Source organism: Devosia sediminis, from assembly GCF_016411825.1.
GTDB classification, from domain to species: Bacteria; Pseudomonadota; Alphaproteobacteria; order Rhizobiales; family Devosiaceae; genus Devosia; species Devosia sediminis.
Map to the genome: position 1 here is coordinate 1 of NZ_JAEKMH010000002.1, position 113767 is coordinate 113767.

Below are 113767 nucleotides of genomic sequence, written 5' to 3' on the forward strand. Positions count from 1 at the left end.
GTCTGCCAAAAACACCCAATCTCTCAACGATAACCAAACCATCAAAAGCCCCGATCAATCGATCGGGGCTTTCGTGCTTTAGGCGGCATGAAAGGCCCATTTCGCCTAGCCCGGCTGCCGGCCAAAAAAGGCCGAGGCTGGATCCGACAGCACCAAATGGCGGATCTGCGACCACAGCCGGGCCCGGAGCGTGGCATAGGCGGGGAGGCCCTGTAGTCCCTCAATGGACCGGGGCCGCGGCAGGTCCACCTCGATATCGTCGAGCACGGCGCCTCGGCCCATGACGATGATCCGATCGGCCAGCAGCAGGGCTTCGTCGACGCTGTGCGTGACGAACAGCACGGTCGGCTGCCGCTCGGCATGAAGCCGCAGCAGGTCCTCCTGCATCAGCTCGCGGGTCTGCGCGTCGAGGCTGGCAAAGGGCTCGTCCATTAGGAGAATATCGGGATCGCCGACCAGGGCGCGCGCCAGGGCCACGCGCTGCTTCATGCCGCCCGAGAGTTGTGCCGGATACTGATCCGCCCAGGCTTCGAGCCCGACTTTTCGGAGCTGGGCCATGGCGCGGTCGCGCCGGTCCGGCGGTGAGTATCCGCTTCCCTCCAGCGCGAAGCCGACATTGTCGAGCACGCTGCGCCAGGGGAGGAGGCGGAAATTCTGGAACACGAAGCCGATCCTCGGACCGGGCACCGGCGCCGCGCCATCGATGGTCACCGTTCCCATATCGGGCGTGATGAGACCATCGGCGAGGCGCAGCAGGGTGGATTTGCCGCAACCCGATGGACCGACCACGGCGACGAATTGCCGGGCCGGTACGTCGAGATCGATGGCCTGGACGGCCTGGATCGAACTCCCATCGCGTTGCCGGAAGGCCTTGCTGACACCGGCAAAGCGGATGGTTGGGTGGGTCGGGGTCATCGATCCGCCGGGTCAGCGCCGTCGACAATGCCGACTTCCGCGAGGACCGCGTCAAGGGGGCCGAAATCCACCCAGGCATCGAGGCTCGGGGCCGTCATGCCGGCGAAGTCCGCGGTGCGGTAGAGCCAGTCGGTGGTTTCGCGCAGTTCGGCAGCGCTCATGCCGCCATTGATGCTCCAGCTCCCGGCATAGCTCGGCGCGAGCGTTTCGAGCGTCTGGCGGTCGACATGCGGCAGCGCTTCGGCCATGGCATCCACCCACAATTGCGGATCGGCGGCGAAGTCGCGGCTGATCCGTATAAGGGCACGGATGACCGCCTCGACGTCCTCGGGCCGCTCCGCGAGCACCGAGGCGGGGACGGCGTTGACTTTGCTGACGACAGGCGCCGCCGCATAGTAGGCGTCTTGGTCGATGAGCACATGGAGGCCGGCTCTGTCGGGCAGGCTAACCCAGGTGCCGATGGACATGGTCGTGGCGTCCACCTGGCCGGCCGCGAGCGCCTGGGCCCGCACATTGGGCTGGCCAACGCTGAAGAGCTGCATGGAGTCGATATCGACGCCGAGCGTGTCGAACACTTCGGCGGAAAGGCTGTGGTCGACGCTGCCGATCCGGCCGATGGCGAAGACGGCGCCTTCGAGATCGGATGGCGCCGCGACGCTGTCTTTGGCGGCAATCAGGAACGGGAGCGACTTGTTGGGCGAAGTGACGGCGCGCAGGTCGTCGGCGCCGACTGCAATGGCCTGCAGCAGCGCATCGACGCCGATATTGGCCATGTCGCCATCGCCCGACTGGAGAGCGGCCAGTGCGGAGGGCGTCTGTTGCACCCGTACCAGTTCCACATCAACGCCTTCGCGCTCGAAATATCCCAGGGTCAAGGCAAGATCCATGACTGAACTGGGCACCAGCGGCGGCTCAAGGTGGGTGACGACGAGGCGGAACGGCTCATCCGATTGCGCCAGGGCCGGGCCGGAAAGCAGCATAGCGAACAGGAGCATGGAGGCGACGGTCGAGGTGATCTTGGGCATGACTAGGTTGACCAACGGGTGAGATGGGCTTCGAGAAGCCGGAGCAGTTCGGTGACCAGGACGCCGATGACGGCGAGGGTGAGGACCACGACGAAGTATTCGGCCATGCGGAAACTGTTTCCGTAAAGGGCGAGGAGCCCGCCAAGGCCGGTCACGGCGGTATAGAGTTCGGCGACCACGGTGTTGATCAGGCCGATCGTCGCGCCAATCCGAAGACCGGCGAGGATATAGGGCACGGCGCCGGGCAGGACCACGGCGCGGAAGATTTGCGCGCGGCCCGCGCCCACCGAGTGCGCCATCTCGACAAGATCGACATCGGCCTGCCGCACCCCGGCATAGGTGTTGATGACGATGGGCATGACGGCGCCGAGAAAGACGACGAAGAGTTTTGCCTCGATGCCGAGGCCGAGCAGGACGATGATGAGCGGAATGAAGGCGACGCGCGGCGTGGCGGCCAGCGCATAGACATAGATTTCCAGTGTTCGGCCAAGCAGGCCGAAGGCGCCCATGACGATGCCGAGCGGCAGGGCGACCAATACGGCCAAAGCAAAGCCGCCGAGATAGGTGCCGAGGCTGGTGAGCACGGCGGCCGCGAGCCGTCCATCGGCCCAGAGTCGCGCCGCTGCCTCTGCCGTTGCGAGCGGCGTGGGAATGACATTGCGGCTGACGAGCTGGGAGGCGATCCACCAGAGGGCGAGCAGCAGCAGGAGGAAGCCGAGGCGCGTTACGGCGACGAGCCATGGCGATGCCACCCTTTCCTCCCGACTGCCGATCATGTCTCTGTCCTCAGCTCGCCCGCTGTGCGGCACATGTGATCAAGACTGCGGCGCTTGTCCAGTAGCCATGGCAAGGTGCCGCTCAGCGCCCGGCGCCTGCGGTTGGAGATGCTGATGGAGCCCCGAGGCGCCCTTTGTCCCTGAGTGAATAGATAATGAGACGCAGGGCGCCTCGGAGCGACGGGATTTCAGGCAGGGAGTTTCACTAGGGCCGGCTTACGCCGGAATTTCCCATCTCCGGACCCAGGCTCCGTAACGATTCAGAACCCTCCCGACTGTCGCCGAACGGTTGATCGTTGCAACCCCATCATCGCCCGGCTGATGACGAGGAGTATCGCAGAGGATTTGAGTGGCGGGGATAAGTTTTATCGTAAGACCACCCCCACCTAACCTCCCCCTGAAGAAGGGGGAGGGATGGATCGAGTGTGTCGGGGCTTTCGCGCAAATACCGGACTGCCCTCTCCCCCATGCGGGAGAGGGGGACCGCGCGAAGCGTGGTGGAGAGGGGAGCGGCTGGTGCCGGCCTTGCCGATGACGGCTCGGTGTTCGTTGCCCCCCTCCACCGCCTTTCGGCGGTCCTTTCGAGCACAGCTCTCAAGGCGTTCTCACCTAAATCGCGCCACCGGAGCGATTTCGCCCAAGGCCGGTTCCGTAAACGGGTGAGGAATGGCCGCGGCTTGGTGGACTTGTCGCCCCCAAGGGCGCTAGAGGGTTTGGCCACATCTGGCGTGGTTCAGGAGACGGCATGCCGCGCTTTTCCGCCAATCTGTCCATGCTCTATCCAGAACTGGACTTCTTGGAGCGCTTTGCGGCCGCTGCGGCGGACGGCTTTGCGGCGGTCGAATATGTCGGCGCCTATGACCGGGAGCCGCAGGTATTGCGGGACCTGCTCGACCGGCACGACCTCACCCAGGCGCTGTTCAACCTGCCGGCGGGCAATTGGGCGGCGGGTGAGCGGGGGATCGCTTGCCTGCCCGATCGCATCGACGCGTTTCGTGAGAGTGTCGATACCGCCATTCGCTATGCCGAGGCGACCCGCTGTAACCAGGTCAATTGCCTTGCCGGCATCGTACCGCCGGGTGTCGACCGCCAGGCGGCTGAGCAGGTGCTGGTGGACAATTTGCGCCATGCGGCACCGCGCCTTGCCGATGCGGGCATAAAGCTGCTGCTCGAACCGATCAATCCGCGTGACATGCCCGGCTTTCTCGTCAACTCCACCGCTGACTACGAGCGGATCGCCGCCGAGGTCGGACACAACAACCTCTTCCTGCAGTACGATTTTTACCACATGCAGGTGGTGCAGGGAGACCTGCTCAACACCTTCCGGCGCCTGCAGGGACGCATCGCCCATGTGCAGGTGGCTGACAATCCCGGGAGGCACGAACCGGGATCGGGTGAGATCAACTATGCCGCTATTTTCGCAGCGCTCGACGCGGCCGGATATGACGGCTGGGTCGGCGCCGAATACCGGCCCCGGGCCGGCACCAGCGAAGGGCTTGGCTGGTTCGAGCCCTGGCGCCGACGCCGCTAGATCAGCCGCGCTCGAATGCGGCGTGAAATGGCGTCGATCACGGCCACGGTGACGAGGATCATCAGGATGATGAAGGCCGCTTCCTGCCAGTTGTTGATGCGGATGCGGTCGGAGAGCTGGAGGCCGATGCCGCCGGCGCCGACAATGCCCAGAATGGTGGCCGAGCGGACATTGGATTCGAAGAAATAGAGCGCGTGGCTCATCATGACCGGGAAGACCTGCGGGAAGACGCCGAGCCGCACGATGTGGAGTTCGCCCCCGCCCGAGGCGCGGACGCCCTCGACTGGCTTTCGGTCGACATTCTCGATTGCCTCGGCAAAGAGCTTGCCGAAGACCATGACGTCGCCCACCGCAATGGCGAGCACGCCGGCAAAGGGGCCGAGCCCGACGGCAGAGACGAAGATCAGCGCCCAGACGAGGCCATCGATGCCACGAAAGGCGTCGAAGAAGCGGCGGATGCCGAAGTGGAAAACCCAGTTGGGCACGATGTTCTTGGCGCCGAGGAAGCCAAGCGGCAGGGCGACGACGAAGGCGATGACGGTGCCTAGAAACGCCATTGCCACGGTTTCGAGCATGGCCAGCGTATAGTCCCAGAGCCCGTCGCCCGGCCAGGGCGGGATCATCAGGGTGACCAGCAGCCCGAGCTTGTTGAGGCCGTTGAGCAAGCGCATGGGGGAAGCGTCGATCCACCAAAGGCCGAAACCGAGCGCGGCGAAAAAGGCGAGCCACAGAGCCCAGTCGCGAAGGCGGTGCGGCAGGGGGCGCACGAAAAGGCCGGGATGGATGCGCTTGAGGCGGGCAATATCGGCGGGCTGGGCAAGGGTCATGGATCAGGCGCTCTGCTGAAGGCTGTGGCCGATGAGGCGATGGCGGATGGTTTCGCAGATGATGTCGATCACCGAGGTGGTGAGGATCAACAGCAGCATGATGGCGGAGATGTCGGTATATTCGAACTGGCGAATGGCGACGTAGAGGTCCTCGCCAATGCCGCCGGCACCGACCAGGCCCAGCGCCGAAGCGCCACGGACATTGATCTCGAAGCGCAGCAGAAGATAGCTGGCATAATTGGGCAGGGCCTGTGGCACGACGCCAAGGCGCATGATCATCGGCCAGTTGCCGCCCGAGGCGCGGACGCCCTCGATGGGGCCGGGATCGACATTCTCGTTGACCTCGGCAAAGAGTTTTCCAAGCGAGCCTGCCGTGTGCACGGCGATGGCCAGAACACCGGCAAAGGGGCCGAGCCCGAAGGCGAAGACGAAGATCAGCGCAAAGACCAGTTCGGGCACGGTGCGGCAGAATTCGAGCGCGCGGCGGGCGGCAAAATAGATGCCTGAATTCTGCACCAGGTTGCGCGAAGCGGGAAAGCAGAGAGCAAGGGCGAGGACGCCGCCCAGCACGGTGCCGACAAAGCCCATGAGGATGGTTTCGACCAGGAGGCGCGTCCAGAAGCGGAGGCCCCAATACCATTCGGCCATGTCGGCGCCGAAATTTTCGAGCGTCAGCGTCGGTAGCGTTCCGGCAATGTAGTTCCAGGCCATGGGGAGGCCCTTGATGAGCCCCGGAATGGAAAAGTCGCTGACGGCTACCGAGGCGACCAGCGCCACGAGGAACAGCGCGCCATACAGAAAGGTCCAGTTGCGGCGGGTGAACTGCTGCTGGCGATAGCGGTCCTCGAAGGAGGTGAGGCGCTCTTCGCGCGTCGTCGAGGACAATCTGCCATTGGTTTGGGTCAGGGTGGACACGCGCGCCTCACGAAGAAAAGAAGGCCGGCACGCGACATGCGCACCGGCCAGTCAGGGACATCAGTTGCCGTTCTTGCGGCGCTCTTCGGCGTTGAATTCGGTGATCGCCACCACGTCGAGATAGTCTTCGTGCTTGGCTTCGACATAACCGCTCGAGGTGCCGTTGCTGTAGGTGGCGAAGCCCTCAGGGTCCTTTTCCGGGAAGGCCATCAACGCGGCCTTGAACTCGTCCTGCAATTCCTGCGGCAGGGTCGTGTTGATCATGACCGGGGTGTTGGGGATGACCGGCGAGGTCCAGATGATACGGACGGAGCCGGGCTCGATCAGGCCCTTCTTTTCCATGGTCTGGATGTTGCCGGCAGTCTCGTTGCGCCAGTGGGTGGCGACGGCTTCGAACGTGCCGTTGACCAGGGCCATAACGGACTGCTCGTGGCCGCCCGAAAAGGCGACTTCGCTGAAATACTCGTCGGCCGAGGTCTGGAGTTCGGTCGCCAGGTAATAGGAGGGGACGGCATAGCCCGAGGTCGAATTCGGATCGGCAAAGGCGAAGGACTTGCCCTTGATGTCTTCGAGGCTCTGGTAGGGGCTGTCGGCGCGCACGGCGATGACGGAATAGTAGCCGAGATTACCTTCGGCATCGAGCGTCACGGCGACCGGGGCGATATCCTCGCCCATGATCTTGCGGGCCAGGGCATAGGCGGCCGGGCCGACCGAGGCGATCTGCACATGGCCGGCGCGCATGGCTTCGATGACGGCGGCATAGTCGGTGCCGCGGATCATCTTGACCGGCACGCCCAGCTCGCGGCTGAGATAGTCGGCATAGGGCTGGTTGCGGGCAATGGCGTCGGTCTCGTTCTCGCCCGAGGAAATGCCGATGGTGAGTTCGGGGAACTCGGCGCGCCAGTCCTGGGCCAGGGCCGGGGAGACGAGGGCGAGCGAAGCCAGCGCGGCCACAAGGCCACGACGCGTCAGGGTAAGCATGTCTGTTTCTCCGAGGTGGGGTTGGGCGGCGCTTAGTGCGCCGTCTCCATCTGTCGTTGGCCGGTGTGGCCAGTCGCAGCGATGGTCGAGGTCAGGCTCTCGTCCACGGCTGATTGGGTGTCGTCACCATAGATCTGCTGGATCATGGCGCTGGTGAGCTGCGCCGGCGTGCCGTCGAAGACGACATGGCCATGGGCCATGCCGATGATGCGGTCGCAATAGGCGCGGGCCGCGTCCAGCGTGTGCAGATTGGTGATGACGGTGATCTTGTCCTGCTGGTTGATGGTGCGCAGGGCCTCCATCACCAGCCGCGCATTGCGCGGATCGAGCGAGGCGATGGGCTCGTCGGCAAGGATGATGCTGGGCTTCTGCATCAGGGCGCGGGCGATGGCGACGCGCTGCTGCTGGCCGCCCGAAAGGGTATCGGCGCGCTGCAGGGCCTGCGACAGAAGGTCGAGCCGGTCGAGCGCCATGGCCGCATTGGCGCGATCCGCCGCCGAAAAATGCTTGAACATGACCGGCAGGGTTCCGGCGCTGCCGATCCGGCCGATCAGCACATTGGTGAGCACGTCGAGCCGGTCGACGAGGTTGAACTGCTGGAAGATCATGGCGCAGCGGGCGCGCCAGGATCGGAGGTCATTGCCCTTGAGACTGCCGACATTGACGTCACCGGAGGTGATCCGGCCCTCGTCGGCAGTGGCCAGCCGGTTGATCAGGCGGAGAAGCGTCGACTTGCCGGCGCCGGACCGACCGATGACCCCGACCATCTGGCCGGGGACGAAACTGGTCGACACGTTGTTGACGGCAATGGTGTCGCCAAAGCGCTTGGTGACGTTTCTCAGCTCCAGCATGGTCCACCCCTTGGGTTCGCTATGAGTTGACCCTAGTCCGGCTAGATGACAGCGTTAACTCATTCGAATGACACGTCCGTGACGCTGCAGATCGAGCCTGCCATCGGCATGAACGAAACGGCCGCGCGACAGCGTGGCATGCACCTGGCCGACACCGGTTTCCGAGGCGACGAGCAGGTCTGCGCGAAGCCCGACGCGGATTTCGCCACGGTCTTCGAGCCCGAGAGCTTTGGCCGGATTGAGTGAGGTGAGCCGCGCCGCACCGGCCAGGCCATCGGGATCGGTCTGGGCCAGCACCAGCACCGCCGGCAGCATGGCGGAAGGGTGGTAGTCGGCGGCGAGCAGGTCCAGCACGCCGGCTTCATGCGCCGCGCGGGCCGACAGATTGCCCGAATAGGACTGGCCGCGCAGCGCATTGGGGGCGCCCATGGCATTGAGCATGCCGCGCTTGTGGGCCTCCTGCGCCGCTTCCAGCGTCACCGGGAATTCCGAAATATTGGCGCCGAGGCTATCCATCAGCGCCACCTTTTCGACCGTGTCGTCGTCATGGCTGGCGACCGGTACGCCGTGAAGCGCGCAATATTGGGTAATGGCGCGCAGGGTCGCGGTCATGTCGCCGGCGGTTGCCTGCCGGTCGCGAATGCGCTGCTGCAGGTTTTCGTGAGCCGCCTCGAGCGAAATGCCCTTGGTCTTGGAGATATTCGTGGCCTGCAGCTCGAGGTCGCGATACTGCCCCTGGCCCGGCGTGTGGTCGCAGAGCGAGACCAGGTCCACCGAGCCTTCGCCCACGAGTTCCTTCACCACCGACAGAGCCGCCGGAAAGGTCACCTCGAACCGCGCGTGGACGCGGTGGTCGATCAGCAGGTTCGGTCGCGCCGCAACGACGGCGCGGATCATCTCGCTGGTGAAGTCGTAGCTGCGCATATGGCCATAGGTGGAGCCGGGCGCGAAGCTCAGAGAGGCATAGGCGGTGGTGATGCCCGCGGTCGCGAGCTTCATGTCGAGATCGCGCAGGCCCATGGACATGGGCATGCGCACGCCGGGACGCGGCTCGATCTCGCGCTCGATCATGTCGCCATGCATGTCGATCATGCCGGGCAGCAGCAAGAGACCATTACCCTCGACCTCGGCATGCGCCACGGGGGCCTCGCTGATCTCGGCGATCAGCCCGTCCTCGATGCGCAGGGCGCCGCGCTCGATGACGCGGTCGGCAAGGACAATGCGGAAATCAGAGAGCCACATCTTCGCGTTCCGTCGTTTCGTCAGCCACCACGCGGGTGCTGAGGTTGATTTCGCGGTCGATCAGGGTTTCGACATCGCCCGGATGGTGGAAGACGCCGATAATGGCGACGCCCTGACGCTTGAGTTCGGCCAGACGGCGCAGCAGCGCGGCACGGGCGCCGGCATCGAGCGAGGCCGTGGGTTCGTCGAGCAGAAGCAGCTTCTGCGGCAGGATCAGGGCGCGGGCGAGGTTCACTTTCTGCTGCTCGCCACCCGAGAAGGTGGATGGATAGGCGCGCCAGAGTTCGGGGCGGACGCCGAACTGGTCGAGCCAGTGCCGGGCCTGGTCCAGCGCCTCGGCCCGTGACACCCCAGCCAAGAGCAGCGGCTCGGCGACGATGTCCTGCGCCGCGACGCGCGGGCGGGCATTGAGGAATTGGGTGACGAAGCCGATTTCCTCGCGGCGGAGGAGGGCAATATCGACATCGGCGGCGTTGGCGAGGTCGATCTCGCCATGATTGGAGCGATAAAACACATGGCCGCCGACCGGGAGGTAGGAGCGCCAGATGGTGCGGAGAAGCGTCGACTTGCCGGCGCCGTTGTGGCCGCGCAGCAGGATGAATTCGCCTTCGAACAGGTCGAAGCTGACGCCTTCGAAAGCGTGCAGCATGCTGTCGAGGTGATACATGCGGAAGGTCTTGGTGAGACCCTGGACGCGCAGGAGGGGCGTGGATGTCATGGCGTCACCTCAGAGTTTCGCGTGGACGAGTTGCTGGGTATAGGCGTGCTGCGGGTCCTGAAAGACCTGGTCGGCGAGGCCCTGTTCCACCACTTCGCCATGACGCATGACCATGACGCGGTCGGCCATGGTGCGGATGACGCCGAGGTCGTGGCTGACCAGCACCATTGTGATCTTGCGGTCGCGCTGGAGCCTTTTGAGGGTATCGAGCACCAAAGCCTGCACCGAGACGTCGAGGCCGGTGGTCGGTTCGTCGAGCAGCAGCAGAGCCGGTTCGAGCGCGATGGCCTTGGCCAGTTGCACGCGCTGCTGCATGCCGCCCGAGAGTTCGATCGGGCGGGCATCCATGCGGTCGAGCGGAAATTCGGAGGCGTCGAGCGCCTCGCGTGCCTTGTCGCGCAGCACGTCGAAGCTGCGCTCGCCAGCGATGAGAAGGCGCTCGGCGACATTGCCGCTCGAGGAATGTTTCATCAATAGCCCCAGGTGCGGGTTCTGGTAGACGATGCCGATATGGCGGGCGCAGAGCATGCGGCGCTCATAGCGGGCGAGATCGAAGAGGTTCTCGTTCTCGCGGCCGGGCAGGCGCAAGGTGTAGTCGCCGGTGTCGGGAGTGTCCTCGAGGTTCATCATCCGCAAGAGCGTCGACTTGCCCGAGCCGCTTTCCCCGACAATGCCCATGACCTCGCCGGGATAGACTTTCGCGTCGACATTGCGCAAAGCGCGCACATTGCCGAAGCGCTTGGAAATGCCGCTCATGGTGAGCAGCGGCTCGGCCCGCATCAGGCGGGGTTCGGCGCGCTCCAGCGCCGGAAGTCCCAGATCAAGGCTCATGCGGAATACTCCCCGTTGCGATACCAGGTCTCGCCGATTTCCGTCGGCGCGCCCTCGGTCTTGTTGAGCGCCTTGATACCGAGATTGCTGTCCGAAACCTCGAACACCGAGCCGCCGCCATCCTGGGGCAGTTCGTTCATGAAGAAACCCTGGACGCCCGAGCGGCGGCAGGTGAGGTCGGCATGGTCCTCGACCAGATAAGGACGGTCGGAGAAAACCAGCGGTTCGACCCTGGTATAGGGCGGCACGGCATGGAGGCGCTTTTCGCGGCCAGCCGAGAGGAAGGTCAGGTGCCTGGCCATGTTGAGCTTGGGCACGTCCCAGCGCGGAATGGGCGAGGGGGTCATGACATGCCTGCCATTGACCATGGAGGGATACGATGCACCCTGCATGATGCGCCCTTTGCGCACGATCTGCTCATAGAGCGTCAGCCACAGCTTGCCGTAATCGGCATCGGCATGCATCTGCCGGGCGATGGAAATGTTGGGCTCGACCCCGCGCAGCGGTTCCGGGTTCGGCACCTGCAGCACGAGGATCTGGTCCTCGCGCATCATTTCCTCGGGAATGCGGTGGCGCGACTGCACGATGCTTGCGCCCAGCGTGTCCCAGGTTTCCGAAGCGCCGGAGACGCGGGAGATGAAGCGGCGGATCGAGGCGGCGTTGACGCCGTCATCGGCGCCCTGGTCGATGACCTTTACCACCGAGGTGGGATTGACGAGGGTCAGCGTCACCTGGAGGCCGCCAGTCCCCCAGCCGCGCGCCATTGGTACTTCGCGGCTGGCATAGGGCATCTGGCAGCCCGGCACGGCGATGGCCTTCAGCATCTTGCGCCGCAATTCGCGCTTGGCCGAGGCGTCGAGGAAACCGTAGCTGGTCGCTGCCCAGTCCTTGGTCAGGGTTGCAAGGCTCATAGCGCGGGTTCCTCTTCGGGTTCGGCGACGTAAGTCTCGCCCTTGGCTTCGGCGGCGGCCTTCTTGGCCTTTGCGTCGCGCATGGCATCCAGGATCGACTGGAAGGTGACGTAGTGCGGCAGCTTGAAGTGAATGCAGAAGCCCGAGGCTTCCACGCTTTCCGTGTGGTAGAGATAGAACTCTTCATGCACGGCCGAACCGACCGGTGCCTCGTCGGAATTGAGGTCGAGCGTCGCGGCGGCGATGACCTTCACCTCGTTCCAGCCGAAGGTGGCGGCAAAGCCGAGTTCGAGATAGCCGCCCTTTTCCTTGGACGTCACTTCCGCCTGGCTGACGCGGACGCGCCCGGCTGAAAACTCGGTGCCGCGGGGGTGGCGGACGACGACATTGGCTTCGCCGATGCGGAGTTCGTTGACGGTCGGGTGGGCATTGCCATAGCCGCGCATGGCGGCATAGCCGAGCGCCAGCACGCCACCGGTTTCGGCGCGCGCGAGGCTTTGCAGGCGGTGGGCGCGCGAGGCCGGGAACAGCAGCGGCTCGCGCGTCAGGTCGGGAATGTCCTCCGGCGCCACGTCCGAGGCATTGGCCGGGGCGACGAGGCCCTGCTGGCGCTGCCATTCGGCGAGCGAGGGCTGCTGCGCCGGGGCGGGGCTTGCTGCCTTGTCAACCTCGGGCGGGGCAAAGGGCTTGCCTTCGAGCACGTCGGTCGCCAGCACGCGGTGGGAATAGTCAAGCGTCGGCCCCAAGATCTGCCCGCCCGGAATATCCTTGAAGGCGGCCGAGATGCGGCGCTGGGTCAGGATTTCGTGCTGCTGCACCGGCCGCGATATGGCGAGGCGCGGCTGGGTGGTGCGCCAGGCGCGCAGCACCAGCACGGCTTCGGACAATTCGCCGCCGGTCTGTGCCAGGGCCAGGGCCGCCAGCTCCTCGTCATAGAGCGAGGCTTCGCCCATCACCCGGTCGATGAGATAGGGCATGGTGGAGCGGATGGTCTCGACGCGCGCGGCATCGATGGTGCCGAGGTCCTGGCGGAAGAGGCGTTCAGCCTGTTCGATGGCCTTTTCGCCACCACGGGTTGCTACATAGGCCATTTACAGCACCTCCACCTTGGTCGAGCGCGGAATGCCGATGACTGAGGTGCCATCGACGAAGAAGATGTCAAAGCCTTCGGGGTAGATGCAGAGCATGTCCCGCATGGCCCAGAAGCCGGGCGATACGGCGAGGGTCACGTCCTTGCTGCCGTTGATGCCGGGACCCGTCAGCCGCAGGCGCTGGCCCTGATGGGCGCAGGCAAGGACGAGAGTCGCGCCGTCATCGGGATAAAGCGCACTGCCGCAATTGAGCTCCGCAATGTCGGCACTGTCGAGCTCGGACAGGAACACATGGTCGGCAGCGCTGACTTTCTCCGCCAGCATCGCGCCGCTGGCGACGATGCGCGCCCGCATCTCGGGCGTGTCGGCATAGGCGGCGCATTCGAGATCAACCAGGGTTTCGACGATGGCGCCGAAACCGGCTTCGGGCAGCGTACGCACATCGCCGGGGCGCGACAGGGACCACATCAGCGCTTCGAACGTGGCATTGGCGCGCAGTTCGACGGCGTCGGGGGGAGCGACGGTCAGCATCAGAAAGTCTCCATTTCGACGCGGGTGGCTTCCACCTGCCGCATGCGCTCGGCATCGGCATGGGCCTGGTGCGCCTTTTCCTCGACAAGGAACTGCGCGGTGGCGGCGTCCTCGCCACGGGCCGCGACGGAGAGGTCGATGACAGCCATGGCCATGGCACGCTCGAGGTCGCGTCCGGTGACCATGCCATAGCCGGTGTGTCCCGCGGGATCGGTGATATGGGCTTCGCTCACCAGCACTTCACCGAGGTGAAAGTCGACATTCTGGACGGTGTCGCGCATCGGCACCATGACGAGGCCGGTGCGGTTGGCGACCACGGAAATCTCGCCCATGTCCGTGAGCAGGGTTTCGGCATGGTGCTTGAGGCGCTCGGGGCGGGCGCGGGCGAGGATGTCGAGCATCTCGCCATGCGCGGAGCCTCCGGATGGGGTTTCATTGAACATCGCTGTTCCTTTCGGTGACCATTGGCTGGTCGGTTTCAAAGGTGAACTGGACGCGGTCGCCGGCCCACACGGCTTCGGAAAAGCCGATGGGATTGCCGTCGAGATCCGCGTCGATTTTCTGCACCACCAGCACCGACTGGCCCGGCCGCAGCATCAGCATGCTGGCCTCCTGCTCCGAGGCGAGCCGGGTGAAGACCGTGGTGCGCTGGCGGCGGTAGTCGAGGATGCCGTAGGTCCGGTAGACCTGGGTGATGGACTCTTCCCCGCGCCGCCTTTCGGGCAGGTCGGGAAAACGGGTGGCGTCGTGATAGGCCCAGCCGATGGAAATCGGCAGGTCATTGGCAAAGCCGCGCCAGGAGCGCGCAAAGACCGGGGCGTCCTTGTCGATCCCCAAAGCCGCGGCGACACGGCCGCTGGCCGGCAGCTTCATTTCCGCCAGCGTTTCGCCCGAAGCGGTGAGACCCTGGCTCATCAGGTTCTCGTGCCAGCGGGTGCGGGTGCCGATGACGTAGTTGAGGAGCGGGGCGCGCTCGACGAAAGTGCCGCGCCCATGCTCGACGCGCAACTTGCCCTCGCCGACCAGCACCGCCAGCGCCTTGCGCAGCGAATGGCGGCGCACGCCGTACAGCACGCACAATTCCGGCTCGGAAGGCAGCCGCGTATCGGCCGCCAACCGCCCCGAGGTAATCTCTTCGCTGATCCGGTCCCGGGTGTCTTCCCAGGAATGTCCATGGCTTCGCATATCGTCAACTCATTCGAATGAGCTGGGTTCTAGCGACGGGAAGTGACACTGAAATGACGGTATAGAGGTCGTGCGACAGGGATGAGTCGACTCATTCGAATGTCGCGCCATCTGTCGTCGGCCTGTCACAGAGCATGAGTAGGGGATGGCAAAGGAGACACGCAATGACTGCCATCGGCCTCGACCAGACCACGCTCACCAATGCCCGCATCGTCCTGGGTGACCAGGTGCTGGAGGGCGCGATCGAGATGGCGGGTGGCGTCATCACCGATATCGGTTCGGCCAGCTCGCGCGGCACCGATCTCGAGGGCGATTTCCTCATCCCAGGTCTCGTCGAGCTCCACACCGACCACCTCGAGACCCATTATGCACCGCGTCCGAAAGTGCGCTGGCATCCGGTCGCCGCCGTGCAGGCGCACGATGCGCAGATTGCTGCGTCCGGCATCACCACGGTTTTCGACGCTATCCGCGTCGGCATCGACGAACATGCCGACATGGGCGCCGCCGAGTTGCGCATTCTCGCCGATGCGGTCACGGCAGGGGTCGAGGCGCGGCGCCTGCGCGCCGACCATTTCATCCACCTGCGCTGCGAAGTGTCGGCGCCCGATTGCCTTGAGGCTTTCGAGGGCATTATGGACCATCCCCTGGTGCGCCTTGCTTCGCTGATGGATCACGCACCGGGCCAGCGGCAGTTCGCCAATCCCGACGCCTATCGCGCCTATTACCAAGGCAAGCTCAAGATGAGCGATGCGCAACTGGCTGAATTCATCGCCCGCCGGACGCTGGAATCGATCAGCTATTCCGACCGCCATCGCAAGGCACTGGCCGCGCTCTGTCATGCCCGCGGCATTGCGCTGGCGAGCCACGACGACGCCACCGCAGCCCATGTCGATGAATCGCTCGAACTCGGTATCCGCATCGCCGAATTCCCCACCACGATGGAAGCGGCGCAGGCCTCGCGCGAGGCCGGGCTTTCCATTCTCATGGGCGGGCCCAACGTGGTGCGCGGTGGCTCGCATTCGGGCAATGTTTCCGCGCGTGACCTGGCTGCTGCGGGTCTCCTCGATATCCTCTCCTCCGACTACATTCCCTTCTCCATGCTGCAATCGGCCTTCTGCCTGGTCGATGAAGTGGCGGGCGTCGATGTGCCCCAGGCCATCAGCCTCGTCACCAAGCGGCCCGCCGAGGCGGCGGGGCTCGACGATCGCGGCGAGATCGCCCTGGGCAAGCGCGCCGACCTGGTGCAGGTGCGCATCGAGGATGGCGTGCCGATCGTGCGCACCGTCTGGCGGCAGGGCAGGCGGGTGCTATGACCGGCACCTTCGTCGCCGTCGTCGGCCCCAGCGGCGCCGGCAAGGACAGCGTCATCAATTTTGCCCGTGATTGCCTCGTGGACCAGGTCGTGGTGGTGCGCCGCACCGTCACCCGCGATGCCGATGGCGGCAGCGAGGATCACGACAGCCTCTCGCCCGCAGCCTTTGCCGCCGCCGAACGGGACGGACAGTTCGCGCTCTCCTGGGAAGCGCATGGCCTCTGCTATGGCCTGCCTATTGCGCTGGACGACGATCTTGCCGAGGGGCGGGTCGTCATCGCCAATCTCTCCCGCGCCGTCCTGCCGAAACTGCTTGCGCGCTACCCCACGGCGCTGGTGGTGGAAGTGACGGCCGAGCCCGAGATCATCGCCCGGCGCCTCGCCGGTCGCGGTCGCGAGGGCGGCGAGGAGATCAGGCGCCGCATGGAGCGTGGTGCCGGTTTCCACCTGCCTTCAAGCACGGTGCAAATCGACAATTCCGGCGCTCTCGATCTTGCCGGCAACCGCTTCGTTGCCCTGCTGCGCGACATCTTGCGCCTTCCCGCCTGAGGATTTTCCGATGAAGAAGCTGAGCGAGACGCCGTTTGTCCACGAAACGGCAAAGGTCACGCAATCGACCCTGGGGCGCTATACCGAGGTCGGCGCCCATTGCCATGTCGCCTATTCGACCATGGGTGACTATTCCTACTGTGTCGGCGGCACCCAGATCGCCTATTCCGATATCGGCAAATTTTCCAACATCGCCGCCAATGTGCGCATCTATGCCAGCATGCACCCGATGGAGCGGGCGTCGCTGCACCACTTCACCTATCGCTCGGCGCAGTATTTCGAGGGCGAGGAGGACGATGCCGCCTTCTTCGAATGGCGCGAAAGCACCCCGATCAGCATCGGCCACGATACCTGGATCGGCCATGGCGCGGTGATCATGCCGGGCGTGACCATCGGCAATGGCGCCATCATCGGCTCCAATGCGGTGGTGACGAAGGATGTGGCGGATTTCGCCATCGCCGTCGGTGTGCCGGCAAAGACCATCCGCCAGCGCTTCGCCGATCCGATCGCTGCACGGCTCGACGCCCTCAAGTGGTGGGACTGGAGCCATGAGCAGTTGCACCTGGCGCTGCCCGACTTCAGGACGCTGGCGATCGAGCCGCGACACCCCGCCACACCGATCCCGTGAATAGTCATGGAACCGTCACCCAAGTGTAATGGGGACGTTACGTCCCCGCCCTAGGTCTGCCGCAGTTCAACGACCGGGGCACACCCATGCTGAAGATTTCGCACGTTACGCGACGTTTTGGTGACAAGATCGCCGTCGACGACGTGACGCTGGAAATCCCGCACGGCCAAATGGTGGGTATCATCGGCCGCTCCGGCGCCGGCAAGTCGACCCTCCTGCGCATGATCAACCGTCTTAACGACGTGTCCTCCGGCTATATCGAATATGACGGCGTGAAGACATCCGAGCTGCGCGGCCAGGACCTGCGCAACTGGCAGCGCGACTGCGCCATGATCTTCCAGCAGTTCAATCTCGTGCCGCGCCTCGACGTCATCACCAATGTCATGCTCGGGCGCCTCAACGGCCGCAACGGAATGCTGAACCTGCTGCAGCTCTTTTCCGCCGAGGAGCAGTACGAAGCCCTTCAGGCGCTCGAGCGCCTCGACATCGCCCAGACGGCGACCCAGTGGGCTCAGACCTTGTCCGGTGGCCAACAGCAGCGCGTCGCCATTGCCCGGGCCCTGATGCAGAAGCCCAAGATGATCCTGGCCGACGAGCCCATCGCTTCGCTCGATCCACGCAATGCCCAGATCGTCATGGACTCGCTGCGCGACATCAACAGCGAAGGCATCACCGTCATCACCAACCTGCATACGCTCGACACCGCCCGCGCCTATTGCGAGCGCATTGTCGGCATGGCCCAGGGCAAGGTGGTGTTCGACGGCACACCCGACGAGCTGACCACCGATGTCGCTCGCTCCATCTACGGCGCCGATGGTTTGAAGGAAGCTTTTTCGGAAGCCATGACCTCGACCTCGATCGCGCCTGTCCAGTTCCTGCCGCGTACCCCAAGCAACGCCCAGCAGGCTCCCTAAGTCATTCGGCTTCTCCCTGTCGCCGAAAGGCCCAATCCCGCGTCACCAAAGGAGACTTCCCGTGTCCGCGATCCGTAAACTGCTCCTCGCCTCCGTCGCTCTGTCCATGTCCACCGCTGCCTTCGCCCAGGACGGCCTCGTCCTGCGCATCGGCCTCGATGGTGGTGAAAACGAAGCCGACCAGCTGCGTCGCTCCGAATGCGTCGCCGAGCCGCTGAAGGCCGCTACCGGCGCCACCGAAGTCCAGTTCTTCCCCTCGCCGGACTATAACGGCATCATCCAGGGCCTGCTCGGCGGCACCATCGACATCGCCATCATGGGCGCCTCGTCCTACGCTGCCATCGAACTGCAGAGCCCCGACGCCGTTGACCCGGTTCTCGTCGCCCAGCAGGCCGACGGTTCGACCGGCTACCACACGATCATGGTCGCCCGTTCGGATTCGGGCATCACCGACCTGGCCTCGACCGAAGGCAAGAAGCTCGGCTTCGCCGATCCGGACTCGACCTCGGGCTACCTGATCCCGAACGTTGCCCTGCCGGCTGACCTCGGCAAGTCGATCGAAGAATTCTACGCTGAAACCGGCTTCGGTGGCGGCCACGAAAACCTCGTTCTCGGCGTCCTCGACGGCACCTGGGATGTCGGCACCACCTTCGGTTCGGGCCAAGGCGAATTCTCGGAAGGCTACACTTCCGGCAACCTGCGCATCATGGTCGACAAGGGCATGCTCGACATGGACGACCTGGTCGAAGTCTGGCAGTCGCCGATCATCCCGAATGGCCCGCTGATGGTCTCGAACAGCCTCGCTCCGGAAGTCAAGCAGCAGGTCACCGACATGTTCATGGCCCTGCCGGAAACCGATTTCGAGTGCTTCGACGCCTTCACCGCCGGCGGCTACACCAAGTTCGTCGAGGCCGACAAGGCTCTCTACCAGACCATCATCGACGCCCGTCGCTCGGTCATCGGTAGCTGATCTGCCCTGGCTGTGGTGACGTCACCACGGCCTCCCCATACGCGGTGTCATCCCGGCGAAAGCCGGGATCCATCCTGAGATCTCAAGATGGGCCCCGGCTGTCGCCGGGGTGACATCGGGTTTGTGGAGACTACAAGCCAAATGGCCGACATCGCCCCATCCACTGGCCTGGCGCCAGCGACCGAGACTCTGCTGAAGCACTACCGTGCCCAGGTCATGACGCGCCGGGTCTATTCGATCCTGGTTGCCCTTGGCGTGCTGGTGGCCCTGTTCCTGGCGATGAACTACGCCAATGCCGCCAATTCCGGGAAGTTCTTCGACCGGCTTCCCTACATGTTCGACTTCGTGAAGAATTTCCTGCCGCGCGATCCGCTGGAAATCTTCCGCGCGATGTTCGATCTGCCCTCGCCCTATTTCGACGGCTCGGCGAAGTACGACTATACGTCCGAGCGGGTCTACATAACCGTCAACCTCTATATCCCGCACCTGATCTACCAGCTGATCATCACGGTCAACATCGCCATCGTTTCGACGATCATCGGCGGCACCTTGGCCTTCTGCCTCTGCTTCTTCGCGGCCACCAACCTCGTTGGCGCGGGTGCGGTGCGCTGGTTCGTCCGCCGCGTCATGGAAGTGCTGCGCGCCTTTCCCGAAATCGTCATTGCCGGCATGCTGACGGCCATTCTTTCCATCGGCCCGATCGCCGCCATCGTCGCCGTGTCGCTGCATACGATCGGCGCGCTGGGCAAGCTGTTCTTCGAAGTGGTCGAAAATGCCGACATGAAGCCCGATGAGGGTTTGAAATCGGTCGGTGCCACCTGGCTCGAGCGCGTGCGCTACGCCATCGTGCCGCAGGTGCTCCCCAATTTCGTCTCCTATGGGCTATTGCGCATGGAGATCAATGTCCGCGCCTCGACCATTATCGGCGCGGTGGGCGGCGGCGGCATCGGCGAAGTGTTCCGCCTTTCCATCGGCCGCGACTATGCCGCCCAGACCTATGCCATCATCATCATGCTGCTGGTGACCATCATCGTCATCGACCAGTTCTCGGGCTGGCTGCGCCGGCGCCTGGTCGGCAACCAGGGTTTCGATATCGCCAGGGGGAGCGTCTGACATGACCGCCATCAGCAGCGCCGAACGCGCCCGCCTCGAAAAGAAGTTTCCCGACGTCTTCAAGCGGAGCTTTTTCAAGCAATATGGCTTGCCGCTCGGCATCGGCCTGACGCTCGCCTATCTCGTTTTCTGCTGGTTCTTCTTCAATGTCGGCCCGGCGCTGCAGAATGGCAAATGGGACCGCGCCTCGATCTATGTGCAGGACTGGTATTCGTGGCGCGCCCAGCCGCGCCTGCGCTTCGGCGACGATGGCGTGGTCACCGCGCAGTGGTCGAGCCGCGGCCAGTATCCCGAGGGCGCAAACATCCCCTGGCTGACGCCGCATGACGATGGCAGCATGACGGCTGTTTTCGACGGTGAAGCCAACCGCCTCGACATCTCGACCACCGGCGTCGACGTCTATATCGACGGCGTAGCCTGGCCCGTCACCATCACCGCCGATGGCGCCTATGCCCCGGAAAATGCCCCTCCCGCCATCGAGCAGGACCGCGATAAGGTCTGGGTGCACTACGGTTTCGCCGGGCAGGCGGAAATCCGCGACAACCAGGTTGCGGTGCAACGCCGGTTCTTCGGCTGGGCCAACTTCCTCTACGACCCGCGCTCGGTGCTCTGGGGCAATGACCTGTTCTCAAGCATCGGCCTCGCCTTCTCCGGTGACCAGGTGGTCGAGGGTAAGCCCAATATCCAACTGATCTGGGAACAGTGGCTGGGCAACCAGGCCTGGCAGCATGCCGATATTCTGGTGAAGCTGTTCCAGACCCTGGTCATGGCCTTTGTCGGCACGCTCCTGGCAACCCTCATCGCCTTCCCGCTGGCCTTCTTTGCCGCCCGCAACATTACCCAGAACCGTCCGACCAACTGGCTGATGAAGCGCTTCTTCGATTTCATCCGCTCGGTCGACATGCTGATCTGGGCGCTGTTCTTCACCCGCGGCTTCGGGCCCGGACCGATCCCCGGCATTGCCGCGATCTTCCTCACCGATACTGGCGCACTGGGCAAGGTCTATGCCGAGGCGCTGGAAAATGTCGACGACAAGCAGCGCGAGGGCATGAAGTCGGTCGGCGCCCACCCGGTCTCGGTCAACCGCTATGGCGTCGTGCCGCAGGTGCTGCCGGTCTTCGTCTCGCAGTCCCTCTACTTCTGGGAATCGAACACCCGTTCGGCCACCGTCATTGGCGCCGTCGGCGCCGGCGGCATTGGTCTCAAACTGCTCGAAACCATGGGCACCAATTCCGACTGGGACAAGGTCGCCTATATGGTGCTGCTGATCCTCTTCGTGGTCTTCCTCTTCGACAACATCTCCACCGCCATCCGCCAGCGCCTCATCGTCGGCCCGGGACAGGCCGCGCATTAGGCGTCAGCCCGCCCGAAAATGCCGGCCGATTTCGGCGAAGAGCTTCAGGTCCTGCAGCGAGTCCTCGAGGCTGGTCTTGTTTGGCGTGCCGTTGACGACGCTGTCGAGGAAGGCGCCGAGCTCGATGCGAAACGGGTCCTCATAGATCGGCCCGATGATCTCGGTGCCTGTTTCCGTCGCCGACGACGTAGTGATTTCGAGCTTCGTCGGCAGGTTGCGGATATAGGGCGTGTCGTAGTTGAGCTTGAAATGCTGGGTCTGGGTCAGCACCTCGATGCCGGCATCGAAGCGCGACACGTCGTCGATCACCGCCTCGTAGAGCGCGGTGAAATGGCCGTAGTCGAAGAGTGCGATGACCGTTTCCCCGCCATGCTGGGTCGCGTAGCGCACGCCCTTGGGCAGGCCCAGAAGATCGCGCATGGCGGAGATGCTGTGCGAGGAAAGGCCGGTCAGCACCTGGTAGGCGCGCAAGGCATCAGCCGGGCAATCCTCACCCATCACCGAGCGCAGCATGGACTGGGTGCGGGCCCGGCCGGTGGCGATGATGTCCGGGGAAACATCGTTTGGTTTGAAGACGTTACGCGTCTGGGCCACGAAAAACGGCGCTTCGCGGATGATGTCGCGGATGCGCACATGGCGGATCGTGTCGAGCGCAGGCAGGCGGGTCTTCAGCTCAAGGAAAGCCCTGGAAAACCGGCGCATATAGCCCACGAACACCACCTGGTCCGGCGGGCGCGGGACCGAGAGCAGGGGTTCGAGCTGAGCCGCGGTGAGGGCGGCCGGCTTTTCGATGAAGACATGCTTGCCCGAGCGGATGGCCTTGTCGAGGAGGTCGGCATGGAGGTGGTCGGGCGTCAGGATGAAGACCGCGTCGAGGTCCGAATTCGCTAGCAGACTGTCAGCATCAGCATGCACACGTGCGACGCCATAGCGACGCGCCACATAGTCGACGAGGCTGGGCGAGACATCGGTGATGGCGGCGATGGCAAACCGCTGGTCGTCGGCCAAGAGTGGCAGGTGCATGAGCTGGGCCACTTCCCCGAGGCCGATCAGGCCAACTCTCAATGGCGCGGTCATGCGGCAATTCCGTTCATATAGGCCAGGTTGCGGGCCGCCAGTTCGAGCGGCGTCTCGGACGCATTCGTGGCGATGTCCTGCTCCACCACGACCGGCCCGTCAAAGCCGCGCCGCTGGAGGAGGGCCATGACCGCCTTGATGTCGACGGCGCCGTCGGGCAACGGACACATGACCCCGGCGCCATAGGAGTCGGCCACCGAAAGCGCGCCGGCCAGTACGCGGGCCCGGACAGCGGGGTCGACATTCTTGAGATGCATATAGGCGATGCGGGGGAAGACCTTTTCCATATAGGCGATCGGGTCCTGGTCCCAGAAGGCATGGTGGCCGGTATCGAAGCAGAGATCGATATCGGTTTCGGCGAGGAGCCGGTCGATCTGGTCCTCCTTTTCGACGGCCGTGCCGATATGGGGATGGAAGCTGAGGGTCAGGCCATAGTCGTCCTCGACCAGCGCCTGGGTATCGCGCACCATGGCGGTGAGGCTGTTCCAGCCCGCAGCGTCGAGCACGCCTTCCCTTCCCTTGGGGTAGGCATTGCTCTCATCCATGATGACGAGGTGTTTGGCGTCGAGCTTGACGAGGAGCGCGGCGAGTTCCTTCAGCGTCGCCATGAAGGCCGGCTGGCTCGTGGCATCGCTGAACACATGCACATGAGTGGCGCCGATCAGCGTCAGCCGCCGCCGCGCCAGCTCGTCCTTGAGGAGGCCCGCATCCTTGGGCAGGAAGCCGAAGGGCCCAAGCTCGGTGCCGCGATAGCCCGCAGCCGCTACCTCGTCGAGATACGCCTGCCAGCTATAGCGGTTGCCAGTGGGATAGTTGATGCCCCAGGAACAGGGCGCATTGCCGATCAGCATTTTACGTCTCGATGTAGATGGGATTGCTCAGCGCGCGGCGGATGGGCTGGGTTTCGAGGTCCGCGCCCTTGAGTTGCCAGGGCAGTTCGCGGCCATCGAGCGCGGCGGTGAATTGGGCAATGAGATCAGGCCGGCTGGCAGCGGCGACGATCTCGGCGCGGATGAATTTTTGCGGGGCGACCGGCACTGTAGTCTGCCAGTCGTCACCGCCGATTTCGAGATCGGCCAGTGGTCCAGTCGCGTCGATCAGAACCAGCCGGTCGCCTGGCGCACCCTTAGCATGAACGGCGATCTCGGTGACGTTGCGGACGCTACCGCCCATGACGGTGTCGCCGGCACGGATCTCGAGATGCGGGCCATCAGGGCTTTCGGTGATGTAGCCGTGGCCCGCTTTCATCGCCGCCAGCACCGCGTCTTCGCTGAGCTCGGGGAGCCAGAACACCGTCGTCGGCCGCGCCAGCACCAGGGGCCCTTCGGGCAGCAGGCGGTCGGGCTGATGATAGTCCGAGCCGCCAATGGCCGAGAGGTGCATGCCCGCCGCGAGCCGCTGCTGGTAGCGCTCCAGCGACACCCAGTTCCAGGCGAGCCAGGTCGATTGCCACACTTCCTGGCAGTCGGCGGCTGGAAAATCATAGTCCCAGGGAATGGTGGGCTTGTCGTGGTTGATCGACAGGAGCCCGCCCCGGTCATGCACGAGACTTTCCAGCACATGCGCATCGGCGGGCTTGGTCATGCGGAAGTCGATCCAGTCATCGACGCCGAACACATTGGCATGACCAACCGCGGTGGTGACTTCCATGGCGCGGATAAACACCAGGTCCGGCGAGGACTGCGGATGGAAATAGCGGCGCTGGGTCGTGGTGTTGTGGTCGGCAATGGCGAGGAAATCGAGCCCCGCCTGTTTGGCCGCCGCGTGCAGCAGCTCCGGTGCGCCGCGCGCATCGGAGTGATAGGTGTGGCAGTGAAGGTCGCCCTTGTACCAGCCGGCTTGATGGCGGACCGGAAAGGTGCGAGCCGGCTGTGGCTCGAGTTTTCGCGGGGTATCGTCGAGGGCAATGGTGACGGTGACGTCGGCGCCTGCTTCGGGGACCTTGTAGAGCCCGAGGATGACATTCCAGGTGCCCGGCTGAATGTCTCCATGCACATAGCCGGGCGTCGCATCATCGGTGGCGATGAAGTAGCTGTCGCGCGCCCCGCCGCTCCAGCCGCGAAAGCCCTCGGTGGTGGGATAGCCGCTGTCGCGCGGATCGAAGGCGCCAAGATCGATGATGCAATCCTCGGCCTTGGGATAGGCGAGGGTGACATCGATGCGCGTTGTCCCGGCGGGGACGTCGAAGGGAATGTAGAAGTACGGGTTGGCAGCCTGGTCGGCGCGGGTGATGTGGGTGGTGATGGTTTTCATGGGCGGGGGCCAGAGGTCATGTGTGCCTTATGAGAAACCCCCACCCTGCTCGATGACGGACTTAGCGAAGCGCTAAGTCCTATCTCGCTTCCCTCCCCACAAGGGGGAGGGTGGGCAGGAGCCGATGCATCGGGAAGTCCGAGATACCGAACCCAGCGTCTCCCTCCCCCTTGTGGGGAGGGACCAAGGGTGGGGGTACCTCGCATGAGCTATTCCCCCACGGCCGGGATGCGATTGCCGGCCGAGTCGAAGAGATGCACGTGCTCGGCCGAAAAGCCGAGGGTGACCGTGTCGGAGACGTCGAGATGGTCGTCGGTGAAGATGCGGGCGGTGACGCGGGCGCCTTCGCCGCGATCGAGCGTGACGAGGCTTTCGGGGCCCATATTCTCATTGGCAAAGAGCGGCGCGACGATGGTGTTCTGGGCGCCGGCGCCAGCCAGCGAGAGGTGTTCGGGCCGCACGCCCAGGGTCAGCCTGTTGCTGGTGGCCAGCGCCTTGCCGATCGCGTCGGTCATGGGCAAGGCGCCGATGCCAAGACCCTCGGCCTTGAGCGCGAGGCGCCCATCGGCCTGCGCGCCCTCGACCTCGACCAGGTTCATCGGCGGATTGCCGACGAAATTGGCGACGAAAGTGGTGGCTGGGCGCCGGTAGATTTCGATGGGCGAGGCATATTGGACGATCTTGCCTTGGTCCATCACGGCGATGCGGGTGGCAAGCGCCATGGCCTCGGCCTGGTCATGGGTGACATAGACCGCGGTCATGCCCATGTCGCGCTGCAGGTGATTGAGGAAACCACGGGCCTCGAGGCGCAGTTTGGCGTCGAGATTGGAGAGCGGCTCGTCGAAGAGATAGACCTTTGCGGGATAAACCAGCGCGCGGGCCAGCGAGGTGCGCTGCTGCTGGCCGCCGGAAATCTGGCTCGGCAGGCGATCCATGAGATGGCCGATCTTGAGCACATCGGCCACTTCGCGGGCGCGGGCATGGCGCTTGTCGACCGGCTCGCCGCGCACCTTCAGCGGATAGGCGATGTTGTCGGCCAGGTTCATATGCGGATAGAGCGCGTAATCCTGGAACACCATGGCGATGTTGCGGTCCTTGGGGTGGAGATGGGTCACCTCCTGGCCGCCAATGAAAATCTGCCCCGAGGTCGGGGTTTCGAGCCCCGCCATCATGCGCAGCGACGTCGTCTTGCCGCAGCCCGACGGACCGAGCAGGCACACGAACTCCCCGTCGCCGATATCGAAATTGACGTCCGAGACGGCGTGGAAGTTGCCGAAGCTCTTGGTGACGTTCTTGAATTCAACTGAAGCCATGGATGATCAAGCCTTGATGCCGCCGAAGAACCGGAAGCCGAACTTCCAGCTGACGAAGAGATAGAGAGCCACGACGGGCAGCGAATAGATGAGCGCATAGGCGGCGAGCAGCGTGACGATGGGCGTGCCCGCTTCCGAATAGAAGGAATAGATCGCCACCGATGCCGGCATGTTGTCCGAACTGCGCAGGAGGATGAAGGGGATGAGGAAGCTCCCCCAGATATTGACGAAGGCCCAGACCACGACGACCACGATGCCGGGGCGGATGACGGGCAGGGCCACGTCGAAAAAGGCCTGCACCGGCGAGGCCCCGGCCACCATGGCGCTTTCCTCGTAGGACTTCGGGATCGAGTCGATGAAGTCGCGGAGGATGAACATGGCGGTGGGCAGCAGCCCGCCGGCAAAGGTCAGGATGACCGCGACATGCGTATCCATGATCCCGGCTGCCGAAATGATGAGGAAGATCGGCACCATGGCCGCCGAGCCGGAGACGACCGAGGAAAACAGCAGCAGCGTATAGGTGACGGCGCCCTTGCCCGGGATCGATGAGCGGCTGAGGGCATATGCCGCCAAGGTGGCCGCCGCGCCCACGAGGATGACCCCGCCGGTGGCCTGGATGAAACTGTTCCACAGCGCCTGCACGGCATAGGAATTGCCGAAGACGGTGACGAAGTTATTGAGGGTCCAGGGGTCCGGGATGGCAAGGCCCAGTTCGGCCCGCGCATTGAACGGCGCGAACAGGAACCAGATCAGCGGCAAGGCGAAGGCGGCGCCGATCAGCGCGGCCAGGGCCGAAAAGGCGATGCGGCCGACAAAGGCGGGCAGGGAGATCTTCATTTCGGTGCCCTCTTGCGCCCGAGGCTGAGATAGATCAGCGCGAAAGCCAGGTTAATCAGCATCATGATGACGCCCACCGCCGCCCCCTTGCCGAACTGGAAGTCCTGGAAGGCGACGCGATAATTGTAGATCGACACCAGTTCCGTCCGGTAGCTCGGCCCGCCATTGGTGAGCAGGAACGGCGTGAAGGTGTTGAAGGTCCACATGGTGATGAGGATGAGGTCGGTGACGATATGGCCGCGGATGAGCGGCAGGCCGATATCGCGGAATTTCTGCCACGACGACGCGCCGGCGACATCGGCCGCCTGGAAATAGCTGGGCGGGATCGACGAGAAGGCCGAGTTGAACAGCATCATCGAGAAGGCGGCGCCGCGCCAGGTGTTGAACACCACGATGACCCAGAACGGCTGCTGCAGGAGGAAATCGCCCGGCGGCAGGCCGAGGCTTTCGAGCAGCATGTTGAAGGTGCCGTTGTCGTAGTCGAGGAAGGCGAACCAGGCAAAGCCGATGACCACTTCGGGCAGGATCCAGGCGGCGATGACGAAGGTCTCGGTGATGCGCTTGATCCAGGGCGGCACGGTCTGGATCAGCCAGGCGAGGAGGAGCCCCAAGAGTGCCTGTCCGAGCAGCGCCGAGGCCAGCACGAATTGCGTGGTGAGGATCAGCGAAAAGCCGAATTGGCCGCGCTGGAAGAAAGTCGCGGGATCGAACAGCGCCAGGTAATTGCCGAGGCCGACGAATTGCGGATTGAGCGCTGTGGCGCCGATCAGCGTGCGGTTGGTGAAGGAAACGAAGATCACCCAGAAGAAGGGGACGATCACGAAGACCGAAACCAGGAGCCCCGCCGGCAGCATGAAGGCTGCGCCGGCCCGATTGGAGAGCAACGCGAAATTGCGGGTCTTTCGCTTGGGCGGTGTGGCAAGGGGTTCGGTGGTCATGGTTCTTCGGCCTTTGTCTGAGGCAGCGGCGGGTCCTGGCATGTGCCACCCCACGGCGCCGCCCTCGGGCTTGACCCGAGGGCCACGCAAAGCTTGTGCAGGTGTCGAGAGGTCCTCGGGTCAAGTCCGAGGACGGAAATGTGGGTGTGGACGACGAGGTGGCCTCCCGCAGCCCCGGCGCGAAGCACGCCGGGACCACGAGGGAGGAGGCTAGAGCAGGCTCACGGTGTTTTCTTCACCGACAATGCCGATCACTGCGGCCTTGTACTGGGCCATGGCGTCTTCCGGCGAGAGTTCGCCCGAGACCACTGCTTCGGTCATGCGCTGGATTTCCTGCGATACCGCATTGTAGTTCGGATCGTTCGGACGCGCCGTGGTCAGCGGCAGGAGGGTCTGGCTGGTCTCGGTCAGGAACGGGCTGTTCGGAATGGCCACGTCGGAGCGCGAGCGGATGCCCGGCTGATATTCCTGGAAGGCCGTCATCTGCTCCTGGCTCATCATGAACGAGAGCAGCTTCCAGGCTTCCTGGGGCGTGTCGGTATTGGGATTGATGACAAAGCCCGTGCCGCCCGAGATGGAGACGAAGTCCTGGCCACGGATGGCCGCGCCCGGTTCCTGTGCCGGCATCTTGGCCCAGCTCATGACATTGTCACGGTCGGCCACTTCGAATTCGGCGCCCGGCGCGGTGACCGAGCGGTAGAACCAGTCGCCTTCGACCAGCAGCGCGGTCTTGCCGTCGCGGAAATTGGCAAAGCTGCGATTGCGGCCATCGGCCAGGAGCTGCGCGCGCTGGTCGCCCAGGCCCTCATCGACATAGACGGTCTTGTAGAGATTGAGCACGTCGAGAATGCCCTGGCTTTCGACGATGAACTTGCCGTTCTCGTCGGTGACGCCTTCGCCCGTGCCGAGCAGGGCCATCCAGTAGCCTTGCATGGTGGTGGCTTCGCCCATGGCGACGCCGGCATTGAGCTGCAGCGGGGCTTCGACGCCGGCTTCCTTGAGCTTGCGGGCAGCGTCGAGCACGTCGGCCCAGGAGGTCGGCTGCCAGTCGGCTGGCAGGCCGGCCTTTTCCATCAGGTCCTTGCGCACGAAGATCATGCGCACGTCGGTGCCCAGACCAATGCCATAGGTCTGGCCGTCATAGGACATGATCGAGCGGATGCCGTCGGAAATGTGGTTCCAGCCTTCCCAATTGGCGTAATCGTCGCCGATCAGCTCGTCGAGCGACTTGAGCTGGCCGCCGGCGGCGAAGGCCGGGATCAGGAAGCCATCAAAGGCGGAAATGTCGGGGCCGGCGCCGGTCGAGAAGTCGAGCGCGAGCTGCTGGGTGAGCTGGGCGTCCTCGCCACCGAACTGGTTGAGCGTGACGTTGATGTCGGGGTTGGCCGCTTCGAAGGCCGGGATGACCTTCTCTTCCAGCCACTGCGCGGTCGCGCTGTTGACGCCGCCGATGACGCAGCGGCAGGTGATGTCGAGATCCACGGCAAATGCCGGCACGGCCATGGACGTCGCGCCCAAAAGGCCGAGCGCAAGCGCACGCATACGATTCATCATCGCGAAAAATCCTCCCAAATGGTGGCTCCGAATTCTCCGGTAGCCGGTTTTGGCCGAATGCCTCCTCGCACCCGACCGGGTCAGAATGAACACGTTTTCAAAATTCGTCAATGCGGAGAATTCGCGACGAATAGAGCAGACTGAGGAGTGCAGGCGTTTGATGGCAGCGATTGACGACATTCCGGTGACAATCGGGCAATCAGTTGCGGTGCATGGGGTGCTGCGCTAGGTTGACAATGACGGGCAAAAATCAGAACAGATTGAACACGTTTTCAGTGTGGCCCAGTTCAGGGAGGGGTGCGGTGACCGAAACGACCGGAACACCGCGAGGTCGGGCGACGGCCGAAATGGTGGCGACGCGCGCCAAGGTTTCGCGCGTGGCCGTGTCGCGCGCCTTCAACCCGCACACCTCGCTCAAGCCCGAAAAGCGCGAGCTGATCCTCAAGATCGCGCAGGAGCTGAACTATACGCCGGACCGTGCGGCGCGGGCGCTGGTCAGCGGCCGCACCCATCTCGTCGGCGTCATCGTACCCGATGTATGCAGCAATTGGGAAAGCCAGGAGATCGACGCGCTGACGACGGCGCTCCAAGCCGAAGGCTTCGCCACCTTGCTGTTCAAGACCCGCACCGACTATTCCATGGACGAGCAATTGCTCGCCTATATGCGCGGCTTCAATCCGGACTCGGTCATCGCCTTCGTCGAGAACGTCAAGCCGACAACGCTGACCCGCTTCCTCGATCGGGCCGTGCCCATTTATGTCGATTACCCGCTGCCGGGCGACCCCGAGCCGCAGGAGAGCGGGCCGCTCTTTGACCGGCTCAACATCCTCCAATATGACGGCATCGACCAGGCGGTGGCGCTGCTCCAGGGCTATGGCGTCGAGCGCGTCGCCTATCTCGCCGGTGTCGGCAAGTCGCGCGCCAGCCTTGCCCGCGAAACCACGCTGCGCAAGGTCATGGCCGAGCGCGGCATGGCCCCGCCCACGGTGATCCAGGGCGATTTCGGCTATGACGCCGCCTACCAGGCCACCATCGACCTGTTCCGGGTCGGCGAGGGCGCCGATGCCATCTTTGCCGCCAATGACGTCAGCGCCTTTGGCGCCATGGATGCGCTGCGCCACACCCTGAAACTGCGGGTGCCGCAGGACGTGCGCGTCGTCGGCTTCGACGACATCGCCCAGGCCCACTGGAAAAGCTACAACCTGACCACAGTCAAGTTCGACCTCGACGAGCGCGTGCGCGCGCTGGTGCGGCTGATCCTGCGGCGGCTCAACACGCCCCAGGCGCCCTGCCTCGAAGAAACCCTCACCACCAGGCTCGTCGTGCGCGGCACGGTCGGCTGATTGCGCCCATGACCCGGAAAACCATCCACCTCGTCTTCAAGACCCATCTCGATATCGGCTTCACCGATCATGCCGCGCGGGTGCGCCGGCAATATCATGAGCAGTTCATCCCCCAGGCCATTGCGACGGGCGAACACTTCTTCAACGAGAGCCCGGAAAACCCGGCCTTCATCTGGACCACCGGCGCCTGGCTGATCTGGGATCATCTTAATTCGCAGCCGCCTGAGCGGGTCAAAAAACTCGAGGAGGCGATCGAGCGCGGATTGATCGTCTGGCACGGCCTGCCTTTCACCACTCATACCGAACTGATGAGCCCCGCCCTGTTCCGCGCCGGGCTTTCCTATGCGGCCGAGCTCGATCAGCGCTTCGGGCGGAAAACCATAGCGGCCAAGATGACCGACGTGCCGGGCCACACCTTGGGCATGGTGCCGCTCCTCGCCGAGGCGGGCATCCGCTTTCTCCATCTGGGGGTCAATACGGCGAGCCCCGTGCCCGACGTGCCGCCGATTTTCCGCTGGCGCGCGCCAGGGGGCGAAGAGGTCGTGGTCATGTACCAGGCCTCCTATGGCGCCACCGACTTTCCGGCGGGCGAGGACATCGGTCTCAGTTTTGCCCACACCAACGACAATATCGGCCCGCAAAGCGTGGGGCAGACGGTCGAAGCGCTGCGCCACATGCATCACGCCAATCCGGGCGCTGTGATCAAGGCCTCGACGCTGGATGCCTTCGGCGCCGAAATGTGGTCGCGGCGCGAGAGCTTTCCGGTCGTCACCACGGAGATCGGCGATAGCTGGATCCACGGCACCGCCACCGACCCGATCAAGCTCCAGCGCTATCGCACCCTGTCGCGGCTTTATGACGGCTGGGCCGAGGCACTGACCCCTGAGCGCCGTGCCTTCGGGCGTGGTCTCACCATGGTGGCCGAGCACACCTGGGGCGTCGACATCAAGACCTACCTGCGGGACGACAAGGCCTGGGATCGCGCCGATTTCGACGCCGCCCGAAAAGGCGATTATCGCTTTGCCTATGCCGAGCAATCTTGGGCCGAGCAGCGTGGCTATATGACCACGGCGCTGGAAAGCCTCGGGACCGAGGATCGGGCGCTGGCGGACGAGGAATTGGCTGCGCTCGACGCGCTGGTGCCCGCAATGGGTGAACCCCAGGCGGGGACGCAATTGCGCCACGGCGGCTGGGCGGCTGACCTTGACCCGGCGACGGGCGACATTACCCGCCTCACCGCGCCGGATGGCCGCGTGATCGCGGGGCAGGGGGGCAGCCTCATCGGCTACCGCCACGAAAGCTATGACTGGCAGACGATGCAGACCCATCTCGACAGCTATCTCCAGCATCGCGACGAATGGGCCATTCTCGACCACGACAAGCCGGGCCTCGGCAGCGCGAAGACCGCCCGCACGGCCAGCTTTGCACCCCGCCACCTGGGCATTGCGGGGCATGCCGGCCTTGCGGCCATGCCCGCCGAAGCCAGTGCCCAGCTCGGCGCGCCGGTCCGCAACGCGCTCTCGATCCGCGGTCTCGACGCCGACAGGGTCGAGGTCACCCTGGTGCTGTTCGACAAACCGGCCAATCGCATGCCCGAAGCCGGGTTCCTGAGCTTCACGCCTGCAACTGCGGGTGAATGGGAGCTGCGAAAAATGGGCCTCTGGAATGACGGCCGCAACATCGCCCGGCGCGGCGGCGGTCAGTTGCAGGCCATTGAATCCGCCCGCAGTGTCGGTGTGACCGTTACGCCGGTCGACTCTGCCCTCGTCGCTCCCGCAACCGCGCCATTCATCCCCTTCCAGCCCGACATACCGGATTTTACCGGTGGGCTGCGCTTCAATCTCTACAACAACAAATGGGGCACCAATTTCCCCATGTGGTGGGATGGCAGCGTGGCGTTCCGCTTTGTGGTGGAGCTGACCTAACCCGCCTCGGCGCCGCTGCGCCCAATTCCGTTCAACGGGCCTCTCTCCCAGGCACGCCATGTGTGCCCGGCACCCGTCCGCTCGCCTCGAAGTCGTAACATTCGTAAGGCACCCAGTTGTACGTTGTCATACATCGTGATAACGACGTCGATGTGATGATAGGAGGCTCCATGAAAATCGTGGATGTTAAGGTGCGCCGCTTCTGGCACACCACGAATGAGGAAATTGACAGCGACGGTCATGCGCATCCGGGTCCGGAGCGCAAGATCAAGAAGGCCCTGCTGACGCTGGTGGCCGATGATGGCACCGAAGGCCACACCGTGACCTCCCCGGAGATCGTCCGGCCCTATCTCGTCGACGCTTATTTGAAGCCCGTCCTCCTGGGCAAGGATCCGATGAACCGCGAGGCGCTCTGGCAGGATCTCGCCCATTGGCAGCGCGGCAGCTCCATGCAGCTCACCGACCGTACCCTGGCCGTGGTCGATATCGCGCTTTGGGACCTCGCCGGCAACAAGCTGGGCATGCCGGTCTACAAGCTCATCGGCGGCTATCGCGACAAGGTCCCGGCCTATGGCTCGATCATGTGCGGCGACGAGATCGAAGGTGGTCTCGCGACCCCCGAGGACTATGGCCGCTTTGCCGAAAAGCTGGTCAAGCGCGGCTACAAGGCCATCAAGCTTCACACCTGGATGCCGCCGGTCTCCTGGTCGCCCAATGTCGACATGGACATCAAGGCCTGCGCCGCGGTGCGCGAGGCTGTCGGCCCTGATATAGACCTGATGCTGGACGCCTATCACTGGTATTCGCGCACCGATGCCCTCAAGCTCGGCCGCGGTCTCGAAAAGCTCAACTTCACCTGGATCGAAGAGGTGATTGACGAGCAGTCGATGGCCTCCTATGTCTGGCTCACCGAGCAGCTCGATATTCCGGTCATCGGCCCCGAAAGCATGGGTGGTAAGTATTTCCACCGTGCCGAATGGATCACGGCCAAGGCCTGCGACATCCTGCGTACAGGCGTCGACGACGTGGGCGGCATTTCCCCGGCCCTCAAGACCATGCACCTGGCCGAATCCTTCGGCATGAACTGCGAAGTGCACGGTCACGGCGCCGCCAACCTCATCGTCGCCGCGGTCAGCAAGAATGCCCGCTGGTACGAGCGCGGCCTGCTCCATCCCTTCCTCGAATACGACGATTGCGAGGATTACCTCCACGCCATCCCCGACCCGATGGACGACGAGGGCTTCGTGCACCTCTCGCAGAAGCCGGGCGTCGGCGAGGATTTCAACTTCGACTATATCAACGACAACCTGGCCGACTAACGCGCCGGCCAGCGTGTCGCTTCCCTTGGAAAGCGGATTACAGTGACAAAAACGTCCATTTCACCGGCAGCACTCAGGGATATCCTGTCCTCAGGCCTGATGTCGTTCCCCCTGACCGATTTCGATGACAACGGTGATTTCAACCCGGCCGGCTATCGCGCCCGGCTCGAATGGCTCATGCCCTATGGCGCCACAGTGCTGTTCGCGCCGGGTGGCACGGGCGAAGTGTTCTCGCTGACCATTCCGGAACACGAGGACGTGGTTCGGGTGGCTGTCGATACCTGCGGCAGCCATACACCGGTCATCGCCGGCGCCGGCTATGGCACGCGCATGGCCATCGAAATGGCGCAGAATGCCGAAAAGGCCGGTGCGGCGGGCATCCTGCTGATGCCGCACTACCTCACCGAAACCAGCATGCGCGGGATCAAGGCGCATGTGGAAGCGGTGTGCCGCTCGGTCGAAATCGGCGTCATCGTCTACAACCGCAATGTGTGCCGGCTCGATGCCGACGCCATGGAAGAACTGGTGGACCGCAACCCCAACCTGATCGGCTTCAAGGACGGGGTGGGCGATATCGAAGCTGTCGGCGCCATCCGCAGCCGCCTGGGCGACCGGGTCAGCTATCTCGGTGGCCTGCCCACGGCCGAGATCTTCGCCGAGGCCTATAATGCAGCCGGTTTCCCGGTCTATTCCTCGGCTGTGTTCAACTTCATCCCGCGTACCGCGCAGGAGTTCTACGCGGCCGTGCGGAGCGGCGACTCGGCGACCACCAGCCGCCTGCTGCGGGATTTCTTCTTCCCCTATATCGCCATCCGCAACCGCTCGGCCGGCTATGCCGTGTCGATCGTCAAGGCCGGTGCGCACGTGGTGGGGCATTCGGCCGGCGCCGTGCGTCCGCCGCTGCCGCCCTGCACCGACCAGGACCTCAAGGAGCTGTCCGTGCTGATCGAAAAACTTGGGGCCCAGTAGGGCCCCAAGACTTTTTCTGCGCTGTGATTGAAGCTCTCGGAGCGCCGCTCAGCTATTGGCGGCCGATGTCTGTTTGGGATGCAGCAGACGCTCGCGGCTGCCGCCCAGATGCATCCGCATCCCGGCGCGTGCGCCATCGGGGTCGCTGGCCTCTATTGCGGAAAGAATGCGCCGGTGCTCGGCCCCGATCCGGGCGATGTACTGCGAGGGCTGAGCGGCATCGAACCGGTGCGTGGCCAGCCGCGTGCGCGGGATCAGCACTTCGCCCAGATAATTGAAGATCTTGAGGAAGTGCTCGTTCCTTGTGGCGCGCGCCACGGCCCGGTGGAAGCCGAGATCCGCCGCGATCGTGTCGGTGGGGTCGAGCCCGGCCTCCATCTGCGCGCAGGCTTCGCGCATGGCCTCGAGATCTTCAGCGTCGCGGCGCATGGCCGCGAGGGCGGCCGCCTCGGATTCGATGGCAATGCGCAATTCCAGCGCCTTGACCACGTCCTCGATGACCGAGAGGCTCTGCTGGTCGATGCGGAAGGCCGACGGCGCGGTTGATTGCTGCACGAAGGCGCCAATACCCTGACGGGTGGCGACAAGGCCATTGGCGCGCAGGTTGGCGATGGCTTCCCGCACCACGGTGCGGCTGACGCCGAATTCGTCGATCAGGTCCTTTTCCGTGGGCAATTGCAGTCCGCGCGGATAAAGCCCCTTTTCGATCCTGTCGGTAATTTCCCTGACCAGTTGCGATGTCAGGGTTTCCCGTTTCCCAAATCCCACCAGTTCCGTTCTCCCCACTGGCCGATTCATCATATGGCCCGATCATAATCCAGGCTGGCCTGGATCAGCGAACGGGAATAATCGTTCGTTACCTGCAGGTTCGCTATGGCTTCGCGCGGTAGCACTTCGAGCAGCCGACCATGCTGCATGACGGCGAACTGATCGCATAGGTGGTCGATGACCGCCAGATCATGACTGACCAGGAGATAGGTCAGGCCGCGCTTTGTCCTCAGGTCGCTGAGCAGATTGAGCACCTCGGCCTGGACCGAGACGTCGAGCGCGGAGGTCGGCTCGTCGAGGAGGAGTATGCTGGGATCAAGGATCAGCGCGCGCGCAATGGCGACGCGCTGGCGCTGGCCGCCGGAAAGTTCATGCGGATAGCGATAAAGGAAATCCCCCGGCAGGCCCACATCGGCCAATGCCGCCTCCGCCCTTTCCTGGTGGCGGTCGAGCTTGTGCGTGCGCAGCGGCTCGAACAGCGCCGTCGCCACAGACTGGCGGGGGTGGAGCGATCCATAAGGGTCCTGGAACACCATCTGCACCTGACGGCAATATTCGGCACGCGGAATGTCTCGCACCGGGCGGCCATTGATGTCGATATCGCCCGACCAGCCGCGCAGCAGCAGCGCGATGCAGCGCAACACAGTCGACTTGCCCGAACCGGATTCGCCGACAAGGCCGAAACAGGCGCCCTGCGGCACGTCGAGCGCCACGCCATCGAGGATCAGGCGCCGGCTGGCGCCGAAGCCCAGTTCGATGTCGAGGTCACGGATGCTGACCGCCGCCGTCATGGTGCTTTCTCCTCGAGCCAGGCCGGATCGCGCTTCAGCACCGCCAGGGGCTGGCGATTGCCGCCGATGCGCGGCTGGGCGGCCATCAGGCCTCTTGTATAGGGGTGCTGGGCGGCGCCCATGTTCCGCGCGTCGAGCATTTCGACGATTCGTCCGGCATACATGATCAGCACGCGGTCGCAGAAATTGCGCACGAGGTTAAGGTCATGGCTGATCATGATCAGGCCCGAGCCGCGACTGGTGACGAGGTCATCGAGCAGCTTCAGCACATCGAGACGGATGGTGACGTCGAGCGCCGAAGTGGGTTCGTCGGCGATGATCACTTCCGGCCCGGCAATCAGCATCATGGCGATCATGATGCGCTGGCCCATGCCGCCCGACACTTCGTGCGGATAAAGCCCATAGACGCGTTCCGGATCGTTGATGCGAACGGCCTTGAGCATTTTCAGCGCCTTGGCCTTCGCCTCGCTCCGCGTGCAGCGATGGTGGATGCGGAAGGCTTCCGCCACCTGGTCGCCGACCGGACGCACCGGATTGAGCGAAAATTTTGGATCCTGAAGGATCATCGACATGTGCCGGCCGCGGATATCGAGCATCTGCCGCTCGCTGGCCCTGGTCAGGTCATGCTGGCCGAACTGAATGCGGTCGGCGGTGATCTGGGCTGTCGGCAGCAGGCGCAGCAAGGCGCGGCCGATGGTGGATTTGCCCGAGCCCGATTCCCCCACGATCCCTAGCCGCTCGCGGCCCAGCGTGAAGCTGACATTGCGCACGGCCGGCACCATGCCGTCCTCGCCGCGATAGGCGACGGAGAGATTGCGGATATCGAGCAGAACTGTGTCGTCCATGGTCTTTACCGGTTCTTGGGGTCGAGCACGTCGCGCAGGCCATCGCCGACGAGATTGAAGGACAGGCTGACCAGCAGGATCGCGGCGCCCGGGAAGGTCACGAGCCACCAGCTTTCGAGCATGTAGTTGCGGCCGGTGGCGATCATGGCGCCCCATTCCGGCGTCGGCGGCTGCGCGCCAAGGCCGAGGAAGCCGAGGCCGGCGGCGGTGAGGATGACGGTCGCCATGCTGAGCGTCACGCGGATCAGCACCGAGGGCAGGCACATCGGCACGATGCTCTTGACCAGGATCCGCAGCGGCGATGCGCCAAGAAGATGGGCAGCCGAGATATAGTCGGCCGAGCGCAGGATCAGCGTTTCGGCGCGGGCAAGGCGGGCGATCGGCGGCCACGAGGTGAGGGCGATGGCGATGATTGCATTGTTGAGATTGGGCCCCAGGGCGGCAACGAAGGCCAGCGACAGGATGAGGCCCGGAAAGGACAGGAAGATGTCGGTGATGCGCATCATCGCCGTATCGTACCAGCCGCCGAAATAGCCGGCGGTGGTGCCGATGACGAGGCCGATCGGCGCCACGATGATGGAGACGAGGCCGATAATGGTCAGCGTAATGCGGGTGCCGGCAATGAGGCGGCTATAGACGTCGCGCCCCAGTTCGTCCGTGCCGAACCAGTTCTCGGCGCTGGGGGCCTTGAGGATATTACTGAGGTTCTGCGCCAGCGGGTTATGCGTCATCAGGAGCGGCGCGAAGATCGCCGCCAGCACCAGGATGACGATGACGCAGAGACCGAAGGCGGTTGCCGGGTTCGACAGGAGGCGCCGGAGCATGCGGCCGGCCTCGTCGCGAAAGGTGCGGCGCAGGGAGGCTTTTGCTGCGGGCAAGGCGTTGGAGCTGACGGTCATTTCAGCGGGTCCTGGGATCAAAGAGCCGGTAGAGAATGTCGGACAAGAGATTGAGCCCGACAAAGACGACGCCCACGATGAGCACGCAGGTCATCACCGCGTTCATGTCGCCGATCAGCATGTTGTTGGTCATGTACTGGCCAAAGCCGGGCCAGCCGAAAACGGTCTCGATCAGCACCGCCCCTTCGAGCAGACCGCCATAGGCCAGCGCGACGATGGTGACGAGCTGCACGCGGATATTCATGAAGGCATGGCGCCACACGGCCTGGCGCACCGAGAGGCCTTTGACGCGCGCCGTCGTCACATATTCCTGGCTCAACTGGTCGAGCATGAAGCTGCGCGTCATGCGGGTGATATAGGCCATGGAGGCATAGCCGAGGATACTGGCGGGCAGCACGATGTGGTTGAGCGCGTCCCAGAACACGTCCCAGTCGCCCGCAAGCAGGCTATCGATCAGCAGGAACCCGGTCACCTCGGGCACGAGGCCGATATAATAGTCGCTGATGCGCCCGCCGCCCGACACCCAGCCGAGCATGGCATAGAAGATGATGAGGCCGATCATGCCGATCCAGAAGATGGGCATGGAATGGCCGATCAGCGTCACGACGCGCACGATATGGTCGAGGGCACGGTTGCGGTTGACGGCGGCGATGACGCCCAGCGGGATGCCGAGCCCGGCGCCGATCAGGACGGCAAAGGTCGCGAGTTCGATCGTGGCGGGCAGGGCGCGGGCAATGTCGGTGGCGACAGGCTGGCCGGTGCGCAGCGAGATGCCGAAATTGCCCTGCAGCAGATCGCCGACATAGCGCAGGAACTGTTCGGGAACCGGCCGGTCGAGCCCGAGGCGGACCACGGCCTGTTCATAGGCGGCCTGGCTCGCATCCTCGCCCACCAGCAGGCGGGCCGGGTCGACGGGCATGACGCGCCCGATGATGAAGGTCAGCAGCAACAGGCCAAGCAGCGTCACCAGGATCGTCATGGTGCCGCGCAGGGCGGCCCAGCTCATCTGCATCCAGCGTGAAGTCATGGAACTCTCGTTCGAAAATGAGAAACCGCTCCGCTTGAAGCGGAGCGGTCGGTTGGGTTCAGCGCTGCTTGGAAACAGTGCTGAGGTCGGTCTGCCAGGACGGGTGCAGCACGAGGCCCTCGATGTCGGAGCGGTAGGTCACCGAGTCCGACACCTGCGAGATCGGCTGGATGGCAGGCACCACCTCCTCGTAGCGCAACTGGATGTCTTCATACATCTTGCGCTGCGCTTCCGGGTCGGTTTCGAGAATGGCGGCGTCGATCATCTCGTTGATCTGCTCGTCATAGAATGAGGCGCGCCATCCCTGGAGGCCCACGAGGCGGGCTTCGTCGCTATTATCCGGATTGTAGGCGAGGGCGCGCAGGTCCGCATCGGGATGCGGCACCTGACCGCCGCTGCGACCCACGATCAGGTCGAAGTTGCGTTCGCGCATGGCGCCATAGGTCTGGTCGCCCGAGCCGGGAATGATCTCGGCTTCGATGCCGCCCTCGGCCAAAGTCGCCTGAATGGCGGTGGCAAGGCTGAGGAAGGGCGCGTCGGGCAGGGTGCGGATCGTGAGTTTCAGGCCATCGGGATGACCGGCTTCCGCCAGATATTCCTTGGCCCGCTCGACATCCAGCGTATAGCCGGGCGAGGGCAGGTCGCCGAGGAGACCGGCATGGATCGGCCGCTGGTGCGACACGCCGTAATACGGCATGACGGCCTCGTTGATGCCTTCATAGTCGATGAGGTAACGCAGCGCCAGGCGGACATTGGGATCGGCCAGGACTTCGTTCTTCATGCTGGCGGCGAGATAGTAGAAGCCGCCACCGCCATTGGTCTGCACCACGACATCCTCATTGCCGGCGAGGGCCGCGAGGTCCGGTGCGGCCAGCGAATAGGCTACGTCGATGTCGCCGCGTTCGATCTGCAGGCGCTGCGACTGCGACTCCGGCAGGTGACGCATGACGATGCGGCGCAGGGCAGGAGCCTCACCCCAATAATTGTCGTTGCGATCGAGCAGCAGCATTTCGTTGGACCGCAACTGGGTGACCACGAAGGGGCCGGAGCCTGCAGCATTGACGGCCAGCCAGGCGGCGGCCTTGTCGCCGTTGGTTTCGTTTTCCAGCGCCAGCTTGCTGTCGATGATCGAGCCGGGTCCGACGACGCCAAGCGTCATGACCACGAGGTTCGGGTCCGTCGGCTGGGGTAGGTTGATCACGAAGGTGCGGTCGTCGACGGCGACGAAAACCTCGTCCTTGTTCTCGGCCGTGAGCCCGAAGACGCTGAGCTTGGGCGCCTGGGTCAGGTTGAGCTCGAGCAGGCGGTCGAGCGACCACTTGACGTCGGCGGCGGTGACCGGATTGCCCGAGGCGAAGGTCGCGCCTTCGCGGATGGTGAAGGTAATGGTGCGCGCGTCTTCCGAGATGGTCCAGCTTTCGGCCAGTTCCGGGATCAGCTTGGAGCGGTCGACCGGGTCCAGGTCCACGAGGCCTTGGTACACATTGGTCAGGATCTGCACGCTTTCCTTGCCCGTCAGGCCTGCCGGATCGAGCGTGATCAGGTTGGTCATGGACAGGGCCACGATCAACTGGTCAGCGGGCGTTTCCGCATGGGCCGCGGTCGGCAAGGCTGCCACCGAGATGAGCATCGAGGCAGCCATGAGGGCTGCTCCCCACTTCTTAATCACATTCTCCTCCAGAACGTCAGTATTCTTCAAAACAAGGTCACACCTATGATGTATGATGACTTATGTCAACACGGTGACGGAGGCGTGTCCTGGGTCAAGTCCGGTGGCTTTCGCGTGGAGAAACCGGCGCGCCGTTCACTTTGCCCAGTGTTTCAAGAGCAGCGGAAAAATGCCAGCGAACCTGCTTGACACTTTTGTGAGAAAAGGATTTCTCTAGTTGAGAAAAGGGTTTTCCAAAGGGTGCGATCTTTGTCTCTAGTGGCTCCGAAACGCGTGCGGATTTATGACGTGGCCCAGGCGGCCGGCGTCAGCGTCGCGACGGCTTCCAAGGCGTTGAATGACACCGGCCGCATGACCGACGAGACCCGCACCCGCGTCAAGGATGCGGCCACAAGGCTCGGCTTCCGGCCCAATGCCATGGCCCGCGCGCTGATCCAGAAGCGCAGCTTCACCGTCGGGCTCCTCACCAACGATACCTATGGCCGCTTCACCCTGCCGCTTATGGCCGGTGTCTCAGAAGCGCTGGTCGACCAGGGCGTCTCGGTGTTTCTCTGTGCCATCGAGGATGATCCGGCTTTGGCCAAGATCCATGTCGATGCCATGCTCGACAAACAGGTCGACGGCATCATCGCCTCTGGCAAGCGTATCGACCGGCAATTGCCGGTGGATCTCGAAAATCTCAGCGTCCCCGTGGTCTATGCCTTTACCCAGGCGCCGGCAAATGGCGTGAGCCTCGTTTCGGACGATGCGGCGGGCTCACGCGAGGCCGTCGAATGGCTCAAGAGCCTCGGGCGCCGGCGCATCGTCCATGTCACCGGGCCACGCAGCTTCGCCTCGGTGGAGGAGCGCGCCGGGGCCTATCGCGACGCGGTCGGGCCGACCGCCGAAGTTCTGTTCGGCACCTGGTCCGAGCAATGGGGCCACGAGGCCGTCGCCCAGCTCTGGGATGCTGCGGGCGAAACGCCCGACGCCATTTTCTGCGGCAATGACCAGATCGCCCGCGGCGTCGTCGATGCCCTGCGCGAGCGCGGGGTTGCGGTCCCCGCCGATGTCTCGGTCGTCGGCTTCGACAATTGGGAGATCGTCGCCGCGGCCACGCGCCCGCCGCTCACCACGGTCGACATGAATCTGAAGGAACTGGGCCGGGAAGCCGGCCGCCTGGTTCTGGCTCTGGCGGCGGGAGAGACCGTCGAGCCGGGAATTCGCAAGCTGCCTTGCGCGCTTGTGGTCAGACAATCCTGTGGGGGTGGTCCCCGCAGTTGAAAACGCAAGGACCGGCGTACGGGTCCGCTTTGGGAGGAGTGAAACCATGATCCGCAAACTACTGGCCGCGACCAGTCTTGCTTCGCTATGCCTGGTGTCCAACGCCATGGCCCAGGAAACCATCAACATGTGGGTGCGTACCGGCATCGGTACCGCCTTCACCTCGCTGGCCGACGCCTACAATGCCAGCCACGAAAACCAGATCGCATTGACCGAAGTGCCCTTCGCAGAGCTGGTGCAGAAATATGCGACCGCCATCGCCGGCGGCCAGGCGCCCGACGCGCTCTCGCTCGATCTCATCTATACCCCGGCCTTCGCGGCCGCCGGCCAGCTCGAAGACCTGACGCCCTGGGCCTCGAGCCTCGACTATTTCGACGACCTCGCCCCCTCGCACGTCAAGCTCGGGACCTTCGAAGACAAGGTCTATGGCCTGCCGCTCCTCGTCGAGACTTCGATCCTCGCCTGGAACAAGGGGCTTTACGAAGAGGCCGGTCTCGATCCCGAAGTCGGCCCGACGAGCTGGGCGGAAGTCGAAGCCAATGGCGAAAAGATCCGTGCCCTGGGCGGCGACAATTACGGCTTCTATTTCTCCGGCGGCAATTGCGGCGGCTGCATGATCTTCACCTTCACGCCGCTCACCTGGGCCTCGGGCGCCGACATCCTCTCGGAGGATGGTCAGACCGCTACCCTCGACACGCCGCAGATGCGCGCCGCCGTCGCTGCCTATCGCTCCATGGTCGAAAAGGATCTCGTGCCCGAAGGCTCGGCCACCGACAATGGCGTCAACTTCATGAGTTTCACCAATGGCAAGATCGGCCACCAGTCGATCGGCGCCTTCGGCATGGGCTCGCTGATCAATGACTACCCGGATGTCGATTTCGGCGTCACCATGATCCCGGGCATCGAAGGCGGCACCTCGTCCTTTGCCGGCGGCGACAATATCGTCGTCACCAAGGGCACGCCGCGCCTCGCCGCCGTGCAGGAATTCATCGAGTTCGCCTATTCCCCCGAGGGCCAGAAAATCCTCGCCCAGAATGGCTCGCTGCCGACCCGTCTCGATATCGCTGCCGAGACGCTCGAAGGCCTCGATCCGCGCCTGCAGGTGGCCGTCGACGCCATCAGCGTCGCCAAGACGCCTTATACGCTGCTGTTCAACGACCTGATCAACAGCGCCAACAGCCCGTGGGCCACCTTCACCAATGCCGCCATCTATGGCGACGACGTGGACGGCGCCTTCGCCAACGCCCAGGCCGAAATGCAGTCGATCATCGACAACGCACCGTGACCCTTTCTGTCCTCCCCCGCTTGCGGGGGAGGGGGACCACGCCAAGCGTGGTGGAGGGGGGTGTGCTGCACTCTAACAGGTGGGAGTTCCGCAAGAACCCCACCCTTGATCCCTCCCCACAAGGGGGAGGGAGACTATGAACTCAGCCATCCCGCCCAGCGCCTCCCTCCCCTCGATGGGGAGGGACCGAGGGTGGGGTGGAGCGGCAAAAGCCCTAGACAGTGACGTTTCGGAGCCCAGCATGACCATCACCGCCGCCTCGCCCCTTGCGGCCGCAACGGCCCCCCGCATCCGCGGCTCCGCGCGCCGGCAGTGGCTGGGTCTGCTCTACATCGCCCCGGCGATGGCCTTGGTCATCGTCTTCTTCATCGCCCCGGTCGTCTTCACCGTGTGGATGAGTTTTCACAACTGGCCGCTCTTGGGGTCGCCGAGCTGGATTGGCCTTGGCAATTACACCCGCATGCTGACCGACAACCGCTTCATGGCGGCCCTGGGCTTTACCGCCTACTATACGGTCATCGTCACCCTCGCCATCTTCGCGCTGGCCTTTCCGCTGGCCCTCTTTGTCGAGCGTGAGCGGCGCGGGGTCGGCGCCTATCGCACCATCTTCTTCATGCCCGTCGTCGTCGGGCTCGCCACCGCCTCGCTGCTCTGGGTGTGGCTGGCCAATGTCGATAGCGGCCTTTTCAGCCCTATCCTCAGGATGTTCGGCGTCACCGGCCGCAGCGCCAACCTGCTCGCCACCTTCGACAATGCCTTCTGGACCATCATCGTCATGGTGGTGTGGAAGATCGTCGGCTTCACCATGATCATCCTGCTCACAGGTCTCCAGTCCATCCCCACCGACCTCATCGAAGCCGCGCGCATCGATGGCGCCACCGCCTGGCAGCGGTTCCGCATGATCACCCTGCCGCTGATGCGCCGCACCTTGGCGCTGGCGCTGATCCTTTCGGTCACCGGCTCGGTCCTCGCCTTCGACCAGTTCTACATCATGACCTCGGGCGGGCCGCAGAACCGCATGATTTCAGTGGTCTACTATATCTTCAACCAGTCCTTCGTGTCCTTCCAGCTCGGCTATGGCTCGGCGCTTTCCATCGCATTGCTGGGCATCCTGGTCGCGCTTTCGGTCATCCAGCTTTGGCTGCTGCGCGGGGATGAAGACAAATGACCGACCTTGCCAACGCACCGCTCCGCCGCCGCCGGCTCCTCGGCAATATCGGCTTTCACGGCTTTGGGGTCGTGGCTTCGTTCTTCTTCCTCGCCCCCTTTATCTGGGCAGGGCTGGCCTCCCTGCGGCCAGGCGCGGAAGCATCGACCCCGCCCCTGCCGCCCTGGCCGACCACGGGCATCAGCTTCGACAATTATGCCACGCTCGACCTCTTCGGCGCCGGTATCTGGCAGCACACGATCAATTCGCTGCTGGTGTCGCTGGGCACGGTAGTGCTCACCGTGCTCGTCTCGGTGCTGGCCGGATACGGCTTTTCCCGCTTCCGCTTCCCGCTCAAGAACGTCTTTTTCGTCCTGATCATCGCCACGCTGATGATCCCGTTTCAGTCGATCCTGACGCCGCTCTTCATCATCCTGGCGCGGCTCGGGCTCAACAATTCGCTGGTCGGGCTGATGCTGGTCTATGTCACCCTGCAATTGCCCTTCTCGGTCTTCATGATGCGCAATGCCTTCGACGCGGTGCCGCGCGAAATCGAGGAGGCTGCCCGCATCGATGGCGCCACGGACTGGACGCTGTTGGTCCGGGTGCTTCTGCCGCTGGTCATGCCGGGCGTCGCCACGGTGGGGATTTTCGCCTTCCTCAACGCCTGGAACGAGTTCCTCGCGGCGCTGATCCTCCTTTCCGACAACGACAAATACACCCTGCCGGTGCTGATAACCGCCGTCCGCGCCGGTCGCCTCGGCGCCATCAACTGGGGTGCGGTGCAGGCCGGCGTGATGGTCATGACCATCCCCTGCCTCGTCGTCTTCCTCCTCCTGCAACGCTACTACATGCGCGGCCTCATGGCCGGCGCAGTCAAATGACCATGGAAAGCCAAATGACCTCTTCGAGCACACGCCAGTTCCGTCCGCTTCCCGTCCCCTCCGTCACCGTCGGCGGCTATTGGGGCGATTGGCAGGACGCCGTCTGCGACCACACCGCCGCCATCCTGCTCGATCGCTGCGTCGCCGCGCGCATGCTCGAACAGGTCAATCCCGATGTCCCGAGCCCCGGCATCGTCATTCCCATCATCCACTGGCTGGGCACGCCGCAGATGTTCTGGGACAGCGACCTCGGCAAATCGATCGAGACCATCGCCTATTCGCTCTATCGCAAGCCCAATCCCGAGCTCGAAGCCCGGGCCGATGCCATTATCGACATGTATGAGAAGCTGCAGGACGCGGACGGCTACCTCAATTCCTTCTTCCAGCGCATCAAGCCCGAATGGAAGTGGACCAATCTCCGCGACTTCCACGAGCTCTATTGCGCCGGCCACATGATCGAGGGCGCCGTCGCCTATTACCAGGCCACCGGCAAGCGCAAGTTCCTCGACGTCATGTGCCGGATGGCCGACTATTGCGTGAAGAAGTTCGGTCGTGGTCCCGGCCAGGTGCGCGGTTATTGCGGCCACGAGGAGATCGAGCTGGCGCTGGTGCGGCTCGCCCGTGTCACCGGCAACCAGGCTTATATGGACCTGGCGAAATTCTTCGTCGACGAGCGCGGCCAGGCGCCCAATTTCTTCATCGAGGAGGCGATCGCCCACAATCGCGATCCCAAGGGCGTGCAGAAGAACACGCTCGAATACAACCAGTCCCACCTTCCAGTGCGCGAGCAGACCAAGGTCGTCGGCCATGCCGTGCGGGCCATGTACCTGTATTCGGCCATGGCGGACCTTGCGACCGAATACAATGACGACAGCCTCACCGAGGCGCTGGAAACCCTCTGGGCCGACCTCACGCAGAAGCAGATGTATATTACCGGCGGCATCGGCCCCGCTGAATCCAACGAGGGTTTCACCGACTATTACGACCTGCCCAATGACACCGCCTATGCCGAGACCTGCGCCTCGGTCGGCCTCGTCTTCTGGGCCTCGCGTATGCTTGGTCGCGGCCCCAAGCGCGTCTATGCCGACACCATGGAACAGGCGCTCTACAACGGCGCCATCACCGGCCTTTCCACCGACGGCAAGACCTTCTTCTACGACAACCCGCTCGAGAGCACCGGCAAGCACCATCGCTGGACCTGGCACGCCTGTCCCTGCTGCCCGCCCAATATCGCGCGGCTGGTGACCTCGCTCGGCTCCTATATCTACGCCGTCGCCGACGACGAAATCGCCGTGCATCTCTATGCGCAGAGCGAGGCGCGGGTGGAGCTGGCCAATGGTGCGAAATTCACCCTGAGGCAGGACACCGACTATCCCTGGTCCGGCAAGATCGGCATTGCCGTCGATCCCGAAACCACGGCCCGCTTCGCCGTTTCCCTGCGCATCCCCGGCTGGGCCCGCGGCGCAAAGCTTGCCGTCAACGGCCAGCCCCTTGACCTCGCCGTCGATGCCGGCGGTTATGTGCGACTGGAGCGGGAATGGCAGAAAGGGGATCGCCTTGCCCTCGACCTGCCGCTCGAGCCGCGGGTGCTCCGCGCCAATCCACAGGTGCGCCAGGATGCCGGCCGCGTCGCCATCATGCGCGGGCCGCTGGTCTACTGCCTCGAGGGTGCGGACAACGGCGCCGGTCTCAATTCCATCCTGCTCCAGCATGGTGCGGGCCGTGTCGAGACCGCCGCCATTCCCGACCTGCGCGGCGCCATCGCCATCGACCTGCCCGCCCTGCGCGAGCAGGCCAATAGCTGGGGCGCCGATCTCTATGCCGAAAAGGCGGCCGATACCGAAGCCACCACGGCCCGGCTCGTGCCCTACCATCTCTGGGACAATCGCGAGCCGGGCGAAATGCTGGTCTGGCTTCGCGAACGCTGAGGCGGGAGGGGCCGCGTTCGCCTAGAGCGCGGCCCTGTAGATGCCGAGGATATCCTCGAGCCCGAGCGGCCGGGGATTGTTGTCGATCAGGCGCTTGATGGCGAAAGCCTCTTCGCTCCAGAGCGGCAATTGGTCCTCGCTCGCCCCGTGCCGGGAAAGCTGCGTCTCGACGCCGAGGTCGCGGCACCAGGTGACCGCGCCCGAGGTCAGGTCGGCCTTGCCCGACAGGCCGAGCGCCCGCGCCACCACGGCCGTCTTTTCGGGACGGACGGTCTCGTTGAAGGCCAGGACATGGGGGAAGATGATCGCATTGGCGAGGCCATGCGGCAGCTTCAGCCGCGTGCCCAGCGGATAGGCGAGGGCATGGCCGCCGGCCGTGTTGACCGGCCCGAGGCACAGCCCGCCATAATAGGAGGCGAGCATCATTCCGGCCCGCGCTTCGGTATCGGCGCCATCCTGGACGGCGCGGGCAAGAAATTTTCCGACCAGTTCGATGCCGAGGCCGGCATAGCCGTCGATCAGCGGATGCGCCTTGATATTGGTGAAGCTTTCGACGCAATGGGCCAGCGCGTCGATGCCGGTGGCGGCGGTGACGGCGGCTGGCACCGAATAGGTCAGTTCCGGGTCGAGCACGGCGATATCGGCCAGCATGTGCCGGCTTTCGATAGCCAGTTTCGCCAGCGTCTCGGGATTGGTGACGAGCGCGCGGATGCCCGCTTCCGAGCCGGTGCCCGATGTGGTCGGGACCTGCGCCAGCGCGGCACGGCGGCCGGCGACCTTGTCGACGCCGACGACATCGAGCACGCTCTGCTCGCTGTCCCAGAGCACGGCAACGAGTTTTGCCACATCCATCACCGAACCGCCGCCAAGGCCGATCACCAGGTCGGGCTCGAAGGCACGGGCCGCTGCCAGCACCGCCTGGACGGCCGGCAGATCCGGCTCGGGTGGAATGTCGGTAAAGGTCTCGACCACGCCACGGAGCCCGATGCGCGCGACATAGCCGACCGTCGGGGCCATGGCGACGACGAAAATGCGCTTATAGGCGGCAGCCCATTCGCCTAGCTTGCCGATGGCGCCAGCCCCGATTTCGAGCCGTGCCGGCTGCAGCAGCGTGATCGGCCTCGCCATGGAGAGCGCGGAACTAGACATGTTCTTCGCCCTCCAGCGCGGCCATCTTGGCCCAGACCGTATCGAGCTCGACCGGGGTCAGTTCGACCAGAGGCGGGCGGACGCGGGTCCAGCCGGGGTGATTGCGGCGCCGGGCCAGCATGGCTTTGATGGTTGGAAGCTGCACATAGGCATTGGACAAGTCACGCCAGGCATTGATGCGGGCCTGCGCGGCGTCGACTTCGGCTTGCTTGGCCGGGTCGAACCAGTTGTCGAAGACCACCCGCAAGTGCCTGCCGATGAGATTGGAGCTTGACGTGATGCAGCCCGCTCCGCCGGCGCGCAGCAGCGGCAGCATGAAGGGGTCGGCACCGGCCAGCACCGAGAAATTCTCGAACGCCTTGGCAAAGGCTTCCATGCTCTCGATCTTGCCCGAGCTGTCCTTGACCCCGACGATGATGCCCGGAAAGGCCTCGCGCAGCCGCGCCGTCAGCTCGATGGAAATGCCGATCTGGGCGATGGGCGGAATGTGGTAGAGCACGATGCGCAGGTCATCGCGCCCGACGCCCTCGATCAGCTCGGCATAGAAGCGGAAGAGGCCCTCGTCGGAAACGCCCTTGTAGTAAAAGGGCGGCAGCACCACGCAGGCTTTCACGCCCGCCTCGACAGCATGCTTCACAAGGGTGACGCTGTCGGGGACATTGGTCTGCGAAGTGCCGGGCAGCAGCCGCTGCGGATCGATCCCGGCCGCGATGACGCTGTCCAGCAGCGCCTGGCGCTGCGCGATGCTGAACGAGTTCGCTTCGCCGGTCGTGCCGAGCAGGGCGACGCCATCGCAGCCTTCCTCGATCAGCGCCTTGCAATGGGTGGCGAAGGCCGCGTGATCGGGCGCGCCGTCCTCGCGGACGGGTGTCGCCGAGGCGCAGAACACGCCGGAGACGGGAAGCTGGCGGGCGGGGTTCATGACGTTTTCCCAGCAACGAGCCGCCGCGCATAGGCGATGGCCGAGTTCATGTTGACGTGGTTGGCCTTGCCTGTGCCGGCAATGTCGAAGGCGGTGCCATGATCGACCGAGGTGCGGTCGATGGGTAGGCCGACGGAGACATTGACCGCGGTATCGAAGGCCACGAGCTTGATCGGGATATGCCCCTGGTCGTGGTACTGCGCGATGACGAGGTCGAAGGCGCCGCTATAGGCACGATGGTAGACGGTGTCGGCCGAGATCGGCCCCTGCACGTCGATGCCCTCGGCGCGCGCCGTGGCCACGGCCGGCACGACCTGCAGGTCGTCCTCGTTGCCGAACAGTCCGCTTTCCCCGCAATGGGGATTGATGCCGGCCACGGCAATGCGCGGCTTGTCGTAGCCGATGCGCCTGAGATGATCGTTGCCGGCGCGGATGGTCGCGAGGATGCGCTCGGGCGTGGCGCGGTCGATGGCGGTCTTGAGCGAAACGTGGGTCGAAACGTGGATGACCTTGAGTCGCTCCGAAGCCAGCAGCATGAAGGCCGATTTCTGGCCGGTCAGCGCCGTCAGCATGCCGGTATGCCCGTCATAGTGATGGCCCGCGAGATTGAGTGCTTCCTTGTTGATCGGCGCCGTGACGATGCAGCCGATGGCCTCGGCTTCGGCGTCGCGCACGGCCTTTTCGATGAACCGGAAGGCTGCGTCGCCGCCGCGCGGATCGAGCTTGCCCCAGGGCAGGGGCCCGCCTTCGATCGGCAGATCAACGACGACAGGCGCCAGATCGAGCGCAATGCCGAGCGCTTCCCGAGCCCGTTCCAGCGTGTCGCGATTGCCGTAGATGCGGGTCCGGGCGCGGTCATCGGCGGACATTTCCGCCACGGCCTTGACGGAAATCTCCGGGCCGACGCCGGCCGGGTCGCCCATGGTAATGCCGATAATCTCGCTCACGCTACAGCTCCGTCGATCCAGCCCGCGGGGAGACGGACATATTTTATGGCGCGCCGGAAGTAGGTATAGGCGACATGGATTTCGCCATCCTCGCCTTCCAGCAGATAGGGATAAGACAGTTCCTGGTTGCGGCCGTCGGTCGAATTGTTCGAGAGGCAGGTGCCGGTGCTGTCGTCGACCACGCGGCGCAGGGGCCAGGTCCGCCCGCCATCGCTGGAGATGCAGAGGGTCAGCGGCGCGCGCGGCACCCCCCAGATGGGCGAGCAGCCGCCCGAGGCATCCGGCCGGTCGTCGCCCGCCTCGATCTCGTCATAGAGGGAAACCCGGCGATCGCTGGAGGTCGCGGCGGAAGTGGGGTTGCAGACCATTGCCAGCCTGCCGTCGCGCAGCCGGACCACATTGATCGATGAATTGTTGTTCGGGACATCGGTGGCCTCAGGCGCCGACCAGGAGACGCCCCCATCCAGGCTTTCCGAGCGATGCACGAAATCGGACTGGCGGCGGCGATAGAAGGCCACCATGTGCTCGCCATCGAGCGGCACAATGGTCATGTGCACCGAGCCGATGGAGCCGGGCACTTCCGACAGCGTCCAGCTTTCGCCTTCGTCGTGGCTCACGGCCACCGCAGCGGTGTCGTGGCTGCCGTTCCAGCGCTGGCCCGGGCGCGAAATGCAGCGGAAGACCGGCATCATCCAGGCGCCGTCCTTGCGCCTGACGAACCGGCCGCGGATGAAGCTGCCCAGTGGCAATCCGATCTCGCGCGGCGTGCCGCCCCGAAGGGTGCCGTCAAAGCGGATAGGGCGGGCGCGCAGCAGGCATTCGTCCTGGTTGCCGGCCGGCTGGGCGGTATGAAAAAGCTGCCAGTCGCCGCGTCCATTGCGCCACAGCACCGGGTTCTGTTCGGAACGCGCGGGATCGTCGCTGAGCTGCATTGCAGCGCTCCAGCGATCCGCGCCGGGCGCCAGCGTCGAAGCATAGATGGAAATGTCCGACTTGCCCTCGAGCGTGCCGCCGAACCAGAGACAGGCCAGCGTGCCATCGTCCAGCCGCTCGATGAAGGCGGCGTGGTTCTGCACCATGTGCGAAGGCAGGAAGGCCTCGACCCTGTCCATGCCAGTGAGCTCCCCATTCATTCGCGCTGCGATCTCGTCCGGCGACATGCTTCTTCCCTGCTGTTTGATGCCGCAAACTTCACTTGTCAGCACATGTTGTCAAGTTCGTTGTTTGCTATTTTGACCGAGTTCCGGCGCTTATGGAAAAGAAAAGCAAACAAAAACAATGATATAAAACGCTTGAATTCCTGGTATCAAAGGTTTTGGATTATTTAATTTGACAACATGAGGCGAAGTCGGAATAGTGCCGACCCATTGGCGTGCGACCTCGCACCCAGCAATTCGCGCATGAGCGCATCTGCAGCGACGCTCATGATAGCCGCCAAGCTGCAATGGGAGGAAAGTGTGCAATTCAAACCCCTATTCATCGGGGCGCTTCTGGCTTCGGTATCCATCGTACCGGCCATGGCGCAGGCCGATACCGACATTGTCGTGGTGCTCAGTGAGGAGCTGGACCTGGTCGAGCCCTGCATGGCCACGCGCTCCAATATCGGCCGCGTCGTCATGCAGAATATCAGCGAGACGCTGACCGAGCTCGACGTGCGCGGCGATGCCGGCCTGATGCCGCGCCTGGCAGAATCGTGGGAAGACCTGGGCGATGGCACCTGGCAGTTCAAGCTGCGCCAGGGCGTGACCTTCTCCGATGGGTCTGCCTTCGACGCCGCCGACGTGCAGCACTCGTTCGATCGCGTCTTCTCCGACCAGATCACCTGCGAAAGCGCGCGCTATTTCGCCGACACCGACCTGACCTTCGAAATCGTCGACGACAACACCATCAACATCACCGCCTCGCCGGCGCAGCCGATCCTGCCGCTCTTGATGAGCCTCGTGACCATCGTGCCGTCGGAAACCCCGATGGAATTCGTGCGCGATCCCATCGGCACCGGCCCCTATGTGATGTCTGAATGGACCGCCGGCCAGCAGATCGTGCTGGACCGCCGCGACGACTATTGGGGCGAGCAGCCCGAGGTCACCAAGGCCACCTATGTGTTCCGCTCCGAGCCTGCCGTCCGCGCCGGCATGGTGGCAGCCGGTGAAGCCGATATCGCGCCGCAGATCACGGCTGAATCCGCCGACAACAAGGCCCTCGACTTCGCCTATCCGAACTCGGAAACGGTCTACCTGCGCATCGACAGCCAGGACGCGCCGACCGATGACATTCGCGTTCGCAAGGCGCTCAACGCCGCCATCGACCGCGAGGCCTTTATCGGCACCGTCCTGCCCGAAGGCACCGAACTGGCCGTTGCCATGACCCCGCCGACCACGCTGGGCTGGAACCCCAACCTGACCCCGCCGGCCTATGATCCGGACCAGGCCAAGGCCTGGCTCGAAGAAGCCAAGGCCGATGGCGTCGACACGAGCCTGCCCATCGAGATCATTGCCCGTACCGAAAACTTCCCCAATGTCACCGAAGTGGCCGAGGCGATCACCCAGATGCTGACCGATGTCGGCTTCAACGCGACCGTCCGCATGGTGGAAGTGGCCGAGCACGAGCAGTTCTACTCCAAGCCCTATCCGGAAAGCGAAGGCACGCGCCTGATCATGGCGCAGCATGACAACAGCCGCGGCGATCCGGTCTTCTCGATGTTCTTCAAGTATGCCAGCGATGGCACTCAGTCCGGCGTTGCCGATCCCAAGCTCGACGAGATGATCGCCGCTGCTTCGGCGGCCACCGGCGACGAACGCGCCGCGCTCTGGTCGGAAGTCTTCGCCTATGTCCACGACGAGATCGTCGCCGACGTGCTCCTGTTCCACATGGTGGGTCTCAGCCGCGTCAGCGAACGTCTGGACTTCACGCCGACCATCGCCACCAATGCGCAACTGCAGTTGAGCGAAATCGGCTTCAAGTAAGCCGCTTGTCTTGACCAGGGCGATGCCGGACCATCCGGCATCGCCCGCTTTTCGACCCGGGAAACGCACCATGACCAAAATGATCGGACAGCGCGCCATAGCGAGCCTCCTGTCCCTGCTGGGCCTGATGGTCCTGGTCTTCTTCCTGTCGCGCCTGACCGGCGACCCCGCGGTACTCTTCCTGCCCATCGACGCCACCGAAGAGATGAAGCAGCAGTTCCGGGCCCTGCATGGTCTCGATCTGCCGCTGATCGAACAGTTTGGCCGCTATGTCTGGGACCTTCTCCACCTCGATTTCGGCGAGAGCCTGCGCAAGGCCCGCCCCGCCATAGACATCGTGCTCGAAGCCTATGCCTGGACCCTGCCGCTGGCCCTCATCACCATGAGCCTGGTCGTCGTCGCGGCCATCGTGCTCGGCTCGCTCGCGGCCTTCAATGTCGGCGGCTTCTTCGACCGCCTCGTGTCCATCATCTCGCTGGTCGGCGCGTCGGCGCCCGATTTCTGGATTGCCATTGTCGCGATCGTGGTCTTTTCGCTCGGCCTCGGCTGGTTGCCCACCTCGGGCGTCGGCACGCCGTGGCACTGGATCCTGCCGGTCGCCGTGCTGTTCATCCGGCCCTTCGGCCTCGTCGTCCAGGTGGTGCGCGGCTCCATGCTCTCGGCGCTGGCCGCGCCCTATGTGAAGACGGCACGCGCCAAGGGCGTCAAGAACCTGCCGCTGATCTTCGTCCACACGCTGCGCAACGGCATGCTGCCGGTGATCACCGTCATCGGCGACCAGGCCGCCGCCATGCTCAACGGCGCCGTCATCGTCGAAACCATTTTCGGGTTTCCCGGCATCGGCAAGCTGATGATCGACTCCATCCTGCAGCGCGATTTCAACGTGGTGCTGGCCGCCATCATGGTCACCGCCATAGCCATCTTCATCATGAACATCCTGATCGATATCGCCTATGGCCTGCTCGATCCGCGGATCCGGCACTAGGAGCGATGATGGCAGACCTTTCCCTGGCCAAGCCGGCCAATCCCTCCGAGCCGCGCGGCCCGTCGCTGCTGTCCATGCTGTGGCGCGATAAGCTCGCCTTCATCTCCGCCGTGGTGCTGATCCTGATCGTGCTGTTCGCCCTGTTCGGGCCCTGGCTCTTGGGCGACATGGCGATCAAGCAGAACCTGCGCGGCCGCAACCTGCCGCCCTTCAGTCTCGATCGCGGCTGGCAGTTCTTCCTTGGCGGCGACTCCCTGGGGCGCCCCATGCTGGCGCGCCTCGTCGTCGCCGCGCACAGCACCATCCTCATCGCTGCCGGCACGGTGTTCTCGGCGCTGCTCGTGGGGGCGGGGCTGGGGCTTGTCGCCGGCTACATGGGCAAGACCACGTCACAGGTGATCATGCGCCTCGCCGACGTCATCATGAGCTTCCCCTCGCTGTTGATCGCCGTGGTCGTGCTCTACGTGCTGGGGCCATCCATCCCCAACATGATCCTCGTCCTCGCCATCACCCGCATCCCGATCTACCTGCGCACCACCCGCGCCGAGGTGCTCGAAGTGCGCGAGCGCATGTTCGTGCAGGCGGCGATCGTCATGGGCGCCAATCACGGGCGCATCATCGTCCGGCACATCCTGCCTGTGGTGGCCCCGACGCTGGTCACCATCGCCACGCTCGACTTTGCCTTCGTCATGCTGGCCGAGTCGTCGCTCTCGTTCCTCGGCATTGGCGTGCAGCCGCCGGAAATCACCTGGGGCCTGATGGTGGCGCAGGGCCGCCCCTATCTCAACACCGCCTGGTGGCTGGCCTTCTGGCCGGGGCTGATGATCGTCATCACTGCCCTCTCGCTCAACCTGCTCTCGAACTGGATGCGTGTGGCGCTCGACCCCGCCCAGCGCTGGCGCCTGGAATCGCGGAAGACCAAAAATGTCTGAGCCCCTGCTGACGGTCAAAAACCTCTCCGTCGACTTCCACACCGCCCGTGGCACCGTCCATGCAGTGCGCAATGTGAGCTGGTCGGTGTCGCGGGGCGAGACCCTCGCCATCCTCGGCGAAAGCGGCTCGGGCAAGTCGGTCTCGGCCAATGCCGTGATGAACCTGCTCGATACTCCGCCTGCCGAGATCGTCTCGGGCGAAATCCTCTATGAGGGCGAGGACCTGCTGAGGGTGTCCTACGAAAAGCACCGGGCGCTGAACGGCAAGAAGATCGCCATGATCTTCCAGGATCCGCTCGGCCATCTCAATCCGGTCTATACGGTTGGCTGGCAGATCATGGAGATGATGACGGCGCATGGCCGTCCGTCCGATCTGGCGCGCACCCGCGCCCTGGAGCTGATCGCCCGCGTCGGCCTACCGGATCCCGAAGCGGCCATGCGGAAATACCCGCATCAGTTCTCCGGCGGCCAGCGGCAGCGCCTGATGATCGCCATGGCGCTGATGCTCAAGCCTGACATCCTCATTGCCGACGAGCCGACCACGGCGCTCGACGTCACCATCCAGGCCGAAGTGCTGGCGCTGCTGAAGGAATTGCAGGCCGAAACCGGCATGGCGCTGGTGCTGATCACCCATGACCTCGGCGTGGTCGCCGAAATCGCCGATCGCGTCGTCGTCATGAACAAGGGCGAGATCGTCGAGACCGGCACCGCCCGCGACGTCTACCACGCGCCCCAGCACGCCTATACGCAAAAGCTCATCGCCGCCGCGCCGGGCAAGGGCGAAATCCGGCAGCTCGACGGCGCGGCGCCGCTGCTGCTCGAGGCCAAGAACCTCTGCAAGAGCTACGGCAAGTTCACCGCCCTCAGGGACGTGTCCCTCACCCTGGCGCGCGGGCAGAGCCTTGCCGTGGTCGGCGAAAGCGGCTCGGGCAAGTCGACCCTGGCGCGCACCATTCTCCGGCTCGAACAGGCCGATAGCGGCCAGGCGCTGTGGAAGGGGCGGGACCTCATCGCCATGAATGCGCGCGACCTGCTCGAATGCCGCCGCGAAATCCAGATGGTGTTCCAGGACCCCACCCAGTCCCTCAATCCCCGCATGTCGGTCTACCAGTTGATCGCCGAGGGCTGGGACATTCACAAGCTCATGCCCGACAAGAGCAAGCGCCGCGCCCGCGTCCTGGAACTGCTCGAACAGGTCGGCCTCTCGCCCGAGCATGCGGATCGCTATCCGCACCAGTTCTCCGGCGGCCAGCGCCAGCGCATCGCCATTGCCCGCGCCCTGGCGCTCGAACCCGAACTCATCATCTGCGACGAAGCCGTGTCGGCGCTCGACGTGTCCATCCAGGCGCAGGTGATTGCCCTTCTCGACGGGCTGCGCCAGCGGCTCGGGATTTCCTTTCTCTTCATCGCCCACGATCTCGGCGTGGTGCGCGATTTCGCCGATACGGTGATCGTCATGAAGGCCGGGGAAATCGTCGAGCGCGGGCCCACGGCGGAGATCTTCGAGGCGCCGCAACACGACTATACCCAGCGCCTGCTGGCCGCCAATCTCGATCCCGATCCCGACGTGCAGGCGGCCCGTCGTGCTGCACTCACCCATGGCTGAGCTCGCGATCATTGCCGATGACCTGAGCGGAGCGCTGGATGCCGCTGCGCCCTTCGCCATGCGGGGCATCCCGACTGCTGTCGCCCTCGACGTCGCGGCCCTCCCCGAGGCGCTGGCCACCGGCGCCCGCATCGTGGGCGTTTCCACCCATAGCCGCGAGATTTCGGCCGATGCGGCAAGGCAGGCCGTCGCTGCTGCCCTGCAGGCTTTGCCTGTCGGCATGCGCCTCTTCAAGAAGATCGACTCTCGCCTCAAGGGCAATATCGCCGCCGAACTCGACGCGCTCGACTACACGACAGGGCTTGTCGTGCCCGCGATTCCCGCCTTCGGCCGCTGGGTCCGGAACGGCCAGCTCGGCGGTTTCGGCGTTTCATACCCTATCGACATCGCCACCACGCTGGGCGCCCATGCGGTGCGCGCCCTGATCCCCGATATTGAAAAGCAGGCCGATATCGAACGGGCCCTGGGGTCCGGCTTCGATCTCGCCATCGGTGCAAGGAGCCTCGCCGAAGCCATGGCCAGGGCGATGGCGCCCGGGGCGAGGGCGGCGACACCGGCTTTTGTCGGCAAGGCGGCCTATTGCGTCATCGGCTCGACCGATCCGATCACGCTGGCCCAGCTTCGGCATCTCCGCGACGCCAATCCGAATATTCTCCATATCGAGGCACCCAACGGCGTCGCCACGCCGCTGCGCGTCAGCGCCGGCCTCACCATCATTCAGGCGACACCCGGCCCCGTTCAGGCCGGCGGGCCCGAAGTGGCCGAGGCGCTCGGCGCGACGCTAGAGGCGCTGGCGCCCGCGCCCGGTTCTTTGCTGGTCCTCTCAGGAGGCGCCACGGCCCAGGCCATCCTGTCTCGTTTGCGCATAAAGGTGCTGACGCTTCTGGGGGAAGCGCTGCCCGGCCTGCCCGTGGCAGAGGCCGGTGGCTTGACTGTCGTCACCAAATCGGGCGGTTTTGGCGATCCGGACTGCCTTTCGCGTCTGTTCGCCCCCTATTTGAGCCTCGGGAGCCCTGTGCACACTCATGTCGGATAGTTTAGTTGGCCGGCGCAGCCTTTCCGAAACGGTGTTCGACCGCATCCAGCGCTCGATCAAGTCCGGCGCCTATGCGGTGGATGAGCGGCTGCCGACCGAGCATGCGCTGGCTGCCGAATTCCAGGTGTCCCGCCCCGTCATTCGCGACGCGCTGCAACGGCTGCGCGACCAGGGCCTCATCTATTCCCGCCGCGGCGCCGGCAGTTTCGTGCGCGAGCAGGGCATTCGCGAGCCGCTCGGCTTCGGGCAGATGGAAAATCTCTCCGACCTGCAGCACTGCTACGATTTCCGCCTGACCATCGAGCCGCAGGCGGCGGCCATGGCAGCGCAGCGCCGGACGCCCGAGGCGCTGGAGCGGGTCAAGACTGCACTCAACCTGCTGCGCGATGCCACCAACCGCCAGGCCCACCGCGCCGATGCCGATTTCATGTTCCATCTCAGCATCGCCCAGGCCTCGGTGAACCCTTATTTCGTCACCGCCATGCAGGCGCTCGAAGATCACATCGCCGTCGGCATGCGGCTGCATGGGCTGTCGCTGAAAAGTACCCAGGACGGGCTGCGGCACGTCCTGGTCGAACACGCCGCCGTCTACGAGGCGATCCGCGAAGGCGATGCCGAGCGCGCCCAGCGCCTGATGCACGAACACCTGACCGGCTCACGCGACCGTCTGTTCTCCAGCAAGCCGGCTTAATGCGCCGGGATCAGGCCGTCGTGAGCCGTTTGCCTGTGGCGTCGAAGCGGTGGATTTTTGCCGGCTGGAAACCGAAGGCCATGGTGGTGCCATCGGGATAGTCGGCCTTGCCCGGCACACGCGCCGTCAGCCGTCCGGCCACCGGCTCGTCGAGATAAACGAAGCTGTCGGCGCCCAGATATTCCTTGTGCGTCACCCGTCCCTGATAGGGCCCTTCACCCAGGATCACGTCCTCGGGGCGGATGCCGATCGTCGGGGCGCCGAGGCCTTCGGCAAAGGCACCGGAAATGATGTTCATCGAGGGCGAGCCGATGAAGCCGGCGACGAACAGCGAGCCCGGCGCCTCGTAGAGCTCCTCGGGCGTTCCGACCTGTTCCACCCGGCCGGCATTCAGCACCACGATACGGTCGGCCAGGGTCATGGCCTCGACCTGGTCATGGGTCACATAGATCATGGTGGTCTGGGGCAGGGTTTCCTTGAGCGCCGCGATCTCGAGGCGGGTCGCGACCCGCAGGGCCGCGTCGAGATTGGACAGCGGTTCGTCGAACAGGAACACCGCCGGATCGCGCACGATGGCGCGGCCGATGGCGACGCGTTGCCTCTGCCCGCCCGACAGCTCGCGCGGGAAGCGATCGAGATAGGGCTGGAGTTGCAGCTTGGCCGCAGCCTCGTTGACCCGTGCCTCGGTCTCGGCCCGCGAGGCGCGGCGCAGCCGCAGCGAATAGCCCATATTGTCCCGCACATTCATATGCGGATAAAGCGCGTAGGACTGGAAAACCATGGCGATGCCGCGCTTGCTGGGCGGCACCTGGTTCACCACCTTGCCGCCGATTTCCAGCCGCCCCGAGGTAATGCTCTCGAGGCCGGAAATGCAGCGCAGCAGGGTGGACTTGCCACAGCCCGAAGGCCCGACAAAGATCACGAACTCACCCGAGCCGATATCGAGGTTGATATCCCTCAGGACTTCCACGGCGCCGTAGCTCTTGCGCAGGTTGCTGACCTTGATGTCGGACATGGGCTTGGCTTTCCGGGTTATGCGGTTTCGAGCAGGGTGCGAACCTGCGGCAGGGCCTCGGCCGTGGAGCCCACGGGCCGGTATTCGAGCCCGACGGCGCCGGCATAGCCATTGGCGAAGAGCCAGGCGAGGCGCTTGCCGAGGTCGATGTCCCCCTGGCCCGGATCGTTGCGGCCCGGATGATCGGCAACATGGGCGTGGAGCACATGCCCGACACGGCCAGCCAGCACATCCTCGATGCGCTCGCCCATGACCGCGGAATGATAGAGGTCATAGACGATGCCGATTTCCGGCCGCCCGACCTCGTCCACGATGTCGAGCGCTTCGGCCGTCGAACCGAGGAAATAGCCCTTGTGGTCGATCAGCGTATTGAGCGGCTCGACGCCCAGCTTCACGCCGGTCCCCTTCAGCACATCGGCCGCGGCGCGCAGGGTATCCACGAGGCTGGCTCGCTGTTCGGCGCGGCCACGACCCGGCAGGTCGTCACCCGCCTGGGCGATCAGCACCTTGGCGCCCAGGCGCTGCGCCGTCTCGACGCTGACCCTGAGACCGGCGAGGAATTTCGCCCGGTTGGCCGGGTCGGTCAGCGGGATCATCGGTTCGGCCACGAAGCCGCTGAGGCTGAGGCCCGTTTCCTTGAGCGCCGCCTCGACCGCGTCGAGATCCTTGTTGCTCCAGAACCAGAATTCGACGGCCTCGAGACCCGAGGCCTTGGCCAGGCGGATCCGTTCGGCAAAGTCGTCGGTGGCATCGGCAAACAGCCATTCGATGCAGGCGGAGAGTTTCATGTCATGCATTCCGGTCAGGATTGACGATAGTCGATGAGCACCTGCATGACGTCGGGCGAACCCTGGTCGAGCAGGCTGTAGCCGCGTCCGGCCTCGGCGAGCGGTACGCGATGGGTGACGAAACCCTTCAGGTCGGGCGCGAGCTCGCCGAGATATTCGCGGACGATCTGGCCCCGCCGCCCCACCGACCACAGCGGGCCGAGGAAGGGGTTCACTGTGCCCACCTGCGAGGAAATGATGCGCGGGCGGTTGTGGTGGAATTCGCCCGAAAGGCTGAGGCTCTCGAAGGTCCCGCCATACCAGGACATGGCCACGACCGTGCCATTGAAGCCGGCGGTGCGGATCGCCTCATTGAGGGCGGGTGCGGCTCCGGAGACTTCGATGACGGTATCGGCGCCGCGTCCGTCGGTCAGCTCGCGCACCCGTTCGGCCACCGATCCGTCAAAGGGGCTGAGCGCCACGGTCGCGCCACCGGCCAGGGCCGCCGCCCGGCGCTGCTCGATGCCGTCGACGACGATGATCCGCCGCGCGCCATTGCGACGCAGCAGCCGGGTGACCATCTGCCCGATCACCCCGAGCCCGCTCACGACCACATCGGCGCCGAGTGGAATATTGGCGTCGAGCACGCCGTTATAGGCGGTGTTGAGATTGGCAAAGAAGACGCCCAGTTCCGGATCGTCCAGCGTGCCCAGCGGCACGACCGCATCGGCGGAAACCACGGCGTGGCGGCCATGGGGCACATAGGCGAACACCAGGTCGCCCTGCTTGAGGCCCGATATGGCTGGACCGACTTCGCTCACATGACCGACGGCGGCATAGCCGTAGCGCGCCGGCCAGCTCCAGTCCGACCCGTTGGCGTCGGAAAAGAGCCGTGTCTTGGGGTCCATCGACTGGCGCCATTGCGGCGCGAGCCCGCGGAACACATTGAGTTCGGTACCGGCGCTGATCCCTGAAACCAGGAGGTCGAGCCGCACCTGGCCCTTTCCGGGATCGGCAAGGTCCTCGTCGCGGATATCGACCGCACGCGGGCCGGTGAAATAAAGGGACTGGGTTCTGATGGACACGGGCGGATTATCCCTTGATGCCGCCAGCGGTGAGGCCGCCGACGAGTTGGTTGCGGAACAGCAGGAACAGGACCACGGTCGGCACGGCGATCACCACACCACCCGCCATGACCTCGCCCCAACTGAAGGAATAGGGGTCGAAGAGGGTTTGCAAGGCCAGCGGCAGCGTCTTGACCTCGGTCTTGGAAATCAGCGCCAGGGCCAGGAGGAACTCGCCCCATGACAGGACGAAGGCAAAGGTTCCCACGGCGATCACGGCTGGCCGGATCAGCGGCAGGGTGATGCGGAACATCGCCCCGAGCTGCGTCGAGCCGTCGATGATCGAGGCCTCTTCGAGCTCGCGCGGCACCGCGTCGATATAGCCTTTGAGCATCCACACGGCGATGGGCAGGCCGAGCGCGAGATGGGTGAAGGTCAGCGCCGTCAGCGTATTGGTGAGGCCCAGCGAACGGATCAGCACCACGATGGGCACCAGCACCGCGACGGCCGGCAGCATCTGCGTGGCGAGGATCAGAAACCCCATGAAATCGCGGCCGAGATAGGTGAAGCGGCTCAGCGAATAGGAGGCCGGCACCGCGATCAGCACCGTGCAGATCGACACGACCACGCCCACGATCAGGCTGTTGCGCAGCGCCACGAGGAAGTCGCTGCGCGCAAAGATGGCGAGGAAGTGCTCGACGGTGAAGCGCGTCGGGATGAGGCCGCCGGTCATGATGTCGGCGTCGGGCCGGATCGAGGCGATGAACACCCAGATGATCGGGAGGAGCACCAGGATCAGCGCAACCAGGGTGACGGCGTCGAGCAGCCCGTCGCGGAGGCGGTTATCGGTCATTGCCGTCTCCTGAGCTTGAGCGAGAGGAAGGAGGCCACGGCCAGCACAAGCAGCATCACCACGCTGATTGCTGCGGCATAGGAGGGCCTCAAGTCGGTAAAGACCGCCTTGTACATGCTGATCCCGAGAATGGTGGTGGCGTCCTGCGGGCCGCCACGGGTCATGATCCAGGGCAGGTCGAAACTGTAGAAGGCGAGGATCCCGAGCACCAAGCCGATCACCAGCATGGTGTTCTGGATCGAGGGCAAGGTGATGGTGACGAAGCGCTGCCAGTGGCTGGCCCCGTCCATTTCGGCGGCTTCGTAGAGTTCGGCGGGGATGGATTTCAGCGCCGCCAGGAGCGCCAGCACCATGAAAGGCATGCCCTTCCAGCCGGAAATGAAGATGATGACAGCCAGCGCCATGTTGGGGTCGTTGAGGATGGAGCTGTTGCCGGCAATGCCGACGGCTTCGAGCAGCGCATGGATGGGTCCGGCCTCGCTGTCGAGCAGGAACCGCCAGCCATAGCCGAGCACGATGAACGGCATCACCCAGGGCAGGAGGATCAATGCCGAGGCCGCCTTGGCCATGGGCGTGTCGCGGTTGAGCAAGAGCGCCAGCGGCAGGGCCAGCGCCACTTCCACCACCACGGTGCCGATCGTCCACACCCAGGTGCGCCAGAAGGCGCGCCAGAGGCCCGCATCGCCAAGCAGCGCCTGGTAGTTGACGAGGCCGCCCCAGACCGGCTGCGGATTGCGCAGGAGATACCAGTCCTGGAACGACAGGTAGAGCGCATAGATCAGCGGGATGACGGCGATGGCGAGGGCCACGACGATGGCCGGGGCGATCAGCGCATAGGGCAGGGCCACCTCGCCGAAGGGCCGCGGATAGGTCTCGGGACTTTGGGTGGACATGGGCGCGCCTTGGACTATCGGAATTGGCCCCGGGCGGGGAGAGTGGCGCCCGGGGCGAGGTGCGGCCGGCTTAACGCTGCAGCACCGTGTTGATGTCCGTGCAGAGGTCTGCGGTGGCCTGATCGACATCCTTCTGGCCCAGGGCCACGGCCTGCACGGCCTTCTGGATGGTGTCGACTTCAAGCTGCCCCATCTGGGCGATGGCCTCGCTCGGATACTGATAGGGACGGGCGTCCTGCAACTGCTCGACGAACAGCGGATAGGGCTCCTCGGTCCAGGGCGCGCCCTGGGCCAGCGAAATGCTGCCGGGGATGAAGCCGCCGGCAATCGCCAGGTCCTTGAAGGCGTCGCCATGGGTGGCGAACATGATGAACTGGCCCGCCGCTTCCTTGTTCTGCGACGCTTCCCACATCACCAGCGGCCAGCCGCCGAGGAAGCCCGAGCGGTTTGCCGGCCCGGCCGGCACCTTGGCGATGGCCACCTGGTCGAGCCATTCCGGCTGCTCGGTCTGGAGGTCGCGATAAAGGCTCGGATGCATCAGGATCATGGCATAGCGCCCATCGAGGAAGCCGCGCTGGAACGTGTCGCCATTCATGCTGGCCGCATCGGGATGGGTCGAGCCATCCAGCGCAATGCCGGTATAGACGCTGAGCGCTTCCTTGAACTCGGGCGTATCGAAGCCGCAGGTGCCGTCATCATTGAGCATGCGGGCGCCATAGCCCAGATACGCGCTCATGAAATTGTGCACGGTGAAATAGTCGAGGCTGGTGCCAAGGCCGATGCCATAGACGCCGTCCTCGGACGCCTCGGTCAGCGTCTTGGCGGCGGCGCGCAGCTCTTCCCAGGTATCGGGCGGATCATTGGGATCGAGCCCAGCTGCCTCGAACAGGTCCTTGCGATAGTAGAGCGCGCGGGTTTCGACGGCGATGGGCGAGGCCCACCACTGGCCACCTAGGTTGTAATAGCCCTTGTCGCCCGGCCAGATGTCCTCGGCGACATTGGTGCCGTTGGCCGCGTCATAGGCGGCGAAGGCATCGTCGAGCGGCGCGAGCGCGCCCGTGGCCTGGAACTGGGCCACCACATTGTTGCCCAGCATGGACACGTCGGGCAGGCCGCCAGTGGTCAGCGCCGTCACCAGCCGCTGCTGCTGCTCGGACCACGGCACGATTTCCATGACGACATCGATGCCCTCATGGCTGGCCTCGAAGGCCTCGATGATCCCTTCCCATGCAGCAATGTCGTTGGGGTTGGTCGAGAACTGCCAGAAGGTCACTGTCTGGGCGAAGGCCGGGGCAGTCAGCAGAAGCGAGGCGAGCGCCGTCGCGGTCAGCAAATGATGCCGCATAGTCGTAGATCCTCCCTGAAATGCTCACGTGTTGCGAGCGCCCTTTCCTCCTCGAAAGGGCATGTGTCATCGTTGACACATCAAATCGTTAACAGCGGATCTACGGCTTGTCAAACCTGTCGCTAGCGCGTTGCCTTGCCGGTGGACTGCCGGATCACCAGACTCGCGCTGAGAACGATTTCAGTGGGGCTTTCGCCGCCTTCGATCGCCGCCACGGCGCTGTGGAAGGCTTCCCGTCCCAGCGCCTCGACCGGCTGGGCGACGGTCGTGAGGCCAGGGGCGAGATGGGTGGCAAGGGTATCGTCGAAGCCGACCACCGAGACATCGTCGGGCACCCGGCGCCCGGCGGCATAGAGCGCCTGCAACACGCCGGCAGCGAGAATATCGCAGGTCGCAAAGATCGCCGTAGGCGGTTCGGACAGGGCCATCAGCGCCTCGGTATGGAGCCGCCCCTCCTCGCCCGAGCCGCCGCTTTCGACACTGTAATAGACACCAAGCCGAACCAGGTCCGGCCGCTCCTTGATGCCATGGGCCCGGATGCCGTCGCGATAGGCGCTGAGCCGGTCATCCTCGACCGATTTCTGCCGCCGCGCATCGCGCGCGTAAAGCGCCGGGTCACCCCCGACAAAGGCGATGCTGCGATGCCCGAGGCCCACCAGGTGATCGACGGCCGCCCGGGCGCCGACATAATTGTCGACCCGCACGCAGGGCGCATCGGTCAGCGAGCGTTCGATCTCGATGGCGGGAATGCCGGCACGCTCCAGCATGGCAATGCTGCTCGCATCAAGCGCGGTGCAGAACAGCACCGCATCGACGCGCTGGGCGATGAAGCTCTCGACGCCGCGCCGCTCCGTATCGGCGCTCTCGCCATGGTTGAAGATCATCACCCGATAGCCGGCCTTGATGGCCGCGATTTCCACCGCATGAGCCACGCCGACAAAGAACGGATTGACGGTGATGGCCGTCAGCATCAGGCCGATCGTATAGCTGCGCTGTGTCCGCAGGCCCCGCGCCACCACGTTTGGCTGGTAGTGCGTCGCCGCGACGGCCGCCATCACCTTCTCGCGCGCCGTCTCGGAAATGTAGCCCTGTCCCTTGAGCACGCGATTGACCGTCGCGGTCGAAACGCCTGCCAGGCGCGCGACTTCCATCAAGGTTGCGGTTTTACTGGCCACCTGGCACCTCGCCCGTTGTGAGCGATGTGTGGACCGCCAGGGCAAGGATGCACAAGCATTTTGTGACGGCGGCGTGAACGCCGCGCGCCGGGCCTCGATCAGCTCAGCCCATTTTCGGCGATAAAGGCATCGAGCTTGGCCTGCTGGCCCTCAGTCAGCGGCCAGGCCGAGGGCGGGCGCGTCGGTCCGCAATCGCGGCCCAACGCCTTCAGCGCCGCCTTGACCCCGGTTACGTTGGTGCCGTTCATTTCTTCGGCGCGGATGTCTTCGAAGGCCTTCATTCCTGCGATCAACCCATTGGCCTCTGCGAACTTGCCCGCTTCCAGCGCCGCGTGGATGGCGAGAGACCGCTCCGGCCAGACATTGATGAGGCCCGAGGTGAAGCCGCGTGCGCCCACGGCGTAAAAGGCCGGCGCCCAGATTTCGGCCAGCCCGCCGACCCAGACCAGGCTCGGATCGCAGGCCGCCTTGGCCTCGGCCAGTTTCAGCGGATTGGGCGTGGCCCATTTGATGCCCTTGACCTGGGGCAGGGCGCAGAGCTCGGCAATGGCCTTGGTGCCGATGGCGTCATTGCGCAGGTAGAGCATCATGGGCAGCCCGCCGGAGGCATCGGCAATGGCCTTGAGGTAGTCCACAGTGCCGCGCGGCGATACGAAGGGATCGGGCGGCTGGTGCACCATCAGCGCCGTCGCCCCCGCATCGGCAGACACCTTTGCCAGCGCCATGGCGTCCCGAATGCCGCGCCCGATGCCGGCAAGCACCGGCGCCCGACCATCGACCAGCCGTACCACTTCGCGCACCATGGTTTTGGCTTCCTCGGTGGTCAGTGCATAGAATTCGCCGGTATTGCCGTTGACCACGGGCATGTGGAGACCCGCTCCCAACGCCCGATCAAGGATAGGCACGAGCGTCTGCGGCGCCACGTCGCCCTTGTCGTCATAGGGCGTGACGAGAATGCCGGAAATGCCGGTCAGGGCCTGGTCGAGAGTGAGTGCCATGGTGTCTGTCCTTTTTATCTGAAGCTGCCCCACCCACTGACTGTCATCCCGGCGAAGGCCGGGATCCATCTTGAGATTTCAGGATGGGCCCCGGCCTTCGCCGGGGTGACAAATTGGAGTAAGGCGCGTGTTCTCATCACTGCGCGCTAGTAAATATCCGGCTCCCCAGCCGCAGCCCCGAAACCCCGTTCAAGAAAATCGAAGTCGCAGCCTTTGTCGGCCTGGGTGACATGCTTGGAATACATCCAGCCCCAGCCGCGCTCGAAGCGCGGTGGCGGCGGTGTCCACTCCGTCTTGCGGCGGGCGATTTCGTCTTCCGCCACCAGCATGTCGAGCCGGCGATTGTCGAGGTCCAGCCGCACGATGTCACCGTTCCGCAGCAGCGCCAGCGGCCCGCCCACATAGCTCTCGGGCGCCACATGCAGCACGCAGGCGCCATAGGACGTGCCCGACATGCGCGCGTCCGAAATACGCAGCATGTCGCGATATCCCTGTTTGATCAGCGCCTTGGGAATGGGCAGCATTCCCCATTCCGGCATGCCCGGACCACCCAGCGGACCGGCATTGCGCAGCACCAGCACATGGTCCGGCGTCACATCGAGGTTTTCGTCGTCGATCGCCTTCTTCATCTCGGGATACGAGTCAAAGACCAGCGCCGGCCCCTGGTGGCGGTAATATTTCGGGTCGCAGGCTGCCGGCTTGATCACGGCGCCATCGGGGCAGAGATTACCGCGCAGCACCGCCAGCGAGCCCTCGTGATAGACCGGGTTCGACAGAGGCCGGATGACGTCGTCATTGTAGACCACGGCGCCCTCGAGATTGTCGCCGAGCGTCCGTCCATTGACGGTCATGCATGTGAGGTCGAGGCGCTCGCCGATCTGCAGCATCAGCGCCCGCAGGCCGCCGGCAAAGTAAAAGTCCTCCATCAGATAGTCCTTGCCCGAAGGCCGGACATTGGCGAGCAGCGGCGTGTCCCGTCCCAGCGCGTCGAGATCGTCGAGCGTCAGGTCCACCCCGGCCCGCCGAGCCATGGCGATGAGATGCACCACCGCATTGGTGGAGCAGCCCGTGGCCATGGCCACGATGGCGGCATTGCGGAAAGCGGCGCTGGTGGCGACGCGGTCCGGCGTCAGGTCTTCCCAAACCATGTCGACGATGCGCCGCCCGCAATCGGTGGCCATGCGCTGGTGGCCGGAATCGACCGCCGGGATGGACGATGCGCCGGGCAGGGTGAGGCCCATGGCGTCGACGATGGCGGTCATGGTTGAAGCCGTGCCCATGGTCATGCAGACGCCGGCCGAGCGGGCGATGCCGCCCTGTAGGCCCTGCCATTGTTCGTCGCTGACATTGCCGGCGCGCCGCTCGTCCCAGTATTTCCAGGCATCCGAGCCAGAACCCAGCGCCTTGCCCGCATAATTGCCGCGCAGCATTGGCCCGGCCGGCAGGTAGATCATCGGCACCCCGGCGGTCAGCCCGCCCATGACGAGGCCCGGCGTAGTCTTGTCGCAGCCGCCCATCAGCACGACGCCATCGAGCGGATGCGAGCGGATCGTCTCTTCCGCCTCCATGGCCAGCATGTTGCGATAGAGCATCGAGGTGGGCTTGGTGAAACTCTCGTCCACCGACAGCGTCGGCAATTCCACCGGAAATCCGCCTGCCGCCAGCACGCCGCGCTTGACCGCCTCCACCCGCTCCGGGAAGTGGCTGTGGCAGGCATTGAGCTCGGACCAGGTGTTGAGAATGCCGATGACCGGCTTGCCCATGAAATCGGCCTCGGAATAGCCGAGCTGCATCAGTCGCGAGCGATGGCCGAAGCTGCGCAGATCATCCGGCGCGAACCAGCGCGCCGATCGCAGATCTTCCACCTTTTTGCGCCGTTCCACCGCCATCGTATCCTCCACTTTCCCGGCAATGTATGCGCATACATCAATGCTGGTCAACCACCAGGATCGATCGCGAACGCCTTGCGCAACCGCAATGGAAGCGCATACAAGAGCATACAAGAGCTGCATGGATAGGGGCGGATGAAATCATGGCCGAGCGGTCCGGAAATGACGAGGCCTTGCGCCGGACCAGCGTCACCATGGCCGAGGTCGGGCGGCTGGCCGGCGTGTCACAGGTCACGGTGTCGCGGGCGCTGTCCTCGCCGGAAAAAGTGTCTCCGGAAACGCTGCGGCGCATTCGCGATGCCGTCAATCAGACCGGCTATGTGCCCAATGCCGTGGCCGGAGCGCTGGCTTCCAGTCGTTCGAAACTGATCGCGGCCCTGGTGCCCTCGATCACCAATATCTTCTATTCAAGCTCGCTGCAGGCCTTTTCGGACATCATGCGCGAGCAGGGCTACCAGATCATGCTGTCCGAGACCGGCTTCGACCCCGAGCGCGAGGAAGCGGCGATCGCTGCGCACCTGTCGCGCCGGCCCGATGCCATCATGCTGACCGGGGTGAGGCACAGTGCCGCCGCCCGCCGCATGCTGCTCAACGCCGGCATCCCCGTGGTGGAAGTCTGGGACCTGACGGAAACGCCCGTAGATTGCTGCGTCGGCTTTTCGCAAGGTGCCGCGGCCGAGGCGGCGGCGGACCTCGCTTTGGCCTCGGGCTATCGCCACGCTGTCACTGTGACGGCCGGCAATGAACGCGCCCAGCGCCGGCGCGACGCCTTTGCCGCGCGGTTCGAGACGGCGGGGCACGGTCCCGTCGAACGGATCGACCTCGGACCCTCCGCCACTCTTGGCCTCGGGCGGGAGGCACTGGCGCAACTGGTCGAGCGGGGCCTGCGCCCCGGAACGGTGGTCTTCTGTAGTTCCGACCAGTTCGCCCATGGCATTCTGGTCGAGGCCGCGGCAAGGGGTCTCGCCGTGCCCAAGGACGTCGCAGTCATCGGTTTCGGCGATCAGGATTTTGCTACCGCCACCGAGCCGGCGCTGACCACGATCCGCATCGACCGCCAGGCACTCGGGCAGGCCGCCGCCACCGCGCTGATCCAGCGCTTCGCAGGTTTTCCCGGCCTCGATCCGGTTCACGATGTCGGTTTTGAACTGGTCAGGCGCGGTTCCGCCTGAGGCGTGGAGCGGGTGAAGGGCTCGAAACCCCTCCGCTGTACTATTGAAACCATTTAATAAAATGGGTTCGGAGCGGATTAGGTATCTCCGCAAGAATCCCCGCAGGTATCACCGCGCTGAAGCTTTGGTGCCGGCTGAATGACCTTTGATGTTCGGATGGATGCAAGGTGCTTCAAGCGCTGATCGACGAAAACGCGATCAGCTACAGAGTTAGAGTCGGGGCGGGGCTTAAATGGGCCGAGACGCTCACGAGGTAGGCCGCTCCCGGGGGCACTTCACTAAGCTCGATAAGGTTGGTTTTCCCGCCCGCCGGCACAGATCCAGACTTAGGCGAGGGCATCGGGGCGCTGTTGTTCAGATGCTCGAGCAATCGCTCACGAGTGCCGGTCCTACATTCATAGGACAGGTTCACGGCGGTGTTATTTTGTGCGGACACTTTGATCGCTCTAGAAAAGCGCGCAGTGCTCTGTAGCAATCGTGTGGGATCGACCCAGCGACGGATGGCGAACTCTACAGTGGCCGATTTTCCTGGCCCAATACTAATAGGGTAAGTTTCGCGAAAGGAAGGACCGGGGATAAACTGGTCCAGCGAGACGTCTGCATCTCCTACCTTCATATACAGGACGCGAGCAGATGACCCTGGCACTTCCGTCGAAAAGCCTATCGGCTGGTTATACGTGCTTCCCACATCATTTATGAAATTCCGCAACGTGATCTTTGTCACGGTATCGAGGAGAGCACGAGTGCCGTCTTCCGCAACTTCCTGGAAGACAAAAGTCTTTTCTACAATCTCGGCATACTGCTCCGCTTCCTTGAACTTGCTCAGGAAGTAATCGACGTGTGGGCCCTCCTGCCCTTGCATCAGGATCTCCATTCGGCGCGATGATCCCTCGGCGAACGGATCGTCGAGCTGGGCCAAGGCGATAACCACCGAGAAGCCGAATAACGCCACCCCTGCGGCCCATGAAACGAACATTGGCTCCCAGAACCGCTGCCGGTCTGTAAAATCAAGACCAAGCGTCAGCATTACGACGGTCCAGATCGCAGTGATGAAGACCATCAGCATTGCGGTCCATGCAATCGCACGCACTTTGGGGTTTCGAAGGGCAGTGCTTCGCCAAAATTTCAATCGCATCATGCCAACTCGCGCGAGGTTGCCGACCACTAAGCATTGACGTTACTAGTAGTCGGAGAAACAAAGAAACCAAAATGCTTCATCAGCCACCAAGCATCACAGCCGGCTCGTACATCTCCCGCAAAACCGCGAAAACACTGGTATGGACCAGCTTCACACTCGGCGCATTCATCATCGCGGCGGGCATTTGCTGGGAGCTTGTGGCCGTCGACGACGCGACAGACCGAAGATTCGCGGCGCTTTCCCTGTTCGGAGGGTATAACAACGCGACGTCCTGGTTTCAGAGCGCAGGGTTGGTTGTCTGCGCCGTCATATGGTTCATGGCGATCGATAACTCGCGCGCGAGCAGTAGGCCGACGTTTTTCGTTATGCCATCAACGCTTCTTTACATGGCGATCAGTGAGCACACTAATCTTGACCATGAACTGACCTTTCACCTTGCTTCTGCAATCGGCACAGCCGGCGCAGCTTTCCACATCCAGATGGCAGCCGCCCTCGCTGCAACTGCCGTGCTTGCTACAATCACTCGCTCAGCACTCCTGCAATTTGGGTTTGCGGTTGCGCCTTTTGCCGCCGCCGCCGCGGTCTATATTCTAGGAGTTATTGGCTTAGATCTAGTTGCTTTCGAGGCTTCCGTCCGCGGTGCGTCGCCCGAAGCATTGCGGGTATTATACGCGACTGAAGAGATACTTGAGACAGTCGGCGTATGGCTGTTCCTTGTTGCGAGTTGCAACCTGATCGTCGCGACACCTCAAGTCTCTCCGCAGGTATCCCCACAGGACTCGCTAAGTAAATTCAGCATAAAAAAAGACGTGTAAAATCAATCACTTAGGGGATTTCTGGAGCGGGTGAAGGGAATCGAACCCTCGTCGTAAGCTTGGGAAGCTTCTGCTCTACCATTGAGCTACACCCGCATCGGCGCGATCAATGCGTGAAATCGCGATCAGCGTCAAGCGCGCCGCGCGTGTCTCCAGGCGACGCCTAGCGATAACAGTGTGTTGGCAAATTGCCCTCCGATCATTCGTTCATCCACGGGGTCCGGGAGGGAGGCCGGGTAAAATCATAGCCTCTTGATTTGCTCAAGAAACGCAAATATTGCGTAAAGGCATCGAGGGGGAACCGCTATGGCATCGGGCAAGCGCGCCAGCCAGGCCGATATCGCTGAGAAACTGGGCGTTTCGGTCTCCACCGTATCGCGGGCGCTGGCCAATGAGATCGGCATCAGCGACGCCGTGCGCGCCGAAGTGCAGCGCATGGCGCGGATGCTGGGCTACAAGAGCAAGCATCCGCCCGCTATGGGCAGCCTGGACAAGCGGGCCCTGGCGCTGGTTCCCCTTAACAGTGCCATGGGCAGCCTTGCCGGCTTTTACCACGGCATTGTCGAGGCCATGCGTGCCCAGGCCGGCGAGGCCGGCATCGTGCTCGATGTGCGGCTGGTCAACGAGGATATGGTCACGCTCGACTTCATCCGCCGGCAGATGTCGAAGACAGGTGCCAACGGCCTGATCCTGGCCGGCATAGACCCGGCCGCAGACATCGCCCAATGGGCGCAGGAAACCGAGACGGCCCTCGTTCTGGCCAATGGCAGCGACCCGCTCATGCGCTTCAATTCAGTTGCGCCGGCCAATTTCTACGGGGCCTATCGGGCCACCCAGCGCCTGATCGAAGCCGGCCACCGCCGCATCCTGCACTATACGTACCACCATCGTCCCACCATCCTGCAGCGCCAGCGTGGTTTCGAGGCTGCGATCGCCGCAAACCCTGAGGTTTCCGGCACTGTGGTAATCTCCAACGAACATTCCAGCAAGGATCTGCTCGCGGCCCTTCTTGCGGGCGAATACGACGTCACTGCCGTCTTTTGCTGGAACGACAGCGTGGCCGTCAGCATGGTCGAGGCGCTGCTGGGCCAGGATTCGCCCATGCCGGAGGGGTTTTCTATCATCGGTTTCGACGATCTGCCGATTGCCGGCATGGCCAATCCGCGCCTCTCCACTGTCCGCGTTGACCGCGAAGCCATCGGCCGCGGCGTCATTCGCCTCCTGGCCAGCCAGCTCGACGGAGAGCGCGCCGTCCAGCAGCTCGAAATCGGCCTTTCCCTGGTGGAAGGCGAGACCGTTCATCACCTCGTCTAAGGCTTCCTCTCCGGCCAGCATGCTGCCATTTTTGCGTAACTTTTTGTCCGCCGCTTGTTAAAAACAAGGTCCGTGGCCAGCGAATATCCGCACCAAACAACTGCCCTCGCGACGCAATTTCCGCAATCTTGCGTTAATTGCATGAAATGCGCAAAAAGCTTGAATTTGCGTAACCTCGTGCATAGCCTTGCGTAGCGCCTCAACGAACCCACCAAGGGCATTTGTTAGCAGACTGCTAACGCGAGGCGCGACTTGGAGGACGGTAGCGTGACCCTGAGGCGTTGGAACGTGAGGCATGTCGGACTGGTGCTCGACGCCACTCCCGATTTTGCGCCCTTTCCCCGCTCCGGCTCGCCTGAACTGGCCGCACTGAAGACACGCCTTGGCGACGCCGTCATCAACGACCTCATCGCCGCTGCCAGCTCCGACATGGAGGCCCCGATCCCGGCACTGCCGGCTTCGCTCTATCATGAATTCCGTGAGACCGGGCGTCGCGAGGGCTATGAAGATGCCCAGCGTGCCCGCCGCAACAGGCTTTATCGCCTGACCCTGGCTGAATGGCTCGAAGGGCAGGGGCGTTTCCTCCCTGCGCTCGAGGATGTGGCCTGGGCAAGGCTCGAAGAAACCAACTGGGCCTGGCCCGCCCATGCCCGCGACCTCGACCGGCCCGACCATCCGACTCTCGATCTCGCCGCCGCCATGACGGCGCTCGACATGGCCGAGCTCGATTACCTGATCGGCGAGCGGCTTTCGCCCAACTTGCGGCTGCGGATCCGCTCGGAAGTCGAACGCCGGGCCGTCGGCCCCTTCCTCGCACGAGACGATCACTGGTGGCTGCACACGACGCCGCAAAAGCAGGTCAATAACTGGACGGCGGTTTGCGTGGCCGGCGTGGTCGGCGCGGCGCTCTACCTCGACACCGACAGCAACCGCCTGGCGCGCATCGTGACGCGCGGCCTCCACAGCCTCGCCGATTACCTCGAAACCTTCGACCGCGAAGGCGGGTCCAGCGAAGGGCCGGACTACTGGACCTATGGCTTTGGCAATTATGTCGTCCTGGCGCAGCTTCTGCACGCGCGGACCAATGGTGCCATCGATCTGCTGGACGGTGACTTCGTCAAATCCATCGCCCGCTTCCCGCTCAACACCATGTTGGCGCCGGGTGTCTGGGTGAGCTTTTCCGACAGCGACAGCAATCCGGTCTTCCATCCGGGCCTGCTCACCTATCTTGCTGAGCATCTCGAGCTTCCCGGCCTTCGCGGCCTGGGCATGGCGAACGACTTCCGCGTCGAAACCTTCAATCAGTTCTGCTGGCCGCTCCGCCAATCCGCCTGGCCTCTGCCCGAGAACGCCGCGCCGGCGCAGGTCGGCAAGCATGACTGGTACGACGAGATGGGGTGGATGATGAGCCGGCTCGATCCGACCGATCCCCATTCGCTGTGCCTCGCCGCCAAGGGCGGCCACAATGACGAGATGCACAACCAGAACGACGTCGGATCGTTCATGGTGGTGTCCGGCGGCAAGGTTGTGCTGACCGATCCCGGCCGCGGACGCTATTCCAAGAGCTATTTTGGGCCCGAGCGCTACCAGAACCTCTTCGCCTCGTCGCGCGGACACTCCGTGCCCATGGTCAACGGTTTCGAACAGGCCGAAGGCCGCGACCACGCGGCTGAGGTGATGATGCATGAGCATGGCGTCGAGGCGGATCGGCTCGAACTCGATATGGCTGCCGCCTATCCCGAAGCGGCCGGGCTTGCCGCCCTGAGGCGCAACCTGACGCTTGATCGCCGGACGCCTGATGGTCGTGTGCTGCTGGCCGACGATTTTGAATTCACCGGAACCGACGGCCTCTTCCAGTCCGTGCTGGTGACGCCGCTGGCAGCCGAGGCCGGCAATGGCACGGTGCGCATTGGCGACACCTCGGCCGGCGTCGTCGTGCACTACGACGCGGCCGAACTCGACGTCGCCTTCGACCGGCACGAAGGGGCGGAAAAGCAGTACCAACCCGCCGTCGATCTCACACGCGTGGTGTTCACGCCCCGGCAGAAAAGCCGGAAGGGACGCCTCGCGCTCGAAATCTCGCCCCTCCGCTGAGGGGGAGTACTGCCCTTTGGGGCAGATCTATAGCGGCTCGAGGCTCTGAGGAGTGCCGCGGGCAGGAGTGAACGCCGGAGGTGGGACAACCCCGGCAAAGGGAGGACTAGGATGAGGAAAGACCATCTTTATGGTTTGGCCAGTGCAGTGGCCCTCGCAGCGGTGATGGCCGCTGCCGGGCCCGTGCTGGCGCAACAGCAGTCGCCGGCGCTTGACGCGGCCGTATCGAGCGGCGAGTTGCCGCCCGTGGCAGAGCGCCTGCCGGCCAATCCGCTGGTCGTGGATGGCCCCAGTGCCGGCTCCTATGGCGGCACCTGGCGCATGGGCATGAATGGCGGCGGCGACAATGGGCTGATCGTCAAGACCGTGGCCTATGAGGGCCTGGTTCGCTACGACCACGAATGGAAGAGCGTGCTGCCCAACCTGGCCGAGAGCTGGGAAGCCAGCGCCGACGCCAAGGAATATACGTTCAAGCTGCGCGAAGGCGTGAAGTGGAGCGACGGCACGCCTTACACGACGGAGGACATCGCCTTCACCGTCGAGATGTACCAGGACCCCGATTACGCGGCCAATAGCTGGATCGACAGCAAGAACAATCCGATGACGTTGACGGTCATCGACGACTACAATTTCAAGTTCACCTTCGAAAAGCCAAACGGCATGTTCATGGAGACGCTGGCCTCCACCGACGGCCTCCACATCACTTCGCTGCAGAAGCAATATTGCAGCCAGTTCCACCCCACCTACAACGAAAACGCCGATGCTGACGCCAAGGCGGCGGGCTTCGACGGTTGGGCGCTCTATCTGCAGGATCGCTGTGCCTGGGGCTGGGAAACCATTCGCTTCTCCAACGCCGACCTGCCCACCATCTATGGCTGGGTGATCGACCAGCCGCTCTCGGCCAATGCCCAGCGCGTCACCTGGAAGCGCAATCCCTATTACTGGAAGACCGACAGCGCCGGAAACCAGCTCCCCTATATCGACAATCTCGACATGCGCGTAAGCCAGGGCGGGGTCGAAGAGCTGACGCTGGCCGCCCTCAACGGCGAGATCGATTTCCAGGAACGTCACATTGCCACCAATGTGAACAAGCCCCTGTTCTTCGATGGCCAGGAAGCCGGTGGCTATCATCTGGGCGAGGTGATCCCTTCGGCCTCCAACACGCTGGTGCTGCAGCTCAATCTCAACCACCTCGACCCGGTCAAGAAGGAGCTCTATCAGAACAAGGATTTCCGCATCGGCATTTCCCATGCCATCGATCGTGCGGAGATCATCGACGTGGTCTTTACCGGCCAGGGCGAACCCTTCCAGGTCGCGCCGCGCCCTGAATCGCAGTTCTACGACGAGGAACTGGCCAAGCAATATACCGAGTTCGACCCGGACCTCGCTGCCGAGCACTTCGCCGCCGCTGGCCTTACCGAAAAGAATGGTGACGGCATCTACCTGATGAGCGACGGCAATCCGGCCAAGATCTCGGTCGACGTGATCTCGGCCCTGCGCCCCGAATGGATCGACATGCTCGAAATCATGCAGCTCCAGCTTGGCGCTGCCGGTGTCGAGATCGAGCTCAACAATATCGACCGCACGCTGTTCTACGAAAAGCGCCCGGCCGGTGAGTTCGACGCCCAGGTATGGGCCGGCGACGGTGGCATCGAGGCCCTGCAGGAGCCGCGCTACTACTTCCCGTTCTCCGACGAGTCCGTCTGGGCCTATCGCTGGGCGCAGTGGTTCAACGGCACCCGCCCGGAAATCGCCGAGGAGCCGGTGGATTGGGCCAAGGAACAGATGGACCTCTACAACCAGGTCCGTGCCGAAGCCGATCCGGAAAAGCGCGCCGAGCTGTTCCGCCAGGTGCTGGCGATCACCAAGGAGCAGTTCCCGGTGATCGGCGTCAGCCTCATGCCGAACTCCTATTCGATCGTTCGCAACAACCTCAAGAACGTGCCCGAAACCATGTTCAACGCCTGGCTCTTCCCGACCCCGGCGCCCATGGACCCGGTCACCTGGTACTTCGAGTAAGCGGGTCGACCTCCCCCCGCTCGATCCCCTCGCGGCGCTTCCCGGCCGCGGGGGGACCCCAAACGAACCAGCAAGGGCCCCCGCCATGCTCGCCTTCATCATCCGGCGCACCATCGCCATGGTGCTGACCCTCGTCGCCGTTTCGATCGTGGCCTTCGCCATCATCCAGCTTCCGCCGGGCGACTATCTCACGAGCTACATCGCCCAGCTCTCGTCCACCGGCGACCAGGTCGATCCGCGAGTCATCGAGAATCTCAGGGCCCAGTATGGCCTCGGCGAACCCTTCTATGTGCAGTACTGGAAGTGGATCTCGGGCGTGGTGCAGGGCAATTTCGGCCACAGCTTCGAATGGAAGCGGCCGGTCTGGGAACTGATCTGGGGGCGTCTGGGCAATTCCGTTCTGGTCGAGGGCCTGGCGGTGATCGTCATGTGGCTGATCGCGCTGCCCATCGGCATCTACGCGGCCGTACGCAAATATTCCCTCGGCGACTACCTTGCCACCATTGCCGGCTTCATCGGCCTCGCCGTGCCCAACTTCTTCTTCGCCCTCATTCTCATGTACCTGGCCTATGTCTGGTTCGGCGTGACCATGGGGGGACTGTTCTCACCCGAATTCGAGAATGCGCGCTGGAGCCTGCCGCGCATCTGGGATTTCTTTGCCCATGCCTGGGCGCCGGTGCTGGTGCTGGCGACCGCCGGCACGGCCGAACTGATCCGCATCCTGCGCGCCAACCTGCTCGATGAACTCAAGAAACCCTATGTGGTGACGGCCCGCGCCAAGGGCCTGCCGGAATGGAAGGTTGTCCTTAAATATCCCGTGCGGCTGGCGCTCAACCCGCTGGTCTCGACCATCGGCTGGCTCCTGCCGGCTCTGGTCTCGGGATCGGTCATCGTCTCGGTGGTGCTCAACCTGCCTACCGCCGGCCCGATGCTGCTGCGCTCGCTGACCACGCAGGACATGTACCTCGCCGGGGCGATCATCCTCCTGCTGAGCGTCCTCACCGTCATCGGCACGCTGATTTCGGACATCCTGCTCGCCCTCATCGATCCCCGAATTCGCTACGGGAGCAAGTAATGGCCGTGGATACCGTGCAACCTACCGTCCATGTCGATCTGCCCAAGGCGCGCAACCGGCGCGAAAGCCAGCTCGGCCTGATGTGGCGGCGCTTCCGCCAGCACAAGCTGGCCCTGGTCAGCCTCTGGGTCGTGGTGTTCTTCTATCTCGTGGCGCTTCTGGCCGAGTTCATCGCTCCGGTGGATCCGGTGCATTACAGTGCCCGCTACACCTATGCGCCACCGCAGGGCCTGCATTTCGTGGCGCAGAACGCCGATGGCGGCTGGGAATTCGGTCCCTATGTCAACGGCTACAAGACCGAGATCGACCCGGTGGCGCTGCGGCGCACCTTCGTCATCGACGAGGAGGTCCGCATTCCCGTGCGGTTCTTTGCCGAAAGCGAACCGTACCTGCTGGCCGGGGTGATCCCGCTGTCGGTCAAGCTGATCGGCGTCGAAAACCCGCGCGACCCCTTCTACATCCTGGGCGCCGACCGGCTGGGCCGCGACATGCTGAGCCGCCTGATCCATGGCACCCGTATCTCGCTCAGCATCGGCCTTGCCGGCGTAACGCTGAGCCTCTTCTTCGGCATCGTCATCGGCGGCTTCGCCGGCTTCTACGGTGGCTGGTTCGACAGCGCAGTGATGCGCGTGGTCGAGTTCATCCGCTCCATGCCGACCATCCCGCTCTGGCTGGGCCTCGCCGCCGCCATGCCCAAGGATTGGAGTGCGCTCCAGACCTACTTTGCCATCACGCTGATCCTGTCGCTGATCGGCTGGACTGAACTGGCGCGTGTGGTGCGCGGGCGGTTCCTCAGTCTGCGCACTGAGGATTTCGTCACGGCGGCGCAACTCGACGGCGCCAGCGACTGGCGCATCGTCACCCGCCACATGGTGCCGAGCTTCACCAGCCACATCATCGCCGCGGCGACGCTCGCCATTCCCGGCATGATCCTGGCCGAAACCGCGCTGAGCTTCCTGGGCCTTGGTCTTCAGGCGCCCATCGTTTCCTGGGGCACGCTGCTGCAGGACGCCCAGAATATCCGGACCCTGGCAACGGCGCCTTGGCTATTGGCCCCCGGCGTCTGCGTGGTGATCGTCATCCTCGCGCTCAACTTCTTCGGCGATGGTCTGCGCGACGCGGCCGATCCTCATGGGCGGTGAGATGATGTTTTCGAGCGTGCCGCACCCCTCATCCGCCCTTCGGACACCTTCTCCCACAAGGGGAGAAGGGTGGCACCGTGGCGCCCCCACCACCGGGTTCCCCCTCGCCCCTTGTGGGAGAGGGTGGATCGCGCGCAGCGCGAGACGGGTGAGGGGGTCTTCCGCAACACCAAGGGAGTTCCCGGCATGACCAAGCCCCTCCTCACCATCAACGACATGTCCATCACCTTCACCTCGCCCGACGAGGCCGATATCGAGGCGGTGCGGCAAGTCGATCTGACCCTGACGCCGGGCAAGACGCTGGCGCTGGTGGGTGAAAGCGGCTGCGGCAAGTCCGTCACCGCCCGCGCCGTGCTGCGACTGCTCGACAAGAACGCGAAGATCCCGACGGGCGAAATCCTCTTCGATACTGGGTCCGGCGCAGTCGATATCGCCAAGCTCAAATCCGACAGTCTCGCCATGCGGGCGCTGCGCGGCGCGGAAATCTCGATGATCTTTCAGGAGCCGATGTCCTCGCTTTCGCCCGTGCATACGATCGGCGACCAGGTCGACGAAATCATCATCCTCCACGATCGCCTCAACAAGAAGCAGGCGCGAGAGCGCACCGTATCGCTGCTCGACCAGGTCGGCGTGCCCGGTGCCCGCGACCGTGCCAATGCCTATCCGTTCGAATTGAGCGGCGGCCTCCGGCAACGCGCCATGATCGCCATGGCGCTGGCCTGTACGCCCAAACTGCTGATCGCCGATGAGCCGACCACGGCACTGGACGTGACCACGCAGGCGCAGATCCTCGATCTCCTGCGCCAGTTGCAGGACGATTTCGGCATGGCCATGCTGTTCATCACCCATGACCTGGGCGTGGTGGCGGAGATCGCCGACGACATCGCCGTCATGTATCTGGGTGATGTGGTGGAACAGGGGGATGTGTTCGACGTCTTCCGCGCCCCAAAGCACCCCTATACGCAGGCGCTGATGAATTCGGTGCCGCGGCTGATGCGCAAGGCGGAGCGGCAGCGCCTGACGCCGATCAAGGGCACGGTGCCGTCACCCAAGGACCGGCCCGTCGGCTGTGCCTTTACCAGCCGCTGCCCACACGCCTTTGCGCCATGCCCGACCGTGCGGCCCGAGCGCACGCAAATCGGCGCGGACCATGTCGCCCGCTGTCACCTGCTCACTCATGTTCGCGAGGAGGCAATGGCATGACCACGCTGCTCACCGTCGAAAATCTTTCAAAAGTCTTCCACCTCGGCGGCAGCCTCTTCCGCGAGGGCCGCGAGCTGGTGGCGCTCAACGACATCAACCTGACGGTCGAGAAGGGCGAGACGCTCGCCATTGTCGGGGAAAGCGGCTGTGGCAAGACCACGCTCGGGCGCTGCATCATCAAGGCGCAGCCGGTATCGTCGGGCCATGTCTTCTACCATCGCGACGAGGGTGGCCATGTCGACCTGACCACGCTGGGGAAGCGCGAGATAGAGCCTTATCGCCGCGACATCCGCATGATCTTTCAGGATCCGATGAGTTCGCTCAACCCCAATATGCGGGTCTTCGACATCGTCGCCGAGCCGCTGCGCGTGCACCGTTTGCTGCGCGGCAAGGAACTCGAAGCGCGGGTCTATGACACCCTAGGCAAGGTCGGCATTTCACCAGACGCGGCAGGGCGCTACCCCCATGCCTTTTCCGGCGGCCAGCGGCAGCGCATCGGCATTGCCCGGGCCCTGGTGCTCAACCCCAAGCTGGTCATCGCCGACGAGGCGGTCTCGGCGCTGGACGTGTCGATCCAGGCGCAGGTGCTGAACCTGCTCGACGATCTCAAGGAAGAGTTCGGCCTCACCTATATCTTCATCAGCCACGATCTGGGGGTCGTGAACTACATCGCCGACCGGGTGGTGGTGATGTATCTCGGGCATGTGGTGGAGAATGCACCGACCGACCTGCTCTTCGAGCGGCCGCGCCATCCCTATACCGAAATGCTGCTCGAGGCCCTGCCCATTGCAGATCCCAGCCGGCGCAAAGGGCGCAACAAGGAGCTGAAGGGCGAAATCCCCTATCTCGGCAACCGGCCGAAAGGGTGCCCCTTCCATACGCGCTGCAAATACGCCCAGGACATCTGTCGCGCCGAAAAGCCGGCGCTGCGCCCCATCAACGGCACGGCGCAACTGGCGGCCTGCCATTTTGCCGAAACACTCGATCTCAAGGGCGCCTATGAGGCGCCGATAAAGGCCATTGCTTGAAATGACTTATGATCCGGCAACCGACAATCCTCTCTACGACAACCCGCTCAAGACCCGCGTCGATGTCGAAACGGGGTTGCGCGACCTGTTCGACCCGCTCTTGCCCTACTTTTCCGAGGGTGGAGCGCGCGTGCGGCTCGATGGAGCGGCGGCCCATTTCGACCGCGCCGCCGCCGACCTCGAAGGGTTTGCTAGGCCGCTCTGGGGCCTGACGCCGCTGGCGGCAGGTGGGGGAGACTTTGCCCACTGGGAGCTCTATCGGCAGGGTCTCGCCAATGGCACAGATCCGGAGCACCCCGAATATTGGGGCACGGTCAATTCCACCGACCAGCGCATGGTCGAACTAGCCGCCATCGGCTTCACCATGCGCATGGTGCCGCATCTGGTGTGGGCGCCGCTGCCGCAGAAGGCCAAGGACAACCTCGCGGCTTATTTGAAGCATGCGCGAAAGTTCGACTATGCCGACAACAACTGGAAGTTCTTCCGCATCCTGGTCGATCTCGGCCTCGAGGAATGCGGCGTCGACTTCGACCGCTCGCTGACCGAAAAGTACCTCGAGGAACTCGACGGCTTCTACCTCGGCGAAGGCTGGTATCGCGACGGCAATGTCCGCCGCATTGACCACTACATTCCCTTCGCCATGCATTTCTATGGCCTGATTTATGCCAAGCTGGCGCGCGGCGACGACAAGCGCGTCGCCGCCTACAAGGAGCGTGCCGCGCTCTTTGCCAAGGATATCCAGCACTGGTTCGACGAGGATGGCGGCACGCTCGCCTTCGGGCGTTCGCTGACCTATCGCTTTGCCTGCGGCGGCTTCTGGGGCGCGCTGGCCTTTGCCGATCTCGAAGCGCTGCCCTGGGGCAAGATCAAGGGCCACTTCATGCGCCACCTGCGCTGGTGGGCCGACAAGCCCATCGCCCATGGCAATGGTGTGCTCTCCATCGGCTATGCCTATCCGCAGCTCTTCATGTCCGAAAGCTACAATTCGGCCGGTTCGCCCTATTGGGCGCTGAAGGCCTTCCTGCCATTGGCGCTGCCGGCCGACCACCCCTTCTGGACGGCCGAGGAAGAGGAAGCCGGCTTCGAACACAAGCCGGTGCCCCTGAAACATCCAGGCATGGTCATGCAGCACTCGCCGGGCAATGTGGTGGCGCTGTCGAGCGGCCAGCAGAACTGGCAGATGCGCGCTGGCACCGAGAAATACGCCAAGTTCGTTTATTCGAGCCGCTACGGCTTTTCCGTGGAAGTCGACGAGCGCGCCTACCAGTCCGGAGCCTTCGACGGTGCGCTGGCGCTGAGCGACGATGGCCGCCACTACCGGGTGCGCGAAACCAACGAGACCGCGCAGATCGCCGAGAACTGCCTCCATGCGCGCTGGAAGCCCTGGAGTGATGTGACGGTCGAGACGTGGCTGATCCCGGCCCATCACTGGCATGTGCGCGTGCACCGGATTACCACCCCGCGAGCGCTGCATGGCACCGAAGGCGGCTTCGCCATTGCCCGCGCCGACCTCAATGCCGATGACTATATCGACGAGAAGGGCAGGGCGGTGGCGCGCTCGAAAACCGATCTCAGCGCCATTGTCTGCCTTGCCGGTCGGCGCGACGGGCGCGCATTCCGCGCCTTGCCCAACACCAATCTCATCGCGTCGAAAACCATCGTGCCGCAGCTGCGGGGCGACATCGCCGCCGGCACGACTGTGCTGGTGACGGCGGCCATGGCGTTCAAGGCGGGCAGCGAGGCCGAAACGGCTCTCACCACCCCGCCGCGCGCGCCGGACCTGGCGGCTCTCGAGGCCCTCTTTGCCCGCGAGGGCGCTGATGTCAGCGCCATAATGGTGCCGGAGCGGTTCTGATGCGCCCAAAACTGAGTTTTGCCTTCGATCCGCACAAGACCAGGCACGTCTTCGACGAGCATGCCATGCAAAGGCTGGAGGCCTGTTGCGACCTGGTCTCCTCAGTGCCGCTGACCAGCTTTTCGACGCCATCCGCACGCGCGGCACTGGCGGAGACGGAAATCCTCGTCACCGGCTGGGGCTGTCCGATGCTGACCCCTGACCTCTTGCGCGCCGCGCCAAATTTGAAGTTGATTGCCCATGCTGCGGGCACGGTCAAATTCACCGTCGATCCCGTGGCCTATGCGAGCGGTGTCCGTGTCACGCATGCCGCCGAGGCCAATGCCGTGCCGGTGGCCGAATTCACCCTGGCGGCGATCCTTTTTGCCAACAAGCGCATGTTCGAGCTGCGCGACCTCTATCGCGCCGATCCGAGCCGGCGCAGCAGTTACGAGCTGATGGACACGTCCATCGGCAATTTCCGCCGCACCGTAGGCCTTGTCGGCGCCTCGCGCATCGGCCGCAAGGTCGCGGCCATGCTCGAAAATTTCGACATGGATGTGCTGCTCTACGATCCCTTCGTGCAGCCGGACGATCCCCTCGCCCGGCAGGTGGAGCTGGTGGAGCTCGACGCCCTGATGGCCCGCTCCGACGTCGTGTCTATCCATGCGCCGTCGCTGCCCTCGACCCGGCACATGATCGGCGCGCGGCAATTGAAGCTGATGCAGGATGGCGCTGCCTTCATCAACACGGCGCGCGGGGCGCTGGTGGACGAGGCGGCGCTGATCGCGGAATTGCAGACCGGTCGTATCCAGGCCGTCATCGATGTCACCGACCCCGAAATCCCGCCGGCCAACTCGCCGCTGTTCAGCCTGCCCAATGTTTTTCTCACCCCCCATGTCGCCGGCGCCATTGGCACCGAACGGGCGCGGCTCGGGCTGATGGCGGTGGAAGAAGTCGAGCGTTTCGTCCGCGGCGAGCCTATGCTCTATGAAATCGAGCCGGCGCTGCTGGAGAGATTGGCGTGATGGCGGAGACATTCGAGCGAAGTTCGATAGGCGTAGAGGCATCCCAGACCCCTCACCCGTCTCGCCCTGCGGGCGATCCACCCTCTCCCACAAGGGGCGAGGGGGGCACCGAGACCGCGTCGAACACAGGTTTCCCTTATCCCCTCGTGGGAGAAGGTGCCCGAAGGGCGGATGAGGGGGATTGGCACTCATCCCGCCTGCAATTCCTGACTTGGGATCGGAAGCCGGAAGACATTGACAGTCCCGAGCACCGAACCCGTCAAGCCGAACTCGCCGCGCGCGCTGGTGCCAGCTTCCACCCCACGGCCTACGTCGCACGGGATGCCGCCATCTTCACGACCCGCCTTGAACTGGGCGAACAGAGCTGGATTGCCGGGCATGCCCTGGTGCGCGGCGAGGCCACATTCGGTGCGCACTGCACGGTCAATCCCTATGCGATGATCTCGGGCAAGGTCACCTGTGGGAACGGCGTCCGCATTGCCAGCCATGTCTCGCTGGTTGGCTTCAACCACGGCTATGACGACCCCGACACGCCGATCTATCTGCAGAAGCACGAGACGCGCGGCATCACCATCGGGGACGATGTGTGGATCGGCGCCAATGCCGTCGTGGTCGATGGCGTTACAATCGGCAAGGGCGCGGTGATCGCGGCGGGCGCGGTGGTCAGCAAGGACGTGCCCCCGATGGCCATTGTCGGCGGCGTGCCGGCAAAGGTGCTGCGCTATCGTGGCCGCTCGCGTCGCGACGACACACGGGCACAACTGACCGCCCTGGGCGAGCGGGCCAAAAAGCAGTTCCAGGATATCCTCCGGCGCAACATGGTCGATGGCGAATACCTGTCGCGCGAGAACCATGGCGCGGCAAAGATGAGCATTCGCCATCTCTGCGACGCCATCGAGATTGCCACCGGTTTCGATGCTCTCCCCGATGGGCTCGATGTGAAGGCGGCCATCGCGCGGCTGCAGGCGGTGCAGGACGCGGAAACGGGCCTGTTCCCGGATCCGTATCAGGGGCCTAAGCCCGGCGTCGCCATGCGTGACGATGGGCTGGCACTCTACAATGTCCTGGCTGTCGGCTATGCGCTCGAAGTGCTCGGAGCGAGGCCGCTGCACCCGGTATCTGCGGTTGAAATCGGCGCACCGGACCTCTGTGAATGGCTGCGCGGCCTGACCTGGCGAGAGCGAGCCTGGGGGGCGGGCGCCGCGGTCGATGCCATCGGCACCGCTCTCTATTTCAACGCCCGCTATTTCAGCTCCGGCCCGACGCGCGAAACTCTTTTCGGCTGGCTGGCGCTGCACCAGGATCGTGCCTCCGGGCTCTGGGGCTCGCCCACTGCCGACGAGGGACTTTTGCAGCCGGTCAACGGTTTCTACCGGCTGACGCGGGGCACCTATGCCCAGTTCGGCGTGGCCGTGCCGCGACCGGAGGCAGCGATCGACTCGGTGCTGCTCAACCATCGAAACTATGGCGGCTTTTCGGGGCCCACCTACACTGCCTGCAACCTGCTCGATACCATCCATCCAGTGCTGCTCTGCCTTGGCCAGACCGACCATCGCCGCGGCGAGGCCGAGGCGATTGCCAGATCGGTGGTCGCGCGGGCCGGCGAACGCTGGGTCGATGGCGAGGGCTTTGCCTTCGCCGATGGCCAGTCGCCGGGCCTGCAAGGTACGGAAATGTGGCTCTCGGTGGTGCACCTTGCGGCCAAGCTCCTGGGCGAGGAGGACGCGTTCTGCTTCGTCCCCAAGGGTGTGCATCGGACCGAAGCGGTGGGACTGGGGATCTGATTCCTCTCCCCATCGGGGAGAGGGTGGATCGGGCGAAGCCCGAGATGGGTGGGGGGTGCTCAACGCATCCCCGGAATTCATGCAGGACCTCCCCTCATCCGGCGCTGCGCGCCACCTTCTCCCCAATGGGGCGAAGAACAGGAAGGAATATCGACATGACCAAAAAAGCACTCGTTGTCTGGGGCGGCATGGAATTGCATACGCCCGAGCGCGGCGCGCATGTGGTGCGCGAGTTGCTGGAGCAGGAGGGCTTTGGGGTCACGGTGACGCCGGACTATGACGCGCTGGGGGCCGAGGATGTGGGGACGAATGACCTCGTCGTGCCCGTCATTACCGACGGCACGCTCGACCCCGAAAAGATGAAGAATCTCATCGCCGCCATCCGCGCCGGGACAGGTCTCGCGGGCTACCACATGGGCCTCGCGACCACCTTTCGGGCCAGCGTGCCCTTCCGCTATGCCGCCAGCGTTTATTGGGTGCAGCATCCGGGCAATATCATCACCTACACGGTCGACGTGGCCCGCCCCGATCACCCGATTATGGCGGGCATCGACAGTTTCGAGCACACGTCCGAGCAGTATTACCTCAACTACGATCCGGCGGTGGAGGTGCTGGCGACGACGACCTTTTCGGGCGAATACCACCCCTGGCGCAAGGACGTGGTCATGCCGGTGGTGTTCACGACCACGCATGATCAGGGCCGGGTATTCTATACCTCGCTCGGTCATACGGCCGACGAGCTGGAGATCCCGCAGGTGCGCACGATCCTCAAGCGTGGATTGTTGTGGGCGGCGAGGAGTTAACCCCCACCTACCCTCCCCCTGAAAGGGGGAGGGACCGACCGAGTGCACCATTGATGCGGTAGTCACCATGTTTCTCCTCCCCCTTCTCAGGGGGAGGCCGGGTGGGGGTATCTTACTACTACTGCTGCTGCTGCTGTTCCGCCTGCCGCCGCAGCACCTCACTTTCGGGCAAGGCATTGGCGTATCTGAGTTCCCGATTGGCCCGCGCCCAGAAGGCGGGATGGACACGATCAAGCAGTGCGGGGTCATCGGGCACTAGGTCCAGAGACGCGGCGGTGGCGTCGTCGAGGAACAAGATGACATTCTGCCGGTACCAGGCGGGGATGGCCTCGTCGGTCCAGATCAGGGGACGGACTACGTCATAGGCACAGTAGCCATGCGCGTCGAACAGCCTTGCCCAGAAGCTGGGCCATTGCTCGTTGATATGCCCGACCCCGCCCTGGCCGGGTATGGCGGCGCTGAACAGCACGGCCGGCGCCATGGCAACCAGATCGCGCACAAAACCCTCGGCGCGGCCTGGGGTGAGATGCTCGGCCACTTCCAGCGACAGCACGAGGTCGGCCTCGGGGCCGGCAAAGCCCTGTTCGAGATCGGCCGGCGTATAGACGATGGCGGGATCGTCGAGCATGTCGGGTGTCACCCAGCTTCCCTCCATGCCGAAGGCGACGCTCGAGCCGGCCTCCAGAGCCGCCGCGAGGAAGGTGCCCGAGCCGCAGCCGATATCGGCAACGCGGTTGCGCCCGAGCGCGGCCGGCAGGGCGGCGAGGATGCGCCGCGCCGCATGCTGGGTATGGGCGCGCCGGTCGGCGTAGAAATCGGCAGGATAAAGGCTCGTGGTCATGGCGTCCCCTCAGGCGCAGCCCATGCTCGGAAATACCGAGCGCAAGGCGGAATGCGGATCACATTTGCATTTGATCGGCCGCCGGTGACGGTTCCGTAAAGCTTTTACCCGCAGGACTATAGGCAGCTACGGGTTTTTTCATAGGCGCGGAATTGCCGGTCATCGAGTTTTTCTTCACGGCCCATGATCCGGCCCTGATCGTCCTCGCCGCGACGATCTGCATGATCTCGTCCTATGCCTGCATCGGCCTCGCGCGCCACGCGGCCCGATCGAGCGGGCGCATGCGCGACGTCTGGACGGCCGTTGCCGCCATGGCCGTGGGCTTTGGCATCTGGGCGACCCATTTCGTCGCCGTGCTCGCTTTCCGCCCCGGCTTCACCCTCAGCTACGATCTCTGGATGACGGCGCTGTCGCTGCTGATTGCCATCGGCGTCTGCGGCGCCGGCATCGCCATGGCCAGCCGCGGCCGCACCTTTTCCGACCGCTTCCTCGGCGGCGCCGTGGTGGGCGTCGCTATCTCCACCATGCACTATACCGGCATTGCCGCCCTGGTCATGGGCGGGCGCCTGGCCTGGGATCCGGGAATGGTGGCGACTTCGATCCTGGCTGGCATCGCCATGGGCGGCGTCGCCCTCGGCATCGGCATGGATGGCCGCCTGCGCCATATGCTGACCGGGGCACTGCTGCTGACGCTGGCTATCTGCGCCATGCATTTCACGGCCATGGCCGCGGCAGACTTTTCGCTCTGCTTCCCGCTTTCGGTGAATGGCGAACTGGACGGCTTCTGGCTCTCCATTGGTCTCACCTTCATCTCCATCCTGCTCCTGGGCCTGGCCCTGGGTAGTGCCGTGCTCGACGAGGCCGACCGCCGGCGCACCGAGCGGGAGCGGGAACGCGAGCTGCGGGACGCGGCGGAAATCGTGGCGGTGACGCAAAAGCTCGAACTGGCCATGACCCACATGGCCCAGGGCCTCGGACTCTATGGCATCGACGGCACGCTGCAGCTCTACAACCAGCGCTTCCCGACGCTGCTCGGCATCCATCCGCTCACCAATCTCAAGGGGATGAGCTTTCGCGATACCTGCCGGCTGACCATTGCCGGCACGGACGTGGCGGTGGAAGATATCGAGCAGCGCATCGAAGCGACCTTGGCCAGCCACCTGCCGCTGATCGAAGAGGGTGGGGAAATCGTCATCGCCTTCGGCGAAGACCGGGTGCTGCAGGTCAGCCACAGCCCCGTGGGCGACGGCTCGTGGGTGACTACCCTCGACGACATCACCGAGCGGCACCGCTCGCAGCGCGCCATTGCCCATCTCGCCCGGCACGATGGCCTGACCGGCCTGCCCAACCGCGCCCGCTTCAACGAATCCTTCGATTTGGCCCGCAGCCGGGCCGAGGAGACCAGAAGCCAGGTGGCCGTCATCGCCATCGACCTCGATCACTTCAAGGAAATCAACGACAATCACGGCCATGCGGCCGGCGACATGGTGCTCAAGACCCTCGCCTCACGCTTCAACGCGCTGCTGCGCGAGGGCGAAAGCATCGCCCGGCTGGGCGGCGACGAATTCGCGGCGATCAAGGTTTTTTCGGGCATGGATGCGCTGCGCGAATTCCTTGTCCGCCTCGAAGACGCGCTGAGCCGCCGCGTCGAAGGGGAAGGTCTTGCCCTCTCCACCGGCGGCAGCATAGGCGTCGCCGTCTGGCCCGAGGATGGCCGGGACCTGTCCAAGCTGATGAGCAATGCCGACCTGGCCATGTACCGCGCCAAGGCCGAGTTCGACCGCCGCATCTGCTACTATGAACGCGACATGGACGAGCAGGCGCGCGAGCGCCGGGACATGGCCCGCGATCTCTGGACGGCGCTGGAACAGAACGCGTTCTACCTCGCCTACCAGGTGCAGAAGTCGGTCTCGACCGGTGAGACCACCGGCTATGAAGTGCTGCTGCGCTGGAATCGTCCCGGCCATGGCGAGGTTTCGCCATCCGACTTCATCCCCGTGGCCGAGGAATGCGGCGCCATCAACGCCATCGGGGTCTGGGTGCTGAAGATGGCCTGCCTCGATGCCGCGTCCTGGCCCGAGCCCTACAAGATCGCGGTCAATGTCTCGGGGCTGCAACTGGCGCAGGTGGATTTCATCGAGACGGTGCGCTCGACCCTGTTCATGTCGGGCCTGGCGCCCCATCGGCTCGAGCTCGAAGTCACCGAAACCTCGATCATCAGCGACAAGCAGCGGGCCCTCCATATCCTGCGCCAGATCAAGGCCATGGGCGTCTCCATCGCCATCGACGATTTCGGCACCGGCTATTCCTCGCTCGAAACCCTGCGCAGCTTCCCCTTCGACAAGATCAAGCTCGACCGGTCCTTCATGCGCGAAGTGGAGAGCAACGAGCAGTCCAAGGCCATCGTCCGCGCCATCCTGACGCTGGGCAGGAGCCTCTCCGTGCCGGTGCTGGCCGAAGGCGTGGAGACCCGCGCCCAGCTCGACGTGCTGCGCAAGGAAGGCTGCACCGAAGCGCAAGGCTTCCTGCTCGGCCGCCCCGGAGCCATCGACTGGGACGACCGGCTGGAAAGCGGTCTGACGGGCTGAGCAAGGCGATTGACCCCGCCCGGCGCGCGGAAGTAGCGTGCCGCCCATGGTAACGATCAAAGAAATTGCGGCTGCGGTGGGCGTTTCGAGCGCTACGGTGTCGCGCGTGCTCAATTACGATTCCACGCTGTCGATCTCCAACCGGAAGCGGCAAGCCATCATCGAGACGGCCGAGGCGCTGAATTACGCAACGCCACGCGCCCGCAATCGCGCCAACCAGCAGGGCCTCAACAAGGTGGCGCTGGTGCATTTCCTGGCGCCCGAACGCGAACTGGTCGATCCCTATTACGTGGCGCTGCGCCTCGGTATCGAGCGGCGCTGCGCCGCGCTCAAGATCGAAACGGTAAAAGTTTACCACACCGACGCCAAGCCCGACGCGAAACTGCTGCAGGAAGCGTCCGGCACGATCGTCATCGGCCGCCATGACGAGGACGAGACGGAGTGGCTGGCGAAAAATTCCCGGCAGATCGTCTTCGCCGATCACTTGCCGCATGACGACCAGATCGACTCGGTCTCGGCCGACCTGCGCGCGGCTATGGAAAAGTTGCTGGTGGCGCTGGCGGCACGCGGCTACCGGCGCATTGCCTATATCGGCTGGGGCGACCGGCGTGCCCAGGCTTTCGTGCAGTGGATGACTGCAGCCGGCTGGTTCGACGACCGCCTGTTCCGCAGCGGCGACAATACCGAGGAGGGCGGCTATCGCCTGACCCGCGACATTCTCGCCGAGCGCAAGGCGTTCGACGCCATCGTCACCTTCAACGATTCCATGGCCATTGGCGCCTATCGCGCACTGCACGAGGCAGGCCTGTCGATCCCAGGCGATGTCGGAGTGGCCAGCTTCAACGACATTTCGGTCGCCCAGTTTCTCAATCCACCCCTGACCACGGTGCATCTACCGGCCGAGGAGATCGGCGAAACGGCGGTTGAACTGCTGCTCGAAAGGGTCGGCGGGCGGGAATTGGCCAAGCAGATCAGCCTCGCCTCGCGCATCGTCTGGCGCGCCAGCACCCGGGAGATGCCCTGAAAACGGGCGCAGAAAATTATCCGCGGTAAAAATTTACTGAAATTCTTGCGCGCGGGCCAAAAGTCATATTAGTCTTGTCGCAGGGTGTAGAGAAACACCCAATTGGGAGGATTATCAATGACCAGCTTGTCCACGGGCCTCAAGCGCTCGCTCGCCATCGCTCTTGCCGGCGTGTCCATGTTCAGCGTCACCGCCGCTTCGGCCGGTGAAATCACCGTCTGGGCCTGGGACCCGAATTTCAACGGCGCCACCATGAACAAGGCCGCCGAAATCTACTCCGCAGCGCACCCCGACGTGACCGTCACCGTCGTCGACTTCGCCAAGGCCGACCTCGAGACCAAGCTGCAGGCGCAGCTCGCTTCGGGCACCACCGACGGCCTGCCCGACATCGTGCTGATCGAAGACTACGGCGCCCAGAAGTACCTGCAGTCGTTCCCCGGCGCCTTCGAGCCGCTGTCCGGTGCCGTCGATCTCTCGGGCTTTGCGCCCTACAAGACCGAACTCGCCACGCTCAACGGCCAAGGCTATTCGCTGCCCTTCGACTCCGGCGTGACCGGCTTCTTCTACCGCTCGGACATTCTCGAGGAAGCCGGCTACACCGCTGCCGACCTCGAAGACATCACCTGGAGCCGCCTCATCGAGATCGGCCAGGACATCAAGGAAAAGACCGGCCAGATCCTCTTGCCGATCGATCCCAACGATGCAGGCATCTTCCGCATCATGATGCAGTCGGCCGGCTCGTGGTACTTCAATGCCGATGGCAGCGTGAACATCGCCAATAACGACGTGTTCAAGGCCGCCCTCAAGACCTACCAGGACCTCGTCGCCTCGGGCATCACCAAGCCCGTCGCCGGCTGGACCGAATATACCGGTTCGTTCACCTCGGGTGACACCGTCGGCACCGTGACCGGCGTGTGGATGGTCGGCACGATCAAGGCCAATGCCGATCAGTCCGGCCAGTGGGGCATCGCCCCGATCCCGGCGCTGGACGGTGTCGAAGGCGCGACCCACGCCTCCAACCTCGGCGGTTCGAGCTGGTACGTGATGTCCGCCGCCCCCAACAAGGCGGAAGCCATCGACTTCCTCAACACCGTCTGGGGCCAGGACGTCAACTTCTACCAGGAGATCCTCGTCAACCAGGGTGCTCTCGGCTCGCTGCTCGCGGCCCGTGAAGGTGAAGCCTACTCGGCCAGCGACGACTTCTTCGGCGGCGCTCCGGTCTGGCAGAACTTCTCCGATTGGCTCGGCGCCATTCCCGCGGTCAACTATGGCATCTTCACCAACGAAGCCGACGCGGCTGTCGTGGCGCAGATCCCGGCCCTGACCAGCGGCGGCAATATCGATGAGATCGCCGCTGCCATCGAAGCTCAGGTCTCCCAGCAGATCCAGTAATCAACGGCAAACCGGAGGCGGGCACCGCCTCCGGCCTCCCCGAGGCCCTCGCGTTCGCGCGGGGGTCATCGGTGATTTTTGGCTCCGGCATTGGGGGAAAGCGTGGCGCAATCGGGATATGAACGCTCCCAGCAGGTCAATGGCTGGCTTTTCGTGCTGCCCGCCCTCATCCTGCTGGGCATTTTCATGATTTATCCGATCATCTGGTCGCTCTGGATGAGCTTCCAGGTCGGTCGCGGCATGAATTTCAGCTTTGGCGGCTTCACCAACATCATGCGCCTGACCCAGGATCCGGTGTTCCTCCGGGCCCTGTCCAACACGCTGATCTTCCTGGCCATCCAGGTGCCGATCATGCTGATCCTGGCGCTGCTGTTCGCCAACGCGCTCAATGACAGCAAGCTCTGGGGCCGCTCGTGGTTCCGCACCGCGATCTTTCTGCCCTGCGTGACCTCGCTCGTGGCCTATTCGGTGGTCTTCCGCTCCATGTTTGCCCAGGACGGCATCATGAACGAGATGCTGATGGCCCTGCAGATCATCGACAATCCCATTCCCTGGCTGGCCGACCCGTTCTGGGCCAAGGTCGTGATCATCAGCGCCATCACCTGGCGCTGGACCGGCTACAACATGATCTTCTACCTCGCCGCCATGCAGAATATCGACCGCTCGATCTACGAGGCGGCCAAGATCGACGGCGTCCCGGCCTGGGCGCGCTTCTGGTACATCACCGTGCCGATGCTGAAGCCGGTGATCCTCTTCACCACGGTCATTTCCACCATCGGCACGCTGCAGCTCTTCGACGAGCCAAACCTGATCACCAACCAGGGCGGGCCGTCCGACGCCACGTTGACGCTGTCGCTCTATATCTACAACCTCAGCTTCCGCTTCATGCCCAGCTTCGGCTACGCCGCCACGGTCAGCTACGTTATCGTCGTGCTGGTGGGCATTCTCACCCTGATCCAGTTCCTGGTCGCACGGGATCGCCGCGCATGAGCAACCCAATCGCCCTTATCGGTCGCGCCGCAACCTACCTGCTGCTGCTGCTGGCCGCCTTCATCTCGGTCTTCCCCTTCTTCTGGATGGCGGTCGGCGCCACCAATACCTCCGCCGACATCCTCAAGGGCAAGGCCACGCCCGGCGGCGCGCTGTGGGCCAATATGGTGAACTTCTTCTCCTCGGTGGACATGCCGCGGATTCTCTTCAATTCGTTCTTCATCGCTGGCGTCGGCACGGCGCTGACCCTGCTGGTCTCCTCGCTGGCCGGCTATGGCTTTGAGATGTTCAGGAGCCGCTTCCGCGAGCGGATTTTCGGCAGCCTCCTGCTGATGCTGTCCATCCCCTTCGCTGCCCTCATGATCCCGCTCTTCATCATGATGGCCAACCTGAAACTGATTAACACCTATCAGGCGATCATCCTGCCCACGATCGCGTCGATCTTCATCGTCTTCTACTTCCGCCAGGCCACAAAGGCCTTCCCGCACGAGTTGCGCGACGCCGCACGCATCGACGGGCTCAAGGAATGGCAGATCTTCTTCTGGGTCTATATGCCGGTGATGCGCTCGACCTATGCCGCGGCGACGATCATCGTCTTCATGGCCAACTGGAACAATTACCTGTGGCCGCTGATCGTGCTGCAGACCAATGAGATGAAGACGCTGACGCTTGTCGTTGCCGGCCTCACCTCGGCCTATACGCCCGACTGGGGCGTCGTCATGGTCGGCGCGATCTTTGCCACCCTGCCCACTCTCATCATTTTCTTCCTGCTCCAGCGCCGCTTTGTCGAAGGCATGCTGGGCGCCGTCAAATAGAGTATTCCATGCGTCCCCTGATCGATTTCAATTCCGGCTGGCTGTTCGAAGGCAAGGACGAGGTTCGCCTGCCGCATACGGCGGTGGAACTGCCCTTCACCTATTTCGACGAGAAAGAATATCAGCGCGTCTTCACCTATGAGAAGCGCTTCACCGCCGATGCGGCCTGGCAGGGCAAGGACGTGTCCGTGCTCTTCGACGGCGCCATGGCCAATGCCAAGGTCAGCCTCAATGGTGCGGAAGTCGCTGCCCACAAGGACGGCTACACACCCTTCGAGGCGCGGCTGACCGGTAAGCTGAGGGACGGCGAGAACGTGCTGACCGTCACCATCGATGGCAGCGAAAATCCGGACATCCCGCCCTTTGGTGGCCAGATCGACTATCTGACCTATGCAGGCATCTATCGCGAAGCCTGGCTGCGTGTGACCGCGCCCGTTTTTGTCGGCAATGCCAAGGTGGAAACGCCGAATGCGCTGGCTGAGAAGAAGTCGGTGCGGGCGCGCATCGAGCTCAGCATTTCGCAGAACCTGCCGCTCTCGGGCAAGCTGGTCGCAACGCTGCTCGACGGCGACGGCGAGACCATCGCCACCACCGAGGCGGCCATTGCAGGCGGCAGCGTCGAGATCGGTTTCGATGGGCTGTCGGGCATCACCCTCTGGGACCTCAAGACCCCGGCGCTCTATACGCTCGCCGTTACCCTCGAAACGTCGGCCGGTCTGGACGAGGCAAAGTTCCGCTTCGGCTTCCGCACTGCAGAATTCACGACGGAAGGCTTCAAGCTCAACGGCAGGGCGCTGAAACTGCGCGGCCTCAACCGTCACCAGTCCTTCCCCTATGTCGGCTATGCATTGGGCAAGTCGGCGCAGGAGCGCGACGCGGAAATCCTGAAGCACGAGCTCAAGCTCAACATGGTGCGCACCTCGCACTATCCGCAGAGCCACTATTTCCTCGACCGCTGTGACGAACTCGGGCTTCTCGTTTTCGAGGAAATCCCCGGCTGGCAGCATATCGGCGGCGCCGAATGGCAGGACGAGAGCGTCGAAAACGTTCGCCGCATGATCACCCGCGACTGGAACCACCCCTCTATCGTCATCTGGGGCGTGCGCATCAACGAGAGTCAGGACAACCACGATTTCTATCTGCGGACGAACAAGCTGGCCCATGAGCTGGACTCGACCCGTTCGACCGGCGGCGTCCGCTACATCACCGATAGCGAGCTGCTCGAAGACGTCTACACCATGAACGACTTCATCCTCGGCAACGAAGAATGGGGCGGCAACCGTCCGCGCACCCCGCTGCGTCCGCAGCAGGAAGTCACCGGTCTTGATCGCGTCGTGCCCTATATGATCACCGAATATGGCGGGCACATGTACCCGACCAAGTCGTGGGATCAGGAACAGCGCCAGGCCGAGCATGTGCTGCGTCATCTCGAAGTCATGAACGCCGCCTATGGCGATCCGCAGATTGCCGGCTGCATTGGCTGGTGCGCCTTCGACTACAACACCCACAAGGACTTCGGCTCGGGCGACCGCATCTGCCACCACGGCGTGATGGATATGTTCCGCGAGCCCAAGTTTGCGGCCTATGCCTATATCAGCCAGTGCGAGCCGGAGGATGAGGTCATCCTCAAGCCGGTGACCTTCTGGGCCCGTGGCGAGCGCAATATCGGCGGCGTGCTGCCGCTGATGATCCTCACCAATTGCGACGAGGTCGAACTGACCTATGGCAAGAACGCGCCCAAGCGTTTCAAGCCCGATCGCGAGAAATTCCCGCACCTGCCGCATGCGCCCGTTGTCATTACCCGCGCCCATTTGACCGACGAGGAACTGGGCCTCTGGGGCATGAGCTGGGAAGACGCCACCATCACCGGCTATATCGACGGCAAGGCGGTCAAGACCGTCAACTTCATCGCCGACCCGATCGCCCACGAACTCGAAGTCGTGCCCGACACGACCGAACTCGGCGCCGAGGGCGACACCGTGCGAGTCATGGTGCGTGCGCTCGATCAGTCCGGCAAGAAGCTGCCCTTCTTTCCCGAGCCGGTTTCCATCGAAGTTTCAGGCGCCGCCGAGCGTCTGGGCCCCGGCCTCGTGCCGCTGCGCGCCGGCTCCACCGGCTTCTGGCTCAGGACCACCGGCAAGGGCCCGATCACTGTCACCGTCACCAGCGACCGGCTCGGCCGTTCAGTCGCATCGCTTTCCGCAAGCTGAGGAACCTCAACCATGTCCGGATTGAAGCTGGCCAACGTCAAAAAGTCCTTCGGCGCGGTCGAGGTGATCAAAGGCGTCGATCTCGAAATTGCGGACAAGGAATTCGTGGTCTTTGTCGGCCCCTCGGGCTGCGGCAAGTCCACCTTGCTGCGCATGATCGCTGGGCTCGAGCAGATCACGTCGGGCGACCTCACAATTGGCGACAAGCGCATGAACGAGGTCGATCCCTCCCAGCGCGGCATCGCCATGGTGTTCCAGACCTATGCGCTCTATCCGCATATGACGGTGCGCGAGAACATGGGCTTCGCGCTCAAATTCGCTGGTGCTCCGAAGGCCGAAATCGAACAACGGGTCCAGGAAGCTGCTCGCATCCTCGAACTGGGGCCGCTGCTGGAGCGCCGCCCCGGGCAGCTTTCGGGCGGCCAGCGCCAACGCGTCGCCATCGGCCGCGCCATCGTCCGCCACCCGGACGTGTTCCTCTTCGACGAGCCGCTGTCCAATCTCGATGCCGAACTGCGCGTGCATATGCGCATCGAGATCGCCCGGCTGCATCAGGAACTCAACACCACCATCATCTACGTGACCCATGATCAGGTCGAGGCCATGACGCTGGCCGACAAGATCGTAGTGCTGCGCGATGGGCGCATCGAGCAGGTCGGCTCGCCGCTCGACCTCTATGACAATCCCGACAACATTTTCGTGGCCGGCTTCATCGGTTCGCCCAAGATGAATTTCCTCGAAGGCACCGCCGAGACCGACGGGATCCGCCTCACCGATTTCCCTGGCCAGATTATCCCATCGCCAGTCGCGGTCGCGCCCGGCACGCCGGTGACCGTCGGCATCCGCCCCGAGCACTTCTCGGCCGAAGGCAGCGCCGCGCTCGACGTCAATGTCGAGATCATCGAGCATCTGGGCGGGGAAACCTATGCCTATGCCCGCGATACCGGCCGCGAATTGATCACCATCGCCACTGACAACAACCGCACGCTGAAAACCGGCGACCGCTATTCGGCCCGGTTCGATCCTGCGGATCTGCTGGTGTTCGGTCAGGATGGCATGCGGATCCGGTAGGGTACGCAGCCTTCACAACCACCGCGCCGCCGTCGGACTTGATCCGAGGGCCATTCTCAACCATCGCGGAGGCGGCGGTAGGTCCTCGGGTCAAGCCCGAGGACGGAACTGTGCGTGCGGAAGGCGCTACCCTTCGAACGGCCTGAAATGCTTGGACAGCTTCAGCGTCTGGGCCTGGTAGTTTGAGCCGAAGGCGCTGCCATAGAGGCGGTCGGGCTTTTCGGCCAGTTCCTCGTAGATCAGCCGGCCGATGATCTGGCCGTGATGGAGCAGGAACGGCACTTCGCGGCTGCGGACTTCGAGCACGGCGCGGCTGCCGGTGCCGCCGGCGGACGAATGCCCGAAGCCGGGATCGAAAAAGCCCGCATAATGCACGCGGAATTCGCCGACCATCGGATCGAAGGGCACCATTTCGGCCGCGTGGCTGGGCGGCACATGCACCGCTTCGAGGCTGACGAGGATATAAAATTCATCGGGGTCGAGGATGAGTTCGCTCTGCCCGTGGGCGTAAAGCGGCTCCCAGAAATCCAGCACGTCGAGCGCCGCCTTTTTGTCGACATCAACCACGGCCGTATGCCGCTTGGAGCGGAAGCCGATCAGCCCGTCGCGGCCCTGGCCCTGAAGGTCGATGGAGAGAGCCACGCCATTGTCGACCGGTTGGTCGCCGCCGATGACCAGGGTGTCGGAGGCGTGGAGGGCCTGGTGCGCTTGGACGCTGAGGCGCGCATCGCCGGAACGGAACCGCATCTGGGTCAGCCGCGAGCCGGTGCGCACCAGCACAGGAAAGGTGCGGGGGCTGATTTCGAGGTAGAGCGGACCCTTGTAGCCAGGCGGCAATTGGTCGAAGCCGCGAGCCCGGTCGCCGATAACACGGGTAAAAACGTCGAGCCGCCCGGTCGAGCTTTTCGGGTTGGCCGAAGCGCTGACCTCGGCCGGCAGGTCCAGGCTTTCCTCGAGCGGCACGAGATAGACGCAGCCGCGTTCGAGGACGGCGCCTTTGCTGAGGTCGATTTCATGCAGCTTCAGCGCCTCGATGCGCTCGGCCACCGAATGGCCCGGGCCGGGCAGGAAACTGGAGCGGACTCGGAAGGCGGTCTTCCCAAGCCGGAGGTCAAGGCTCGCCGGTTGTACCTGGTCCGCGTCGAACGCGCGGTCCGCCGATATGGCGCCTTCGGCATGGAGCTTCTCGATCAGCCGCGCCGGAAAGACGCCCTTGGGCCAAGTCTCGGTCATCGCGCTCTCTCCGCTGCAAAGCAATTGCCCTCGCCCTTGTGCCAAAGCTCGGTGGACCGGACAAGCCGGGCGGTGACGATTGCTGGGGGCACATGATTGACGCCGCAGGCGTGATGGAATTAGGGTGGCGCCCAGTGGTGATTTGGCCGGTCGCTTGCAGCCACTTTAAACAAGTTGCTAAAGACCGTTTTGGAACCGGCCGCCATTTGCGTGCCGGTTTTTTTGTTGAAGGCGTGACCCATGTCCAAGAAGAACAATCCCCTCCGTGACCCCAGCAAGTTGTCGGCGGCGACGCAGATGGTGCATGGCGGCGGCATGCGCACGGCCTTCAACGAGACCAGCGAGGCCATCTTCCTCAATTCGGGCTATTCCTACCCAAGCTCGGAACATGCGGAATTGCTGTTCCAGGGCAAGATTCCCGGCGGCCACAACTATTCGCGCTTTGCCAACCCGACGGTCGACATGTTCGTCGAGCGCATGGCGCTGCTTGAGGGCGCCGAGGCCGGTCGCGCCTTTGCCTCGGGCATGGCCGCTGTCACCAATGCCGTCATGAGCCAGGTGCGGGCAGGGGACCATATCGTCGCGGCGCAGGCGCTGTTCGGCGGCTGCCGCTATGTCGTCGAGGACTACGCGCCGCGCTTTGGCGTAGAATCGACCCTGGTCGACGGCCGAGATCCGGAAAATTTTGCCCGTGCGATGAAGCCCAATACCAAGCTGGTTTTCATCGAGACGCCGACCAATCCGACGCTGGAATTGGTGGACATCAAGGCCGTGGCCGACATTGCCCATGCCCATGGCGCAAAACTCATCGTCGACAACGTGTTCTCGACTGCGCTTTACCAGAAGCCGCTGGAAATGGGCGCCGACCTCGTCACCTATTCGGCCACCAAGCATATCGACGGGCAGGGCCGGGTGCTGGGCGGCATCGTCCTCGGCTCCAAGGCACTGATCGAGGCGGATGTGCACACGTTCTTGCGCCAGACCGGCGCCACGCTCAGCGCCTTCAATGCCTGGGTGCTGCTCAAGGGCCTCGAAACCTATGGGCTGCGCGTCGAGCGCATGACCGACAGCGCCGAAAAAGTTGCCGCAGCCCTCTCCGGCCATCCCAAGGTTGAGAGGGTGATCTATCCGCATGATCCCAGCCATCCGCAATATGAGCTGGCCAAGCGACAGATGACGCGCGGCTCGACGCTCCTGGCCATCGACGTCAAGGGCGGGCAAGACGGCGCTTTCGCGCTCTCCGACAACCTCGCGGTGATCCTCATTTCCAACAATCTCGGCGACGCCAAATCGCTGATCACCCATCCGCGGACCACGACCCATGCGCGCCTGACCGAAGAGGTGCGATTGGAAACCGGGGTCACCCCGGGCCTCCTGCGCCTGTCGGTGGGACTGGAAGACCCTGATGATCTGATTGCCGACCTGATGTATGGGCTGGACCAGGTCTAGCCATGGTGACCCGCGGCGTGTGTGAAACACCCCCACCCTTGATCCCTCCCCACAAGGGGGAGGGAGACGATGAACACGGGTATCGTCCCCTGCGCCTCCCTCCCCTCGATGGGGAGGGAATGAGGGTGGGGTGGGGCCGCGCGCTCGGCGCAATCGCGCTGGCTCTTTTCGCTACCCCCGCCTTTGCCCAGCCGCTACCCTATCATGCCGACCCCGATGCGCGGGAAATGCTCCCCAGCCTCACGCCCATCCCGGCCATTCGCTTCCTGACCACGGCCGATTTCCCGCCTTTCAATTTCCGGGATACAGGTGGCGAACTGGTCGGCTTCAATATCGATCTCGCCAAGCGCATCTGCGCCGAGGTCAATGTCGCCTGCACCATCCAGGCCTGGCCCTGGGACCAGGCGGCCAATGCCCTTAGTGACAGCCAGGGCGATGCGCTGATCGCCGGGCTTGCCATGACCGAAGAGAACGGCGCCCTGTTCGACTTTTCCTCGACCTACCTCGCCTTGCCGGGGCGGTTCGTCACCCAGGCGGGTGACGTGGAAGGCTTCGACCCTGCGGCATTGGCGGACCAGCGCATCGGCGTGCGGACCGGCAGCGCCCACGAGGCGTTTCTCGAGCGCTACCTGCCCGAGCTCGAACGGGTCGGCTTCGACAGCGAGATATCGGGCATGGAGGCGGTCAAGTCGGGCTCCATCCACGCCTGGTTCGGCGATGCTTTGCGGGCCTCGTTCTGGCTCAATGAAAACCTTGGTTGCTGCGGCTTTGCCGGTGGGGCCTATTTCCGGCCAAGCCTTTTTGGCGAAGGCATGACCATCGCCGTGCCAGCCGGCCACGATCCGGTGCGCCATGCCATTGACTGGGCGCTGGTGCGATTGAAGGAAAACGGCGCTCTCGACGAACTCTACCTGCGCTGGTTCCCCGTCGGCTTTTACTGAGGGACTAGTCATGCGCATCCGGGATATCGGCATCGGTCTTGCAAGCTATGTCGTCGCCGTCTGCGTGTCGGCCATATCTGTGCTCGTGCTGTTCGCCTTGTCCGATGCCGTCACCAGCCAGGCCGGCCGCATGTCGGGTCTCCCCGCCATCGATGGTCCGCTGATCTGGGTCGCCATCTATCTCGTGGGTGCGGTCGGGCTGGTGCCGTTTCTTCTCGCCATTGCCGTGCTGCACCGCATCGGCAAGACCGGTTGGCTGGCCCATACCGTTGCCGGCATCGTCGTCAGTCTCGTAGCGCAGGTGCTGGTCTGGTTCGGCGGCCTTCCCAGCCTTTCCGACCTCATCGCCTCCTCGCCCATCACGCTGGGCGGCGCCGTTGCCGGCTTCACCTATTGGGCGACCAAAGTGCTGCTCGGCCGCTTCGTCAGGCCGTCTGCAGGCGGTGCCGCTCCGCTGCGATCCGACCAGCCTCGGTGAGCTGATAGACCCCGGGGCGGACCCGCTCGAACCAGCCATAGACATTGCCCAGCAGGATCTTGCCCGCGTCGGGAGCCGCCGACCGCATGTCGCGCGGCCGCAGGGGGCCATCGAGCAGGGCTTGGGCGCAGATCAGCGCCTGCTGGCGATAGGCAGTCATGATCGGAATGCGGGTACTGCCGCCAAGCGCCGGGTCACCCTGCCGCCGTTGATGTTCGCGCACAAGGCGAGAGCGCCGCTTGGGATTGGTGCGCGGCATCGGCGAAACGGAACTGACGATGACGCTGACCACGCCCGTGTCGGTGACGCCAAGCATGCCGATGCCGAGCCGCCGGCAGAGCTGGCGATAGCGCTTGTCGGCCTCCCGGCCCCGGCCAGTGGCTGAAATGCGTGCGGCGATCCACACTTCATCGGCCACGGTTGCGCGGTCGACAGCCTGGAGGATCAGCTCGAGATTGAAGCTGAGCTTGAGTTCGCAGACGACGATGACTGGCGGATCGGTCCGGCTGATGCCGACGAGGTCGCAACCGCCGATCTCGCCCTTGACCTCATAGCCGGCCGCTTCGAGGAAGGCTTTGACGGGCAGGTAGAGGGCGGTCTCCATGCCGGACGCGGGCTCAGGCGGGCAGGCGGCGGTGCCGGGCGCGGGCGGCGACTTCGATGGCCGCGGTGGTCAGGCGATCAAGGCTGAGATGGTCGCGCAGCATTTCGAGGAAGCGCAGTTCTTCCTGTTCCAGATGCAGGTCCACCGCCGTTACTTCGACGGCCAGCGCGTAGGCCGTGTCCTGTAGCTTGGGCGGCAGCGCGGCCACGGCTTCGCCCACCACGCGGTCGAGGCCGTCGGGGCCGTTGAGCAGGTCGGCGCAGGCATTGGCGACCTCCTCGAGGCGCGACCTGTCGAAGCTCTCGAAAACCGGCAGGCGGTCGATCAGGGCTGTGATGCGCTTGAGCTCCTTTTCGCTCATGGCGCTGTCCGAGGAAGCAGCCACGATCATCAGGTGGATAAGGGCATCTTGCGCACTGGTCATCTTGGCATTCCAAAGTTGCAACAGAGCCAAAGAACTAGGCGCTCCCACCGCCGTGCGCAACCACCTGCGACATTGACGTTCGCCCGGTTCCGGTGCAATGACCGGGCTCCGTCTTTTCCCGTCGATCCCGAAAGGCCGCTGCCCCGTGTCGCCTGCCGCTTTGCCCGAACTTGACCCCGATTTCTTCGCGCCCGCCCAGACGGCGCGCGCCTGGCCCTTCGAAGAAGCGCGCAAGCTGGTCAAACGCCTGGAAAAGTCGGGCAAGGGCGAGGCCCTGTTCGAGACCGGCTATGGTCCCTCGGGCCTGCCGCATATCGGCACCTTCGGCGAAGTCGCGCGCACCACCATGGTGCGCACGGCCTTCCGCCTGCTCACGCGCGACCAGATCCCGACGCGCCTTTTGTGCTTCTCGGACGACATGGACGGGATGCGCAAGATCCCCGACACCGTCCCCTCCAAGGAGGCGATGGAGCCGCATCTGCAAAAGCCGCTGACTTCGGTCCCCGATCCCTGGACCAACGAATATGCGAGCTTCGGCGAGCATAACAACGCCATGCTGCGCCGCTTCCTCGACACTTTTGGCTTCGACTACGAGTTCGCCAGCGCCACCGACTATTACAAGACCGGCCAGTTCGACACCGTGCTGCGCCTGGCCGCCGAGCGCTACCAGGCGATCATGGACGTGATGCTGCCCACCCTCGGGCCCGAGCGGCAGGCAACTTATTCGCCCTTCCTGCCGATCTCTCCGATTTCCGGCCGCGTGCTCTATGTGCCGATGAAGGAAGTCAATGCCAAGGACGGCACGGTGACCTTCGAGGACGAGGATGGCCACGACACCACCGTGCCGGTCACCGGCGGCCATGTGAAGCTGCAGTGGAAGCCCGACTTCGGCATGCGCTGGGCCGCGCTCGGCGTCGATTTCGAGATGTTCGGCAAGGACCACCAGACCAACCAGCACCTCTACGACAAGATCTGCGCGATCCTCGGCGGCACCCCGCCCGAGCACTATGTCTATGAACTGTTCCTCGACGCCGAAGGCCAAAAAATTTCGAAGTCGAAGGGCAATGGCCTGACCATCGACGAATGGCTGACCTATGCGCCGACCGAGAGCCTCGGGCTCTACATGTTCCAGAAGCCGCGCGTCGCCAAGCGCCTGCATTTCGACGTCATCCCGCGCGCCGTGGACGAGTATTTCTCCTTTGTCGCCGCATACGAACGCCAGGACGCAGCGCAGCGCCTCGAAAACCCGGCCTTCCATGTCCACTACGGCAATGTGCCCCAGGTCGACATGCCGGTGACGTTCGGCCTGCTCCTCAACCTGGCCACGGCCTCCAATCCGGAAACGCCGGAAGTCATGTGGGGCTATATCTCGGCCTATGCGCCGGGCGTTTCGGCCAAGACCCATCCGCATCTCGATGCGCTGGTCGGCTATGCCATGCGCTACTTCCGCGATTTCGTGCAGAAGAACTATCGCGCCCCCGACGAGGTCGAACGCGCCGCGCTCGAAGCCCTGTCGGAGACGTTCGGCAAGCTGCCGGCCGAGGCCAGCAACGAGGACATCCAGAATGCTGCCCTTGATGTCGCGCGCGGCATCGAGCGCTATCAGGATCACTCCAAGCAGGGACCGAATGGCGGTCCTGGTGTCTCGGGCGACTTCTTCCAGATGCTCTACCAGGTGTTGATTGGCCAGGAGCGCGGCCCGCGTTTTGGTTCCTTCGCCGCGCTCTATGGCGTGGAAAACACCCGCCGGCTGATCGCAAGGGCGCTGGCCGGCGAGCTTCAGGCGTCGGCGCAGCGCTGATCTGGTTCAGCAGCTGGTCATCGGCTGCTCGACCCATTGCGCGGCCAGGCTCAACACATCGTCCAGCCGGGACTTGCCGGCCGGCGTCAGCATGCCGTGGTCGAGGCCCGGAAATTCCCAATAGGTGAGGCCGCAGGCGCCGGCCTTGGCATAGGCATCGAGGGTGGGGCGCGATGCCGCCGGCGGGCTGGACGTGTCGAGCCCGCCCTGGATGAGCAGGAACGGCGCTGTGCTGATGAGCATGGCGTCGAGGGCACGCTGATCAAGGATGTCGGCCCAGAATCGGTGCGACGAGCCGGCGAAGATGGCGCTGCCCTCGGGATCTGCCCTCGCGGCGTCGAACCCGGCGGATACTGCAACCTGGCCCTCCGGCGGCAGGGTCATGAGGATGATCTCCTCGAGGGTCATGCCGGTGGCCGATGACAGGATGATCGTGGCGTAAGGCTCCTCGGTGGCGGCGAGCTGCGCCACAGCCAGGCCACCCTCGGAGCCGCCGAACAGCACCAGCTTTGGTCCTGCCAGCTCCTCGTCCTGCCGCACATGGGCGAGCACCGTCCGGTAGTCCTCCACCCGCTGCGTCAGCGTATAGGTCTCGTGGAAGGCAGCCGGGCAGTCGGCAAAGCCGTCGACGATGCCGGCCTCGGGCGTCACGCCGGATTTCTCCACAGTCACCGCCGCATAACCAGCAAAGGCGTCGCGCACCGCAGCCAGCGAAGCATTGTCGGCCGCTGCCGCACATCCCGAGCCCTGGGCAATGAGAATGAGGCCCTCGACCGGACCGTCCGGGCGATCAAAGTGATAGTGGATAGGGCTGCCATCGCCGCGCAGCAGCGTTTCGGCCATGGCCGTAGTCGCCGTGATGAAGGCAAGCGTCATCGCGACGGCGCCGGTGAGGAACCGCATGTCATGTCTCCTTGGGTGAAAAAGCCTAGACCGCCGCTGGCGGATCATCCTCGAAGACGAGGACGTCCCCGGGCTGGCAGTCGAGATAGCGGCAGATGGCTTCGAGCGTATCGAAGCGGATGCCCTTGACCTTGCCTTGTTTGAGAAGGCTGAGATTGGCCTCGGTGATGCCGATATATTCGGCGAGGTCCTTGGACTTCACATTGCGCTGCGCCAGGACGACGCCGAGATTGACCCTGATCGCCATCAGATGAACTGGCTGTTTTCTTCGGCCAAGGCCGCGGCTTTTTCCATGGCCCATGCGAGCGCGGCGACTGTGCCGGCAAACATGGCGAGCAGCAGCATGTCGCTGTCGATGCGCAGGACGAGCTGGCGGTGTCCGGGGGCGGCAGTCCAGGTGAGCACAAGGCCCATCGCCGTGTGCCCTAACAGTTGCGCCAGGGCCGCGAGCATCCCGCCCAGAGCGAAGTCGCGGAGGCCTGCTATGCCCTCGACCGTGAAGGGGCGACCGGCGGCAAAGTTGGCCAGACATGTCCGCAGGCGGGCAAATCCCCAGGCCATAGGGAGGCAGATGACAAGAGCGACCACCGCGGCCGCGAGCCGCTGCCCCATGGCGATGTCGGGCAATAGTTCTGGTGGCAGGCCCACTGCCTGTCGCGCCTCGCCCGGATCGACAAGCAGCCAGTAAGTCACCGAGACGATGGGCAGCAGCGTGGCCAACGTAACTGATCCGATCGCAAGGCCGTTGAACAGCAACCCCATGCGCGGCGCGACATCCATCGCCTTCATCCCGCCGCCTTGCGCTTCTGAGCCAGTGACCATTTCAACCCTCCGATCTGCATCGGATTGATCACACAGAAATTATCGTTCTGCAATAACAATTATTGTAAAACAATAATACGAGTTGCTCCGACTACGCTTGAGCCGCTTCACAGGGCCTTTTTGAAATAGACGACCCGCCGGGTTTCCGCGAAGCCCAGCGCCGTGTGCATGCTGTGACTGGCGAGATTGTCGAGGGCTGCGTCCGAGGCGAATTCGGTGCATCCGCGCTGTCGGCCCCAGTCTTCGGCATGGGCCACCATGGCGCCGGCCACGCCCGTGCCACGCGCCTCCGGCCAAACGAAAATGCCCTCGAGAAACGCCACCGGCGAAGTCTTGCAGCCTTCGACATAGTCGTGCCGGAGGCTGGCCTCCAGAAAGCCGAGCGCCTTGTTCCCGTCGCTCCGCGCGACGAGGTTCAGCGTGTCGCCCGGATCGGCCAGAACGCGCGCGATGTCCGCGGCATGCGCGCCATTGCCGCCATCGGGCCACAGCGCGGTGCGCATCGCAACCCAATCGGCGGCGTCGGATGCGACGGCGGGCGCGATCCTCACTGGCTGGCCCAGATGATGCGGGCCATCCACTCCACATCGACAATGTCGAGAATGCGCGGATCATAGGCCGGATTGATCGAATGCAGCTCAATCTGCCGCGCCGTCTGGCGAAACAGGATCTTGGCCATCACCTCGCCCTCGCGGGTCTTGACGACGACGCGGTCGCCGCGCCGCACCTGCTCGGTGGGGGAGACGACGATGCGGTCGCCCTCGCGATAGAGCGGCTCCATGCTGTCGCCGGAGATTTCCAGCGCATAAATGCCATTGTCGTCGGGCGTCGGCAGCGCCACTTCATCCCAGCCATGGCCAACCGGAAAGCCGGCATGATCGAAAAAGCCGCCGCTGCCGGCCTGCGCCAGACCGAGGAGCGGGATGTTGCGCAGATCGCCCGCAGGCTCGGAAAATCCGCTGGGCATGGACAGAAAGGCGCCGGTGCCGGACAGGAAGCTGTCGAAATTCTCGCCTGTGGCCTCGAGTATCTTGGCAATGCTTTCCGTGGAGGGCCAGCGCTCGCGTCCATCGCGGCTGACGCGCTTGGAGACGTTGAAGGCAGTGGCGTCGAGCCCAGCGAGCTTGGCCAGAGCGGATACCGAGACCCCCTGGCGTCGCGCCAGCGAGTCGATGCCGTCCCAGATGGCCCGATGTGAAAGCATGGCAAGACCTGAAAGGAATTATGTCTTATTGCGGAAAACAATCCTAAAATAGGCCTGCTGATCCCGCTTGTAAAGCGGGCAGTTCCGCATTACCCCGGCACCGATCCCCTCTGCCTTCCAAAAGGGTGCCGACCATGTCCGATTTGCCCCGGCTCATCTACAAGATCGCCACCGGCGCCAGTCTCGCACCGGCGCGTCTGGCCGGCCACTATGCCGGCATGCCGATCGACCTGGCGGACGGCTACATGCATTTTTCGACCGCCGCGCAACTGCCCGAGACCCTGCGCTTGCATTTCAAGGATCAGGCCGATCTGGTGCTGCTGGCCGTGCCGACCGCGCCTCTGGGTGACAGCCTCGTCTGGGAGCCATCGCGGGGTGGCCAGCTCTTTCCGCATCTTTATGGCGGCCCGCTGGACCTCGGCCTCGTGGAATGGGAGGCGGAGACAAGCGTCGATGCCGAAGGGCACTGCGACCTGCCGGAGACTGTCCGATGATCCTTTCCGCCTTCTCGCCCCTCCTGCGCAATGCCGGCCTTGCCAGCCTCACCCGCGACACGCTGCTGCGCATGGACGCCGAAACCGCCCATGGCGCCACCATCACGGCTCTGCGGCTGGGCCTGGCCCCGCAGCAGGAATACGCCGATCCCCCGGAACTGGCGACGAGCCTCTGCGGTCTCGAGCTCAAAAACCCCGTGGGCATGGCAGCGGGCTTCGACAAGAATGCCGAAGTGCCGCGCCCGCTCGCGCTGATGGGCTTCGGCATGGTCGAGATCGGCACCGTCACCCCGCGCCCGCAGGCGGGCAATGCCAAGCCGCGCCTTTTCCGCATTGCCGGGGCCGATGGCGTCATCAACCGCATGGGCTTCAACAATGAGGGGCATAATGCGGCCTTCGAGCGCTTGAAGGGGCTGCGCGTTCCGGCCGCTCTGGGCGTCAATATCGGCGCCAACAAGGACAGCGAGGATTTCGTCGCCGACTATGTGCTGGGCGTCCAGCGCTTCGCTGATCTCGCCGACTATCTCACCGTCAACATCTCCTCGCCCAATACGCCGGGCCTGCGGAACCTTCAGGCCGACGAAGCGCTGCGTCGCCTGCTCGGCGAAGTGCTCACCGCCCGCGCCAAGGCCAGGACGCGCGTGCCGGTGCTGTTGAAGATCGCGCCCGATCTCGATGAGGCAGGCATGGACGCCGTGGCGCGGGTCATTCTCGACACCGACCTCGATGGCCTGATCGTTTCCAACACCACGATTTCGCGCGATCCTGTCGCCGGCATGGAAAACGCCACCGAGACGGGCGGGCTCTCGGGCAAGCCGCTCTTCGCGCTCTCCACTCAGCGCCTGGCGCAGATGCGCCAGCGTGTCGGCACGCTGCCGCTCGTGGGTGTCGGCGGCATCCACTCCCCGCAATCGGCGCTCGCCAAGTTCGAGGCCGGCGCCAATGCCATCCAGCTCTATTCGGCGCTGGTCTTCGGCGGCCTCGACCTGCTCGATCGCATCAAGCGCGGCCTCGTTGCCGGCGTGCGCGCGGCCGGCAAGACCAACATTGCCGAGCTGGTGGGCAGCAGGGTCGACGACTGGAGCTCAGGTCGGGCTGAATAGCCCCGCCTTGCGCTGCCCAAGCGCCCACCAGTAGATCACTCCGCGCGTCAGGAACCACAGGTGCAACGCGGCCCAGAGGCCCCAATTGCCCCAAAGCGGCTGCAGGAGCAGCGCCGCGCCGAGGAAAACCGGCAGCGAGGCGACCATGCCGTTGCGCATCAGCACATTCTGCGTCGTGCCAATGAGAATGCCGTCATGCACCACGGCCGGCATGAAGGTCAGCGAGCAGAGCGCCGCCAGCGGCAGGTAGTCGAGTGCATATTGGCGCACGGCTTCATTGGTGCTCATGAAGCCGATCAGGGCGGGTCCGGCGAGGTAGAAGACCACTCCCAGGCATACCGAGATGATCAGCCCCCACAGCAGCGACAGCCCATAGGCCCGATCGAAAGCCGGCCGCCAATTGGCACCGACCGCCTTGCCGGTGAGCTGTTCGCCCGCCTGGGCGATGCCGTCGAGAAAAAAGCCGACAACCATCAGCAGATTGAGCAGCAGCGCATTGGCGGCCAGCGCCACCTCGCCCATGCGCGAGCCTTGCGCGGCAAACCAGGCATAGGCGCCCATCAGCGCGATGGAACGGATCATCAGGTCGCGGCTCAGGCCGAACATGCGCCGGATCGCGGCGCCATCTCCCAGGGCACCCGGCGCGAAGCGTGCCGCAAAGCCGGCGAACCCGCCCTGGCTGCGCAACAGGATGATAAGGCCGACGCCCGCCGCCACGGCCTGGCCGATCACCGTACCCCAGGCCGCGCCGGGCACGCCCCAGCCGAGGCCGTGGACGAACCAGATGGACAGGGCGATGTCGATGAGATGCAGCAGCAATTGCAGCATCATGCCGGTGCGCGCTTCCGCCCGGCCGTAGAACCAGCCGAGCAGGGCATAGTTGATCAGCGAGAACGGCGCCGACCAGATGCGGATGAAATAATAGTCGGCCAGCGCCGCGCTGACCCCGGGCGCGGGCGCCAGCACGGCTTCGCAGGCCCAGAAGATGGGCACGGCAAGAAGGATCATCAGGAGGCCGATGATGACACCCAGGATCAGCGCCCGGCTGACATGAAGGAGGCCATTGCGCGCATCGCGGGCGCCAACCGACTGGGCGACGAGACCGGCCGTGCCGATGCGGAGAAAATAAGCGAGCGAGAACAGGACGTCGAAAACCAGCGCGCCCAGCACCAGCCCACCGAGCATTGCCGCATCACCGAGCCGCCCGACCACGGTGATGTCCACGAGCCCCACCATGGGTTCGGTGATGAAGGCAACGGAGGCGGGCAGGGCGATCTTCCAGACGTCGGCATGGCGGACGTCGAACGGATGCTGGGGACGGGTGGTCATGGTGAGCTCGAAGGATCGACGATGCTTATTAGCATCGCATCGAAACTTGGGAACCCCCACCCTCAATCCCTCCCCACAAGGGGGAGGGAGGCGCAGGGCCGAACCCTCAGTGTTCATCGTCTGCCTCCCCCTTGTGGGGAGGGATCAAGGGTGGGGGCCTACCGCTCAACCTCAAGCGCGAACACCACATCTGCTCCCTCGCGCGACTGGTCGACGAGGTCGTAATTGGGCAGGTCGTTGCGCTCGACATGGGCGCGGTTGCGCTCCTCGGTGAAGAGCCCTTCCTCGCCATGGCGCCGCAGCAGGCGGGCCCGCACCAGATCGCGTGGTACGTGGATGAAGACGGTATAGTCGAGCAGCGCCTTCACTCCGGCCCATGGCCCCTGCGTGAGCAGCAGGTAATTGCCTTCCACCACCAGCACCCTGACATCGGGCGCGACGGTAAAGGCATCAGCGACGGTATCCTCGATCTTGCGGCTATAGCCGGGCCCGCTGACCGGTGCGGTCGCGTGCTTGAGATGATGGAGGAAGCTGACGAATGCTGCGCCCTCGAATGTATGCGGCGCCCCTTTGCGGTCCACCTCGCCCATGGCCTCGATCTTGGCATGCTTCATGTGGAAGCCGTCCATGGGCACGAGCGCGGCGCTGCCGGGTTTGACCGCATTGAGCATGGTGACGAGTTCGGCCGCCAATGTCGACTTGCCGGCCCCTGGGCCACCGGCAATGCCGATGGCGATGCGCTGCCCGCCGGCCGCGCTTTCCATTTCGAGAATATGCGGCACGAGGCGCGACAGCGCCTGTTGCGGCGTCAGGGCAAGTGTTTCGGGCATCAGCGCGGGCGCAGGAGGCGCAGCACCAGCCAGATCGGCACGACCACTGCGGCGCCGGTGAGGATATAGACGCTCACCTGCCTGAAGAGGCCCGCGCCATCGCGGATGGTTTCGCGCACGAGGTCCAACGCGCCGCGAACAAGGTCGGCCGCATCGAAGCCGAACATGACCATGACGAAACCCACGAGCAGCGACAGGAGCACCAGCTTGACCAGTACCGATACCGGCTTGCCGCCTGCGAACCGCTCGAAACTGGAACGGGTTGGGGGTCGCATCTCTTCTGTCATTGCTTCGCTCTGTTTGGCACCGTCTCGGCCATCATATAGGGTTCGAGGCGATTTGCAGAAGGTTCAACGTGTCTCTTTTCCGTGTGCGCCAAAACCCCCACCCTCATTCCCTCCCCACAAGGGGGAGGGAGACGCAGGTTGCAGAAGCGCGGATACCGAAAGGCTTCGGCTCCTTCCTTTCCCTCCCCCTTGTGGGGAGGGAAGCTGAGCAGGACTTGGCGACTGCCAGGTCCGTCGCGAAGCAGGGTGGGGGTATTTTCGCGCGACCATCGGGGCCAGCATGACCCCCTCCCTTCCGCCCGTCATCGCCGACTGGTTCGCCTCGCGCGGCTGGGCGCCGCGGCAGCATCAGCTCGATGTGCTGGGTTCCTACCAGTCCGGCGCCAGCCAATTGCTGATCGCCCCGACCGGCGCCGGCAAGACGCTGGCCGGCTTCCTGCCCACCCTGACCGATCTCGTCGATGGCGACTTCGAGGGCCTCCACACCCTCTACATTTCCCCGCTCAAGGCGCTGGCGGTCGACGTCGAGCGCAATCTGTCGACGCCGATTTCCGAAATGCGCCTGCCCATCCGGGTCGAGGCCCGCACCGGCGACACGCCGGCCTCCAAACGCGCCCGGCAGCGGGTGAAACCACCGCATGTGTTACTGACGACGCCCGAACAGCTCGCCCTGCTGATTTCGCATCCGCAGGCCGAGCTGATGTTCGCCACCTTGCGGCGCGTCGTGCTCGACGAACTGCATGCTCTGGTGACCTCGAAGCGCGGCGATCTCCTGTCCCTGGGCCTCGCGCGGCTGGCAAGACTGGCCCCCGACATGCGCATCACCGCGCTTTCGGCCACCGTTGCCCGGCCGGACCTCCTGCGCGACTGGATCGCCCAACCGCATCCGGGGCGCGAAACCGATCTGCTGCATATGGTGGGCGGCGCGCCGCCGGAACTGAGCATTCTCGAGACCGAAGAGCGCCTGCCCTGGGCCGGGCATTCGGCGGTCTATGCACATCGCGAACTCTACGAGACCATCAAGCGGCACAAGACCACGCTGCTTTTCGTCAATACTCGCTCGCAGGCCGAGCTGCTGTTCCAGGGGCTCTGGAACATCAACGATGAAATGCTGCCCATTGCCCTGCATCACGGTTCGCTGTCGGTGGAACAGCGGCGCAAGGTCGAGGCGGCCATGGGCTCGGGCAAGCTCAAGGCCGTGGTCTGCACCTCGACGCTCGATCTGGGCATCGACTGGGGCGATGTCGACCTCGTCGTACAGGTCGGGGCGCCCAAGGGGTCCTCGCGCATGCTGCAGCGCATTGGCCGTGCCAACCACCGGCTCGATGAACCGTCGAGGGCCCTGCTTGTCCCCTCCAACCGTTTCGAAGTGCTCGAATGCGAGGCGGCGGTGGAGGCGGTGTCCGAAGGCCACCAGGACAGCGAGGATCCGCAGCCGGGCGGCTATGACGTCCTGGCCCAGCACGTCCTCGGCATGGCCTGCGCCGACGCTTTCCTCGCCGAAGACCTGTATGCAGAGGTGATCAGGGCCTGGCCCTATCGCGATCTCAGCCGCGAAAAATTCGACAAGGTGCTCGATTTTGTCGCCACCGGCGGTTACGCCCTGCGGGCCTACGAGCGCTACGCCCGTTTGAGGCAGATGGAAGACGGCAAGTGGCGCATCTCCCATCCCGCCGTCGCCCAGCAATACCGGCTCAATATCGGCACCATCATCGAGGAGCCCATGGTGCGGGTGCGGCTGGTGCGGGCGCGCGGCCAAAAGTCCGGCCGCACCACCGGCCCCATCGGCGCCGGCGGGCGGGTGCTGGGCGAAATGGAAGAATACTTCTTCGGCACGCTGGCCATCGGCGACACCTTCATGTTCGGTGGTGAAATCGTCGCCTTCGAGGGCATGAAGGAGAATGAGGCCTTCGTGTCGCGCGCTTTCGCCAAGGACCCGAAAATTCCCTCCTATATGGGTGGCAAGTTCCCGCTCTCGACCTATCTGGCGGAACGGGTGCGTCGCATCATGGACAGTCCCGACGAATGGGGCGCCATGCCCGACCAGGTGG

At 64.2% G+C, this 113767-nt stretch carries 104 protein-coding genes, 1 tRNA gene and 1 riboswitch (1 of these 106 cut by a window edge); of the genes, 50 read left to right on the top strand and 55 right to left on the bottom strand.

The annotated features are described in order from the left end of the window. Nucleotides 1-105: 105 nt before the first annotated feature. The 3 genes from JEQ47_RS07285 to JEQ47_RS07295 are packed head-to-tail and all read right to left on the bottom strand — an operon-like array spanning nt 106 to nt 2716. Entirely contained in the window at nt 106-915 is an 810-nt protein-coding gene (locus JEQ47_RS07285) for an ABC transporter ATP-binding protein (RefSeq protein WP_198875767.1), read from the bottom strand. Beyond that, nucleotides 912-1940, bottom strand: a complete 1029-nt coding sequence (locus JEQ47_RS07290; protein WP_198875768.1) for an ABC transporter substrate-binding protein — start codon at nt 1938-1940, stop codon at nt 912-914. The genes JEQ47_RS07285 and JEQ47_RS07290 overlap by 4 nt, the downstream gene beginning before the upstream one ends. Nucleotides 1941-1942: 2 nt before the next feature. Next, nucleotides 1943-2716 (bottom strand): ABC transporter permease, encoded by a 774-nt coding sequence (locus tag JEQ47_RS07295; protein ID WP_198875769.1) that lies wholly within the window; start codon nt 2714-2716, stop codon nt 1943-1945. A 745-nt stretch (nt 2717-3461) separates the two neighbouring features. Between JEQ47_RS07295 and otnI the strand changes: the two genes are divergently transcribed. Further along, nucleotides 3462-4247 carry a 2-oxo-tetronate isomerase gene (gene otnI, locus JEQ47_RS07300; RefSeq protein ID WP_198875770.1) on the top strand — a complete coding sequence of 262 codons (786 nt, stop codon included), beginning with the start codon at nt 3462-3464 and terminating at the stop codon, nt 4245-4247. Here the strand turns inward: otnI and phnE (JEQ47_RS07305) are convergent. Genes phnE (JEQ47_RS07305) through phnF form a run of 12 tightly spaced genes read right to left on the bottom strand, consistent with a single transcriptional unit; the run spans nt 4244 to nt 14330 of the window. After that, nucleotides 4244-5074: a phosphonate ABC transporter, permease protein PhnE gene (gene phnE, locus JEQ47_RS07305; RefSeq protein WP_198875771.1), complete on the bottom strand. Its 831-nt coding sequence runs from the start codon at nt 5072-5074 to the stop codon at nt 4244-4246. The two genes, otnI and phnE (JEQ47_RS07305), sit on opposite strands and share 4 nt — an antisense overlap. A gap of 3 nt (nt 5075-5077) precedes the next feature. After that, the gene (gene phnE / locus JEQ47_RS07310) at nt 5078-5989 is read right to left on the bottom strand and encodes a phosphonate ABC transporter, permease protein PhnE (RefSeq protein ID WP_328768465.1); all 912 of its coding nucleotides are present in this window, start codon (nt 5987-5989) and stop codon (nt 5078-5080) included. A gap of 60 nt (nt 5990-6049) precedes the next feature. Beyond that, nucleotides 6050-6970, bottom strand: coding sequence for a phosphonate ABC transporter substrate-binding protein (gene phnD / locus JEQ47_RS07315; protein WP_198875772.1), 921 nt, complete (start codon nt 6968-6970; stop codon nt 6050-6052). A 32-nt stretch (nt 6971-7002) separates the two neighbouring features. After that, on the bottom strand, nt 7003-7821 hold the full coding sequence (gene phnC, locus JEQ47_RS07320) for a phosphonate ABC transporter ATP-binding protein (RefSeq protein WP_198875773.1): 819 nt from the start codon (nt 7819-7821) through the stop codon (nt 7003-7005). Nucleotides 7822-7875: 54 nt separating this feature from the next. Continuing rightward, nucleotides 7876-9063 (bottom strand): alpha-D-ribose 1-methylphosphonate 5-triphosphate diphosphatase, encoded by a 1188-nt coding sequence (locus JEQ47_RS07325; protein ID WP_198875774.1) that lies wholly within the window; start codon nt 9061-9063, stop codon nt 7876-7878. After that, nucleotides 9050-9781 carry a phosphonate C-P lyase system protein PhnL gene (locus tag JEQ47_RS07330; RefSeq protein ID WP_198875775.1) on the bottom strand — a complete coding sequence of 244 codons (732 nt, stop codon included), beginning with the start codon at nt 9779-9781 and terminating at the stop codon, nt 9050-9052. The genes JEQ47_RS07325 and JEQ47_RS07330 overlap by 14 nt, the downstream gene beginning before the upstream one ends. 9 nt (nt 9782-9790) lie before the next feature. Then, nucleotides 9791-10612 (bottom strand): ATP-binding cassette domain-containing protein, encoded by an 822-nt coding sequence (locus JEQ47_RS07335; RefSeq protein ID WP_198875776.1) that lies wholly within the window; start codon nt 10610-10612, stop codon nt 9791-9793. Further along, the gene (locus JEQ47_RS07340; protein WP_198875777.1) at nt 10609-11523 is read right to left on the bottom strand and encodes an alpha-D-ribose 1-methylphosphonate 5-phosphate C-P-lyase PhnJ; all 915 of its coding nucleotides are present in this window, start codon (nt 11521-11523) and stop codon (nt 10609-10611) included. Before JEQ47_RS07340 ends, JEQ47_RS07335 begins: the two co-directional genes overlap by 4 nt. Then, nucleotides 11520-12614, bottom strand: coding sequence for a carbon-phosphorus lyase complex subunit PhnI (locus JEQ47_RS07345; RefSeq protein WP_198875778.1), 1095 nt, complete (start codon nt 12612-12614; stop codon nt 11520-11522). The genes JEQ47_RS07340 and JEQ47_RS07345 overlap by 4 nt, the downstream gene beginning before the upstream one ends. After that, on the bottom strand, nt 12615-13145 hold the full coding sequence (phnH, locus tag JEQ47_RS07350) for a phosphonate C-P lyase system protein PhnH (RefSeq protein ID WP_198875779.1): 531 nt from the start codon (nt 13143-13145) through the stop codon (nt 12615-12617). After that, nucleotides 13145-13588 (bottom strand): phosphonate C-P lyase system protein PhnG, encoded by a 444-nt coding sequence (gene phnG, locus JEQ47_RS07355; RefSeq protein ID WP_198875780.1) that lies wholly within the window; start codon nt 13586-13588, stop codon nt 13145-13147. Before phnG ends, phnH begins: the two co-directional genes overlap by 1 nt. Beyond that, a complete protein-coding gene (phnF, locus tag JEQ47_RS07360; RefSeq protein ID WP_198875781.1) occupies nt 13578-14330 on the bottom strand; it encodes a phosphonate metabolism transcriptional regulator PhnF in 753 nt (250 codons plus the stop codon). The genes phnG and phnF overlap by 11 nt, the downstream gene beginning before the upstream one ends. Before the next feature lie 164 nt (nt 14331-14494). Between phnF and JEQ47_RS07365 the strand changes: the two genes are divergently transcribed. The 7 genes from JEQ47_RS07365 (at nt 14495) to phnE (JEQ47_RS07395) (ending at nt 21170) form a co-directional block, all read left to right on the top strand. Continuing rightward, the gene (locus tag JEQ47_RS07365; RefSeq protein WP_198875782.1) at nt 14495-15643 is read left to right on the top strand and encodes an alpha-D-ribose 1-methylphosphonate 5-triphosphate diphosphatase; all 1149 of its coding nucleotides are present in this window, start codon (nt 14495-14497) and stop codon (nt 15641-15643) included. Beyond that, on the top strand, nt 15640-16191 hold the full coding sequence (gene phnN / locus JEQ47_RS07370) for a phosphonate metabolism protein/1,5-bisphosphokinase (PRPP-forming) PhnN (protein ID WP_198875783.1): 552 nt from the start codon (nt 15640-15642) through the stop codon (nt 16189-16191). The genes JEQ47_RS07365 and phnN overlap by 4 nt, the downstream gene beginning before the upstream one ends. A 10-nt stretch (nt 16192-16201) precedes the next feature. Further along, a complete protein-coding gene (locus JEQ47_RS07375) occupies nt 16202-16819 on the top strand; it encodes a DapH/DapD/GlmU-related protein (protein ID WP_198875784.1) in 618 nt (205 codons plus the stop codon). A gap of 86 nt (nt 16820-16905) precedes the next feature. Next, on the top strand, nt 16906-17733 hold the full coding sequence (phnC, locus tag JEQ47_RS07380) for a phosphonate ABC transporter ATP-binding protein (protein WP_198875785.1): 828 nt from the start codon (nt 16906-16908) through the stop codon (nt 17731-17733). 61 nt (nt 17734-17794) lie between these two features. Continuing rightward, nucleotides 17795-18703 carry a phosphate/phosphite/phosphonate ABC transporter substrate-binding protein gene (gene phnD, locus JEQ47_RS07385; protein ID WP_198875786.1) on the top strand — a complete coding sequence of 303 codons (909 nt, stop codon included), beginning with the start codon at nt 17795-17797 and terminating at the stop codon, nt 18701-18703. Between the two features lie 141 nt (nt 18704-18844). Further along, nucleotides 18845-19816, top strand: a complete 972-nt coding sequence (gene phnE / locus JEQ47_RS07390; protein ID WP_198875787.1) for a phosphonate ABC transporter, permease protein PhnE — start codon at nt 18845-18847, stop codon at nt 19814-19816. A 1-nt stretch (nt 19817) separates the two neighbouring features. After that, the gene (gene phnE, locus JEQ47_RS07395; RefSeq protein ID WP_198875788.1) at nt 19818-21170 is read left to right on the top strand and encodes a phosphonate ABC transporter, permease protein PhnE; all 1353 of its coding nucleotides are present in this window, start codon (nt 19818-19820) and stop codon (nt 21168-21170) included. Between the two features lie 3 nt (nt 21171-21173). Here the strand turns inward: phnE (JEQ47_RS07395) and JEQ47_RS07400 are convergent, their stop codons facing one another. The 7 genes from JEQ47_RS07400 to JEQ47_RS07430 all read right to left on the bottom strand — a co-directional run bounded on the left by JEQ47_RS07400 (nt 21174) and on the right by JEQ47_RS07430 (nt 29142). Next, nucleotides 21174-22247 carry a Gfo/Idh/MocA family protein gene (locus JEQ47_RS07400; protein WP_198875789.1) on the bottom strand — a complete coding sequence of 358 codons (1074 nt, stop codon included), beginning with the start codon at nt 22245-22247 and terminating at the stop codon, nt 21174-21176. After that, nucleotides 22244-23098 (bottom strand): sugar phosphate isomerase/epimerase family protein, encoded by an 855-nt coding sequence (locus JEQ47_RS07405; RefSeq protein WP_198875790.1) that lies wholly within the window; start codon nt 23096-23098, stop codon nt 22244-22246. Before JEQ47_RS07405 ends, JEQ47_RS07400 begins: the two co-directional genes overlap by 4 nt. A 1-nt stretch (nt 23099) precedes the next feature. After that, nucleotides 23100-24500 (bottom strand): CehA/McbA family metallohydrolase, encoded by a 1401-nt coding sequence (locus JEQ47_RS07410; RefSeq protein ID WP_198875791.1) that lies wholly within the window; start codon nt 24498-24500, stop codon nt 23100-23102. Nucleotides 24501-24709: 209 nt separating this feature from the next. Next, nucleotides 24710-25813, bottom strand: coding sequence for an ABC transporter ATP-binding protein (locus JEQ47_RS07415; protein WP_198875792.1), 1104 nt, complete (start codon nt 25811-25813; stop codon nt 24710-24712). 6 nt (nt 25814-25819) lie between these two features. Further along, a complete protein-coding gene (locus tag JEQ47_RS07420) occupies nt 25820-26650 on the bottom strand; it encodes a carbohydrate ABC transporter permease (protein ID WP_198875793.1) in 831 nt (276 codons plus the stop codon). Further along, nucleotides 26647-27588, bottom strand: a complete 942-nt coding sequence (locus JEQ47_RS07425) for a carbohydrate ABC transporter permease (protein ID WP_198875794.1) — start codon at nt 27586-27588, stop codon at nt 26647-26649. The genes JEQ47_RS07420 and JEQ47_RS07425 overlap by 4 nt, the downstream gene beginning before the upstream one ends. Nucleotides 27589-27798: 210 nt before the next feature. Beyond that, nucleotides 27799-29142, bottom strand: a complete 1344-nt coding sequence (locus JEQ47_RS07430; RefSeq protein WP_198875795.1) for an extracellular solute-binding protein — start codon at nt 29140-29142, stop codon at nt 27799-27801. 302 nt (nt 29143-29444) lie between these two features. On the opposite strand from JEQ47_RS07430, the gene JEQ47_RS07435 reads away from it, so the two are divergent. The 4 genes from JEQ47_RS07435 to kdgD all read left to right on the top strand — a co-directional run bounded on the left by JEQ47_RS07435 (nt 29445) and on the right by kdgD (nt 34698). After that, nucleotides 29445-30485, top strand: coding sequence for a LacI family DNA-binding transcriptional regulator (locus tag JEQ47_RS07435; protein ID WP_328768477.1), 1041 nt, complete (start codon nt 29445-29447; stop codon nt 30483-30485). Nucleotides 30486-30493: 8 nt separating this feature from the next. Then, entirely contained in the window at nt 30494-32410 is a 1917-nt protein-coding gene (locus tag JEQ47_RS07440; RefSeq protein ID WP_198875796.1) for a DUF5054 domain-containing protein, read from the top strand. Between the two features lie 170 nt (nt 32411-32580). Continuing rightward, complete coding sequence (locus JEQ47_RS07445) at nt 32581-33729, top strand: mandelate racemase family protein (RefSeq protein WP_198875797.1); 1149 nt, start codon at nt 32581-32583, stop codon at nt 33727-33729. 42 nt (nt 33730-33771) lie between these two features. Beyond that, complete coding sequence (gene kdgD / locus JEQ47_RS07450) at nt 33772-34698, top strand: 5-dehydro-4-deoxyglucarate dehydratase (RefSeq protein ID WP_328768480.1); 927 nt, start codon at nt 33772-33774, stop codon at nt 34696-34698. Between the two features lie 48 nt (nt 34699-34746). Here kdgD and JEQ47_RS07455 read toward each other — a convergent pair whose 3' ends face one another. The 6 genes from JEQ47_RS07455 to JEQ47_RS07480 form a co-directional block, all read right to left on the bottom strand. Then, complete coding sequence (locus JEQ47_RS07455; RefSeq protein WP_328768483.1) at nt 34747-35466, bottom strand: FadR/GntR family transcriptional regulator; 720 nt, start codon at nt 35464-35466, stop codon at nt 34747-34749. A gap of 29 nt (nt 35467-35495) precedes the next feature. Further along, on the bottom strand, nt 35496-36257 hold the full coding sequence (locus JEQ47_RS07460; protein ID WP_198875798.1) for an ABC transporter ATP-binding protein: 762 nt from the start codon (nt 36255-36257) through the stop codon (nt 35496-35498). Next, a complete protein-coding gene (locus JEQ47_RS07465; RefSeq protein ID WP_198875799.1) occupies nt 36254-37102 on the bottom strand; it encodes an ABC transporter ATP-binding protein in 849 nt (282 codons plus the stop codon). The genes JEQ47_RS07460 and JEQ47_RS07465 overlap by 4 nt, the downstream gene beginning before the upstream one ends. Nucleotides 37103-37107: 5 nt before the next feature. Further along, nucleotides 37108-37926: an ABC transporter permease gene (locus JEQ47_RS07470; protein ID WP_407931782.1), complete on the bottom strand. Its 819-nt coding sequence runs from the start codon at nt 37924-37926 to the stop codon at nt 37108-37110. Nucleotides 37927-38002: 76 nt separating this feature from the next. After that, on the bottom strand, nt 38003-39028 hold the full coding sequence (locus JEQ47_RS07475; protein WP_198875801.1) for an ABC transporter permease: 1026 nt from the start codon (nt 39026-39028) through the stop codon (nt 38003-38005). 58 nt (nt 39029-39086) lie between these two features. Then, nucleotides 39087-40670 carry an ABC transporter substrate-binding protein gene (locus tag JEQ47_RS07480; protein ID WP_198875802.1) on the bottom strand — a complete coding sequence of 528 codons (1584 nt, stop codon included), beginning with the start codon at nt 40668-40670 and terminating at the stop codon, nt 39087-39089. A 267-nt stretch (nt 40671-40937) separates the two neighbouring features. Between JEQ47_RS07480 and JEQ47_RS07485 the strand changes: the two genes are divergently transcribed. The 5 genes from JEQ47_RS07485 to JEQ47_RS07505 all read left to right on the top strand — a co-directional run bounded on the left by JEQ47_RS07485 (nt 40938) and on the right by JEQ47_RS07505 (nt 47204). Further along, nucleotides 40938-41960 (top strand): LacI family DNA-binding transcriptional regulator, encoded by a 1023-nt coding sequence (locus tag JEQ47_RS07485; protein WP_328768487.1) that lies wholly within the window; start codon nt 40938-40940, stop codon nt 41958-41960. Between the two features lie 46 nt (nt 41961-42006). Next, complete coding sequence (locus tag JEQ47_RS07490; RefSeq protein WP_198875803.1) at nt 42007-43245, top strand: ABC transporter substrate-binding protein; 1239 nt, start codon at nt 42007-42009, stop codon at nt 43243-43245. A 241-nt stretch (nt 43246-43486) separates the two neighbouring features. Continuing rightward, nucleotides 43487-44413 (top strand): carbohydrate ABC transporter permease, encoded by a 927-nt coding sequence (locus JEQ47_RS07495; RefSeq protein WP_198875804.1) that lies wholly within the window; start codon nt 43487-43489, stop codon nt 44411-44413. Beyond that, on the top strand, nt 44410-45276 hold the full coding sequence (locus tag JEQ47_RS07500) for a carbohydrate ABC transporter permease (protein ID WP_198875805.1): 867 nt from the start codon (nt 44410-44412) through the stop codon (nt 45274-45276). The genes JEQ47_RS07495 and JEQ47_RS07500 overlap by 4 nt, the downstream gene beginning before the upstream one ends. Nucleotides 45277-45290: 14 nt before the next feature. Next, complete coding sequence (locus tag JEQ47_RS07505) at nt 45291-47204, top strand: glycoside hydrolase family 127 protein (protein WP_198875806.1); 1914 nt, start codon at nt 45291-45293, stop codon at nt 47202-47204. Between the two features lie 21 nt (nt 47205-47225). Here JEQ47_RS07505 and JEQ47_RS07510 read toward each other — a convergent pair whose 3' ends face one another. Genes JEQ47_RS07510 through JEQ47_RS07525 form a run of 4 tightly spaced genes read right to left on the bottom strand, consistent with a single transcriptional unit; the run spans nt 47226 to nt 51382 of the window. Then, nucleotides 47226-48353, bottom strand: a complete 1128-nt coding sequence (locus tag JEQ47_RS07510; protein WP_236020752.1) for an iron-containing alcohol dehydrogenase — start codon at nt 48351-48353, stop codon at nt 47226-47228. Beyond that, complete coding sequence (locus JEQ47_RS07515; RefSeq protein ID WP_198875807.1) at nt 48346-49275, bottom strand: dihydrodipicolinate synthase family protein; 930 nt, start codon at nt 49273-49275, stop codon at nt 48346-48348. The genes JEQ47_RS07510 and JEQ47_RS07515 overlap by 8 nt, the downstream gene beginning before the upstream one ends. After that, a complete protein-coding gene (gene pdxA / locus JEQ47_RS07520) occupies nt 49272-50222 on the bottom strand; it encodes a 4-hydroxythreonine-4-phosphate dehydrogenase PdxA (RefSeq protein WP_198875808.1) in 951 nt (316 codons plus the stop codon). Before pdxA ends, JEQ47_RS07515 begins: the two co-directional genes overlap by 4 nt. Beyond that, the gene (locus JEQ47_RS07525) at nt 50219-51382 is read right to left on the bottom strand and encodes a sialidase family protein (RefSeq protein ID WP_198875809.1); all 1164 of its coding nucleotides are present in this window, start codon (nt 51380-51382) and stop codon (nt 50219-50221) included. The genes pdxA and JEQ47_RS07525 overlap by 4 nt, the downstream gene beginning before the upstream one ends. 264 nt (nt 51383-51646) lie before the next feature. Here JEQ47_RS07525 and JEQ47_RS07530 point away from each other — a divergent pair, with 264 nt between their 5' ends. From JEQ47_RS07530 to JEQ47_RS07555, 6 genes are all read left to right on the top strand, one after another. Further along, nucleotides 51647-53185 (top strand): ABC transporter substrate-binding protein, encoded by a 1539-nt coding sequence (locus tag JEQ47_RS07530; protein WP_198876811.1) that lies wholly within the window; start codon nt 51647-51649, stop codon nt 53183-53185. A 70-nt stretch (nt 53186-53255) separates the two neighbouring features. Next, nucleotides 53256-54170 (top strand): ABC transporter permease, encoded by a 915-nt coding sequence (locus JEQ47_RS07535; protein WP_198875810.1) that lies wholly within the window; start codon nt 53256-53258, stop codon nt 54168-54170. Nucleotides 54171-54178: 8 nt separating this feature from the next. Beyond that, on the top strand, nt 54179-55102 hold the full coding sequence (locus tag JEQ47_RS07540) for an ABC transporter permease (RefSeq protein WP_198875811.1): 924 nt from the start codon (nt 54179-54181) through the stop codon (nt 55100-55102). Further along, entirely contained in the window at nt 55095-56708 is a 1614-nt protein-coding gene (locus JEQ47_RS07545; RefSeq protein WP_198875812.1) for an ABC transporter ATP-binding protein, read from the top strand. The genes JEQ47_RS07540 and JEQ47_RS07545 overlap by 8 nt, the downstream gene beginning before the upstream one ends. After that, entirely contained in the window at nt 56701-57744 is a 1044-nt protein-coding gene (locus tag JEQ47_RS07550) for a four-carbon acid sugar kinase family protein (protein ID WP_198875813.1), read from the top strand. Before JEQ47_RS07545 ends, JEQ47_RS07550 begins: the two co-directional genes overlap by 8 nt. Further along, nucleotides 57734-58435, top strand: a complete 702-nt coding sequence (locus tag JEQ47_RS07555; RefSeq protein WP_198875814.1) for a FadR/GntR family transcriptional regulator — start codon at nt 57734-57736, stop codon at nt 58433-58435. Before JEQ47_RS07550 ends, JEQ47_RS07555 begins: the two co-directional genes overlap by 11 nt. A 10-nt stretch (nt 58436-58445) precedes the next feature. Here JEQ47_RS07555 and JEQ47_RS07560 read toward each other — a convergent pair whose 3' ends face one another. From JEQ47_RS07560 to araD, 9 genes are all read right to left on the bottom strand, one after another. Further along, a complete protein-coding gene (locus tag JEQ47_RS07560; protein ID WP_198875815.1) occupies nt 58446-59450 on the bottom strand; it encodes an ABC transporter ATP-binding protein in 1005 nt (334 codons plus the stop codon). A 17-nt stretch (nt 59451-59467) separates the two neighbouring features. Then, nucleotides 59468-60238 carry a TIM barrel protein gene (locus tag JEQ47_RS07565; RefSeq protein WP_198875816.1) on the bottom strand — a complete coding sequence of 257 codons (771 nt, stop codon included), beginning with the start codon at nt 60236-60238 and terminating at the stop codon, nt 59468-59470. A gap of 14 nt (nt 60239-60252) precedes the next feature. Continuing rightward, complete coding sequence (locus tag JEQ47_RS21030; protein ID WP_198875817.1) at nt 60253-61302, bottom strand: zinc-dependent alcohol dehydrogenase; 1050 nt, start codon at nt 61300-61302, stop codon at nt 60253-60255. Nucleotides 61303-61309: 7 nt separating this feature from the next. Further along, nucleotides 61310-62134, bottom strand: a complete 825-nt coding sequence (locus JEQ47_RS07575; protein ID WP_198875818.1) for a carbohydrate ABC transporter permease — start codon at nt 62132-62134, stop codon at nt 61310-61312. After that, nucleotides 62131-63027: a carbohydrate ABC transporter permease gene (locus JEQ47_RS07580; protein ID WP_198875819.1), complete on the bottom strand. Its 897-nt coding sequence runs from the start codon at nt 63025-63027 to the stop codon at nt 62131-62133. Before JEQ47_RS07580 ends, JEQ47_RS07575 begins: the two co-directional genes overlap by 4 nt. Nucleotides 63028-63097: 70 nt before the next feature. Further along, the gene (locus JEQ47_RS07585) at nt 63098-64372 is read right to left on the bottom strand and encodes an ABC transporter substrate-binding protein (protein WP_198875820.1); all 1275 of its coding nucleotides are present in this window, start codon (nt 64370-64372) and stop codon (nt 63098-63100) included. A 122-nt stretch (nt 64373-64494) separates the two neighbouring features. Beyond that, a complete protein-coding gene (locus JEQ47_RS07590; protein WP_198875821.1) occupies nt 64495-65547 on the bottom strand; it encodes a LacI family DNA-binding transcriptional regulator in 1053 nt (350 codons plus the stop codon). A 98-nt stretch (nt 65548-65645) separates the two neighbouring features. Next, complete coding sequence (locus JEQ47_RS07595; protein ID WP_198875822.1) at nt 65646-66545, bottom strand: dihydrodipicolinate synthase family protein; 900 nt, start codon at nt 66543-66545, stop codon at nt 65646-65648. 146 nt (nt 66546-66691) lie between these two features. Then, nucleotides 66692-68434 (bottom strand): L-arabinonate dehydratase, encoded by a 1743-nt coding sequence (gene araD, locus JEQ47_RS07600; protein ID WP_198875823.1) that lies wholly within the window; start codon nt 68432-68434, stop codon nt 66692-66694. A 143-nt stretch (nt 68435-68577) separates the two neighbouring features. On the opposite strand from araD, the gene JEQ47_RS07605 reads away from it, so the two are divergent. Then, nucleotides 68578-69606 carry a LacI family DNA-binding transcriptional regulator gene (locus JEQ47_RS07605; protein WP_236020753.1) on the top strand — a complete coding sequence of 343 codons (1029 nt, stop codon included), beginning with the start codon at nt 68578-68580 and terminating at the stop codon, nt 69604-69606. Between the two features lie 202 nt (nt 69607-69808). Here JEQ47_RS07605 and JEQ47_RS07610 read toward each other — a convergent pair whose 3' ends face one another. Continuing rightward, nucleotides 69809-70666, bottom strand: coding sequence for a hypothetical protein (locus JEQ47_RS07610; RefSeq protein WP_198875824.1), 858 nt, complete (start codon nt 70664-70666; stop codon nt 69809-69811). A 149-nt stretch (nt 70667-70815) separates the two neighbouring features. Between JEQ47_RS07610 and JEQ47_RS07615 the strand changes: the two genes are divergently transcribed. Beyond that, the gene (locus tag JEQ47_RS07615) at nt 70816-71559 is read left to right on the top strand and encodes a hypothetical protein (protein ID WP_198875825.1); all 744 of its coding nucleotides are present in this window, start codon (nt 70816-70818) and stop codon (nt 71557-71559) included. A 22-nt stretch (nt 71560-71581) separates the two neighbouring features. Here JEQ47_RS07615 and JEQ47_RS07620 read toward each other — a convergent pair. Next, nucleotides 71582-71655, bottom strand: a tRNA-Gly gene (locus JEQ47_RS07620). Nucleotides 71656-71865: 210 nt separating this feature from the next. On the opposite strand from JEQ47_RS07620, the gene JEQ47_RS07625 reads away from it, so the two are divergent. The 11 genes from JEQ47_RS07625 to JEQ47_RS07675 all read left to right on the top strand — a co-directional run bounded on the left by JEQ47_RS07625 (nt 71866) and on the right by JEQ47_RS07675 (nt 86883). Then, nucleotides 71866-72873, top strand: coding sequence for a LacI family DNA-binding transcriptional regulator (locus JEQ47_RS07625; protein WP_236020754.1), 1008 nt, complete (start codon nt 71866-71868; stop codon nt 72871-72873). 267 nt (nt 72874-73140) lie between these two features. Next, a complete protein-coding gene (locus tag JEQ47_RS07630) occupies nt 73141-74967 on the top strand; it encodes a heparinase II/III domain-containing protein (protein WP_198875826.1) in 1827 nt (608 codons plus the stop codon). Between the two features lie 111 nt (nt 74968-75078). After that, entirely contained in the window at nt 75079-76986 is a 1908-nt protein-coding gene (locus JEQ47_RS07635; protein WP_198875827.1) for an ABC transporter substrate-binding protein, read from the top strand. A gap of 85 nt (nt 76987-77071) precedes the next feature. Continuing rightward, nucleotides 77072-78061: an ABC transporter permease gene (locus JEQ47_RS07640; RefSeq protein WP_198875828.1), complete on the top strand. Its 990-nt coding sequence runs from the start codon at nt 77072-77074 to the stop codon at nt 78059-78061. Next, nucleotides 78061-79203 carry an ABC transporter permease gene (locus JEQ47_RS07645; protein ID WP_198875829.1) on the top strand — a complete coding sequence of 381 codons (1143 nt, stop codon included), beginning with the start codon at nt 78061-78063 and terminating at the stop codon, nt 79201-79203. The genes JEQ47_RS07640 and JEQ47_RS07645 overlap by 1 nt, the downstream gene beginning before the upstream one ends. Nucleotides 79204-79389: 186 nt before the next feature. Further along, nucleotides 79390-80406 carry an ABC transporter ATP-binding protein gene (locus JEQ47_RS07650; RefSeq protein ID WP_198875830.1) on the top strand — a complete coding sequence of 339 codons (1017 nt, stop codon included), beginning with the start codon at nt 79390-79392 and terminating at the stop codon, nt 80404-80406. Further along, entirely contained in the window at nt 80403-81434 is a 1032-nt protein-coding gene (locus JEQ47_RS07655; protein WP_198875831.1) for an ABC transporter ATP-binding protein, read from the top strand. Before JEQ47_RS07650 ends, JEQ47_RS07655 begins: the two co-directional genes overlap by 4 nt. A 1-nt stretch (nt 81435) precedes the next feature. Then, entirely contained in the window at nt 81436-83289 is a 1854-nt protein-coding gene (locus tag JEQ47_RS07660) for a DUF2264 domain-containing protein (protein WP_198876813.1), read from the top strand. After that, complete coding sequence (locus JEQ47_RS07665; RefSeq protein WP_407931783.1) at nt 83286-84296, top strand: hydroxyacid dehydrogenase; 1011 nt, start codon at nt 83286-83288, stop codon at nt 84294-84296. Before JEQ47_RS07660 ends, JEQ47_RS07665 begins: the two co-directional genes overlap by 4 nt. A 146-nt stretch (nt 84297-84442) precedes the next feature. Continuing rightward, nucleotides 84443-86080: an acyltransferase gene (locus tag JEQ47_RS07670; RefSeq protein WP_328768508.1), complete on the top strand. Its 1638-nt coding sequence runs from the start codon at nt 84443-84445 to the stop codon at nt 86078-86080. A gap of 155 nt (nt 86081-86235) precedes the next feature. After that, nucleotides 86236-86883, top strand: coding sequence for a ThuA domain-containing protein (locus JEQ47_RS07675; protein ID WP_198875834.1), 648 nt, complete (start codon nt 86236-86238; stop codon nt 86881-86883). Between the two features lie 118 nt (nt 86884-87001). Here the strand turns inward: JEQ47_RS07675 and JEQ47_RS07680 are convergent, their stop codons facing one another. Further along, a complete protein-coding gene (locus JEQ47_RS07680; RefSeq protein WP_198875835.1) occupies nt 87002-87724 on the bottom strand; it encodes a class I SAM-dependent methyltransferase in 723 nt (240 codons plus the stop codon). Between the two features lie 152 nt (nt 87725-87876). Between JEQ47_RS07680 and JEQ47_RS07685 the strand changes: the two genes are divergently transcribed. From JEQ47_RS07685 to JEQ47_RS07715, 7 genes are all read left to right on the top strand, one after another. Next, on the top strand, nt 87877-90312 hold the full coding sequence (locus JEQ47_RS07685) for an EAL domain-containing protein (protein WP_198875836.1): 2436 nt from the start codon (nt 87877-87879) through the stop codon (nt 90310-90312). 46 nt (nt 90313-90358) lie between these two features. Beyond that, nucleotides 90359-91336, top strand: coding sequence for a LacI family DNA-binding transcriptional regulator (locus tag JEQ47_RS07690; RefSeq protein WP_198875837.1), 978 nt, complete (start codon nt 90359-90361; stop codon nt 91334-91336). A 117-nt stretch (nt 91337-91453) separates the two neighbouring features. Further along, a complete protein-coding gene (locus JEQ47_RS07695) occupies nt 91454-92728 on the top strand; it encodes an ABC transporter substrate-binding protein (RefSeq protein WP_198875838.1) in 1275 nt (424 codons plus the stop codon). Nucleotides 92729-92830: 102 nt separating this feature from the next. Continuing rightward, complete coding sequence (locus JEQ47_RS07700; RefSeq protein ID WP_328768512.1) at nt 92831-93718, top strand: carbohydrate ABC transporter permease; 888 nt, start codon at nt 92831-92833, stop codon at nt 93716-93718. Continuing rightward, a complete protein-coding gene (locus tag JEQ47_RS07705) occupies nt 93715-94533 on the top strand; it encodes a carbohydrate ABC transporter permease (protein ID WP_198875839.1) in 819 nt (272 codons plus the stop codon). The genes JEQ47_RS07700 and JEQ47_RS07705 overlap by 4 nt, the downstream gene beginning before the upstream one ends. 8 nt (nt 94534-94541) lie before the next feature. Further along, nucleotides 94542-96743 carry a glycoside hydrolase family 2 protein gene (locus JEQ47_RS07710; RefSeq protein ID WP_198875840.1) on the top strand — a complete coding sequence of 734 codons (2202 nt, stop codon included), beginning with the start codon at nt 94542-94544 and terminating at the stop codon, nt 96741-96743. A gap of 12 nt (nt 96744-96755) precedes the next feature. After that, nucleotides 96756-97814 carry an ABC transporter ATP-binding protein gene (locus tag JEQ47_RS07715; RefSeq protein WP_198875841.1) on the top strand — a complete coding sequence of 353 codons (1059 nt, stop codon included), beginning with the start codon at nt 96756-96758 and terminating at the stop codon, nt 97812-97814. A 126-nt stretch (nt 97815-97940) separates the two neighbouring features. Here JEQ47_RS07715 and JEQ47_RS07720 read toward each other — a convergent pair whose 3' ends face one another. Continuing rightward, nucleotides 97941-99047, bottom strand: coding sequence for a 2'-deoxycytidine 5'-triphosphate deaminase (locus tag JEQ47_RS07720; RefSeq protein WP_198875842.1), 1107 nt, complete (start codon nt 99045-99047; stop codon nt 97941-97943). A 124-nt stretch (nt 99048-99171) separates the two neighbouring features. Further along, nucleotides 99172-99247: riboswitch (SAM riboswitch) on the top strand. Nucleotides 99248-99287: 40 nt separating this feature from the next. Here JEQ47_RS07720 and metZ point away from each other — a divergent pair. From metZ to JEQ47_RS07735, 3 genes are all read left to right on the top strand, one after another. After that, a complete protein-coding gene (gene metZ / locus JEQ47_RS07725) occupies nt 99288-100496 on the top strand; it encodes an O-succinylhomoserine sulfhydrylase (protein WP_198875843.1) in 1209 nt (402 codons plus the stop codon). 119 nt (nt 100497-100615) lie between these two features. Then, nucleotides 100616-101437, top strand: a complete 822-nt coding sequence (locus tag JEQ47_RS07730) for a transporter substrate-binding domain-containing protein (RefSeq protein WP_198875844.1) — start codon at nt 100616-100618, stop codon at nt 101435-101437. A gap of 10 nt (nt 101438-101447) precedes the next feature. Further along, nucleotides 101448-101915: a hypothetical protein gene (locus tag JEQ47_RS07735; protein ID WP_198875845.1), complete on the top strand. Its 468-nt coding sequence runs from the start codon at nt 101448-101450 to the stop codon at nt 101913-101915. Here the strand turns inward: JEQ47_RS07735 and JEQ47_RS07740 are convergent. Together JEQ47_RS07740 and JEQ47_RS07745 are read right to left on the bottom strand one after the other, a co-directional pair. Continuing rightward, nucleotides 101863-102519 (bottom strand): DUF2161 domain-containing phosphodiesterase, encoded by a 657-nt coding sequence (locus JEQ47_RS07740; protein WP_198875846.1) that lies wholly within the window; start codon nt 102517-102519, stop codon nt 101863-101865. The two genes, JEQ47_RS07735 and JEQ47_RS07740, sit on opposite strands and share 53 nt — an antisense overlap. A 13-nt stretch (nt 102520-102532) precedes the next feature. After that, nucleotides 102533-102943, bottom strand: a complete 411-nt coding sequence (locus tag JEQ47_RS07745; protein WP_198875847.1) for a tellurite resistance TerB family protein — start codon at nt 102941-102943, stop codon at nt 102533-102535. 145 nt (nt 102944-103088) lie between these two features. Between JEQ47_RS07745 and JEQ47_RS07750 the strand changes: the two genes are divergently transcribed. After that, nucleotides 103089-104744, top strand: a complete 1656-nt coding sequence (locus JEQ47_RS07750) for a lysine--tRNA ligase (RefSeq protein WP_328768963.1) — start codon at nt 103089-103091, stop codon at nt 104742-104744. Nucleotides 104745-104750: 6 nt separating this feature from the next. On the opposite strand, the gene JEQ47_RS07755 is transcribed toward JEQ47_RS07750, so the two are convergent. From JEQ47_RS07755 to JEQ47_RS07775, 5 genes are all read right to left on the bottom strand, one after another. After that, complete coding sequence (locus tag JEQ47_RS07755; RefSeq protein WP_198875849.1) at nt 104751-105647, bottom strand: alpha/beta hydrolase; 897 nt, start codon at nt 105645-105647, stop codon at nt 104751-104753. Between the two features lie 25 nt (nt 105648-105672). Next, complete coding sequence (locus tag JEQ47_RS07760) at nt 105673-105894, bottom strand: helix-turn-helix domain-containing protein (protein WP_198875850.1); 222 nt, start codon at nt 105892-105894, stop codon at nt 105673-105675. After that, complete coding sequence (locus JEQ47_RS07765; RefSeq protein ID WP_198875851.1) at nt 105894-106469, bottom strand: hypothetical protein; 576 nt, start codon at nt 106467-106469, stop codon at nt 105894-105896. Before JEQ47_RS07765 ends, JEQ47_RS07760 begins: the two co-directional genes overlap by 1 nt. 107 nt (nt 106470-106576) lie before the next feature. Next, entirely contained in the window at nt 106577-107020 is a 444-nt protein-coding gene (gene aac(6'), locus JEQ47_RS07770; protein ID WP_328768519.1) for an aminoglycoside 6'-N-acetyltransferase, read from the bottom strand. Further along, nucleotides 107017-107673 (bottom strand): S24 family peptidase, encoded by a 657-nt coding sequence (locus JEQ47_RS07775; RefSeq protein WP_198875852.1) that lies wholly within the window; start codon nt 107671-107673, stop codon nt 107017-107019. Before JEQ47_RS07775 ends, aac(6') begins: the two co-directional genes overlap by 4 nt. Nucleotides 107674-107807: 134 nt before the next feature. On the opposite strand from JEQ47_RS07775, the gene JEQ47_RS07780 reads away from it, so the two are divergent. Next, nucleotides 107808-108167, top strand: a complete 360-nt coding sequence (locus JEQ47_RS07780; RefSeq protein ID WP_198875853.1) for a DUF952 domain-containing protein — start codon at nt 107808-107810, stop codon at nt 108165-108167. Then, nucleotides 108164-109270, top strand: a complete 1107-nt coding sequence (locus JEQ47_RS07785; RefSeq protein WP_198875854.1) for a quinone-dependent dihydroorotate dehydrogenase — start codon at nt 108164-108166, stop codon at nt 109268-109270. Before JEQ47_RS07780 ends, JEQ47_RS07785 begins: the two co-directional genes overlap by 4 nt. On the opposite strand, the gene JEQ47_RS07790 is transcribed toward JEQ47_RS07785, so the two are convergent. From JEQ47_RS07790 to JEQ47_RS07800, 3 genes are all read right to left on the bottom strand, one after another. After that, on the bottom strand, nt 109253-110599 hold the full coding sequence (locus JEQ47_RS07790) for an MATE family efflux transporter (protein ID WP_198875855.1): 1347 nt from the start codon (nt 110597-110599) through the stop codon (nt 109253-109255). The two genes, JEQ47_RS07785 and JEQ47_RS07790, sit on opposite strands and share 18 nt — an antisense overlap. A 158-nt stretch (nt 110600-110757) precedes the next feature. Further along, complete coding sequence (locus tag JEQ47_RS07795) at nt 110758-111429, bottom strand: nucleoside/nucleotide kinase family protein (RefSeq protein WP_198875856.1); 672 nt, start codon at nt 111427-111429, stop codon at nt 110758-110760. Beyond that, nucleotides 111429-111704 carry a DUF6460 domain-containing protein gene (locus tag JEQ47_RS07800; protein WP_198875857.1) on the bottom strand — a complete coding sequence of 92 codons (276 nt, stop codon included), beginning with the start codon at nt 111702-111704 and terminating at the stop codon, nt 111429-111431. Before JEQ47_RS07800 ends, JEQ47_RS07795 begins: the two co-directional genes overlap by 1 nt. Nucleotides 111705-111996: 292 nt before the next feature. Here JEQ47_RS07800 and JEQ47_RS07805 point away from each other — a divergent pair, with 292 nt between their 5' ends. Further along, nucleotides 111997-113767, top strand: partial view of a ligase-associated DNA damage response DEXH box helicase gene (locus tag JEQ47_RS07805; protein WP_198875858.1) — the 5' portion only. 713 nt of this gene lie beyond the right edge of the window; only the first 1771 of its 2484 coding nucleotides appear in the window; it begins with the start codon at nt 111997-111999; its stop codon lies beyond the right edge, outside the window.

Excerpts from the sequence above, each read along its gene's own strand:
- JEQ47_RS07285 (WP_198875767.1), bottom strand. The coding sequence starts at position 915 with ATGACCCCGACCCACCCAACCATCCGCTTTGCCGGTGTCAGCAAGGCC.
- JEQ47_RS07290 (WP_198875768.1), bottom strand. The coding sequence starts at position 1,940 with ATGCCCAAGATCACCTCGACCGTCGCCTCCATGCTCCTGTTCGCTATG.
- JEQ47_RS07295 (WP_198875769.1), bottom strand. The coding sequence starts at position 2,716 with ATGATCGGCAGTCGGGAGGAAAGGGTGGCATCGCCATGGCTCGTCGCC.
- otnI (WP_198875770.1), top strand. The coding sequence starts at position 3,462 with ATGCCGCGCTTTTCCGCCAATCTGTCCATGCTCTATCCAGAACTGGAC.
- phnE (WP_198875771.1), bottom strand. The coding sequence starts at position 5,074 with ATGACCCTTGCCCAGCCCGCCGATATTGCCCGCCTCAAGCGCATCCAT.
- phnD (WP_198875772.1), bottom strand. The coding sequence starts at position 6,970 with ATGCTTACCCTGACGCGTCGTGGCCTTGTGGCCGCGCTGGCTTCGCTC.
- phnC (WP_198875773.1), bottom strand. The coding sequence starts at position 7,821 with ATGCTGGAGCTGAGAAACGTCACCAAGCGCTTTGGCGACACCATTGCC.
- JEQ47_RS07325 (WP_198875774.1), bottom strand. The coding sequence starts at position 9,063 with ATGTGGCTCTCTGATTTCCGCATTGTCCTTGCCGACCGCGTCATCGAG.
- JEQ47_RS07330 (WP_198875775.1), bottom strand. The coding sequence starts at position 9,781 with ATGACATCCACGCCCCTCCTGCGCGTCCAGGGTCTCACCAAGACCTTC.
- JEQ47_RS07335 (WP_198875776.1), bottom strand. The coding sequence starts at position 10,612 with ATGAGCCTTGATCTGGGACTTCCGGCGCTGGAGCGCGCCGAACCCCGC.
- JEQ47_RS07340 (WP_198875777.1), bottom strand. The coding sequence starts at position 11,523 with ATGAGCCTTGCAACCCTGACCAAGGACTGGGCAGCGACCAGCTACGGT.
- JEQ47_RS07345 (WP_198875778.1), bottom strand. The coding sequence starts at position 12,614 with ATGGCCTATGTAGCAACCCGTGGTGGCGAAAAGGCCATCGAACAGGCT.
- phnH (WP_198875779.1), bottom strand. The coding sequence starts at position 13,145 with ATGCTGACCGTCGCTCCCCCCGACGCCGTCGAACTGCGCGCCAATGCC.
- phnG (WP_198875780.1), bottom strand. The coding sequence starts at position 13,588 with ATGTTCAATGAAACCCCATCCGGAGGCTCCGCGCATGGCGAGATGCTC.
- phnF (WP_198875781.1), bottom strand. The coding sequence starts at position 14,330 with ATGCGAAGCCATGGACATTCCTGGGAAGACACCCGGGACCGGATCAGC.
- JEQ47_RS07365 (WP_198875782.1), top strand. The coding sequence starts at position 14,495 with ATGACTGCCATCGGCCTCGACCAGACCACGCTCACCAATGCCCGCATC.
- phnN (WP_198875783.1), top strand. The coding sequence starts at position 15,640 with ATGACCGGCACCTTCGTCGCCGTCGTCGGCCCCAGCGGCGCCGGCAAG.
- JEQ47_RS07375 (WP_198875784.1), top strand. The coding sequence starts at position 16,202 with ATGAAGAAGCTGAGCGAGACGCCGTTTGTCCACGAAACGGCAAAGGTC.
- phnC (WP_198875785.1), top strand. The coding sequence starts at position 16,906 with ATGCTGAAGATTTCGCACGTTACGCGACGTTTTGGTGACAAGATCGCC.
- phnE (WP_198875787.1), top strand. The coding sequence starts at position 18,845 with ATGGCCGACATCGCCCCATCCACTGGCCTGGCGCCAGCGACCGAGACT.
- phnE (WP_198875788.1), top strand. The coding sequence starts at position 19,818 with ATGACCGCCATCAGCAGCGCCGAACGCGCCCGCCTCGAAAAGAAGTTT.
- JEQ47_RS07400 (WP_198875789.1), bottom strand. The coding sequence starts at position 22,247 with ATGACCGCGCCATTGAGAGTTGGCCTGATCGGCCTCGGGGAAGTGGCC.
- JEQ47_RS07405 (WP_198875790.1), bottom strand. The coding sequence starts at position 23,098 with ATGCTGATCGGCAATGCGCCCTGTTCCTGGGGCATCAACTATCCCACT.
- JEQ47_RS07410 (WP_198875791.1), bottom strand. The coding sequence starts at position 24,500 with ATGAAAACCATCACCACCCACATCACCCGCGCCGACCAGGCTGCCAAC.
- JEQ47_RS07415 (WP_198875792.1), bottom strand. The coding sequence starts at position 25,813 with ATGGCTTCAGTTGAATTCAAGAACGTCACCAAGAGCTTCGGCAACTTC.
- JEQ47_RS07420 (WP_198875793.1), bottom strand. The coding sequence starts at position 26,650 with ATGAAGATCTCCCTGCCCGCCTTTGTCGGCCGCATCGCCTTTTCGGCC.
- JEQ47_RS07425 (WP_198875794.1), bottom strand. The coding sequence starts at position 27,588 with ATGACCACCGAACCCCTTGCCACACCGCCCAAGCGAAAGACCCGCAAT.
- JEQ47_RS07430 (WP_198875795.1), bottom strand. The coding sequence starts at position 29,142 with ATGATGAATCGTATGCGTGCGCTTGCGCTCGGCCTTTTGGGCGCGACG.
- JEQ47_RS07440 (WP_198875796.1), top strand. The coding sequence starts at position 30,494 with ATGACCCGGAAAACCATCCACCTCGTCTTCAAGACCCATCTCGATATC.
- JEQ47_RS07445 (WP_198875797.1), top strand. The coding sequence starts at position 32,581 with ATGAAAATCGTGGATGTTAAGGTGCGCCGCTTCTGGCACACCACGAAT.
- JEQ47_RS07460 (WP_198875798.1), bottom strand. The coding sequence starts at position 36,257 with ATGACGGCGGCGGTCAGCATCCGTGACCTCGACATCGAACTGGGCTTC.
- JEQ47_RS07465 (WP_198875799.1), bottom strand. The coding sequence starts at position 37,102 with ATGGACGACACAGTTCTGCTCGATATCCGCAATCTCTCCGTCGCCTAT.
- JEQ47_RS07470 (WP_407931782.1), bottom strand. The coding sequence starts at position 37,926 with ATGCTCCGGCGCCTCCTGTCGAACCCGGCAACCGCCTTCGGTCTCTGC.
- JEQ47_RS07475 (WP_198875801.1), bottom strand. The coding sequence starts at position 39,028 with ATGACTTCACGCTGGATGCAGATGAGCTGGGCCGCCCTGCGCGGCACC.
- JEQ47_RS07480 (WP_198875802.1), bottom strand. The coding sequence starts at position 40,670 with ATGGCTGCCTCGATGCTCATCTCGGTGGCAGCCTTGCCGACCGCGGCC.
- JEQ47_RS07490 (WP_198875803.1), top strand. The coding sequence starts at position 42,007 with ATGATCCGCAAACTACTGGCCGCGACCAGTCTTGCTTCGCTATGCCTG.
- JEQ47_RS07495 (WP_198875804.1), top strand. The coding sequence starts at position 43,487 with ATGACCATCACCGCCGCCTCGCCCCTTGCGGCCGCAACGGCCCCCCGC.
- JEQ47_RS07500 (WP_198875805.1), top strand. The coding sequence starts at position 44,410 with ATGACCGACCTTGCCAACGCACCGCTCCGCCGCCGCCGGCTCCTCGGC.
- JEQ47_RS07505 (WP_198875806.1), top strand. The coding sequence starts at position 45,291 with ATGACCTCTTCGAGCACACGCCAGTTCCGTCCGCTTCCCGTCCCCTCC.
- JEQ47_RS07510 (WP_236020752.1), bottom strand. The coding sequence starts at position 48,353 with ATGTCTAGTTCCGCGCTCTCCATGGCGAGGCCGATCACGCTGCTGCAG.
- JEQ47_RS07515 (WP_198875807.1), bottom strand. The coding sequence starts at position 49,275 with ATGAACCCCGCCCGCCAGCTTCCCGTCTCCGGCGTGTTCTGCGCCTCG.
- JEQ47_RS07525 (WP_198875809.1), bottom strand. The coding sequence starts at position 51,382 with ATGTCGCCGGACGAGATCGCAGCGCGAATGAATGGGGAGCTCACTGGC.
- JEQ47_RS07530 (WP_198876811.1), top strand. The coding sequence starts at position 51,647 with ATGATAGCCGCCAAGCTGCAATGGGAGGAAAGTGTGCAATTCAAACCC.
- JEQ47_RS07535 (WP_198875810.1), top strand. The coding sequence starts at position 53,256 with ATGACCAAAATGATCGGACAGCGCGCCATAGCGAGCCTCCTGTCCCTG.
- JEQ47_RS07540 (WP_198875811.1), top strand. The coding sequence starts at position 54,179 with ATGGCAGACCTTTCCCTGGCCAAGCCGGCCAATCCCTCCGAGCCGCGC.
- JEQ47_RS07545 (WP_198875812.1), top strand. The coding sequence starts at position 55,095 with ATGTCTGAGCCCCTGCTGACGGTCAAAAACCTCTCCGTCGACTTCCAC.
- JEQ47_RS07550 (WP_198875813.1), top strand. The coding sequence starts at position 56,701 with ATGGCTGAGCTCGCGATCATTGCCGATGACCTGAGCGGAGCGCTGGAT.
- JEQ47_RS07555 (WP_198875814.1), top strand. The coding sequence starts at position 57,734 with ATGTCGGATAGTTTAGTTGGCCGGCGCAGCCTTTCCGAAACGGTGTTC.
- JEQ47_RS07560 (WP_198875815.1), bottom strand. The coding sequence starts at position 59,450 with ATGTCCGACATCAAGGTCAGCAACCTGCGCAAGAGCTACGGCGCCGTG.
- JEQ47_RS07565 (WP_198875816.1), bottom strand. The coding sequence starts at position 60,238 with ATGAAACTCTCCGCCTGCATCGAATGGCTGTTTGCCGATGCCACCGAC.
- JEQ47_RS07575 (WP_198875818.1), bottom strand. The coding sequence starts at position 62,134 with ATGACCGATAACCGCCTCCGCGACGGGCTGCTCGACGCCGTCACCCTG.
- JEQ47_RS07580 (WP_198875819.1), bottom strand. The coding sequence starts at position 63,027 with ATGTCCACCCAAAGTCCCGAGACCTATCCGCGGCCCTTCGGCGAGGTG.
- JEQ47_RS07585 (WP_198875820.1), bottom strand. The coding sequence starts at position 64,372 with ATGCGGCATCATTTGCTGACCGCGACGGCGCTCGCCTCGCTTCTGCTG.
- JEQ47_RS07595 (WP_198875822.1), bottom strand. The coding sequence starts at position 66,545 with ATGGCACTCACTCTCGACCAGGCCCTGACCGGCATTTCCGGCATTCTC.
- araD (WP_198875823.1), bottom strand. The coding sequence starts at position 68,434 with ATGGCGGTGGAACGGCGCAAAAAGGTGGAAGATCTGCGATCGGCGCGC.
- JEQ47_RS07605 (WP_236020753.1), top strand. The coding sequence starts at position 68,578 with ATGGCCGAGCGGTCCGGAAATGACGAGGCCTTGCGCCGGACCAGCGTC.
- JEQ47_RS07610 (WP_198875824.1), bottom strand. The coding sequence starts at position 70,666 with ATGGTCTTCATCACTGCGATCTGGACCGTCGTAATGCTGACGCTTGGT.
- JEQ47_RS07615 (WP_198875825.1), top strand. The coding sequence starts at position 70,816 with ATGCTTCATCAGCCACCAAGCATCACAGCCGGCTCGTACATCTCCCGC.
- JEQ47_RS07625 (WP_236020754.1), top strand. The coding sequence starts at position 71,866 with ATGGCATCGGGCAAGCGCGCCAGCCAGGCCGATATCGCTGAGAAACTG.
- JEQ47_RS07635 (WP_198875827.1), top strand. The coding sequence starts at position 75,079 with ATGAGGAAAGACCATCTTTATGGTTTGGCCAGTGCAGTGGCCCTCGCA.
- JEQ47_RS07640 (WP_198875828.1), top strand. The coding sequence starts at position 77,072 with ATGCTCGCCTTCATCATCCGGCGCACCATCGCCATGGTGCTGACCCTC.
- JEQ47_RS07645 (WP_198875829.1), top strand. The coding sequence starts at position 78,061 with ATGGCCGTGGATACCGTGCAACCTACCGTCCATGTCGATCTGCCCAAG.
- JEQ47_RS07650 (WP_198875830.1), top strand. The coding sequence starts at position 79,390 with ATGACCAAGCCCCTCCTCACCATCAACGACATGTCCATCACCTTCACC.
- JEQ47_RS07655 (WP_198875831.1), top strand. The coding sequence starts at position 80,403 with ATGACCACGCTGCTCACCGTCGAAAATCTTTCAAAAGTCTTCCACCTC.
- JEQ47_RS07660 (WP_198876813.1), top strand. The coding sequence starts at position 81,436 with ATGACTTATGATCCGGCAACCGACAATCCTCTCTACGACAACCCGCTC.
- JEQ47_RS07675 (WP_198875834.1), top strand. The coding sequence starts at position 86,236 with ATGACCAAAAAAGCACTCGTTGTCTGGGGCGGCATGGAATTGCATACG.
- JEQ47_RS07680 (WP_198875835.1), bottom strand. The coding sequence starts at position 87,724 with ATGACCACGAGCCTTTATCCTGCCGATTTCTACGCCGACCGGCGCGCC.
- JEQ47_RS07690 (WP_198875837.1), top strand. The coding sequence starts at position 90,359 with ATGGTAACGATCAAAGAAATTGCGGCTGCGGTGGGCGTTTCGAGCGCT.
- JEQ47_RS07695 (WP_198875838.1), top strand. The coding sequence starts at position 91,454 with ATGACCAGCTTGTCCACGGGCCTCAAGCGCTCGCTCGCCATCGCTCTT.
- JEQ47_RS07705 (WP_198875839.1), top strand. The coding sequence starts at position 93,715 with ATGAGCAACCCAATCGCCCTTATCGGTCGCGCCGCAACCTACCTGCTG.
- JEQ47_RS07710 (WP_198875840.1), top strand. The coding sequence starts at position 94,542 with ATGCGTCCCCTGATCGATTTCAATTCCGGCTGGCTGTTCGAAGGCAAG.
- JEQ47_RS07715 (WP_198875841.1), top strand. The coding sequence starts at position 96,756 with ATGTCCGGATTGAAGCTGGCCAACGTCAAAAAGTCCTTCGGCGCGGTC.
- JEQ47_RS07720 (WP_198875842.1), bottom strand. The coding sequence starts at position 99,047 with ATGACCGAGACTTGGCCCAAGGGCGTCTTTCCGGCGCGGCTGATCGAG.
- metZ (WP_198875843.1), top strand. The coding sequence starts at position 99,288 with ATGTCCAAGAAGAACAATCCCCTCCGTGACCCCAGCAAGTTGTCGGCG.
- JEQ47_RS07730 (WP_198875844.1), top strand. The coding sequence starts at position 100,616 with ATGAGGGTGGGGTGGGGCCGCGCGCTCGGCGCAATCGCGCTGGCTCTT.
- JEQ47_RS07735 (WP_198875845.1), top strand. The coding sequence starts at position 101,448 with ATGCGCATCCGGGATATCGGCATCGGTCTTGCAAGCTATGTCGTCGCC.
- JEQ47_RS07740 (WP_198875846.1), bottom strand. The coding sequence starts at position 102,519 with ATGGAGACCGCCCTCTACCTGCCCGTCAAAGCCTTCCTCGAAGCGGCC.
- JEQ47_RS07745 (WP_198875847.1), bottom strand. The coding sequence starts at position 102,943 with ATGACCAGTGCGCAAGATGCCCTTATCCACCTGATGATCGTGGCTGCT.
- JEQ47_RS07755 (WP_198875849.1), bottom strand. The coding sequence starts at position 105,647 with ATGCGGTTCCTCACCGGCGCCGTCGCGATGACGCTTGCCTTCATCACG.
- JEQ47_RS07760 (WP_198875850.1), bottom strand. The coding sequence starts at position 105,894 with ATGGCGATCAGGGTCAATCTCGGCGTCGTCCTGGCGCAGCGCAATGTG.
- JEQ47_RS07765 (WP_198875851.1), bottom strand. The coding sequence starts at position 106,469 with ATGGTCACTGGCTCAGAAGCGCAAGGCGGCGGGATGAAGGCGATGGAT.
- JEQ47_RS07775 (WP_198875852.1), bottom strand. The coding sequence starts at position 107,673 with ATGCTTTCACATCGGGCCATCTGGGACGGCATCGACTCGCTGGCGCGA.
- JEQ47_RS07780 (WP_198875853.1), top strand. The coding sequence starts at position 107,808 with ATGTCCGATTTGCCCCGGCTCATCTACAAGATCGCCACCGGCGCCAGT.
- JEQ47_RS07785 (WP_198875854.1), top strand. The coding sequence starts at position 108,164 with ATGATCCTTTCCGCCTTCTCGCCCCTCCTGCGCAATGCCGGCCTTGCC.
- JEQ47_RS07790 (WP_198875855.1), bottom strand. The coding sequence starts at position 110,599 with ATGACCACCCGTCCCCAGCATCCGTTCGACGTCCGCCATGCCGACGTC.
- JEQ47_RS07795 (WP_198875856.1), bottom strand. The coding sequence starts at position 111,429 with ATGCCCGAAACACTTGCCCTGACGCCGCAACAGGCGCTGTCGCGCCTC.
- JEQ47_RS07800 (WP_198875857.1), bottom strand. The coding sequence starts at position 111,704 with ATGCGACCCCCAACCCGTTCCAGTTTCGAGCGGTTCGCAGGCGGCAAG.